The sequence below is a fragment of the Pseudomonas sp. ADAK21 genome, assembly GCF_012935735.1.
In the GTDB taxonomy this organism is placed as follows: domain Bacteria; phylum Pseudomonadota; class Gammaproteobacteria; order Pseudomonadales; family Pseudomonadaceae; genus Aquipseudomonas; species Aquipseudomonas proteolytica.
The window spans coordinates 800,043-914,073 of the sequence record NZ_CP052857.1 but is presented as its reverse complement, the minus strand read 5'-3'; the positions used below and the strand labels follow the sequence as shown (position 1 = coordinate 914,073).

Annotated in this window: 105 protein-coding genes and 1 pseudogene (2 of these 106 only partly in view); 70 read left to right on the top strand and 36 right to left on the bottom strand. The window is 61.1% G+C overall.

Annotated elements, in window-relative coordinates; translation table 11 throughout:
- The 5 genes from HKK57_RS04270 to HKK57_RS04250 all read right to left on the bottom strand — a co-directional run.
- On the bottom strand, positions 1-114 hold the start of the coding sequence (locus tag HKK57_RS04270) for an SIS domain-containing protein (protein WP_169389815.1). Its footprint begins 909 nt before the window's first position; only the first 114 of its 1,023 coding nucleotides appear in the window; it begins with the start codon at positions 112-114; its stop codon lies beyond the left edge, outside the window.
- On the bottom strand, positions 95-1,201 hold the full coding sequence (nagA, locus tag HKK57_RS04265) for an N-acetylglucosamine-6-phosphate deacetylase (RefSeq protein WP_104911691.1): 1,107 nt from the start codon (positions 1,199-1,201) through the stop codon (positions 95-97). Before nagA ends, HKK57_RS04270 begins: the two co-directional genes overlap by 20 nt.
- Positions 1,202-1,210: 9 nt before the next feature.
- Positions 1,211-1,969, bottom strand: a complete 759-nt coding sequence (locus HKK57_RS04260) for a GntR family transcriptional regulator (RefSeq protein WP_029296156.1) — start codon at positions 1,967-1,969, stop codon at positions 1,211-1,213.
- 261 nt (positions 1,970-2,230) lie between these two features.
- Positions 2,231-2,734, bottom strand: a complete 504-nt coding sequence (locus tag HKK57_RS04255) for a L,D-transpeptidase family protein (protein ID WP_029296160.1) — start codon at positions 2,732-2,734, stop codon at positions 2,231-2,233.
- A gap of 23 nt (positions 2,735-2,757) precedes the next feature.
- Positions 2,758-3,306, bottom strand: coding sequence for an NUDIX hydrolase (locus HKK57_RS04250; RefSeq protein WP_070994758.1), 549 nt, complete (start codon positions 3,304-3,306; stop codon positions 2,758-2,760).
- A 146-nt stretch (positions 3,307-3,452) separates the two neighbouring features.
- Between HKK57_RS04250 and HKK57_RS04245 the strand changes: the two genes are divergently transcribed.
- From HKK57_RS04245 to purT, 5 genes are all read left to right on the top strand, one after another.
- Positions 3,453-4,055 carry a CoA pyrophosphatase gene (locus tag HKK57_RS04245; RefSeq protein ID WP_029296164.1) on the top strand — a complete coding sequence of 201 codons (603 nt, stop codon included), beginning with the start codon at positions 3,453-3,455 and terminating at the stop codon, positions 4,053-4,055.
- A 34-nt stretch (positions 4,056-4,089) separates the two neighbouring features.
- Positions 4,090-4,614: a gamma carbonic anhydrase family protein gene (locus HKK57_RS04240; RefSeq protein ID WP_070994759.1), complete on the top strand. Its 525-nt coding sequence runs from the start codon at positions 4,090-4,092 to the stop codon at positions 4,612-4,614.
- Entirely contained in the window at positions 4,611-4,826 is a 216-nt protein-coding gene (locus HKK57_RS04235) for a DUF1289 domain-containing protein (RefSeq protein ID WP_169389814.1), read from the top strand. The genes HKK57_RS04240 and HKK57_RS04235 overlap by 4 nt, the downstream gene beginning before the upstream one ends.
- A gap of 761 nt (positions 4,827-5,587) precedes the next feature.
- Positions 5,588-6,055, top strand: coding sequence for a VUT family protein (locus HKK57_RS04230; RefSeq protein WP_029296170.1), 468 nt, complete (start codon positions 5,588-5,590; stop codon positions 6,053-6,055).
- 69 nt (positions 6,056-6,124) lie between these two features.
- Complete coding sequence (gene purT, locus HKK57_RS04225; RefSeq protein WP_029296172.1) at positions 6,125-7,306, top strand: formate-dependent phosphoribosylglycinamide formyltransferase; 1,182 nt, start codon at positions 6,125-6,127, stop codon at positions 7,304-7,306.
- Positions 7,307-7,385: 79 nt separating this feature from the next.
- On the opposite strand, the gene HKK57_RS04220 is transcribed toward purT, so the two are convergent.
- From HKK57_RS04220 to HKK57_RS04210, 3 genes are all read right to left on the bottom strand, one after another.
- Positions 7,386-8,696 (bottom strand): MFS transporter, encoded by a 1,311-nt coding sequence (locus tag HKK57_RS04220; protein ID WP_029296174.1) that lies wholly within the window; start codon positions 8,694-8,696, stop codon positions 7,386-7,388.
- 347 nt (positions 8,697-9,043) lie between these two features.
- Positions 9,044-10,282: a transporter associated domain-containing protein gene (locus tag HKK57_RS04215; protein WP_169389813.1), complete on the bottom strand. Its 1,239-nt coding sequence runs from the start codon at positions 10,280-10,282 to the stop codon at positions 9,044-9,046.
- Between the two features lie 12 nt (positions 10,283-10,294).
- The gene (locus tag HKK57_RS04210) at positions 10,295-11,107 is read right to left on the bottom strand and encodes a cytochrome C assembly family protein (protein WP_029296177.1); all 813 of its coding nucleotides are present in this window, start codon (positions 11,105-11,107) and stop codon (positions 10,295-10,297) included.
- A 234-nt stretch (positions 11,108-11,341) separates the two neighbouring features.
- Between HKK57_RS04210 and ffh the strand changes: the two genes are divergently transcribed.
- From ffh to HKK57_RS04150, 12 genes are all read left to right on the top strand, one after another.
- A complete protein-coding gene (gene ffh / locus HKK57_RS04205) occupies positions 11,342-12,718 on the top strand; it encodes a signal recognition particle protein (protein WP_029296179.1) in 1,377 nt (458 codons plus the stop codon).
- 250 nt (positions 12,719-12,968) lie between these two features.
- Positions 12,969-13,220 carry a 30S ribosomal protein S16 gene (rpsP, locus tag HKK57_RS04200; RefSeq protein ID WP_003175899.1) on the top strand — a complete coding sequence of 84 codons (252 nt, stop codon included), beginning with the start codon at positions 12,969-12,971 and terminating at the stop codon, positions 13,218-13,220.
- Between the two features lie 5 nt (positions 13,221-13,225).
- On the top strand, positions 13,226-13,762 hold the full coding sequence (rimM, locus tag HKK57_RS04195) for a ribosome maturation factor RimM (protein ID WP_010565276.1): 537 nt from the start codon (positions 13,226-13,228) through the stop codon (positions 13,760-13,762).
- Positions 13,744-14,517, top strand: coding sequence for a tRNA (guanosine(37)-N1)-methyltransferase TrmD (trmD, locus tag HKK57_RS04190; protein WP_169852258.1), 774 nt, complete (start codon positions 13,744-13,746; stop codon positions 14,515-14,517). The genes rimM and trmD overlap by 19 nt, the downstream gene beginning before the upstream one ends.
- A gap of 45 nt (positions 14,518-14,562) precedes the next feature.
- Positions 14,563-14,913 (top strand): 50S ribosomal protein L19, encoded by a 351-nt coding sequence (rplS, locus tag HKK57_RS04185; RefSeq protein ID WP_003175895.1) that lies wholly within the window; start codon positions 14,563-14,565, stop codon positions 14,911-14,913.
- A gap of 82 nt (positions 14,914-14,995) precedes the next feature.
- Positions 14,996-15,409 carry an acyl-CoA thioesterase gene (locus HKK57_RS04180; RefSeq protein WP_070994760.1) on the top strand — a complete coding sequence of 138 codons (414 nt, stop codon included), beginning with the start codon at positions 14,996-14,998 and terminating at the stop codon, positions 15,407-15,409.
- Between the two features lie 108 nt (positions 15,410-15,517).
- Positions 15,518-16,414, top strand: coding sequence for a site-specific tyrosine recombinase XerD (gene xerD, locus HKK57_RS04175; protein WP_169389812.1), 897 nt, complete (start codon positions 15,518-15,520; stop codon positions 16,412-16,414).
- Between the two features lie 141 nt (positions 16,415-16,555).
- The gene (locus HKK57_RS04170) at positions 16,556-17,287 is read left to right on the top strand and encodes a thioredoxin fold domain-containing protein (RefSeq protein WP_029296279.1); all 732 of its coding nucleotides are present in this window, start codon (positions 16,556-16,558) and stop codon (positions 17,285-17,287) included.
- 127 nt (positions 17,288-17,414) lie between these two features.
- Positions 17,415-18,719 carry a homoserine dehydrogenase gene (locus HKK57_RS04165; RefSeq protein ID WP_029296281.1) on the top strand — a complete coding sequence of 435 codons (1,305 nt, stop codon included), beginning with the start codon at positions 17,415-17,417 and terminating at the stop codon, positions 18,717-18,719.
- Between the two features lie 66 nt (positions 18,720-18,785).
- A complete protein-coding gene (gene thrC / locus HKK57_RS04160; protein WP_029296283.1) occupies positions 18,786-20,195 on the top strand; it encodes a threonine synthase in 1,410 nt (469 codons plus the stop codon).
- Between the two features lie 162 nt (positions 20,196-20,357).
- Positions 20,358-23,939, top strand: a complete 3,582-nt coding sequence (locus HKK57_RS04155) for an ATP-binding protein (protein WP_237150406.1) — start codon at positions 20,358-20,360, stop codon at positions 23,937-23,939.
- Between the two features lie 86 nt (positions 23,940-24,025).
- Complete coding sequence (locus HKK57_RS04150; protein WP_104911697.1) at positions 24,026-25,255, top strand: EAL domain-containing response regulator; 1,230 nt, start codon at positions 24,026-24,028, stop codon at positions 25,253-25,255.
- Positions 25,256-25,313: 58 nt separating this feature from the next.
- On the opposite strand, the gene HKK57_RS04145 is transcribed toward HKK57_RS04150, so the two are convergent.
- Positions 25,314-25,976 carry a response regulator transcription factor gene (locus HKK57_RS04145; RefSeq protein WP_169389810.1) on the bottom strand — a complete coding sequence of 221 codons (663 nt, stop codon included), beginning with the start codon at positions 25,974-25,976 and terminating at the stop codon, positions 25,314-25,316.
- A gap of 206 nt (positions 25,977-26,182) precedes the next feature.
- Between HKK57_RS04145 and HKK57_RS04140 the strand changes: the two genes are divergently transcribed.
- Positions 26,183-26,467, top strand: coding sequence for a DUF3509 domain-containing protein (locus HKK57_RS04140; RefSeq protein ID WP_029296291.1), 285 nt, complete (start codon positions 26,183-26,185; stop codon positions 26,465-26,467).
- A 170-nt stretch (positions 26,468-26,637) separates the two neighbouring features.
- Here the strand turns inward: HKK57_RS04140 and HKK57_RS04135 are convergent, their stop codons facing one another.
- Together HKK57_RS04135 and HKK57_RS04130 are read right to left on the bottom strand one after the other, a co-directional pair.
- Positions 26,638-27,522 carry a TIGR02285 family protein gene (locus tag HKK57_RS04135; protein WP_104911699.1) on the bottom strand — a complete coding sequence of 295 codons (885 nt, stop codon included), beginning with the start codon at positions 27,520-27,522 and terminating at the stop codon, positions 26,638-26,640.
- 25 nt (positions 27,523-27,547) lie between these two features.
- Entirely contained in the window at positions 27,548-28,747 is a 1,200-nt protein-coding gene (locus HKK57_RS04130; RefSeq protein WP_070994763.1) for a CaiB/BaiF CoA transferase family protein, read from the bottom strand.
- Between the two features lie 147 nt (positions 28,748-28,894).
- Here HKK57_RS04130 and HKK57_RS04125 point away from each other — a divergent pair, with 147 nt between their 5' ends.
- The 3 genes from HKK57_RS04125 (at position 28,895) to HKK57_RS04115 (ending at position 32,598) form a co-directional block, all read left to right on the top strand.
- Positions 28,895-29,437: a YaeQ family protein gene (locus HKK57_RS04125; protein WP_169389809.1), complete on the top strand. Its 543-nt coding sequence runs from the start codon at positions 28,895-28,897 to the stop codon at positions 29,435-29,437.
- A 174-nt stretch (positions 29,438-29,611) separates the two neighbouring features.
- A complete protein-coding gene (gene recJ / locus HKK57_RS04120) occupies positions 29,612-31,321 on the top strand; it encodes a single-stranded-DNA-specific exonuclease RecJ (protein ID WP_154906485.1) in 1,710 nt (569 codons plus the stop codon).
- A gap of 170 nt (positions 31,322-31,491) precedes the next feature.
- Positions 31,492-32,598 carry an NADH:flavin oxidoreductase/NADH oxidase gene (locus HKK57_RS04115; protein ID WP_029296302.1) on the top strand — a complete coding sequence of 369 codons (1,107 nt, stop codon included), beginning with the start codon at positions 31,492-31,494 and terminating at the stop codon, positions 32,596-32,598.
- Positions 32,599-32,677: 79 nt separating this feature from the next.
- On the opposite strand, the gene HKK57_RS04110 is transcribed toward HKK57_RS04115, so the two are convergent.
- Together HKK57_RS04110 and HKK57_RS04105 are read right to left on the bottom strand one after the other, a co-directional pair.
- Positions 32,678-33,856, bottom strand: a complete 1,179-nt coding sequence (locus HKK57_RS04110; protein WP_169389808.1) for a DUF418 domain-containing protein — start codon at positions 33,854-33,856, stop codon at positions 32,678-32,680.
- 2 nt (positions 33,857-33,858) lie between these two features.
- Positions 33,859-34,455, bottom strand: coding sequence for a TetR/AcrR family transcriptional regulator (locus HKK57_RS04105; protein ID WP_070994765.1), 597 nt, complete (start codon positions 34,453-34,455; stop codon positions 33,859-33,861).
- A gap of 253 nt (positions 34,456-34,708) precedes the next feature.
- On the opposite strand from HKK57_RS04105, the gene HKK57_RS04100 reads away from it, so the two are divergent.
- Positions 34,709-34,894, top strand: coding sequence for a hypothetical protein (locus HKK57_RS04100; protein ID WP_029296308.1), 186 nt, complete (start codon positions 34,709-34,711; stop codon positions 34,892-34,894).
- Positions 34,895-34,941: 47 nt separating this feature from the next.
- Here HKK57_RS04100 and HKK57_RS04095 read toward each other — a convergent pair whose 3' ends face one another.
- Entirely contained in the window at positions 34,942-36,567 is a 1,626-nt protein-coding gene (locus HKK57_RS04095) for a glucan biosynthesis protein D (RefSeq protein ID WP_169389807.1), read from the bottom strand.
- Between the two features lie 903 nt (positions 36,568-37,470).
- Positions 37,471-38,646: an integrase core domain-containing protein gene (locus HKK57_RS04090; RefSeq protein ID WP_169389806.1), complete on the bottom strand. Its 1,176-nt coding sequence runs from the start codon at positions 38,644-38,646 to the stop codon at positions 37,471-37,473.
- Between the two features lie 308 nt (positions 38,647-38,954).
- On the opposite strand from HKK57_RS04090, the gene HKK57_RS04085 reads away from it, so the two are divergent.
- The 16 genes from HKK57_RS04085 (at position 38,955) to HKK57_RS04010 (ending at position 55,800) form a co-directional block, all read left to right on the top strand.
- Complete coding sequence (locus tag HKK57_RS04085) at positions 38,955-39,665, top strand: tellurite resistance TerB family protein (RefSeq protein ID WP_029300194.1); 711 nt, start codon at positions 38,955-38,957, stop codon at positions 39,663-39,665.
- Between the two features lie 147 nt (positions 39,666-39,812).
- A complete protein-coding gene (locus HKK57_RS04080; RefSeq protein ID WP_169389805.1) occupies positions 39,813-41,435 on the top strand; it encodes a methyl-accepting chemotaxis protein in 1,623 nt (540 codons plus the stop codon).
- Positions 41,435-41,956, top strand: a complete 522-nt coding sequence (locus HKK57_RS04075; RefSeq protein ID WP_169389804.1) for a chemotaxis protein CheW — start codon at positions 41,435-41,437, stop codon at positions 41,954-41,956. Before HKK57_RS04080 ends, HKK57_RS04075 begins: the two co-directional genes overlap by 1 nt.
- Positions 41,956-43,221, top strand: a complete 1,266-nt coding sequence (locus HKK57_RS04070; RefSeq protein ID WP_029300187.1) for a CheR family methyltransferase — start codon at positions 41,956-41,958, stop codon at positions 43,219-43,221. Before HKK57_RS04075 ends, HKK57_RS04070 begins: the two co-directional genes overlap by 1 nt.
- On the top strand, positions 43,218-43,916 hold the full coding sequence (locus tag HKK57_RS04065) for a chemotaxis protein CheW (RefSeq protein ID WP_029300185.1): 699 nt from the start codon (positions 43,218-43,220) through the stop codon (positions 43,914-43,916). Before HKK57_RS04070 ends, HKK57_RS04065 begins: the two co-directional genes overlap by 4 nt.
- Positions 43,913-46,210, top strand: coding sequence for a hybrid sensor histidine kinase/response regulator (locus HKK57_RS04060; RefSeq protein WP_154906482.1), 2,298 nt, complete (start codon positions 43,913-43,915; stop codon positions 46,208-46,210). The genes HKK57_RS04065 and HKK57_RS04060 overlap by 4 nt, the downstream gene beginning before the upstream one ends.
- Complete coding sequence (locus HKK57_RS04055; protein ID WP_029300181.1) at positions 46,207-47,217, top strand: chemotaxis response regulator protein-glutamate methylesterase; 1,011 nt, start codon at positions 46,207-46,209, stop codon at positions 47,215-47,217. The genes HKK57_RS04060 and HKK57_RS04055 overlap by 4 nt, the downstream gene beginning before the upstream one ends.
- Positions 47,218-47,268: 51 nt before the next feature.
- Positions 47,269-48,270 carry a diguanylate cyclase domain-containing protein gene (locus HKK57_RS04050; RefSeq protein ID WP_029300179.1) on the top strand — a complete coding sequence of 334 codons (1,002 nt, stop codon included), beginning with the start codon at positions 47,269-47,271 and terminating at the stop codon, positions 48,268-48,270.
- Between the two features lie 236 nt (positions 48,271-48,506).
- Positions 48,507-49,602 (top strand): peptide chain release factor 2 gene (gene prfB, locus HKK57_RS04045; protein ID WP_104911704.1). Its coding sequence is split into 2 segments (ribosomal slippage): positions 48,507-48,578 and positions 48,580-49,602, totalling 1,095 coding nucleotides; the frame shifts between segments, so codons are not numbered across the junction.
- Positions 49,603-49,695: 93 nt separating this feature from the next.
- Positions 49,696-51,198 (top strand): lysine--tRNA ligase, encoded by a 1,503-nt coding sequence (lysS, locus tag HKK57_RS04040; protein ID WP_029300176.1) that lies wholly within the window; start codon positions 49,696-49,698, stop codon positions 51,196-51,198.
- A 108-nt stretch (positions 51,199-51,306) separates the two neighbouring features.
- Complete coding sequence (locus HKK57_RS04035) at positions 51,307-52,023, top strand: TetR/AcrR family transcriptional regulator (RefSeq protein ID WP_029300174.1); 717 nt, start codon at positions 51,307-51,309, stop codon at positions 52,021-52,023.
- 155 nt (positions 52,024-52,178) lie between these two features.
- Positions 52,179-52,727 (top strand): hypothetical protein, encoded by a 549-nt coding sequence (locus HKK57_RS04030; protein WP_029300172.1) that lies wholly within the window; start codon positions 52,179-52,181, stop codon positions 52,725-52,727.
- 21 nt (positions 52,728-52,748) lie between these two features.
- On the top strand, positions 52,749-54,026 hold the full coding sequence (locus HKK57_RS04025; RefSeq protein ID WP_029300170.1) for a flavohemoglobin expression-modulating QEGLA motif protein: 1,278 nt from the start codon (positions 52,749-52,751) through the stop codon (positions 54,024-54,026).
- 133 nt (positions 54,027-54,159) lie between these two features.
- The gene (locus tag HKK57_RS04020; protein ID WP_169389803.1) at positions 54,160-55,074 is read left to right on the top strand and encodes an alpha/beta hydrolase; all 915 of its coding nucleotides are present in this window, start codon (positions 54,160-54,162) and stop codon (positions 55,072-55,074) included.
- A complete protein-coding gene (locus HKK57_RS04015; protein ID WP_029300165.1) occupies positions 55,071-55,397 on the top strand; it encodes a hypothetical protein in 327 nt (108 codons plus the stop codon). The genes HKK57_RS04020 and HKK57_RS04015 overlap by 4 nt, the downstream gene beginning before the upstream one ends.
- Before the next feature lie 97 nt (positions 55,398-55,494).
- The gene (locus tag HKK57_RS04010; protein WP_070996168.1) at positions 55,495-55,800 is read left to right on the top strand and encodes a hypothetical protein; all 306 of its coding nucleotides are present in this window, start codon (positions 55,495-55,497) and stop codon (positions 55,798-55,800) included.
- Positions 55,801-55,892: 92 nt separating this feature from the next.
- Here the strand turns inward: HKK57_RS04010 and HKK57_RS04005 are convergent, their stop codons facing one another.
- From HKK57_RS04005 to HKK57_RS03995, 3 genes are all read right to left on the bottom strand, one after another.
- Positions 55,893-56,675: an OmpA family protein gene (locus tag HKK57_RS04005; RefSeq protein WP_029300161.1), complete on the bottom strand. Its 783-nt coding sequence runs from the start codon at positions 56,673-56,675 to the stop codon at positions 55,893-55,895.
- Between the two features lie 54 nt (positions 56,676-56,729).
- A complete protein-coding gene (locus tag HKK57_RS04000; protein WP_029300159.1) occupies positions 56,730-57,155 on the bottom strand; it encodes a DUF4398 domain-containing protein in 426 nt (141 codons plus the stop codon).
- 293 nt (positions 57,156-57,448) lie between these two features.
- Positions 57,449-57,793, bottom strand: coding sequence for a pilin assembly protein (locus tag HKK57_RS03995; protein WP_070996167.1), 345 nt, complete (start codon positions 57,791-57,793; stop codon positions 57,449-57,451).
- A 201-nt stretch (positions 57,794-57,994) separates the two neighbouring features.
- On the opposite strand from HKK57_RS03995, the gene ppc reads away from it, so the two are divergent.
- From ppc to HKK57_RS03960, 8 genes and pseudogenes are all read left to right on the top strand, one after another.
- Entirely contained in the window at positions 57,995-60,640 is a 2,646-nt protein-coding gene (gene ppc / locus HKK57_RS03990) for a phosphoenolpyruvate carboxylase (RefSeq protein ID WP_029300157.1), read from the top strand.
- Positions 60,641-60,933: 293 nt separating this feature from the next.
- Positions 60,934-61,581, top strand: a complete 648-nt coding sequence (gene adk / locus HKK57_RS03985; protein WP_029300155.1) for an adenylate kinase — start codon at positions 60,934-60,936, stop codon at positions 61,579-61,581.
- Between the two features lie 90 nt (positions 61,582-61,671).
- A complete protein-coding gene (tsaB, locus tag HKK57_RS03980; RefSeq protein WP_029300153.1) occupies positions 61,672-62,358 on the top strand; it encodes a tRNA (adenosine(37)-N6)-threonylcarbamoyltransferase complex dimerization subunit type 1 TsaB in 687 nt (228 codons plus the stop codon).
- Positions 62,359-62,376: 18 nt separating this feature from the next.
- Positions 62,377-62,466, top strand: a pseudogene (locus tag HKK57_RS26860) (outer membrane lipoprotein carrier protein LolA); the annotation flags it as partial.
- Positions 62,467-62,862: 396 nt separating this feature from the next.
- A complete protein-coding gene (locus HKK57_RS03975) occupies positions 62,863-63,183 on the top strand; it encodes a hypothetical protein (protein WP_029300152.1) in 321 nt (106 codons plus the stop codon).
- Positions 63,183-64,043: a DUF72 domain-containing protein gene (locus HKK57_RS03970; protein WP_029300151.1), complete on the top strand. Its 861-nt coding sequence runs from the start codon at positions 63,183-63,185 to the stop codon at positions 64,041-64,043. Before HKK57_RS03975 ends, HKK57_RS03970 begins: the two co-directional genes overlap by 1 nt.
- A gap of 25 nt (positions 64,044-64,068) precedes the next feature.
- The gene (locus tag HKK57_RS03965; RefSeq protein WP_133714101.1) at positions 64,069-64,896 is read left to right on the top strand and encodes an isocitrate lyase/PEP mutase family protein; all 828 of its coding nucleotides are present in this window, start codon (positions 64,069-64,071) and stop codon (positions 64,894-64,896) included.
- 3 nt (positions 64,897-64,899) lie between these two features.
- Positions 64,900-65,598 carry an extensin-like domain-containing protein gene (locus tag HKK57_RS03960; protein ID WP_154906476.1) on the top strand — a complete coding sequence of 233 codons (699 nt, stop codon included), beginning with the start codon at positions 64,900-64,902 and terminating at the stop codon, positions 65,596-65,598.
- Positions 65,599-65,601: 3 nt separating this feature from the next.
- On the opposite strand, the gene HKK57_RS03955 is transcribed toward HKK57_RS03960, so the two are convergent.
- Positions 65,602-66,222 (bottom strand): energy transducer TonB, encoded by a 621-nt coding sequence (locus tag HKK57_RS03955; protein ID WP_154906475.1) that lies wholly within the window; start codon positions 66,220-66,222, stop codon positions 65,602-65,604.
- Positions 66,223-66,317: 95 nt separating this feature from the next.
- Between HKK57_RS03955 and HKK57_RS03950 the strand changes: the two genes are divergently transcribed.
- A complete protein-coding gene (locus HKK57_RS03950) occupies positions 66,318-67,100 on the top strand; it encodes a class I SAM-dependent methyltransferase (protein ID WP_029300143.1) in 783 nt (260 codons plus the stop codon).
- Between the two features lie 95 nt (positions 67,101-67,195).
- Here the strand turns inward: HKK57_RS03950 and HKK57_RS03945 are convergent, their stop codons facing one another.
- Entirely contained in the window at positions 67,196-67,831 is a 636-nt protein-coding gene (locus HKK57_RS03945) for a TetR/AcrR family transcriptional regulator (protein WP_029300141.1), read from the bottom strand.
- 92 nt (positions 67,832-67,923) lie between these two features.
- On the opposite strand from HKK57_RS03945, the gene HKK57_RS03940 reads away from it, so the two are divergent.
- Both HKK57_RS03940 and HKK57_RS03935 read left to right on the top strand, forming a co-directional pair.
- Entirely contained in the window at positions 67,924-69,027 is a 1,104-nt protein-coding gene (locus HKK57_RS03940; protein WP_029300140.1) for an efflux RND transporter periplasmic adaptor subunit, read from the top strand.
- Positions 69,028-69,033: 6 nt separating this feature from the next.
- Positions 69,034-72,099: an efflux RND transporter permease subunit gene (locus HKK57_RS03935; protein WP_070995729.1), complete on the top strand. Its 3,066-nt coding sequence runs from the start codon at positions 69,034-69,036 to the stop codon at positions 72,097-72,099.
- Positions 72,100-72,526: 427 nt separating this feature from the next.
- Here HKK57_RS03935 and HKK57_RS03930 read toward each other — a convergent pair whose 3' ends face one another.
- Genes HKK57_RS03930 through plsB form a run of 3 tightly spaced genes read right to left on the bottom strand, consistent with a single transcriptional unit; the run spans position 72,527 to position 76,199 of the window.
- On the bottom strand, positions 72,527-73,213 hold the full coding sequence (locus tag HKK57_RS03930; RefSeq protein WP_029300137.1) for a DUF4197 domain-containing protein: 687 nt from the start codon (positions 73,211-73,213) through the stop codon (positions 72,527-72,529).
- 25 nt (positions 73,214-73,238) lie between these two features.
- Positions 73,239-73,643 carry a YbaY family lipoprotein gene (locus tag HKK57_RS03925; RefSeq protein WP_029300136.1) on the bottom strand — a complete coding sequence of 135 codons (405 nt, stop codon included), beginning with the start codon at positions 73,641-73,643 and terminating at the stop codon, positions 73,239-73,241.
- A 51-nt stretch (positions 73,644-73,694) separates the two neighbouring features.
- Positions 73,695-76,199 (bottom strand): glycerol-3-phosphate 1-O-acyltransferase PlsB, encoded by a 2,505-nt coding sequence (gene plsB, locus HKK57_RS03920; RefSeq protein ID WP_169389802.1) that lies wholly within the window; start codon positions 76,197-76,199, stop codon positions 73,695-73,697.
- Between the two features lie 179 nt (positions 76,200-76,378).
- On the opposite strand from plsB, the gene HKK57_RS03915 reads away from it, so the two are divergent.
- Complete coding sequence (locus HKK57_RS03915; RefSeq protein ID WP_003189131.1) at positions 76,379-76,588, top strand: cold-shock protein; 210 nt, start codon at positions 76,379-76,381, stop codon at positions 76,586-76,588.
- Positions 76,589-76,672: 84 nt separating this feature from the next.
- On the opposite strand, the gene HKK57_RS03910 is transcribed toward HKK57_RS03915, so the two are convergent.
- From HKK57_RS03910 to HKK57_RS03895, 4 genes are all read right to left on the bottom strand, one after another.
- Positions 76,673-77,050 carry a hypothetical protein gene (locus HKK57_RS03910; RefSeq protein ID WP_169389801.1) on the bottom strand — a complete coding sequence of 126 codons (378 nt, stop codon included), beginning with the start codon at positions 77,048-77,050 and terminating at the stop codon, positions 76,673-76,675.
- Between the two features lie 73 nt (positions 77,051-77,123).
- Positions 77,124-77,933 carry a putative RNA methyltransferase gene (locus HKK57_RS03905; protein ID WP_029300130.1) on the bottom strand — a complete coding sequence of 270 codons (810 nt, stop codon included), beginning with the start codon at positions 77,931-77,933 and terminating at the stop codon, positions 77,124-77,126.
- Complete coding sequence (gene dapE, locus HKK57_RS03900; RefSeq protein WP_029300128.1) at positions 77,933-79,084, bottom strand: succinyl-diaminopimelate desuccinylase; 1,152 nt, start codon at positions 79,082-79,084, stop codon at positions 77,933-77,935. The genes HKK57_RS03905 and dapE overlap by 1 nt, the downstream gene beginning before the upstream one ends.
- A gap of 244 nt (positions 79,085-79,328) precedes the next feature.
- A complete protein-coding gene (locus HKK57_RS03895; protein ID WP_092233978.1) occupies positions 79,329-81,920 on the bottom strand; it encodes a glycosyltransferase in 2,592 nt (863 codons plus the stop codon).
- A 217-nt stretch (positions 81,921-82,137) separates the two neighbouring features.
- Between HKK57_RS03895 and tcdA the strand changes: the two genes are divergently transcribed.
- Positions 82,138-82,947, top strand: a complete 810-nt coding sequence (gene tcdA / locus HKK57_RS03890; protein WP_169389800.1) for a tRNA cyclic N6-threonylcarbamoyladenosine(37) synthase TcdA — start codon at positions 82,138-82,140, stop codon at positions 82,945-82,947.
- A 110-nt stretch (positions 82,948-83,057) separates the two neighbouring features.
- Here the strand turns inward: tcdA and HKK57_RS03885 are convergent, their stop codons facing one another.
- From HKK57_RS03885 to HKK57_RS03860, 6 genes are all read right to left on the bottom strand, one after another.
- Entirely contained in the window at positions 83,058-83,471 is a 414-nt protein-coding gene (locus HKK57_RS03885) for a SufE family protein (RefSeq protein WP_092233981.1), read from the bottom strand.
- On the bottom strand, positions 83,468-84,673 hold the full coding sequence (locus HKK57_RS03880; RefSeq protein WP_169389799.1) for an aminotransferase class V-fold PLP-dependent enzyme: 1,206 nt from the start codon (positions 84,671-84,673) through the stop codon (positions 83,468-83,470). Before HKK57_RS03880 ends, HKK57_RS03885 begins: the two co-directional genes overlap by 4 nt.
- Before the next feature lie 70 nt (positions 84,674-84,743).
- Entirely contained in the window at positions 84,744-85,778 is a 1,035-nt protein-coding gene (gene dapD / locus HKK57_RS03875) for a 2,3,4,5-tetrahydropyridine-2,6-dicarboxylate N-succinyltransferase (RefSeq protein WP_029300118.1), read from the bottom strand.
- A 32-nt stretch (positions 85,779-85,810) separates the two neighbouring features.
- Positions 85,811-86,173 carry an ArsC family reductase gene (locus tag HKK57_RS03870; RefSeq protein WP_070995735.1) on the bottom strand — a complete coding sequence of 121 codons (363 nt, stop codon included), beginning with the start codon at positions 86,171-86,173 and terminating at the stop codon, positions 85,811-85,813.
- Between the two features lie 104 nt (positions 86,174-86,277).
- Positions 86,278-86,580 (bottom strand): XRE family transcriptional regulator, encoded by a 303-nt coding sequence (locus HKK57_RS03865; protein ID WP_070995736.1) that lies wholly within the window; start codon positions 86,578-86,580, stop codon positions 86,278-86,280.
- Between the two features lie 10 nt (positions 86,581-86,590).
- The gene (locus tag HKK57_RS03860) at positions 86,591-86,932 is read right to left on the bottom strand and encodes a type II toxin-antitoxin system RelE/ParE family toxin (protein ID WP_070995737.1); all 342 of its coding nucleotides are present in this window, start codon (positions 86,930-86,932) and stop codon (positions 86,591-86,593) included.
- 192 nt (positions 86,933-87,124) lie between these two features.
- Here HKK57_RS03860 and HKK57_RS03855 point away from each other — a divergent pair, with 192 nt between their 5' ends.
- Positions 87,125-88,768: a Na+/H+ antiporter gene (locus tag HKK57_RS03855; RefSeq protein WP_070995738.1), complete on the top strand. Its 1,644-nt coding sequence runs from the start codon at positions 87,125-87,127 to the stop codon at positions 88,766-88,768.
- A gap of 58 nt (positions 88,769-88,826) precedes the next feature.
- On the opposite strand, the gene dapC is transcribed toward HKK57_RS03855, so the two are convergent.
- The 3 genes from dapC to map all read right to left on the bottom strand — a co-directional run bounded on the left by dapC (position 88,827) and on the right by map (position 93,729).
- Positions 88,827-90,026, bottom strand: a complete 1,200-nt coding sequence (gene dapC, locus HKK57_RS03850) for a succinyldiaminopimelate transaminase (protein WP_169389798.1) — start codon at positions 90,024-90,026, stop codon at positions 88,827-88,829.
- A 149-nt stretch (positions 90,027-90,175) separates the two neighbouring features.
- Positions 90,176-92,878 carry a [protein-PII] uridylyltransferase gene (locus tag HKK57_RS03845; protein WP_029297295.1) on the bottom strand — a complete coding sequence of 901 codons (2,703 nt, stop codon included), beginning with the start codon at positions 92,876-92,878 and terminating at the stop codon, positions 90,176-90,178.
- Positions 92,879-92,946: 68 nt separating this feature from the next.
- Positions 92,947-93,729 carry a type I methionyl aminopeptidase gene (map, locus tag HKK57_RS03840; RefSeq protein WP_029297294.1) on the bottom strand — a complete coding sequence of 261 codons (783 nt, stop codon included), beginning with the start codon at positions 93,727-93,729 and terminating at the stop codon, positions 92,947-92,949.
- A gap of 386 nt (positions 93,730-94,115) precedes the next feature.
- Here map and rpsB point away from each other — a divergent pair, with 386 nt between their 5' ends.
- The 18 genes from rpsB to tilS all read left to right on the top strand — a co-directional run.
- Complete coding sequence (gene rpsB / locus HKK57_RS03835) at positions 94,116-94,856, top strand: 30S ribosomal protein S2 (RefSeq protein WP_029297291.1); 741 nt, start codon at positions 94,116-94,118, stop codon at positions 94,854-94,856.
- Positions 94,857-95,049: 193 nt separating this feature from the next.
- Positions 95,050-95,913 (top strand): translation elongation factor Ts, encoded by an 864-nt coding sequence (gene tsf, locus HKK57_RS03830; RefSeq protein ID WP_029297289.1) that lies wholly within the window; start codon positions 95,050-95,052, stop codon positions 95,911-95,913.
- Between the two features lie 211 nt (positions 95,914-96,124).
- Positions 96,125-96,868, top strand: coding sequence for a UMP kinase (pyrH, locus tag HKK57_RS03825; RefSeq protein ID WP_003172271.1), 744 nt, complete (start codon positions 96,125-96,127; stop codon positions 96,866-96,868).
- Positions 96,865-97,422 (top strand): ribosome recycling factor, encoded by a 558-nt coding sequence (frr, locus tag HKK57_RS03820; RefSeq protein ID WP_070995741.1) that lies wholly within the window; start codon positions 96,865-96,867, stop codon positions 97,420-97,422. The genes pyrH and frr overlap by 4 nt, the downstream gene beginning before the upstream one ends.
- Before the next feature lie 17 nt (positions 97,423-97,439).
- Complete coding sequence (uppS, locus tag HKK57_RS03815; RefSeq protein ID WP_029297283.1) at positions 97,440-98,195, top strand: polyprenyl diphosphate synthase; 756 nt, start codon at positions 97,440-97,442, stop codon at positions 98,193-98,195.
- Entirely contained in the window at positions 98,195-99,001 is an 807-nt protein-coding gene (locus HKK57_RS03810) for a phosphatidate cytidylyltransferase (RefSeq protein WP_092234006.1), read from the top strand. The genes uppS and HKK57_RS03810 overlap by 1 nt, the downstream gene beginning before the upstream one ends.
- Positions 98,998-100,188 carry a 1-deoxy-D-xylulose-5-phosphate reductoisomerase gene (gene ispC, locus HKK57_RS03805; RefSeq protein WP_029297278.1) on the top strand — a complete coding sequence of 397 codons (1,191 nt, stop codon included), beginning with the start codon at positions 98,998-99,000 and terminating at the stop codon, positions 100,186-100,188. The genes HKK57_RS03810 and ispC overlap by 4 nt, the downstream gene beginning before the upstream one ends.
- 35 nt (positions 100,189-100,223) lie before the next feature.
- Positions 100,224-101,576, top strand: coding sequence for a sigma E protease regulator RseP (gene rseP / locus HKK57_RS03800; RefSeq protein ID WP_169389797.1), 1,353 nt, complete (start codon positions 100,224-100,226; stop codon positions 101,574-101,576).
- A 74-nt stretch (positions 101,577-101,650) separates the two neighbouring features.
- Positions 101,651-104,038 carry an outer membrane protein assembly factor BamA gene (gene bamA / locus HKK57_RS03795; RefSeq protein WP_029297274.1) on the top strand — a complete coding sequence of 796 codons (2,388 nt, stop codon included), beginning with the start codon at positions 101,651-101,653 and terminating at the stop codon, positions 104,036-104,038.
- 45 nt (positions 104,039-104,083) lie between these two features.
- The gene (locus tag HKK57_RS03790) at positions 104,084-104,587 is read left to right on the top strand and encodes an OmpH family outer membrane protein (protein ID WP_003219314.1); all 504 of its coding nucleotides are present in this window, start codon (positions 104,084-104,086) and stop codon (positions 104,585-104,587) included.
- A gap of 3 nt (positions 104,588-104,590) precedes the next feature.
- Positions 104,591-105,646 (top strand): UDP-3-O-(3-hydroxymyristoyl)glucosamine N-acyltransferase, encoded by a 1,056-nt coding sequence (gene lpxD / locus HKK57_RS03785; RefSeq protein WP_070995742.1) that lies wholly within the window; start codon positions 104,591-104,593, stop codon positions 105,644-105,646.
- Between the two features lie 110 nt (positions 105,647-105,756).
- Positions 105,757-106,197: a 3-hydroxyacyl-ACP dehydratase FabZ gene (gene fabZ, locus HKK57_RS03780; protein WP_029297270.1), complete on the top strand. Its 441-nt coding sequence runs from the start codon at positions 105,757-105,759 to the stop codon at positions 106,195-106,197.
- Complete coding sequence (gene lpxA, locus HKK57_RS03775) at positions 106,194-106,970, top strand: acyl-ACP--UDP-N-acetylglucosamine O-acyltransferase (RefSeq protein ID WP_029297268.1); 777 nt, start codon at positions 106,194-106,196, stop codon at positions 106,968-106,970. The genes fabZ and lpxA overlap by 4 nt, the downstream gene beginning before the upstream one ends.
- A gap of 2 nt (positions 106,971-106,972) precedes the next feature.
- Complete coding sequence (gene lpxB, locus HKK57_RS03770; protein WP_070995743.1) at positions 106,973-108,112, top strand: lipid-A-disaccharide synthase; 1,140 nt, start codon at positions 106,973-106,975, stop codon at positions 108,110-108,112.
- Positions 108,109-108,741, top strand: a complete 633-nt coding sequence (rnhB, locus tag HKK57_RS03765) for a ribonuclease HII (RefSeq protein WP_029297264.1) — start codon at positions 108,109-108,111, stop codon at positions 108,739-108,741. The genes lpxB and rnhB overlap by 4 nt, the downstream gene beginning before the upstream one ends.
- A gap of 77 nt (positions 108,742-108,818) precedes the next feature.
- The gene (dnaE, locus tag HKK57_RS03760) at positions 108,819-112,340 is read left to right on the top strand and encodes a DNA polymerase III subunit alpha (protein WP_029297262.1); all 3,522 of its coding nucleotides are present in this window, start codon (positions 108,819-108,821) and stop codon (positions 112,338-112,340) included.
- Between the two features lie 139 nt (positions 112,341-112,479).
- Positions 112,480-113,427 (top strand): acetyl-CoA carboxylase carboxyltransferase subunit alpha, encoded by a 948-nt coding sequence (locus HKK57_RS03755; RefSeq protein ID WP_029297260.1) that lies wholly within the window; start codon positions 112,480-112,482, stop codon positions 113,425-113,427.
- A gap of 159 nt (positions 113,428-113,586) precedes the next feature.
- Positions 113,587-114,031 carry the 5' end (the start) of a tRNA lysidine(34) synthetase TilS gene (gene tilS, locus HKK57_RS03750; protein WP_169389796.1) on the top strand. Its footprint extends 875 nt past the window's final position, so the window shows 445 of its 1,320 coding nt (coding positions 1-445); it begins with the start codon at positions 113,587-113,589; its stop codon lies beyond the right edge, outside the window.

Below are 114,031 nucleotides of genomic sequence, written 5' to 3'. Positions count from 1 at the left end.
CGGCTGGCGGCGCAGGCGGCCCGCGACTTCGGCCAGCAGCGGGTCGAGGCATTGCAATTGGGCCGCGACGGCCTCACAGGAGGCCAGGGCCTCTTCAAGCATTTTTGAAGTCAATGGTTTCTCCTTCGACCATTACGTCGGTGAGGTGCAGGGAGCGGTCCAGGCGCACGCAGTCGGCAAAACTGCCGGGTTGCAGGCGGCCGCGTTGTTCCAGGCCCAGATAGTCCGCAGGAAATTGCGACAGGCGCTGTGAGGCTTCGTTGATCGGCAGGCCGATCTTCACTAGATTGCGCAGCGCCTGATCCATGGTCAGGGTGCTGCCGGCCAGGGTGCCGTCGGCCAGGCGCACGCCGCCCAGGCATTTGGTCACGGTATGGCTGCCCAGCTTGTATTCACCGTCGGGCATGCCGGCGGCGGCCGTGGAGTCGGTGACGCAGTACAGACAGGGGATCGAGCGCAGGGCCACGCGCATGGCGCCGGGGTGCACGTGCAGCAGGTCCGGGATCAACTCTGCGTATTTGGCATGGGCCAGGGCGGCGCCGACGATGCCCGGCTCGCGGTGATGCAGCGGGCTCATGGCGTTGTACAAGTGGGTGAAGCTGGTCGCGCCGGCGGCCAGGGCGGCGACGCCTTCTTCATAGCTGCCCAGGGTATGGCCGATCTGCATGCGCACCCCGCGTTGGCTGAGCGCGCGGATCAGGCCGTCATGGCCGGCGATTTCCGGGGCAATGGTGATCACCCGGATCGGCGCCAGGCGCAGGTATTCCTCAACCTCGGCCATCAGCGCTGTGTGGGCGAAGTTCGGTTGGGCGCCGAGTTTGCCCGGGTTGATGTAGGGGCCTTCCAGATGCACCCCCAGCACTCGGGCGCTGCCGGCCGGGCGCTGTTCGCAGAATTGGCCGAGTTCGCCGAGCACCCGGGAGATTTCCTCGACCGGCGCAGTCATGGTGGTGGCCAACAACGAGGTGGTGCCGAAACGCACATGGGTGCGAGTGATGGTCTCGAAGGCGCTGCGGCCTTCCATGATGTCCTTGCCGCCGCCGCCGTGCACATGCAGGTCGATAAAACCCGGCAGCAAGTAGGGCAGGTCGTTGTCGGCCGGATCGCAAGGCACGCCTTCGACGGCGCTGACCTTGCCTTCGTGGTGCACCAGGCGGCCGCGAATCCAGCCGTGGGGCGTGAGGATATTGTCTTCGGACATGGCAGTTCTCTAAGGCCGCAACTCGGCGGCAAAGTCATAGCGACGCAGCTCTGCGACAAAGTCGTAGTAGTCGTTGCGGCAGTAGGTGTCGGTGATCTCGATGGGCGTGTTGTCGGCGGTGTAGCCGACCCGGGTCATCAGCAGCATGGCGGTGCCGGGGGCGATGCCCACCAGGGCCGCGAACTCGTCCGAGGCGTTGATTGCCTGGATGTGTTGCAGGGCCCGCACCACCGGTTTGCCGATGCCTTCCAGGTATTCGTAGAGCGAGCTGCCGATGGCCTGGGGGTTGGGAATGATCGAAGCGGGCAGGGCGCTCATCTCGATGGCCATCACGGTGTCGTCCGCTTTGCGCAGGCGCTTGAGCCGCGCCACTTTGTCGGTGGGCGACAGGCCCAGGCGGATCAGTTCTTCATGGGTCGGCGGGGTGATCTCGCGCACCAGCCATTGCGAACTGGGGGCAAACCCCTTGAGCCGCAGCATTTCGCTGAACCCCGAAAGGCGCGACAGCGGTTGTTCCAGGCGCGGCGTAATAAAAGTCCCGGAGCCTTGGCTGCGGCGGATCAGGCCTTGGGCGAACAACACTTCCAGGGCTTTGCGGGCGGTGACCCGGGAAATGCTCAACTGCTCGCTGAGCACGCGCTCCGAGGGCAAGGCCTGCTCGGATTTCCACTGGCCGGCATGGATCGCGGCTTCCAGATTGCGGGCCAGTTGCAGGTACAGCGGCGTGGATTGTCGGTCGTCAGGACGCAGGGTCTGGATGGGATTCATCTGTAGGGTTTCCGATGCGTTATTGGAGTGTTGTCGCCCGGTAATGGCCGGAAATTAATACCACTTAAATACCATGTCAATGCCGCCAAAAGCGTGCACACGGCTGTTTGCAGGCACCTTAAAGGTGCCTGGTATCAAGTGGTATTAGAGAGGTCTTTATCGCGCGCAGAAAGACGCAGCCCCTGGCAGTGAAATGGTATTCACCGGCAGGGGCTGTGGGGGAGGCAGGTTTTTTTTGAATTATTTTACGAACGGTGCCGGTTACGGGCGGATCTCGATCATCGTGCCGTCCTTGACCAGGTTCCACACTTCGCGCATGTCGACATTGCGCATGCCGATGCAGCCGTCGGTCCAGTCCAGGGTGTGGAACCACTGTTCGGGGTATTCCTCACTGTCTGGCGTGCCGTGGATCATGATCATGCTGCCGGGCTTGACCCCTTCGCGGCGCGCGCGGGCGGCATCGCTGATATTGGGGTAGGAGATGTGCATGGACAGGTTGAAGCGGTCGCTGGTCTTGCGCCAGTCGATCCAGTAGAAGCCTTCCGGGGTGCGGCGGTCGCCTTCGATCAGCTTGTGGCCCTTGGGGTTCTTGCCCAGGGAAATACGGTAGGTCTTGAGCGGCTTGCCGTCGTTGATCAGTTGCAACTGATGGGCGGACTTGAGCACCAGGATCTTCTCGACGGGTTTGCCGCCCAGGGTTTGCAGGGTGGTGGCGCACGACAGGCTGGCGAACGACAGGCAGAGCAGGGCAAGCAACCAACGCATTGAAACGATATCCGTATAAAGGCTTATTGCGCCGGTTGAGTCGCAGGCGGCACCGATTCGCTGCGCACGGGGAACACCTGTTGCCGACGGTCAGCGAAAAAGCATTCTAAGGTACGCCTGACCGTGCGGAAAGCCAGCTCGGACCAAGGGATATCGGCTTCGTCGAACAGCCTGACTTCCAGGCTCTCGGGGCCGGCGGCAAAGTCCAGGTCGATCAGTTCGGCGCGGTAGAAAATATGCACCTGGCTGATGTGCGGTACATCGATCAGCGTGTAGATGCTCAGGTTGCGCACCCTGGCGCAGGCTTCCTCAAGGGTTTCGCGCATGGCGCCCTGTTCGACGGTCTCGCCGTTTTCCATAAAGCCTGCAGGCAGGGTCCAGAAGCCCAGGCGCGGCTCGATGGCCCGTCGGCACAGCAGCACCTGGTTGCCCCAGACGGGCAGGGTACCGGCGACGATATTGGGATTCTGGTAGTGAATGGTCTGACAGTGGTCACACACATAACGCAGGCGTGCATCGCCTTCGGGAATGCGCTGGATGACCGGTTTACCGCACTGGCTGCAGAAGTTCATGCTTGGGTTCCTGGGGACTGCGCCTATCTTGGCGTGCAGGGCAGTGGCCTGCAAGTTGTCGTTTAGCGACACCGCCGGGGTTTTGGGGTTGGGCGCCCGTACGCTTTGGTGCATGATGCAAGGTAGCCAACAGATCGAGATGACTCATGCTGGACGAGCTACTTCGCCGGGTAAGCAATCACACGCCACGCACGCTGGAAACTGACGGACGTTTCCCCGAGGCCGCCGTGCTGGTGCCGATTACCCGTAGTGACGAACCCGAGCTGATCCTGACCCTGCGTGCCAGCGGGCTGTCGACCCACGGCGGCGAAGTGGCCTTTCCGGGAGGGCGGCGCGACCCGGAAGACCCGGACCTGGTGTTCACTGCCCTGCGCGAGGCCGAAGAAGAAATCGGCCTGCCGCCGGGCCTGGTGGAAGTGATCGGCCCCTTGAGCCCGCTGATCTCCCTGCACGGCATCCGCGTGACCCCGTATGTGGGGGTGATTCCCGATTATGTCGAGTACCTGGCCAACGACGCCGAGATTGCGGCGGTATTCAGCGTGCCCCTGGAGTTTTTCCGCCAGGACCCGCGCGAGCACACCCATCGCATCGATTACCAGGGCCGCAGTTGGTACGTGCCCAGCTATCGGTTCGGTGAATACAAGATCTGGGGCCTGACGGCGATCATGATCGTGGAGTTGATCAACCTGCTCTATGACGATGCCGACATCAGCCTGCATCGACCGCCGAAAAGCTTTATCAATACCTAAGCCATCGTTTGAATGTAAGCCGTGAGGGAAGACCATGAAATACCGCCTGGGCGATGCCCGCGTCGAGACCCATCCACACAGCTGGGTGGCGCCCAATGCCACGCTGGTGGGCAAGGTCAAGCTGGAAGAAGGGGCCAACGTCTGGTTCAACGCGGTGTTGCGTGGCGACAACGAACTGATCCTGATCGGCAAGAACAGCAACGTGCAGGACGGCAGCGTGATGCACACCGACATGGGCTACCCGCTGACCCTGGGCACTGGTGTGACGGTTGGGCATAACGCCATGCTGCATGGCTGCACCGTCGGCGACTACAGCCTGATCGGCATCAATGCGGTGATCCTCAACGGTGCCAAGATCGGCCGGCACTGCATCATCGGCGCCAACTCGTTGATCGGCGAAGGCAAGGAAATCCCCGACGGCTCGCTGGTGATGGGCTCGCCTGGCAAGGTCGTGCGGGAATTGACCGAGCAGCAGAAAAGAATGCTGGAGGCCAGTGCTGCGCACTACGTGCATAACTCGCAGCGCTATGCCCGTGATCTGGTCGAGCAGCCAGAATGAACCCGGTAGAACGTCCCGTTGCCTCGCCCTGCGTGAGTATCTGTGCGCTGGATGATGACGATATCTGCACCGGTTGCCAGCGCAATGTCGACGAAATCACCCGTTGGAGTCGCATGGACGATGCCGAGCGCCGGGTAGTGCTGGGGTTGTGCCATGAACGGGCGAAGGCCAGTGGAATATTGTGGATGATCCCCGGAAAATCCGACGCCTGATATTTTTGAATGGCGAGCGAACCTGCTGTGGCGAGCGGGCTTGTTGTGGCGAGCGGGCTTGCCCCGCGCTGGGCTGCGCAGCAGCCCCAATAAAACCTCCGCGGACGTTCAGGTAAACCGCAGCGCCTGTCTTTAGGGCTGCTACGCAGCCCAGCGCGGGGCAAGCCCGCTCGCCACCTTAGGTCCAGTGGTCACAACAAGTCCGTTGGCCACAAAAATAGCTGATGAGCTGTCGCCGGCTGACGCGGTGTGTCTGGAGTACCTAGGGCGCTTGGAGAGGGCCTCTGTGGCGAGCGGGCTTGCCCCGCGCTGGGCTGCGCAGCAGCCCCAATAAAACCTCCGCGGACGCTCAGGTAAACCGCAGCGCCTGTCTTTAGGGCTGCTACGCAGCCCAGCGCGGGGCAAGCCCGCTCGCCACATTAGGTCCAGTCGTCACAACAAGTCCGTTGGCCACAAAAATAGCTGATGAGCTGTCGCCGGCTGGCGCGGTGTGTCTGGAGTACCTAGGGCGCTTGGAGAGGGCCTCTGTGGCGAGCGGGCTTGTCGGAACGCCGCATCGCCCGCGCTGGGCTGCGTAGCAGCCCCAATAAAACCTCCGCGGACGTTCAGGTAAACCGCAGCGCCTGTCTTTAGGGCTGCTACGCAGCCCAGCGCGGGGCAAGCCCGCTCGCCACAATAGGTTCAGTGGCCACAACAGGCCCGCTCGCCACAGGGTTTCTTGTGCAGTACCCTGTGGCCCTTGCCCACAGGTCCATCGCCCCATGCTCTTCCTGATCGCCTATATCAGCAGCGTTGTGCTGATCAACTTCGCCTTTTCCACTGCCCCGCATCTGGATGTCATCTGGTCCGCCTGGGGTGGCCTGGTGTTTATCCTGCGTGACATGGTGCAAACCCGCTTCGGCCACGGGGCGATCATCGCCATGCTCGCGGCGCTGGTGTTGTCCTATATCACCTCCGATCCGTCTATCGCCTTGGCCAGTGCCACGGCGTTCGCGGTGTCCGAGTGCATCGACTGGCTGGTTTTCAGCATCACCAAGCGCCCGTTGCATGACCGGCTGTGGATCAGTTCGGCGCTGAGTATTCCTCTCGATACCTTTATCTTTTTTGGCCTGATCGGCGCGTTGACACCCGCTGTGGTCGGCACCGCCCTGGCCTCGAAATTTGCCGGGGTCACCGTGGTGTGGCTGGCCATGGCCTGGCGTTTGCGTCGCCAGCGTGTCGCCAACTGAGGCCAACGCCTGCGGTTCATGTAAAATGCCGGCCTTTCTCCCCCTGATCCGCTCCCCTGAGGACCTGAGATGACCCGAATCGGAACTCCATTGTCGCCAACCGCGACCCGCGTATTGATGTGTGGCTGCGGTGAGCTGGGCAAGGAAGTGGTAATCGAGCTGCAACGCCTGGGCGTTGAAGTGATTGCCGTGGATCGCTACGCCAACGCGCCGGCCATGCAGGTGGCGCATCGCAGCCATGTGATCAACATGCTCGATGGCGCGGCCCTGCGTGCGGTGATCGAAGCGGAAAAACCGCATTTCATCGTCCCGGAAATCGAAGCCATCGCCACCGGCACCCTGGTGGAGCTGGAGGCCGAAGGCTTTACCGTGATCCCCACCGCCCGCGCGGCGCTGTTGACCATGAACCGCGAGGGCATCCGCCGCCTGGCCGCTGAAGAGCTGGACCTGCCGACCTCGCCGTACCACTTTGCCGACACCGTCGAAGACTACCGCAAGGCCGTCGAAGACCTGGGTTTCCCATGTGTGGTCAAGCCGGTGATGAGTTCGTCGGGCAAGGGCCAGAGCCTGTTGCGCAGTGCCGATGATGTGCAGAAAGCCTGGGACTACGCCCAGGAAGGCGGCCGCGCCGGTAAGGGCCGGGTGATCATCGAAGGGTTTATCGATTTCGACTACGAAATCACCCTGCTGACCGTGCGTCACGTGGGCGGCACCACCTTCTGCGCGCCAGTGGGTCACCGCCAGGAGAAGGGCGACTACCAGGAGTCCTGGCAGCCCCAGGCCATGAGCCCGGCGGCACTGGCTGAATCCGAGCGCGTCGCCAAAGCCGTGACCGAGGCCCTGGGTGGCCGTGGCCTGTTTGGTGTCGAGTTGTTCATCAAGGGTGATCAGGTGTGGTTCAGCGAAGTTTCGCCGCGCCCCCACGACACGGGCCTGGTGACCTTGATCTCCCAGGACCTGTCGCAGTTTGCCCTGCATGCGCGGGCGATTTTGGGCTTGCCGATTCCGTTGATCCGTCAGTTCGGGCCATCGGCATCGTCGGTGATCCTGGTGGAAGGGCAGTCGACCCAAACCGCTTTCGCCAACCTCGGCGCAGCCCTCAGCGAGCCAGATACCGCGCTGCGTCTGTTCGGCAAGCCAGAAGTGAATGGCCAGCGCCGCATGGGCGTGGCGTTGGCGCGGGATGAGTCGATCGAGGCTGCCCGGGCCAAGGCGACCCGTGCCTCGCAGGCAGTGGTTGTAGAGCTCTAAAAGCATCGCGGGCAAGCCCGCTCCCACATGTGGAATACATTCCCAGTGTGGGAGCGGGCTTGCCCGCGATAGCGGTCTATCAGGCGACCTTGTTCAAATCATTATCCCGCGTCTCTTTCAGGCACAGCACCGCAATCAAACTCAGCAACGCTGCCGCCGACACATACCCGCCGACATAACTCAGCCCACCCATTGCCACCAGTTTGGTCGCAAAGAACGGTGCGGCCGAAGCCCCGACGATCCCGCCCAGGTTATACGCCGCCGAAGCCCCGGTATAACGCACGCGTGTCGGAAACAATTCCGGCAACAATGCCCCCATCGGTGCAAATGTCACGCCCATCAGGAACAGTTCCAGGCACAGGAACAACGCCACCGCCCAGGTCGAGCCATGGGTCAGCAACGGTTCCATGGTGAAGCCCGAGAGAATTGCCAGCACCGCACCGACGATCAGCACCGGCTTGCGCCCGTAACGGTCACTGGCCAGGGCCGCCAGCGGCGTGGCGGCGCCCATGAACAGCACGGCAAAGCACAGCAGGGCGAGGAAGGTTTCGCGGCTGTAGCCCAGGGTGCTTACACCGTAGCTCAGGGAAAATGCCGTGGTGATATAGAACAGCGCATAACACACCACCATCGCCGCGGCGCCCAGCAGCACCTGCAGCCAATGCTGGCTGAACAGCTCCACCAACGGCACTTTCACCGGTTTTTCCTTGGCCACGGCGTTGGCGAATACCGGGGTTTCGTGCAGTTTCAGGCGTGCATACAGGCCCACCATCACCAGCGCGGCGCTGAGCAGGAACGGAATGCGCCAGCCCCAACTGCGGAATTGCTCATCATCCAGGTTCATCGCCAGGATCAGAAACAGCCCATTGGCCGCCAGGAAACCAATGGAAGGCCCCAACTGCGGGAACATGCCGAACCAGGCGCGCTTGCCCTTGGGTGCGTTCTCGGTGGCCAGCAGGGCGGCGCCGCCCCATTCCCCGCCCAGGCCCAGGCCCTGGCCGAAACGCAGCACACACAACAGGATCGGTGCCCAGGCGCCGATGGTGTCGTAGCCCGGCAGCAAGCCGATCAAGGTGGTGCACACGCCCATCAGCAGCAACGAGGCCACCAGCGTCGATTTGCGCCCGATGCGGTCACCGAAATGGCCGAACAGCGCCGAGCCCAATGGCCGGGCGATAAACGCGATACCGAAGGTCAGGAACGCCGCCAGCATTTGCGCGGTGCCGGAACTCTGCGGGAAGAACACTGGGCCGATCACCAGCGCAGCGGCCGTGGCGTAGATATAGAAGTCGTAGAACTCGATGGCCGTGCCGATGATGCTCGCGGTCGCGACGCGGCTGGTCGAGTTGGTCGGGGCGGCGGGAGCGGCCTCGTTATAGGTGGTGCTCATTGAGGTATCCCTGATGGTCATTGCGCCTTTGGCGCGGATTATTATTGGTCTTGCACCCATGGATCAGGGCAGTGCGCGGCATCGGCTCGGGATGGGAGCGAGTACCGGTCAGACACGATAAAGCGGTGCCTGGACACGCTCAGTGCGGATAGCACGCGGTCGGGCGGGGCTTGGGTAAGCGGGGTCGATTATAGGAAGGCGCGCGCGGATACAACAAGAGGTGCGAACGCAGGAGATCAAATGTGGGAGCGGGCTTGCCCGCGATGCAGGCGCCTCGGTGTATCAGTGATACCGAGGTGATGCTATCGCGGGCGAGCCCGCTCCCACACAAGCCCAGCCGCGGTGAGTCAGGTGGCTATCGGTGCCGAGCCTATATGCCAGATCAGTACCTTGCTCACCCGGTTGTCCTCGGTCTCGAGGATTTCCAGGCGATAGCGGCCGATTTTCAGGCACACCGCGCAATCGGGAATGGTCTCCAGCGCTTCGGTCACCAGGCCGTTGAGGGTCTTGGGGCCGTCGCTGGGCAGGTGCCAGCCCAGGCACTTGTTGAGTTCGCGGATCGACACCGCGCCATCAATCACGTAGCGACCGTCTGGCTGGGGCTGGATCAGCGGGTTGTCCAGGCTCTGTTCGCTTTCGAATTCGCCGACGATTTCTTCCAGGATGTCTTCCAGGGTGACGATGCCCAGCACTTCGCCATATTCGTCCACCACCATGCCCAGGCGGCGTTGTTGTTTGTGGAAGTTCAGCAATTGCAGCTGCAGCGGCGTGCTCTCCGGCACGAAGTATGGCTCGTGGCAAGCCGCGAGCAGGACGTCCTTGGTCAGGCTGGCGTCGGGCAGCAAGTGCTGGATCTGGCGGGTGTTGAGCACCGCCTCGACCTGGTTGATATCGCTGTGGAACACCGGCAGGCGTGTGCGCTGGGAGGTGCGCAGCTGTTCGATGATGTCTTCGATAGGGTCATCGAGGTTGATGCCGTCGACTTCGCTGCGTGGCACCAGGATGTCATTGACGGTGATGTTGTCCAGGGCGTGGATGCCGGGCATGCCCGGGGCGCGGTCTTCACTGTCGTCCGTGGCCTGCTCGTCGGAGCGGTCGGGCTGAGGCTCGTCGCTATTCTTGACGATCCCCGACTTGCGGGCGAAAGGGCGCAGCAGCAGGAGGCTGACGCCATTGAGCACCCAGGCCAGGGGGTAGAGGATCTTTAGCGGGATGCCCAGCAGCGTATTGCCAAACCCCAGCACCGCGTGCGGATAGCGGGTGGCCAGGGTGCGGGGCAGGTAGTCGGCCAGTACCAGCAACAGCCCGCTGGAGATCAGCCAGCCGAGCCAGGGACCGTTTTCGGCCCAGACATGGATCGCCAGCAGGGTGCAGAGAATCACCACCACCGCGCGGCACAGGGTGTTGCACAGGATCAGGCTGTTGCGCGGGAAGCTGAGGCGGGCAGCGGCCTTGTCGCCCTGGCGTGTACCAGGGCGCAGGGCCAGCAAATGGTGCTGGGCGGCTTCGATGGCGGTAAACAGCGCCGACCACAACACCAGCAGCGCGACTACCGCGAGCATTGGCTCAAGGGGCAAGTTGTCCATGATCGTTGCCCGTCAGATATGCAGGATGAATTCGCGAACCAGCTTGCTGCCGAAATACGCCAGCATCAGCAGGCAGAAACCGGCCAGGGTCCAGCGGATCGCTTTGTGCCCACGCCAGCCCAGGCGATTGCGGCCCCACAGCAGCACGCTGAACACCACCCAGGCCAGGCACGCCAGCAGGGTCTTGTGGACCAGATGCTGGGCGAACAGGTTCTCGACGAACAGCCAGCCGGAAATCAGCGACAGCGACAGCAGCGTCCAGCCGGCCCAGAGGAAGCCGAACAGCAGGCTTTCCATGGTCTGCAGCGGCGGGAAGTTCTTGATCAGCCCCGAAGGATGCTTGTGCTTGAGCTGGTGGTCCTGCAAAAGCAGCAGCAAAGCCTGGAACACCGCGATGGTGAACATGCCGTAGGCGAGGATCGACAACAGGATATGGGCGAGGATGCCCGGCTCTTCATCGATCACCTGCACGGTGCCGGTGGGGGCGAATTGCGCCAGCAGCACCGTCAGCATCCCCAGGGGGAAGAGCAGCAACAGCAGGTTCTCCACCGGGATCCGCGCGCAGGCCAGCAGCGTCAAGGCGATGACCGCAGCGGCAATCAGGCTGGCGGCGCTGAAAAAGTCCAGGCCCAGGCCCACCGGCGTCATCAGGTGGGTGAACAGGCTGGCGGCGTGGGCCAGCAAGGCGAGCACGCCAAGCCCGGCCAGCAGGCGTTTGTCCGCCCTGGCGCGTTGAGCCAGGCGGGTGCCCTGATAGAGGGTCGCAGCGGCATACAAGAGTGCGGCGGCGAGACTGGGTAGCAAACTGGGTGACAAAGGGAGCATAAATCCTGTTAGGCAAGCCCGAAAGCCGATGAGTTTGGCACACACCTGCGTTCCACGAAAGACCACCGGGCCAGACAGCGGGTGTGCATGGCGGCAGTCTTCGCTATAATCCGCGACCTGCCCACGCCGCAGGCTCGCCGAGCGCTGTTTTTAATAGCGATTTATCACAGCCTGGGCCGCCATTACCTCGGTCTACCAATGCATTTCGATGAATAGGGCCTGAAAGGATCGCGCATGTTTGAAAATCTGACTGACCGTCTCTCGCAGACGCTGCGCCATGTCACCGGCAAGGCCAAGCTGACCGAGGACAATATTAAAGACACCCTGCGCGAAGTGCGCATGGCATTGCTGGAAGCCGACGTTGCCTTGCCTGTGGTCAAGGATTTCGTCAACTCGGTCAAGGAACGTGCGGTCGGCACTGAAGTGTCCCGCAGCCTGACGCCGGGCCAGGCCTTTGTGAAGGTCGTCCAGGCCGAACTCGAAAGCCTGATGGGCGCGGCCAACGAAGACCTGAACCTCAGCGCCGTGCCGCCGGCCGTTGTGCTGATGGCCGGTTTGCAGGGTGCGGGTAAGACCACTACCGCTGCCAAGCTGGCGCGCTTCCTCAAAGAGCGCAAGAAAAAGTCCGTGATGGTGGTCTCGGCCGACGTATACCGTCCGGCCGCGATCAAGCAGCTGGAAATGCTCGCCGGTGAAATCGGCGTGACATTCTTCCCGTCCGACCTGAGCCAGAAGCCGGTCGACATCGCCAACGCGGCTATTAAAGAAGCCAAGCTCAAGTTCATCGACGTGGTGATCGTCGATACCGCCGGTCGCCTGCACATCGATGAAGAGATGATGGGCGAGATCAAGGCGCTGCATGCCGCGATCAACCCGGTAGAAACGCTGTTCGTGGTCGATGCCATGACCGGCCAGGATGCGGCCAACACCGCCAAGGCCTTTGGTGATGCACTGCCGCTGACCGGCGTGATCCTGACCAAGGTCGACGGTGATGCCCGTGGCGGTGCCGCACTGTCGGTGCGCGCAATCACCGGCAAGCCGATCAAGTTCATCGGTATGGGCGAGAAGACCGAAGCGCTCGAGCCGTTCCACCCTGAGCGTATCGCCTCGCGTATCCTCGGCATGGGCGACGTGCTCAGCCTGATCGAGCAGGCCGAACAGACCCTCGACAAGGACAAGGCCGACAAACTGGCCAAGAAGCTGAAGAAGGGCAAGGGCTTCGACCTCGAAGACTTCCGTGACCAACTGCAACAGATGAAGAACATGGGCGGCCTCGGCGGCCTGATGGACAAACTGCCGAACATCGGCGGTGTGAACCTGGCGCAAATGGGCAATGCCCAGGGTGCGGCAGAGAAGCAGTTCAAGCAGATGGAAGCCATCATCAACTCCATGACCCCGGCCGAGCGCCGCGACCCTGAGCTGATCAGCGGTTCGCGCAAGCGTCGGATCGCCATGGGTTCCGGCACCCAGGTGCAGGACATTGGTCGCTTGATCAAGCAGCACAAGCAGATGCAAAAGATGATGAAGAAATTCTCGGCCAAAGGCGGCATGGCCAAAATGATGCGCGGCATGGGCGGTATGATGCCCGGTCGTGGCATGCCGAAGATGTAAAGAATTCGCGCAAGAGTTCGCTCTTGTGCAGACCCACAGGGACGTGGGATCTCCAGCAAACCCGCCGTTGGCGGGAGCTGACTCGCCGTTTTAACCGACGGCTCTATAGCAGATCTGAATGGCACGCGGTCAGGCGCCGGAAAAAGACATTTGCAAAAGTCCGGATATTCCTTAGAATATGCGGCCTTTCGGGCACCCATGCCCGCTGTGCATTTAGATTTGCAGCACCGACTACAGGAACGATGTTCACATGCTAACAATCCGTCTTGCCCTTGGCGGCTCCAAAAAGCGCCCGTTTTACCACTTGACCGTAACCGACAGCCGCAACCCGCGTGACGGTTCGCACAAGGAACAGGTTGGTTTCTTCAACCCTGTTGCTCGTGGTCAAGAAGTTCGTCTGTCCGTGAACCAAGAGCGCGTAGCCTACTGGCTGAGCGTTGGTGCACAGCCTTCCGAGCGTGTTGCCAAGTTGTTGAAGGACTCGGCTAAGGCCGCAGCCTGAGCAATATGAACGCGACGCCAGCTGTTGCTGATGATTTGATCGTTATCGGCAAGATTTACTCTGTTCATGGCGTTCGCGGCGAAGTGAAGGTGTATTCCTTTACTGATCCGACTGAAAACCTGTTGCAGTACAAGACCTGGACGCTCAAGCGCGAAGGTAGTGTGAAACAGGTCGAGCTGGTCAGTGGACGCGGGAACGACAAGTTCCTGGTCGCAAAGCTCAAGGGTCTCGATGATCGTGAAGAAGCACGTCTTCTGGCCGGTTATGAGATCTGCGTGCCGCGCAACCTGTTCCCTGAATTGACCGACGGCGAGTACTACTGGTACCAGCTGGAAGGTCTGAAGGTTATTGATCAACTCGGGCAATTGCTTGGGAAAATCGATCATCTTCTGGAAACCGGCGCCAATGATGTAATGGTGGTCAAGCCTTGCGCTGGCAGCCTGGATGATCGCGAACGCCTGTTGCCCTATACCGAGCAATGTGTGTTGGCCGTCGACCTGGCAGCGGGCGAGATGAAGGTGGAATGGGATGCGGACTTCTAAGCGTGGCTAATTTGCGCATTGAAGTGATCAGTTTGTTTCCCGAGATGTTTTCCGCCATCAGCGAGTACGGCATCACCAGTCGGGCGGTGAAACAAGGGCTCTTGCAGCTCACTTGTTGGAACCCGCGAGACTACACGACGGATCGACATCACACTGTGGACGATCGCCCATTTGGCGGTGGCCCGGGCATGGTGATGAAGATCAAGCCCCTGGAAGACGCCCTGGTTCAGGCCAAGGCAGCAGCAGGGGAGAAGGCGAAGGTAATTTACCTGTCCCCTCAAGGCCGCCAGCTGAAACAGGCTGCGGTACGCGAACTGGCGAATGAGGAAGCACTGATCCTGATTGCCGGTCGCTATGAAGGCATTGACGAGCGTTTTATTGACGCTCATGTCGATGAAGAGTGGTCGATTGGGGACTATGTCCTGTCTGGCGGTGAGCTGCCGGCGATGGTCCTGATAGATGCGGTTACACGACTGCTGCCTGGAGCTTTAGGGCATGCGGACTCCGCGGAGGAAGATTCCTTCACGGATGGTTTGCTGGATTGCCCGCACTACACCCGACCGGAGGTGTATGCGGATCAGCGTGTTCCCGACGTATTGCTAAGTGGCAATCACGCACACATCCGGCGTTGGCGTTTACAGCAGTCCCTTGGTCGGACCTATGAACGACGCGCCGATCTTCTGGAAAGCCGCTCGCTTTCTGGAGAAGAGAAGAAGCTGCTCGAGGAATACATCCTCGGGCGGGACGATAGTTAACAACGTATCGATGGTAGATCCGACGATTTACCTTAGGAGCACAGCATGACTAACAAAATCATCCTTGCACTCGAAGCAGAGCAGATGACCAAAGAGATCCCTACCTTTGCCCCGGGCGACACCATTGTCGTTCAGGTGAAAGTGAAGGAAGGCGACCGTTCGCGTCTGCAAGCGTTCGAAGGCGTAGTTATCGCCAAGCGTAACCGTGGTGTGAACAGTGCTTTCACTGTTCGTAAAATCTCCAACGGTGTTGGCGTAGAGCGTACGTTCCAGACCTACAGCCCGCAAATCGACAGCATGGCCGTTAAACGTCGCGGTGACGTACGTAAAGCCAAGCTGTACTACCTGCGTGACCTGTCCGGTAAAGCAGCTCGCATCAAGGAAAAACTGGCTTAAGTCCAGCTTCCCGATGCAGAAAAAAGCAGCCTACGGGCTGCTTTTTTGTGCCTGAAATTTGCCACTTGCCCGGAACCCGTTCATGACCACCCGTCTCGAAGAAATCCAGCGTCGCACCGACCTGTCCGTGACCCATGTAACCAAGGCCGTATTCCCGCCGACCACCAACCACCACAACACGCTGTTTGGCGGCACTGCATTGGCGTGGATGGATGAAGTGTCATTCATTACCGCCACACGTTTCTGCCGCTTGCCGCTGGTGACGGTTTCCACCGATCGTATCGACTTCAATCACGCGATCCCGGCCGGTTCCATCGTCGAACTGATTGGCCGGGTGATCAAGGTCGGTAACACCAGCCTCAAGGTAGAAGTGCAAGTGTTTGTCGAGAGCATGAGTGCCGATGGTCGCGAGAAGGCGATCCAGGGTGTGTTCAGCTTTGTGGCAATCGATGCCGACAAGCGTCCGGTGCCGGTGCTGCCAGGGTTTGTAGACTGACCTGAGACCGCGTCGCTGCTCTTGCAGGCAAGGCATGCATTTCCCTGTGGGAGCTGGCTTGCCTGCGATAGGATCTACCAGACACCGAAGTAATCAACCTGAGCCCCCATGCCCGCCATTGACCACCCCCTGATCGACCGCTTCCTTGATGCCCTCTGGCTGGAAAAAGGCCTGTCGGACAACACTCGCCAGTCCTACCGCAGCGACCTGGCTCTGTTCAATGGCTGGCTATTGGAGAGAAACCTCGAGCTGAGCCAAGCCGGGCGCGAGTTGATCCTCGATCACCTGGCCTGGCGCCTTGAACAAAACTACAAACCGCGCTCCACCGCACGATTTCTCTCGGGCGTGCGTGGGTTTTATCGCTATTTGCTCCGGGAAAAGCTGATTGCGGTCGACCCGACCCTGCAAGTCGATATGCCGCAACTCGGCAGGCCATTGCCCAAATCCCTGTCGGAAGCCGACGTTGAAGCCCTGCTGGCCGCGCCCGACCTGAGCGAGGCCATCGGCCAGCGTGATCGCGCCATGCTGGAGGTGTTGTATGCCTGCGGCCTGCGCGTCACCGAGCTGATCAGCCTGACCCTGGAGCAGGTCAACCTGCGCCAGGGGGTGTTACGGGTGATGGGCAAGGGCAGCAAGGAACGCCTGGTGCCCATGGGTGAAGAGGCGATCGTGTGGGTCGAGCGCTATATGCGCGATGCCCGCAGCGAACTACTCGGCGGGCGCCCCAGTGACGTGCTGTTTCCCAGCCTGCGCGGCGAGCAGATGACCCGCCAGACCTTCTGGCATCGCATCAAGCACGAGGCCAAGGTGGCCGGGATCGGCAAGTCGCTGTCCCCCCACACCCTGCGCCATGCGTTCGCCACCCATTTGCTCAACCACGGCGCGGACTTGCGGGTGGTGCAGATGTTGCTGGGTCATAGCGATCTGTCGACCACGCAGATTTACACCCACGTGGCGCGCGCAAGGTTGCAGGACCTGCACGCCAAACATCACCCAAGGGGCTGACAGGCCCCAATTTGGCCGCCGGCGTCTGCCCTGGCGCCCAATTGTGGTAGGCTTTGCCGGTTTGCAAAGGGGACGGCCCCGAGCCGTGTTTCCAGATCGGCGTCCTGGCCTTCGTCCCTGCATCTGCCTTCAGGAGTTCCCATGCGCTTGACCCAGATTTTCGCCGCCGCAGCTATTGCGTTGGTCTCAACCTTTGCCGTCGCCGATGACGCCGCCGAGAAGACAATCCGTAAGAGTCTGGAAAGCCTCCAACTCGAAACCCCGGTCGAAAGCATCAGCGCCAGCCCCATGGCCGGCCTGTATGAAGTCAAACTCAAGGGCAGCCGCGTGCTGTACGCCAGTGCCGACGGCCAGTACATCGTCCAGGGCTACCTGTTCCAGTTGAAAGACGGCAAGCCGGTCAACCTCACCGAGAAGGCCGAGCGCCTGGGCGTGTCCAAGTTGATCAACGGCATTCCGGTTGCCGAAACCGTGGTGTACCCGGCCATTGGCGAGACCAAGACCCACATCACCGTGTTCACCGACACCACCTGCCCGTACTGCCACAAATTGCACGCCGAAGTGCCTGAGCTGAACAAGATGGGCGTCGAAGTGCGCTACGTCGCGTTCCCGCGCCAGGGCCTGGGTTCGCCGGGCGACAAGCAGTTGCAAGCGGTCTGGTGTTCGGCTGACAAGAAAGCCGCAATGGACAAGATGGTCGACGGCAAGGACATCAAGGCTGCTGCCTGTGCCAACCCGGTGTCCAAGCAGTTCAACCTGGGCCAGTCGATCGGCGTGAACGGTACGCCGGCCATCGTTTTGGCAGACGGCCAGGTCATTCCGGGCTACCAGCCTGCACCACAAATCGCCAAACTGGCGTTGGGTGCCAAATAAGCAGTATCGTCGAGCCTTTGACGGTCAGACCCGCCGAGCTGTCGACGGGTCATTAATAGCGAGCCGCAGTTGTGCGGCTGTTTTTCACGGCCGACCTTGAGTCGGCCGTTTCATGGGGAGTTCTTCAGTGAAACCGGTCAAAGTAGGCATCTGTGGGTTAGGGACCGTCGGTGGCGGCACCTTGAACGTACTTCAGCGTAATGCTGAGGAAATTTCCCGCCGTGCAGGGCGTGGGATTGAAGTGGCACAAATTGCCATGCGTACGCCAAAGCCTCAGTACCAAACGACCGGTATTGCGATTACCAACGATGTCTTCGACGTGGCCACCAACCCTGAAATCGATATCGTCATCGAGCTGGTGGGCGGCTACACCGTCGCCCGTGAGCTGGTGCTCAAGGCCATCGAAAACGGCAAGCATGTGGTCACTGCCAACAAGGCGCTGATTGCCGTGCACGGCAATGAAATCTTCGCCAAGGCCCGCGAGAAGGGTGTGATCGTTGCGTTCGAAGCAGCGGTGGCCGGCGGTATCCCGGTGATCAAGGCGATCCGTGAAGGCCTGTCGGCCAACCGCATCAACTGGGTAGCCGGCATCATCAACGGCACCGGTAACTTCATCCTGACCGAAATGCGCGAGAAGGGCCGTACCTTCGAAGACGTGCTGGCCGAAGCCCAGGCCCTGGGTTACGCCGAAGCCGACCCGACATTTGACGTCGAGGGCATCGACGCAGCGCATAAGCTGACCATCCTGGCGTCCATCGCCTTTGGCATTCCGCTGCAGTTCGACAAGGCCTACACCGAAGGCATCACCAAGCTGACCACCGCCGACGTGAACTACGCCGAAGCCCTGGGCTACCGCATCAAGCACTTGGGCGTGGCGCGCAGCACCGCGGCCGGTATCGAATTGCGCGTACACCCGACCCTGATCCCGGCCGATCGCCTGATCGCCAACGTCAATGGCGTGATGAACGCGGTGATGGTCAATGGCGACGCCGCCGGTTCGACCCTGTTCTACGGCGCTGGCGCCGGCATGGAGCCGACCGCTTCCTCGGTGATTGCCGACCTGGTGGACGTGGTCCGCGCCATGACCAGCGACCCGGAAAACCGCGTGCCGCACCTGGCGTTCCAACCGGACTCGCTGTCGGCGCACCCGATCCTGCCGATCGAAGCCTGCGAAAGCTCCTACTACCTGCGCATCCAGGCCAAGGATCATCCGGGCGTGTTGGCCCAGGTGGCCAGCATCCTCTCGGAACGCGGTATCAACATTGAGTCGATCATGCAGAAGGAAGTCGAAGAACACGACGGCCTGGTTCCCATGATCCTGCTGACGCACCGTGTGCTGGAACAGCACATGAACGATGCCATCGCCGCCCTGGAAGCCTTGCAAGGCGTGGTCGGGCCGGTGGTACGGATCCGCGTCGAACACCTTAACTAACGATAGGTTGCAGAGGCCCCGCAGGTTCGGCGGCCTCTGTTCAAGAATGTTGTAGAGGAGCCAGTCATGCGTTACATCAGCACCCGCGGCCAGGCACCGGCCCTGAATTTCGAAGACGTCCTGCTCGCAGGCCTCGCCACCGACGGCGGTCTGTACGTGCCGGAAAACCTGCCACGTTTCACCCAGGAAGAAATCGCCTCCTGGGCCGGCCTGCCGTACCACGAGCTGGCGTTCCGGGTCATGCGCCCGTTCGTCACCGGCAGCATCCCCGATGCCGATTTCAAAAAGATCCTCGAAGAAACCTACGGCGTGTTCTCCCACAACGCCATCGCTCCGTTGCGCCAACTGAACGGCAACGAATGGGTGCTGGAGCTGTTCCACGGCCCGACCCTGGCGTTCAAGGATTTCGCCCTGCAACTGCTCGGTCGCCTGCTGGACTACGTGCTGGAGAAACGCGGCGAACGCGTGGTGATCATCGGTGCCACCTCCGGTGATACCGGCTCGGCGGCCATCGAAGGCTGCAAGCACTGCGAAAACGTCGACATTTTCATCCTGCACCCGCACAACCGTGTCTCGGACGTGCAGCGCCGGCAGATGACCACTATCTTTGGCGAGAACATCCACAACATCGCTGTCGAAGGCAACTTCGATGACTGCCAGGAAATGGTCAAGGCCAGCTTCGCCGACCAGAGCTTCCTCAAGGGCACGCGCCTGGTAGCGGTGAACTCGATCAACTGGGCGCGGATCATGGCCCAGATCGTCTACTACTTCCACGCCTCGCTGCAGCTGGGCGGGCCGGCGCGTTCGGTATCGTTCTCGGTGCCGACCGGCAACTTCGGCGATATCTTCGCCGGCTACCTGGCGCGCAACATGGGCCTGCCGATCAACCAATTGATCGTCGCCACCAACCGCAACGACATCCTGCACCGCTTCATGAGTGGCAACCAGTACGTCAAGGAAACCCTGCACGCGACCCTGTCGCCGTCGATGGACATCATGGTCTCGTCGAACTTCGAGCGTTTGCTGTTCGACATGCACGGTCGCAACGGCGCAGCCCTGGCCGGCCTGATGGACAGCTTCAAGCAGGGTGGCGGTTTCAGCGTCGACCAGGAGCGCTGGACCGAAACCCGCAAGCTGTTCGACTCCCTGGCGGTGGACGATGCCCAGACCTGCGAGACCATCGCCGAAGTCTATGCCCAGACCGGCGAGCTGCTGGACCCGCACACCGCCATTGGCGTCAAGGCCGCGCGCGAATGCCGCCGTAGCCTGGATATCCCGATGGTCATCCTCGGCACGGCCCATCCGGTGAAATTCCCCGAGGCGGTGCAGAAGGCCGGAGTCGGCAAAGCCCTGGAACTGCCGCCGCACCTGGCTGACCTGTTCGAGCGTGAAGAGCGTTGCACCGTGCTGCCTAACGACCTCAAAGCCATCCAGGCGTTTGTCAGCCAGCATGGCAATCGTGGGAAGCCGCTCTGATTCCAGGAGTGCTGCTCGTGTAATGAAAACGGCGCTTGTCCAGAAATGGGCCAGCGCCGTTTTTCTTGGTCACCTGTGGCGAGGGGGCTTGCCGGAACGCCACAGGTGGGAGTTGATCCTTGCGCCGTACACTCAATAACAACCAACAAGGAAGCCCACAAGGTGCCGTTCACGACCCGATGGCGCCAGTGCCTACTGAGCCTGCTCCTGCTCGGCCAACTGCCCGTCAGCCTGGCCGCCGTCAGCCTGCCGTTCAATCTGGTGCCAGCGTTTATCACCCTGCCGCCCATGACCCTGGCGCCCGCCGAACGGCAGTGGCTGGCACAGCATCGCACCTTGAAAGTGGGGATCTCTATCGATGATTACCAACCCATCGATATCACCCGTGATCACAATCGCTACCAGGGTATCAGCGCCGACTACTTGAGCCTGGTGGGCGCGCGGCTCGGCGTGCCGATGCAAGTGATGGGTTTTGCAGAGCGGGCCCAGGCGGTGGAGGCGTTGCGCAGCGGCGCTATTGATATCCTCACCAGTGCCAACGGCTACGAGCGGGATGTGCCCGGCCTGGCCTTTACCCCGGACTATATGCCGGATCGTTCAGTGGTCGTGGTGCGTACTGACGACGTTCTGCAAGACGATCTCAAGGATAAGAAAGTCGTGTTGCTTGATGGCTACGCCAACGTCAAGAACGTGCATGCGGCGTACCCGCAAAGCCACATCATGCTCGCGCCCAACCTCTACAGCGGCCTGGAAGCCCTGGCCCAGGGCGATGTGGATGCGTTTATCGGCAATGAAGTGATCGTGCGCGCCTACAAGTCCCTGCGCCCCTACCTGGGGATGCAGATCAAGGAGCAGAGCCGCCTGGCGCCGATTGGCTTTGCCTTCGCCACACGCCAGGCCGACCCCTTGTTGGGCCGGATGATGGACCGCGCGCTGCACAGCATCGATGACTCGGTACGCCGCGAAATTCTCGCTCGCTGGACCACCGGCCTGGGGGTGGACGTTGACGGTGAGCGTATCCCCCTGACCGCCGCCGAGCAGGCCTGGATGCTGCGCCATCCCCAGGTAGTGGTGGCGGCCCAGCAATACTCGCCATATGTATTCAAGGACAAGGATGGCCGCTGGGTAGGGATGAATATCGATCTGCTTAATCGCCTGTCACGCATGACCGGTGTGCAGTTTGTCCTCGAGGAAGTGTTTTCTACCGCGCAAACCCTGGAACTCCTGGAAACCCACGGTGCGGACATGAGTACCACCCTGGTGGAAAATACCGAGCGCCGGCGCTTTCTCGATTTCAGCCATGGTTTTGGCGGCGCCGGCTGGGTGTTTGTCGAACGGGTCGATGCGTCGCCGGTGATCAACCTGAGCCACCTCTCGGGCAAGGTCTTGGCGTTGCCCGCGCGGCATGTGCTGGAGGCCTATATCCGTCGCCAATACCCAGAGATCCGCCTGCGCCTGGTGCCCAACTACATCGAGGCCCGCGCCTTGGTGGCCCGGGGAGACGCCGACGCGACCATCCAGAGTGAAGTGGAGGTACAGAGTTACCCGACCGATGAGTTGCGGGTCGGTCGCAGCGTCGATGGCAAGTGGTCCAGTGACAGCCTGGCCGTACGCAAGGACCATCCCGAGTTGCTGAGTATTTTGAACAAGGCCCTGGAGGCCTTGCCGGTGGCTGAACTGAGCGCTTTGCGCTTGCGTTGGATGGGCGCGGTGGCAGTCCCGGTGCCCGCCTGGCAGCGGGTGCCGTCGTGGGCCTACTGGACGGTCGCCACGGCGCTGCTGTTGGTGCTGATGTCGCTGGTCTGGAACAGCCGGCTCAAGCGCCAGATCCGCCAGCGGGTCGAGGCCGAGCGGCGGCTCAATGACCAGTTGGCCTTCAAGCGGGCCTTGCTCGACGGTATTCCCAACCCCGTATTTGTGCGCGATCTTGCTGGCCGCCTGGTCACCTGCAACAAAAGCTATGAGCAACAGATGTCCACCCGGCTGGAGCTGATTCGCGGCCTGACCCTGCCACAGAGTGCAGTGCTGCCTGACACCACGGCCTGGCGCCTGCATATCGGGCATATGGAGCAACTGGCCACACAGCAGTCGTTGTTTGTCGACCGCCAGTTGGAGTTCAACGGCGGCATTGCCCACGTCTATCAATGGACCGTGCCGTTTTATGACGCCAAGGGTCAGTTGCAGGGCTTGCTTGGCGGTTGGGTGGATATCAACGAGCGCAAGGTCCTGGAAACCCAACTGATGGACGCACGGCGCGCCGCTGATGCCGCGAACTACGCCAAGAGCGCCTTTGTGTCGAACCTCAGCCATGAGATCCGTACACCGATGACGGCGATTATCGGCTTGCTCGAACTGGAGCAGGAACGCGCCCTGGCCTCGGGGGCGCCTGTCTCCGAGGCGCTGCAGGTGGCCCATCGTTCGGCACGGGAACTGATCGCCTTGATGGGCGATAGCCTGGACCTGGCGAAGATCGAAGCCGGCCACCTGCAACTGGCGCCACAGACCACCGACCTGAAAGGTTTCTTTGAAGGCATCCAGCGACTGTTTGAAGCCACCGCGCAGAAAAAGGGCCTGCACCTGACCCTGGCGTTTGATCCCCAGGCGCAAGGCTTCTATTGGTTCGATCCGCTACGCCTGCGCCAGGTCATGCATAACCTGCTGGGCAATGCGCTGAAATTCACGCAGCACGGAGAAGTGCGCCTGCGTGTGGCCTGCCAGGTGGATGGTGACGGTCGTGAATACCTGCACCTGTGCGTCGAAGACACCGGGCCCGGTATCAGCGTTGAACAGCAGGCCCGGGTGTTCAAGCCGTTTATCCAGGGTAGCCCGCTGACAGCGGCCGAGCATGGCGGCACCGGGTTGGGCTTGAGCATCTGCCAGCAGTTGGTGGATTTGATGGGTGGGGAGATCACCCTGCACAGTGCCTTGGGCGAAGGCACCACCGTGTGCATCGACCTGCGCCTGGACCGGGTCGGCAGTGACGACCTGCCCGCGCCAGCCGCCGCCGTGCCTGTGCAGGCACCGGGCCGGGCATTGTCGGTGCTGATTGTCGACGACCTGCCGGCCAACCGCCTGGTGCTGGCCCAGCAGTTGCAATTTCTCGGGCATCAGGTGGTGGCCCTCAATAGTGCCGAGGCGGCGTTGCAACGTTGGCGCAGCGAGGCGTTCGACGTGCTGGTGACCGATTGTCATATGCCGGGTATGTCGGGTTATGCCCTGGCCGAGGCCATTCGCCAGATAGAAGCCCAGGAGCAGCGCCCGCGTTGCGCGTTGGTGGGTTGCACCGCCGATGCCCAGGAAGACGAAGGGCAACGCGGCCGGCAGGCGGGTATGGATGTGCTGCTGGTCAAGCCGGTGACCCTGGAGCAATGGACCCAGGTATTGGCCCGGGTCACGGCCGTACCTGCCTTCGACCTGCAGGCTCTGCGCAAGATGACCCAGGCCGACGGGCCGATCCTGCAAAGCATGTTGCAGGAGCTGGCGAACAACCTTGAGCACGAGCACCGCTTGTTGGGCAGCGCCATGGCCGAGCGCGACCTGGCGCAGTTGCGGGCCAGCCTGCATCGTCTCAAGGGCATTTGTTGCCTGGTGGATGCGCTGCCATTGGCCAAGGCCTGCATCGCCCTCGAAACCAGTGCCCGGGAGCACCGTGACGATGAACTGGCGCAGCACTGGCAAGCCTTGTCCGCGACCATGGGGGTGTTGCAGCAAGAAATCCGGCCTTATCTACAGGCGCAAGAATAATAGGTGAAAGAATAGGACGCGTCCTATGGGGGCTTGCGCGGGTTTTGGCTAATGTAACGATCTTGCACGTAGCCCCAGAGTTTCCCATGCGCTCACTCAAAGTCCTGATTCTCGAAGACCATCCGTTCCAGCTCATGGCCCTGCACCAGATGCTCAATGCCAACGGCGTGTTCAACGTACTCACGGCCGACAGCGTTGAGGTCGCCCGCCAGTCGCTGGCGAGCAAGGGCCCGGTGGATATCGCCATCTGCGATTTGTATCTGGAGCATGGCGACTCACTGGGGCTGATCCGCGAAATGGCTGAACACGGCCAGGCCCAAGTGCTGGTCCTGTTGAGCGACGCCGATCCCGATGTACTGGATGGCGTGGCCAACATGGCGCGCCAGGCGGGGCTCAATGTGCTGGGGTGCATGCCCAAGCCGGCTTCCGCCACTGCCATCGGGCAAATGCTCGAGGCGTGCCGGCAGCGCTTGCGACCTAGCCCGCAGGCGTTGTCCTGGGATCGCGTACGCCAGATGCTGGGGGTGAGTGAGTTCGCAACCGAGCAACTGTGCGCCGAAGTCGGCGAGGCGGCCATCGAGCGCTACGCCAGTGTCTGCTACCAGCCCATCGTCAGCCAGGCCGGTGACCTGCAAGGCGTGGAGGCGTTGGCACGCTGGCAAGACCCGGAGCATGGCCAGTTGATGCCCAGTGAGTTTCTGCCGCTGCTGGAGTTGGCGGGGCTGGAGCAGGCGTTTACCTGGTACGTGCTGGAGCAGGTGTTGCAGCTTTGCGCCCAGGTGACCCGGGACACGGGTCGGGAGCTGCCAGTATCGGTCAACATTCCCGGGCGGCTGCTGGAGCAGGAGCACTTCGCGCTGACCCTGCAAGGGCTGCTGCAACGCTATGCGGTACCCGCGCGCAACCTCACCCTGGAACTGGTGGAAACCTCGCGGCTGAAGACCGACAGCGCCCATGTCACTGGGTTGCTGCGCCTGCGGATGATCGGCTGCAAGCTGTCCATTGGCGATTTCGGCATCGGCGGTACCAGCCTGCAGCGTTTGCTGGAGCTGCCCTTCACCGAGTTGAAGATTCCCCCGGCGTTTGCCAGCGGGATGGCGGGCGACGAGCGCAAATGCGCGGTGGTTGCCGGCGCCATGAGCATGGCCGGGCACCTGGGGGTCGGCGTGGTGGTGACCGGGATTGAAACCCCCGCCGACCGCGACGCGGTGCGCGCGCTGGGGTCGGCATGGCTACAGGGTTGCCTGATTGCCCATCCGATGAGCGCCCAGGTGCTGCAACACTGGCTGGCGCAATCTACCGCGATTGCCCTGTAGGCGCCGGCTTGCCGGCGATAGCGGTCGAAAATCCTGCGCAGGACTTCGGGTGGCAAACCTATGCCAACCCGTGTTCCTGCACGTAGATGAACAACGCGGCATCACTGATCAGCCCCAGCTTGCGCATGGCACTGACTTTCTGTGCGCTGACGGTCTGCTTGCTGCGATTGAGGTGCGCGGCAATCTCGCCCACGGTCTTGCCGCCTGCCAGCAAGCGGATCACTTCCAGTTCCCTGGGTGACAGCTGATGCTGCGAGTGCAGGCGATCAGCCCCCACTGCGCCTGCCAGGGCCAAGGCCTGTTGGATAGTGCGAGCCACATAGGGCCGCCGCTGGCGCACCTGGGCGATGGCCTCGGGGAGTTCATCGGCCAGGCTGGCCTTGCTCAACAGGCCCATGACCCCAAGCTCCAGGATCGAGTTGAACAGGCCGGCATTGTTGAGCATGGTCACCACCACCAGGGGCAGGTCGGGGTAATGCCGGCGCAGGTGCCCGATCAGGCGCAGGCCGTCGGCCTGGGGTTCGGCGGGCATCATGAAATCGGTGACCAGTACATCGCAGGGGCAGCGTTGCAGCAGGGCCGCGAGGGCCTGGGGCGAGTTGGCCTCACCGACGATGCGCACCTGCTCATCACGCTCCAGCACTGCCCGCAAACCGATCAGGAAAATCGGATGATCGTCGGCGATGACAATACGCAAGGGCTGTTCAGACGCGTCTCTCACGGTGGACTCCGGCAATAATCAGGAGATTCTAGCCTGTCAGCGGCTGTTTTCTCTCTGTCATATTTGCCATGCATGCTCGATTGACTCAGCCCAAAGGCGAACTTTGTGCTTTGGACGACGGTCATTTACCTGTAGGAGCGAGCTTGTTTCCGAGCGGCGTTCCTACAGTGGTTATTTCTTTTTCTCATGATTGAGTGGTGATCGAGATGGAAAGTATCAGCCTATTGCTCGGTGAAGCGCTGAGCCCTTATCAGGTCACGCTGACCACCTCGGGTGTACACGGCGAGTGCCTGGTGACGGTGAAGAGCCCGACGGGCGCTATCGTGGTTGAACGCGAGGTGGATCGCGGGCAATTGACCGACAAGCGCGCCCTGGTGGACGTGGTGGATTGCCTGCACCGCGACCTGAAAATCGCCGAAGGGCGCCTGGAACCCTCGGTGATCGCAGCCTTGCGCAACGCCGCCCAGACACGCATCACCGCCCAGGCATGAACAAAGTTTTATCTTTGGAAACTTCCTACAGGAAGGCGAGTCAGACGTTGTAACAGCAGGATCAAGCATTGTGCTCCGGTGCTTGTAGCTTGTTGTACTGGTCTTTGTAGGCCACGTTTAACCCCGAGTTGTCTCCCCACTGCTCGGGGTTTCTTTTTGCCAAAAATTTATCAAGGCGGCGGTGTTTCGCTGAAAAACCGCGGGTTGTCCCTGAGGTATTGCTCACGCATCAGCGGGTCCAGCCTGTTGGCGTAGGACTCAAGCAGCGCTGCCTGGGGAATATTCTGCAACTCGCGGTTGATATGGCTGATGGCCTGGCGTCCCAGCGCGGTGTTCGAGCAACCGATATGGATCCGCTGATAACGCGGCATGCCCTTGATCGGATAGAACACCAGGTCCTGGGAATCCATGCCTTGTTGCGTGGCCTGGTAGCGGATTTCCGTCCAGTAGCCCAACACCGCTTCCAGCCGCCCCAGGCGTTGCATCTGCAGCAAACTGCCCAGTGCATCGTTGCCGTAGTGGGGGGTCAGCTCCAGTGGATCAGCGTGGATCAACTGTTCGTCAATCCCGGGTCCATAGCTACGCTCGGCGACAATCCCAAGACGTGTCTGCTGCGCACCAAGAAACCGCGCCAGATCGAATTTGCCGTCAACCACATAGCTTGCCAGGGCGTCCTGTCGGTTACGGCGAATCGCGATGCCATTGCTCAACACGGCAAATGCCGGTGTGGAAAAGACAATGTTCTTGGCCCGCGCGGGTGTCCATACCAGCGAGGGATCGCAGGTGAAGGAGGGCGCATTGAGCATTTGGATGCCACGGGCGCGATTGACGTGCAGGATCTGGTGGCGATATTGCGGCAGGCGCTCGATCAATAACGGCAGCATTTTATCAATGCTGCCCTGATCCTTTTGCGGGCCGTCGAAGATAGTCATCGGCGGCAGGTCGCGCACCAGCCAGGTCAACGTTTCCTGTGCCTGGCTCGATAGCGGCAGCGCCACGAGCAGCGGGGCGGTGAGCCATAGGCGCCGCAGCGCCCTGATGAAACGGGCGGCCATTATCTTGAACGTGCTCCGAGCTGCATCAGATCGCGCCCTCCTTGCGCAAATGGGCCACGGCGTTGCTGTCGTAACCCAGGGCTTGCAGAATCACGGCATTGTGCTCACCCAGCTGTGGCCCGACCCACTCACAACTGCCAGGGGTGTCCGACAGCTTGGGCACGATGCCGGGCATCTTGAAATCCTTGCCGTCGGGCAGTTGGGCCTTGAGGAACATTTCCCGGGCCAGGTATTGCGGGTCGCCCAGCATATCTTCGGCGCTGTAGATCCGACTGGCCGGCACTTCGGCCAGGTTCAACTGCTCCACCACCTGCTCCAGTGACAAGCTGTTGACCCAGCGGTCGATCACGCCGTACAACTCGTCGCGCCGGCTATCGCGGCCATCGTTGCTGGCCAGTTGTGGGTCATTGGCCAGGTCCTCACGACCGACCGCCAGCATGAAGCGCTTGAAGATCGCATCGCCATTGGCGCCAATTTGCACGTGCTTGCCATCGGCGGTGGTATGGATCGATGACGGGGTAATGCCCGGCATGATGTTGCCGGTGCGCTCGCGGATAAACCCGAACACATCGAACTCCGGGATCATGCTTTCCATCATCGCGAAGATGGCTTCATACAACGCTACATCCACCACTTGGCCCAGGCCGCCGTTGATCTCGCGATGCCGCAAGGCCATCAGTGCACCAATCACCGCCCACAGCGCGGCGATGGAGTCGCCAATGGAAATCCCGGTGCGTACCGGCGGGCGGTCCTCGAAACCGGTGATGTAGCGCAGGCCACCCATGGACTCACCGACCGCGCCGAAGCCCGGTTGATCCTTCATCGGCCCGGTCTGGCCAAAACCCGAGAGCCGGACCATCACCAGCTTGGGGTTCAGGGCGTGCAGGGTGTCCCAATCCAGGCCGAGTTTTTCGAGGACGCCGGGGCGGAAGTTCTCGATCAGGATGTCGGCGTCTGCCAGCAGTTGCTTGAGGATCGCCAGGCCGTCCGGATGCTTGAGGTTCAGGGTCAGGGACTTTTTATTGCGTGCCTGCACGAACCACCACAGCGAGGTGCCTTCATACAGCTTGCGCCATTTGCGCAGCGGGTCGCCGCCGTCAGGGGATTCGACCTTGATCACGTCGGCCCCGAACTCGGCGCAGATGCGCGAGGCGAACGGGCCGGCGATCAGTGTGCCCAGTTCGATGACTTTCAGGCCGGCAAGCGGTTTGGCGGTAAACGACATGAGGTTCCTTACAAGCGCAGGCAGGTGTGTATTGCCTTTTAACATAGGCGAGCGCCCCAGGGATAAGGATCATGCAGCGCAGGATTCGTTGAATGACCCCGCCATCGGTTAGACTGGCCGCCTTTTCCTGTCTCTAGAAGTCCGTTCATGGCCCAGCCGTCCACGACCTACAAGTTTGAACTCAACCTGACCGACCTCGATCGTTCGGTGTACGAGAGCGTCAAGCAAACCATCGCCCGTCACCCGTCGGAAACCGAAGAGCGCATGACCGTGCGTCTGCTGGCCTACGCCCTTTGGTACAGCGAGCAGTTGTCGTTTGGTCGCGGACTGTCAGATGTAGACGAACCAGCGCTGTGGGAAAAAAGCCTGGATGATCGGGTCCTGCACTGGATCGAAGTCGGCCAGCCCGATGCCGACCGCCTGACCTGGTGTTCGCGTCGCACCGAACGTACCAGCCTGCTGGCCTACGGCAGCCTGCGGGTGTGGGAAGGCAAGGTGGTGCCGGTGGCCAACAACCTGAAAAACGTACATATCGCCGCCGTGCCCCAGGAAATCCTGGAAATCCTGGCCAAGGACATGCCACGGGTGATCAAGTGGGATGTGATGATCAGCGAAGGCACGATCTTCGTCACCGATGACCGCGGCCAGCACGAAGTGCAACTGCAGTGGCTGGTCGGCGAACGCGGCTGATGATGTAGAGCCGGGCTCGTGTGGGAGCGGGCTTGCCCGCGATAGCGGTGGATCAGTTAAAGATAAGCCGACTGACATATCGCAATCGCGGGCAAGCCCGCTCCCACATTTGATGTTCGTCGTTCCTGGTAGTTTTTTTTAACCGTTGTATTGCACAGAAGCCCCCATCACCCCATGCGTATCGATCCCCGCCCATTGCCCGCTGTCCTGCCGTTCCTCGGTGAATTGCCACCGTTGCTGACCCGTCTCTACGCCGCCCGTGGCGTGACCTCGCAGGATGAGCTGGATAAGAGCCTGGCGCGGTTGATTCCGTATCAGCAGCTCAAAGGGATCGATGCCGCCGTGGACTTGCTGGTGACGGCCCTGGAACAGCGCCAGCGGATCCTGATCGTCGGCGACTTCGATGCCGATGGCGCCACAGCCAGTACCGTGGGCACCCTCGGCCTGCGCTTGCTCGGGGCCGCCCATGTCGATTACCTGGTGCCCAACCGCTTCGAATATGGCTATGGCCTGACCCCGGAAATCGTCGCCGTGGCCTTGCAGCGCGAGCCGCAGTTGCTGATCACCGTGGACAACGGCATCTCCAGTGTCGAAGGCGTGGCGGCGGCGAAGGCGGCGGGGCTCAAGGTGCTGGTCACCGACCACCACTTGCCCGGCGATGAACTGCCGGCGGCCGATGCCATCGTCAACCCGAACCAACCCGGCTGCTCGTTCCCCAGCAAGGCCCTGGCCGGCGTGGGGGTGATTTTCTACGTGTTGATGGCCTTGCGCGCGCGTTTGCGCAGCCTGGGTTGGTACGACAAACAGCCACAGCCCAATATCGGCGAGTTGCTCGACCTGGTGGCCCTGGGCAGTGTGGCCGACGTGGTACCGCTGGATGCCAACAACCGCATCCTGGTCTACCAGGGCCTGGAACGGATCCGCGCCGGGCGTGCGCGGCCGGGCATCAAGGCGATCCTCGAAGTGGCCAAGCGCGACGCTGCGCGTATCACCTCCACCGACCTGGGCTTTATTCTCGGCCCGCGGCTCAACGCGGCCGGGCGCCTGGATGACATGAGCCTGGGCATCGAATGCCTGCTCACCAGCGACTTCGCCCAGGCCCGGGAAATGGCCGCGCAACTGGATGGCATGAACCAGGACCGCAAGGCCATCGAGCAGGGCATGCAGCGCGAAGCCCTGGCCCAGCTCAAGGACTTGCCGGTGGAGTCGATGCCATTCGGCCTGTGCCTGTTCGACCCGGAGTGGCACCAGGGGGTCATCGGGATCCTCGCCTCGCGTATGAAAGAACGCTATTTCCGCCCGACCATTGCCTTTGCCGATGCCGGTGATGGCCTGCTCAAGGGTTCTGGGCGTTCGGTGCCGGGGTTCCACATCCGCGACGCGCTGGCGGTGGTGGCCAGCCAGCATCCGAACCTGATCGCCAAATACGGCGGCCACGCCATGGCGGCGGGCCTGACCTTGCCTGAAGCGAACTTCCCGCTGTTCGCCGAAGCCTTCGACGCCGAAGTGCGCCGGCAACTGCGTGAAGAAGACCTCACCGGGCGCCTGTTGTCCGATGGCACCCTGGCCGTGGAGGAATTCCACCTGGAATTGGCCCGCGCCCTGCGCAATGCCGGGCCCTGGGGCCAGCATTTTCCCGAGCCGTTGTTTCACGGGGTATTTCAACTGGTGGAGCAACGGGTGGTGGGCGAGCGTCACCTCAAGGTGGTGCTCAAGAGTGAGTGTGGCGCGGTGAAACTCGATGGCATCGCCTTTGGCATTGACCGCGAAGTGTGGCCCAACCCGACCATTCGCTGGGTGGAGCTGGCCTACAAGCTGGACGTCAACGAATTCCGCGGCCAGGAAACCGTGCAATTGATGATTGCCCACATCGAACCGCGCTGAACCCTGTGCAATCCCCGGTTGTCGACTAGTCTCTAAGCACTGTGTGATTGGTCTTGTGACCTTGTCTGTTTTTTAGCCCGAAGGGGACGGGCCTTTCATCTTTTCGTCACGCGCACCGGTCAGACAGAACCCTGGAGCCAATGCCCACCGGATACGAGAAGAGGTGCCCCATGAGTCTGTTGCTTGAACCCTATACCCTGCGCCAATTGACCCTGCTCAACCGCATTGCCGTCTCGCCGATGTGCCAGTACTCCGCCGTCGATGGCCTGGCCAATGACTGGCACCTGGTGCACCTGGGCAGCCGCGCTGTAGGCGGCGCTGGTCTGATTTTCAGCGAAGCCACCGCCGTGACCGCTGATGGCCGCATCACCGCCCAGGACCTGGGCCTGTGGAATGATGCCCAGATTGAACCGTTGCAGCGCATCACCCGCTTTATCAGCGCCCAAGGCGCGGTGGCAGGCATTCAACTGGCCCACGCCGGGCGCAAGGCCAGCACCCACCGGCCGTGGATCGGCAAGCATGGCAGCGTCAAGCCCGAAGATGGCGGCTGGGTGCCGGTAGGCCCGTCCCCCATCGCCTTCGACCCACAGCACACCGCGCCACGGCAATTGGATGAAGGGCAAATCCGACAGGTGATTGGCGATTTTGTGGCCGCCGCCAAGCGCGCCCTGACCGCCGGTTTCAAAGTGGTGGAAATCCACGCCGCCCATGGATATCTGCTGCATCAGTTTCTGTCGCCCCTGAGCAATCAGCGCCAGGATCAATATGGCGGCTCCTTTGAAAACCGTATTCGCCTGGTGTTGCAAGTCACCGAAGCGGTGCGTGAGGTGTGGCCACAAGAGCTGCCGTTGTTTGTGCGCGTATCAGCCACCGACTGGGTGGAAGACGGCTGGAACCCGGATGAAACCGTGGAACTGGCCCGTCGCCTGAAAGACCTGGGCGTGGACCTGATCGACGTATCCTCCGGTGGCACTGCGGCCAACGCAGAAATCCCTACGGGGCCCGGTTATCAAACGCGCTTTGCCGAGCGTGTGCGCAAGGAGTCCGGCATGGCCACGGGCACGGTGGGCATGATTACCGAGCCGGCCCAGGCCGAACATATTCTGCGCACCTGCCAGGCCGATATCATCTTCCTTGCCCGTGAACTGCTGCGTGATCCGTATTGGCCGCTGCACGCCGATGACGATCTGGGCGGGCGCAAGGCGATCTGGCCGGCGCAATACCAGCGGGCGACCCACCGCGACCAGCCGATTCATGAGTCTGACTTGCGCGACTGATTGTTTACATTTGGCACCCAGACCCACCGCTGATCACGGTGGGTTTGTGCCTGTCGCCGGGGAGTGACGATCCTGGGGTTTATTGGCTGCGCCGCCAGTTCGGCCAGGCCAGTCGCGTCGCGGCGCGCAACAACCACTCGAACGGCCCATAGGGATGGCGGCGTAGCCAGTGCGCGCTCAGCCACATTTGCAGGATAAAAATCGCCGCCGCCATGGGCAACAGCAGCCAGGGTTCGACCTGGTTGATCCAGCCAGCGCCGTAGCCTGTGAACAACAGCCCGAGCAGCATCGATTGCATGAGGTAATTGCTCAAGGCCATCTTGCCCAGCGGCGCCAGGCGCGCGCACAGCCTGGCGCCGGCGGTGGTGTTGAACAGCGCCAGCATCAATAGGCAATAGGCAGCTGTCAGCAGTGGTGCCGTCAGTTGGCCGAGGCCGAAGGCAAAGGTTTCCAGGCCGCCGCCTGGTTTGTAAGCGGCGGTCAGGGCGTAGACCAGCGCTCCGAGCAGGCCCAGTGGGGCAGTGATTAGCAGCAGGCGCCGGGCACGGGGATCCCAGGCCTGTGGCGACGCCAGCCACTGCTGTCGCCCGGCGGCGTAGCCGAACAGGAACATCGCCAGCGCGCTGGGGCCCTGCAATAGCCATAACGCAGGCACCGTGGCCCACACCTCCCGACTATGAAATTGCAAGGTCTGCAGGGCACCGGCGGAAAACGCCGCGAGTTTTGCCTGGCCTTCGCCATGACCCGTGCCGACCCATTCACCTCCCAGCCCCTGCAACACACCCAGCACCATCCACAGTGCACAGGCGACCACCACCAGGCCGATTGCCCACCGCCGGGCGCGGGCCGCTGACAGGTTGCGGGCGGCCAGCAGCACCAGGCCCAGCAGGGCATAAGTCGAGAGAATCTCCCCGTAGTACAACAGGGCTCCATGGACCAGGCCCAATGCTAGCAGTGCCAGTTGCCGGCGCAGCATGCGCGGGACGAACGCGGCCTTGGCACGCTCGGCGGCGGCCATTTGCAGGGTGAAGCTGTAGCCGAACAGGAAGGAAAACAGCAGGTAGAACTTGGTCTCGAACAACAATGCCACCAGCAACCGCACCCCGTGATCGAGCACGCTGGCGTAGGCCGGATTGCTGGTCGTCGAGGCGTAGAAGGGGTCGGCAAAGGCCCAGATATTGACGCTGAGAATGCCGAACAAGGCAAACCCACGCAGCGCATCGACCTGGACCAGGCGCGCATTGGCCGCTGCTGACATGTTCAACGCCCCTGCAGCAGGTGAACCACCAGGCCCTGCAGGACCGTGGTCTGCTGCTCGGGGTGGAAGTCCGGGTCGGCGGCCACGCGGGCGAACATGCCATCGATCAAGGCGGCCAGCCAGTTGGCCGCGTCGGGCACGCTCAATGCGGTGTGCAATTGCCCGGCCTGGTCGGCGGCCCTTACCAGTGCTTCCAGGCCGTCACGCAAGGAACGGTCATTGGCCTTTACCAACCGCGCCACGGCTTCGTCGCGATGACCCAGGGCCGAGATCTCCAGCGCCAGGCCAGCATAGTGGCGGTCGCAGGCCAATTGGCAGACCTGATCAAGGAAAGCCAGCAACTGCGCCATTGGATCAGCCGCCTTGGCCAGCGGCGCCATGGCCTGTTGGATCTCGGCACCTTCGCGGGCCACCAGCGCCAGCAACACCTCGTGCTTGCTGGCGAAATAGTGGAACAGATTGCCCGCGCTCATACCGGCCCGGGCGCAGATATCAGCGGTGCGCGTGGCGACAAAACCAGCCTCGGCAAAACACTGGGACGCGGCATCCAACAGGGCCATGCGTTTGCTTTCGCGTTGTTGGGGATCACTGGTGCGCATGCCGGCCTCATTGATTAATTGAGTAGTCAGTCAATTTATGAGGCGTAAGAATTTTCCGCAAGCTTTTTGCTTCAATCGAATTATTTAAGTGAATACTCTAAAAAAATCTCACAGGTGCCAGGATAGTTTCTACGCTTGAAGTAAGGCGGCTTCTGGCCCAGGAAGTCAGTCTGTTTGCTCGCTGAGGCATTGCACTTCGCGGACAGGGTTATGGGCATTAGGAGTTGTTGTTTATTACACGGAGAAACATTCCATGGCCAAGTCCATTGGTGTAACAGGGGTTCTGGTGCTTTTTTTCAGCCGCAGGCTGTCGTTGCATGGCCGTCGGTTGAGCTCGGATGAGGCACAACTGCTGGAGCAATACCGCGCCTTGACCGAAAACGATCAAGTTGCAATGCGCTACTTGATTGGCGCGATGAAAAGCATTTCACGCTTTTGACCCGGCCACGGCGTTCCCACGCACTCAGTGCGTGGGAACGTTTGGCATCAGCTGTACTTGCGTTTGTCCGGTGCAGGTGGGAAGTACTGGTACAACCAGGTTTCACTCAAGGTCCGGTCATTGGTGCGAATGAACAGGCGCATTTCCACCGGCTCCACGCTGTCGCTGGTCGGGTACCAGTCGAAGAGGATGCGGTAGCCCTCGATGTCATCGAGCACCAGCACACTGAAATCTTTCACTTCGCCATGGGAGCAGGTCACCACTGGCTCGATGCCGGTGCCTGCGGGCAGACGGTCCAGACCACCACCCTTGAAATCCACGGCAAAACGGCGGGCCCAGACCGGCGGGTAGTGCTCGCCCGGTGCCCAGCCTTCGGTGAAACCGCCCATGCCGGAACGGGTGGCATTGACCTGGGCCAGCGGCGTACTGACCGGGGGCAGGGCGCTCCAGTAGAGCTTGTAGCCAAAGTTCAGGGAGTCGCCGGCGGCCACCGGTTTCTTTGGGGTCCAGAAGGCGACGATGTTGTCCATGGTCTCGCCGGTGGTAGGGATTTCCAGCAGGTCGACAGAGCCTTCGCCCCACGCAGTGGTCGGTTCTACCCACAGGCTCGGGCGCTTGCTGTACCAGTCGACAGTGTCCTGGTAGCTGGCGAATTCATGGTCGGTCTGTACCAGGCCAAAACCTTTCGGGTCTTTATCGGCGAAGGCATTGAATTGCAGCTTGGCCGGGTTGTTCAGCGGGCGGCAGATCCACTCGCCGTTGCCGCGCCACATCGCCAGGCGGTCGGAATCGTGGATCTGCGGGTGAATGGTGTCGCACATGCGTCGCTCATGGGTGCCGCAGCTGAACATGCTGGTCATGGGCGCGATGCCCATCTGCTGGATCGCGGTCCGCGCGTTGATATGGGCGTCGATGGCCATCACCACCTGGGTGGCCTGGCAATCGATGTCGAAGCGGTAGGCGCCAGTGGCGCTCGGTGAGTCGAGCAGGGCGTAGACCACGAAACGGGTGCTGTCCTTGTCCGGCGTCTCGAACCAGAACTGGGTGAAATCGGGAAACTCTTCGCGTTTGCTGGCGTAGGTATCGATGGCCAGGCCGCGTGCCGAAAGACCGTACTGGCCGGTGTTATCCACCGCACGGAAATAGCTGGCGCCGAGGAAAGACACTACATCGTGGCGGTCCAGTTCCGGAGCCTTGAACAGCTTGAACCCGGAAAAGCCCAGGTCGCCCTTGAGCTGCTGGGTATCGACCGTGGTTTTTTCATAGTTGAACAGCGATGGACGGAAATGCACCTCCCGCGCCTGACGGGTCTTGGGGTCGACACTGTGCATGCGCACCGGGGTCTTGAAGCCCATGCCGACGTGGAAAAACTGCACGTCCAGCTGGCCTTTGAGGTCTTTCCACAACGAATGATTGGCGTCGTAGCCAATGGCATTGAAATTCTGCGGGGTCATGGTCGCCAAGGTCGGCGGCAGCACCTGGCGCGTGTCCTGATACTGTTTGCCAGCCAGTTGCTTGGCTTGCAGCTTGAGCCAATCGAAGTCGAACGCCTTGGCGTCGCCATCGGCTGCACGATTCCCGGCCCAGGCCTGAGCGGCGAGCAGGCCACTGGCCGACAGTCCGGTGTAGGCCGCGATGGCCATGGACGCTTTGAGCAAATTCCTGCGGTGCATAAATACAACCTGTGGTGAGCAATCCCGTGCCGTTCCTGGCGCGTGCTGGATCAGAAATAACGGTTCGGACATGCCTTCGGCCAAACGCAACGGACAGTAAACAGATGCCAGATAGCTTAAGGGGTTCGGTAGGCAAGGAAAATTGATTGATAGCGGGATGATGGCGTTGTATGTGAAACAAGACGTGTCAGCAGGGGGCCTGTAGAGGAGTACATATTCGTTTGCTGCGGTAACGGCGGCTATTGGTTCCGCCCTTACGGCGGGTCACTTTGGAAAAGAGCCCCAAAGTAACCAAAGGGCTCTTGCCCCACCACTCGGTGCCTCGCCTAGGCTCGGCATGCCCGTAATCCGACATTGATTTGGGGGGCCGCCGCGATGGGCCATCCATGGCCCAGCGCGGCTAAACCGGCGTCCTGCCGGTTTACCCCCCAAATCAATATCGGATGACGGCCAGCGTGGTTTAACGGGGCGCCTAAGATCAAAATCACAAGCAGAGCGAGGCGGCCTGACAGCCGACCTGATCGTCGAAGCGTGCGCGTACCCCTTGTGGGAGCTGGCTTGCCTGCGATAGCGGTCGATCAGTCAATATATTTATCGGCTGATACACCGCTATCGCAGGCAAGCCAGCTCCCACAGGAGAATGCAGCTCCGCGCTCTGGCGCTGCTGTTGCTGTTGCTTTTGATCTGGCTTTTGATCTTAGGCGCCCCGTCAAACCACGATGGCCGCAGGCAGGTATTGCGCAGTGGGCACCCCGGCAGGATGCCGGGGTAGCCGCGACACGGCCATGGATGGCCGATCGCGGCGGGCCCACGGAGCAATGCCTGACTGCGGGCATGCCGAGCCTAGGCGAGGCACCGAGTGGTCATGTACGGGACAACCACATGGGTTACAAAAAAGTGCATTCACATAGGTGACACTTTGATTGAGACATAACCGTTCTTTGCATCTCTCGCATTCACATGGCCCAAGATCACCGGACCGAAGATTACATTCCATACCCCATCACCAATCATCTCCATTCCGATGGTCTGGTGACGAAGTAAATTGCCGATATAAACCCGCATGCCTCCTCGATTGATGATTCCGCTACTGTCGGCCAGGTAACTCTCAATATGGCTCGCATAGGTCATTTCCGGTAGCTTCTCCGGGTACATTCGAGTTGAAGGCGTATAGCAAGCGGCAGGCGTTTTCTGGCCAAGCGCCTCGTGCCCACGCTCGTAATTATAGTGCTGCAGGAAGCGATCAAAGTGGCGCTGCTGGGCTTCCCAGGCAATTGCCGACGGGTGAGGTAACGTGCTTTTCAGCGTTCGGTGCATACGCTCATGCCGCCCATTCTGATCTGGGCGACCTGGCTCGATCCGCTCAGGAATGATCCCAAGTCTCATCCACCAGATCGACAGCTGTGACAACCCCGCTCGACTGGTGCTGGCAAACGGTATGCCGTTGTCGGTACGAATGCGCTCTGGCAGGCCGTATTCGCGAAAAACCCTTTCGAAGGTTTGCTGGGTTTCCTTCAGATTGGTGCTGCTCATGCTCTGGCACGCCAGCAAAAACCGGCTGGCATGATCCATGATCGTCAGCGGATAACACCAAATCCCTGCTCCGGTCAGGTATTGGCCTTTGTAATCAGCGCTGAATAACTGGTTGGGATTTTCTGCCTTGCGTAAAGGCTTGGGATACACAGCCACCCGTCGGCGCAATGGCTTGGGGGTAATCAAATCAGCTGCCTTGAGAATGTTGTAAATGGTCGTCTTCGAGGGCGGATCCTGATCTGGGAAACGCTGGATGAGACTATTCTGAATCTTTTTCGGGCCGGGAATCGTCTCGCCACTTAAGCGAAATTCAACGATTGCCTGTTTCACAGCCAAGGGCACCACGTAGGTTTGGTTGTGGCGGCAGCGGCTACGCTCATCAAGCCCACTCGGGCCCTCTGCCTCGTAACGCCTGATCCACTTATACCCAGTCTTGCGGCTGACCTCATAGTCCCGGCACAGCTGGCTAAGGCTGTGCTTCTGGGACAGGTAATCGGCAATGAACAGTACTTTAAGGTCCATAGGTTTCAGCTCTTTCCAGGGCATGGTCAGATCCTCGCGAAATCGACCCTGCCAGTTAAAAACTGTTACCTATGTGCGTGAACTGATTTGTAACCCATGTGGGTGAGTCATACCGGCAAGAGCCCTTTGGTTACTTTGGGGCTTTTCCAAAGTGACCCGCCGTAAGGGCGGAACCCATAGCCGCCGTTACCGCAGCAACGGATATGTACCCAACCCCAACCCCAACCCCAGTTGAGTTACATCTGGAAGCACTCTATATCCAGGATTATTGGCACTTAGTTTTACGCTGACAGCCTATTAAACCTATGAACCCAAGTTTCTGGAGGCTATGAATGAATACCCGTGGATTGCTTGATCAGTTGCTCAAGTCCGGCCAGGACATGCTGCAAAAAAAGGCGGGCGGTCAACGTAAAGGCGATGACAAAGGCGCACTGGGCGGCCTGCTCGGCGGTGGTGGGCTCGGCAGTCTGTTGGGCGGCGCGGGTGGCGGGGCGTTGGCCGCCGGGGCCATGGGCCTGCTGCTGGGCAACAAAAAAGCCCGCAATTTTGGCGGTAAAGCCCTCACCTATGGCGGTCTCGCAGCACTAGGCGTAATTGCCTACAAGGCCTACGGCAACTGGCAGGCACAACAGGCCGGCGCACCTAAAGGCGAACCACAGACCCTCGACCGCTTGCCTCCGGCCCAGGTCGAGCTGCACAGCCAGGCAATTCTCAAGGCCCTGGTGGCCGCGGCCAAGGCCGATGGTCATGTGGACGAGCGCGAGCGCACCTTGATCGAAGGTGAGTTCGTCAAGCTCGACAACGACCAGGAGCTGCAACACTGGCTGCATGCCGAGCTCAACAAACCCCTGGACCCTGCCGATGTAGCCCGCGCCGCCAGCACCCCGGAAATGGCCGCCGAAATGTACATCGCCAGCGTCATGCTGGTGGACGAGGAAAACTTCATGGAGAAGTCCTACCTCGACGAACTGGCCCGCCAGCTCAAGTTGGAACCGGGGCTTAAGACGGAACTGGAAAAACAGGTACGCCAAGCCACGCTCTGACCCGCCCCGCACAAAAACACACCCCGCAGCCGGACAGGTTGCGGGGTGTTTTTGTATTCCTTGAGACTTGGGCCACAACCCATTGATAAATGATGGCACGGCCTCAGCTATACTCCCCGGCATTTGATCGGCCCTCGAGGAAATACTGTGAAGAACTGGACCTTGCGCCAACGCATATTGGCGAGCTTTGCGGTCATTATCGCCATCATGCTGCTGATGGTTGTGGTCTCGTATTCACGGTTGCTGAAGATCGAAACGAGTGAAAACTCGGTGCGCGACGACGCCGTGCCGGGGGTGTTTTTCAGCTCGATGATCCGCAGCGCCTGGGTCGACAGCTACCTGCAGACCCAGGAATTGATCGGTTTGCGCGAGCACCAGGGCATTTCCGATGCTGACCGCCAGGATTACAAGACGTTCGAGGCGCGCCTTGAGCAGCATATGGCCAGTTACGCCAAGACCATCAATGTCGACCAGGATCGTACCGAGTTCGACACCTTCGAAACCCTGCACCAGAAGTACAACCAGGTGCTGGCCCAGGTGCTGGAACTGCACCTGGCCAACAAGGAGGCCGAGGCCGTCAAGATGTTCGACGAGCAACTGACCCCGGCCTGGACCGCAGGCCGTATGAAGCTCAACGACATCATCAACGAGAACAAAAAAGTTGCGGATGACGCCACCGCCGCCATCGATGGCGCCGTGGCCGCGGCGAAAATCAGCATGGGCGTTTCGCTGCTCCTCGCGATCCTCGCCGCTGCCCTGTGCGGGCTGTTGCTGATGCGCGCGATCATGGCGCCGATGAAGCGCATCGTCGATATCCTCGAAACCATGCGTACCGGCGATCTGAGCAAGCGCCTGAACCTGGACCGCAAGGACGAGTTCGGTGCCGTCGAGACCGGCTTCAACGACATGATGACCGAGCTCACCGCCCTGGTCTCCCAGGCCCAGCGGTCGTCGGTGCAGGTCACCACGTCGGTGACCGAGATTGCCGCCACCTCCAAGCAGCAACAGGCCACCGCCACTGAAACCGCCGCCACCACCACCGAAATCGGTGCCACTTCGCGGGAAATCGCGGCCACGTCCAAGGACCTGGTGCGCACCATGACCGAAGTGTCCACCGCTGCCGACCAGGCCTCGGTGGCCGCCGGTTCCGGCCAGCAAGGCCTGGCCCGCATGGAAGAAACCATGCACTCGGTGATGGGCGCCGCCGATCTGGTGAACGCCAAGCTGGCGATCCTCAATGAGAAGGCCGGCAACATCAACCAGGTGGTGGTGACGATCGTCAAGGTGGCCGACCAGACCAACCTGCTGTCCCTCAATGCCGCCATCGAGGCCGAGAAAGCCGGTGAGTACGGACGCGGCTTTGCCGTGGTGGCCACCGAAGTACGGCGCCTGGCAGACCAGACCGCCGTGGCCACCTACGATATCGAGCAGATGGTGCGCGAGATCCAGTCCGCCGTATCGGCTGGGGTAATGGGCATGGATAAGTTCTCCGAAGAAGTGCGTCGCGGCATGTTCGAAGTGCAGCAAGTGGGCGAGCAACTGTCGCAGATCATCCACCAAGTCCAGGCCTTGGCGCCGCGGGTGCTGATGGTCAACGAGGGCATGCAGGCCCAGGCCACGGGTGCCGAGCAGATCAACCATGCGCTGGTGCAGTTGGGCGACGCCAGCAGCCAGACCGTGGAGTCCCTGCGCCAGGCCAGCTTTGCCATTGATGAATTGAGCCAGGTTGCGGTGGGTTTGCGCAGCGGCGTGTCGCGTTTCAAAGTCTGATGAGTGATCCAGCGGCGAAACGCGGCGTGGCGGCGGCAGCCAAAAAAGCCTTGTTCCTGGTGTTTCATATCGGCAGCGAGCGCTACGCCCTCAAGGCCACGGAAGTGGCCGAGGTGTTGCCGCGCCTGCCGCTCAAGCCCATCGCCCATGCGCCGGTGTGGGTCGCCGGGATCTTTGCCCATCGCGGCAACATGGTGCCGGTGATCGACCTCAGCGCCCTGACCTTTGGTACGCCGGCCCAGGCCCGCACCAGCACACGGCTGGTACTGGTCAACTATCGTCCAGAGGCTTGGCTGGAGTCGCGCTGGCTGGGGCTGATCCTCGAACAGGCGACTGACACCCTGCGCTGCGATCCGGCGGATTTCCAACCCTATGGCCTGGACAATCGCCAAGCGCCGTACCTGGGGCCGGTGCGCGAAGACGAACAGGGCCTGACACAGTGGATCGGCGTCGCCGACCTGCTCACCGCCGAGGTCCGCGCCTTGCTGTTTGCCCCCGACCTGACTGTTGGGGAGGCGTGATGAGCAATGACCAACGCTTTTTCGACTTCCTCAAGGAGCGAATCGGCCTGGATGTCGCCTCGGTGGGCGAGGCGATTATCGAGCGCGCCGTGCGCCAGCGCAGCCAGGCGTTGCAGGGGCTGAGTGCCGATCAATACTGGCAGCGCCTGCAAACCAGCGGCGATGAACAACAGGCGCTGATCGAAGCGGTCATCGTCCCCGAGACCTGGTTTTTTCGTTATCCCGAATCCTTTGCCACCCTGGCGCGGCTGGCGGTGGCGCGGCTGGGCGAGATCAAGCACATGCGCGCCTTGCGCATCCTCAGCCTGCCGTGCTCCACCGGTGAAGAGCCTTATTCCATCGCCATGGCCCTGCTCGATGCGGGCCTTTCGCCTCACCAGTTCAAGGTGCAAGGCATGGACGTCAGCCCGCTCTCGGTGGAGCGGGCGCGACGTGGGGTGTATGGCAAGAATTCTTTCCGTGGCCAGGACATCGAATTCCGTGAGCGGCATTTCAGCGCCGAAGAGGATGGCTACCGTGTCTGCGACCGGGTGCGTGAACAGGTGCGTCTGCAGGTGGGTAACCTGCTCGATCCGCAGTTGTTGGCCAACGAGCCCACCTATGATTTTGTGTTCTGCCGCAACCTGCTGATCTACTTCGACCAGCCGACCCAGAAGCAGGTATTTGAAGTGCTCAAGGGCCTGACCCATGTCGACGGCGTGCTGTTTATCGGCCCGGCCGAAGGCAGCCTGCTGGGACGCCTGGGCATGCGCTCGATTGGTGTGCCGCAGTCATTTGCCTTCAGCCGTCATGCCGAAGCGGTACCCGATCCGGTCTACGTCCCCGTACCGCCTGCGGTGCCCCAGCGCAGCGCCGCGCCGATTCCGAGCAAGCCCCGACCCTTCAGCGCATTCGCGGCGCCGGTGGTGCCGATCAAGCCTGCACCCGTGCACTCGGATGCGGCGCAGCTGCTCGGTCAGATCGCGACCCTGGCCAATGAAGGCAAAAGCCTTGAGGCCCGCGCTGCCTGCGAGCGTTACCTGCAAAACCATCCACCGGCGGCCCAGGTCTTCTACTGGCTGGGCCTGCTCAGTGACGTGGCGGGTAGCGCCCTCGAAGCCCAGGGGTATTATCGAAAAGCCTTGTACCTGGAACCCCAGCATCCGCAGGCCTTGATGCACCTGGCCGCGCTGCTCGAATCCCAGGGCGATACGGCGGGGGCGCGGCGCTTGCAAGCCCGTGCTGCCCGCAGCGAGCGAGCCGCTGACAGTGAGCGTAAACGATGAGTAGCTCTGCATCCCCGGATACCGACCTGGACCTGACGGTTGCCGATACCCAGGCTATCGATGATTGCTGGAACCGCATTGGGATCCACGGCGACAAGTCCTGCCCGTTGCTGGCCGAGCATATCCACTGCCGCAATTGCGCGGTGTATTCCGCAGCCGCCACCCGCCTGCTGGATCGTTATGCCTTGGCGCAGCAAGACCATCGTCATGCCGTCGCCGCGCAGGCCGATGATGAGGTTGCCACCCGTTCATTGCTGATGTTCCGCTTGGGCGAGGAGTGGCTGGGCATCGCCACCCGTTGCCTGGTGGAAGTAGCGCCCCTGCAGCCGATCCATTCCTTGCCCCACCAGCGCTCCCGGGCGCTGCTCGGGGTCGCCAATGTGCGCGGTGCGCTGGTGGCCTGCCTGTCCCTGGTGGAGCTGTTGGGGCTCGACAGCACCGCCGGCGGCCCCAGCGGTGGGCGGATCATGCCGCGCATGTTGATCATCGCCGCGCAGGATGGCCCGGTGGTGGTGCCGGTGGACGAAGTGGATGGCATCCACGCCATTGATGAGCGCACCCTCAAAGCGGCATCTGCGTCCGGCACCCAGGCCAGTGCGCGCTATACCCAGGGTGTGTTGCAGTTCAAAGGCCGCAGCCTGCGCTGGCTGGACGAGGCGCAACTGCTGTCTGCCGTGACCCGGAGCCTGTCATGACCCCCGACCAGATGCGCGACGCCTCGCTGCTGGAACTGTTCAGCCTGGAAGCCGATGCCCAGACCCAGGTGCTCAGCGCCGGCTTGCTGGCCCTGGAGCGCAACCCGACCCAGGCCGACCAGCTTGAAGCCTGCATGCGCGCGGCGCATTCGCTCAAGGGCGCGGCGCGGATTGTCGGGGTCGACGCCGGCGTCAGCGTTGCCCACGTGATGGAAGATTGCCTGGTCAGCGCCCAGGAAAGCCGCTTGTACCTGCAACCCGAACATATCGACGCGTTGTTGCAGGGCACTGACCTGCTGATGCGCATTGCCACACCGGGCAATACCGTGGGCCCGGCCGATATCGAGGGGTATGTGGCGCTGATGGAGCGCTTGCTGGACCCCTCGCAACCCACGGCCAAAGTGGTTGCGCCGCCGCCCGCGCCGGAGCTGCTTGCGCAGCCGCTGCCGTCCCTTGAAGAATCGCTGCTGTTGCCCCCGGAACCAGAGGCCGCGCCGCCCCTGGGCAGTGAAGCGCCGCGCCAGAATAAGCGCATGACCGAAGGCGGCGAACGGGTCTTGCGGGTCACGGCCGAGCGCTTGAACAGCCTGTTGGACCTGTCCAGCAAGTCCCTGGTGGAAACCCAGCGACTCAAGCCGTACCTGTCCAGCCTGCAACGCCTCAAACGCATTCAAAGCAACGGCGCCCGGGCCCTGGACAACCTCGATGGCCAACTCAAGACCCTCGACCTGAGCCTTGAAGCCCAGGAAGCCCTGGGCGATGCCCGCCGCCTGCTGGGCGAAGCGCAGTTGCTGCTGGCAGAAAAAACCGCCGAGCTCGATGAGTTCGGCTGGCAGGCCGGCCAGCGTGCCCAGGTGCTGTATGACACGGCGCTGGCGTGTCGCATGCGGCCGTTTGCCGATGTACTGGCGGGGCAGGTGCGCATGGTGCGTGACCTGGGCCGCAGCCTGGGCAAGCAGGTGCGTCTGGAAATCGAAGGCGAAAAGACCCAGGTGGACCGCGATGTCCTGGAAAAACTTGAAGCGCCGCTGACCCATTTGCTGCGCAATGCCGTCGATCACGGCATCGAAATGCCCGAGCAGCGCCTGCTGGCGGGCAAGCCGGCCGAGGGCCTGATCCGCCTGCGCGCCTCGCACCAGGCTGGCCTGCTGGTGCTGGAATTGAGCGATGACGGCAACGGCGTCGATCTGGAGCGCCTGCGCGCCAGTATTGTCGAGCGCAATCTGTCGCCGCTGGAAACGGCCTTGCGCCTGAGCGAAGAGGAATTGCTGACCTTCCTGTTCTTGCCGGGCTTCAGCCTGCGCGACAAGGTCACTGAGGTCTCCGGGCGCGGCGTTGGCCTGGATGCGGTGCAGCACATGGTCCGCCAATTGCGCGGCGCGGTGGTGCTGGAGCAGACGGCGGGGCAGGGCAGCCGCTTTCATCTGGAAGTGCCGTTGACCCTGTCGGTGGTGCGCAGCCTGGTGGTGGAAGTCGGCGAAGAAGCCTACGCCTTCCCCCTGGCCCATATCGAACGCATGTGCGACCTGGAGCCCGACGAAATCGTGCAACTGGAAGGCCGCCAGCATTTCTGGCACGAGGGCCGGCATGTCGGCCTGGTCGCGGCCAGCCAGCTGTTGCAGCGCCCGCCCGGGCAGACCAGCCAGGACACCCTCAAGGTTGTGGTGATCCGTGAGCGCGAAGCGGTGTACGGGATTGCCGTGGAACGCTTTATCGGCGAGCGCACCCTGGTGGTGTTGCCGCTGGATGATCGCCTGGGCAAGGTGCAGGACATTTCTGCCGGCGCGCTGCTCGATGACGGTTCGGTGGTGTTGATCGTCGATGTCGAGGACATGCTGCGCTCGGTGGACAAGTTGCTCAACACCGGCCGCCTGGAGCGCATTGCCCGACGCGCCCAGCAAACCGTCGAGGCTGCGCGCAAGCGCATCCTGGTGGTGGATGACTCACTCACCGTGCGCGAACTGCAGCGCAAGCTATTACTTAACCGTGGATATGACGTGGCGGTCGCCGTCGATGGTATGGATGGCTGGAATGCTCTGCGCTCCGAAGACTTCGACCTGCTGATCACTGACATTGATATGCCCCGCATGGACGGTATTGAATTGGTCACACTGTTGCGCCGTGACACTCGCCTGCAGTCGCTGCCGGTGATGGTGGTGTCTTATAAGGATCGCGAAGAAGACCGGCGTCGTGGCCTGGATGCCGGCGCCGACTATTACCTGGCCAAGGCCAGCTTCCATGATGACGCCCTGCTTGATGCGGTGGTGGAACTGATTGGAGGGGCACGCGCATGAAGATCGCCATCGTCAATGACATGCCCCTGGCGGTCGAGGCATTGCGCCGGGCCTTGAGCCTCGAACCGGCCCATGAGGTGGTGTGGGTCGCCACTAACGGCCTGGAAGCCGTGCAGCGCTGCGCCGAGTTGACCCCGGACCTGATCCTGATGGACCTGATCATGCCGGTGATGGATGGGGTCGAGGCGACCCGGCAAATCATGGCCGAGACGCCATGCGCTATCGTTATCGTTACGGTGGATCGCCAGCAGAATGTCAGCCGCGTCTTCGAAGCCATGGGCCATGGCGCCCTGGATGTGGTGGACACCCCGGCGCTGGGGGTTGGCGATGCCAAGGAGGCGGCCGCGCCCTTGTTGCGCAAAATCCTCAATATTGGCTGGCTGATCGGCCAGCGCGGCAGCCGGGTGCGTGCGGAACCGGTGCCCGCACGGGGTACCGGCAAGCGCCAGAGCCTGGTGGCGATCGGCTCTTCGGCAGGCGGTCCGGCCGCGCTGGAAATCCTGCTCAAGGGCTTGCCTCGGGACTTTGCGGCAGCCATTGTGCTGGTGCAGCATGTGGACCAGGTATTCGCCGCCGGCATGGCCGAGTGGCTGAGCAGTGCCTCGGGCCTGCCGGTGCGCCTGGCGCGTGAGGGGGAGCCCCCGCAGAGTGGCGTGGTGTTGCTGGCCGGCACCAATCATCATATCCGGCTGCTGAAAAACGGCACGCTGGCCTACACGGCGGAGCCCGTGAACGAAATTTATCGGCCGTCCATCGACGTGTTTTTCGAGAGCGTCGCCAGCCATTGGAACGGCGATGCCGTCGGCGTCTTGCTGACCGGCATGGGACGTGACGGAGCCCAGGGACTCAAATTGATGCGTCAGCAGGGCTATCTGACCATCGCTCAGGATCAGCAGAGCTGTGCAGTTTACGGCATGCCCAAAGCGGCAGCGGCGATTGATGCCGCTGTTGAGATTCGCCCATTGGACAGAATTGCGCCACGATTGCTGGAGGTATTCGCAAAATGACCGATATAACTCGCTGTCCTGGCCTGCACGTAGTAACTCAGGTGACCGCAAATGAATGATTTACAGCTCGACGACTTCAAGACCGACGAAAACGCCGCCATGGTGTTGCTGGTGGACGACCAGGCGATGATCGGCGAAGCCGTGCGGCGCGGTCTGGCCCATGAGGACAATATCGACTTCCACTTTTGTGCCGACCCCCACCAGGCGATCTCCCAGGCGATCCGCATCAAGCCGACAGTGATCCTCCAGGACCTGGTCATGCCCGGGCTGGACGGCCTGACCCTGGTGCGCGAATACCGCAACCACCCGGCGACCCAGAACATTCCGATCATCGTGCTCTCCACCAAGGAAGACCCGCTGATCAAGAGCGCCGCGTTTGCCGCCGGGGCCAATGACTACCTGGTGAAACTGCCGGACAACATCGAGCTGGTGGCGCGTATCCGCTACCACTCGCGCTCCTACATGACCCTGCTGCAGCGGGATGCGGCCTATCGCGCGCTGCGGGTCAGCCAGCAACAGTTGCTGGACACCAACCTGGTCCTGCAACGCTTGATGAACTCCGATGGCTTGACCGGGCTGTCCAACCGCCGGCATTTCGACGAGTACCTGGAACTGGAATGGCGGCGTGCCATGCGTGACCAGACCCAGCTGTCGTTGCTGATGATCGACGTGGATTTCTTCAAGACCTACAACGACAGCTTCGGGCATCTGGAAGGTGATGAAGCGTTGCGCAAGGTGGCAGCGACTATCCGCGATGCCAGCAGCCGTCCTTCGGACCTGCCGGCGCGCTACGGGGGTGAGGAGTTTGCCCTGGTGCTGCCCAATACTTCGCCGGGTGGCGCGCGGTTGGTGGCCGAGAAACTGCGCCAGGCCGTTGCCGCGCTGAAGATCCCGCACATCGCACCTTCTGACGGGGCAAGCCTGACCATCAGTATTGGCCTGGCGACCATGACGCCGCTGCTGGGCACCGATTGCCGGCAGTTGATCTCGGCGGCGGACAAGGGGTTGTACCTGGCCAAGCATAACGGGCGCAACCAGGTGGGGATCGAATAACCCGCAGAACACCGCCAACCCAATGTGGGAGCTGGCTTGCCTGCGATGGCGTCGCCACGGTCTACTTGATACACCGAGGCGTCTGCATCGCAGGCAAGCCAGCTCCTACATTTGCTCTTTATCGGCCTGTGGATATCACACAAACCCCGCCTTTTCGGCCAAGCGGACTGCCGTTTCCGGCCTTTTGCCGTTATACTCGCCGGCTTTCAAAAGTTCGCCAACGAGTGCTGCCCGCCATGGAAATCAACCCGATCCTTAACACCATCAAGGACCTGTCCGAGCGCTCCGAAACTATTCGGGGGTATCTTTGACTACGATCAAAAGCATGAGCGTCTGACCGAAGTCAATCGCGAGCTTGAAGATCCGGCTGTCTGGAACAAACCTGAATACGCTCAGGAACTGGGCCGCGAGCGCGCTGCGCTGGCGCAGATCGTCGACACCCTCGACGAATTGAACACCGGTCTGGGCGACTGCCGCGACCTGCTGGACATGGCCGTCGAAGAAAACGACGAAGGCGCAGTGGGCGATGTCGTCGCCGAGCTGGCCCGTCTCGAGGACAACCTCGCCAAACTCGAATTCCGCCGCATGTTCAGCCACGAAATGGACCCGAACAACGCCTACCTGGATATCCAGGCCGGTTCCGGCGGCACCGAAGCCCAGGACTGGGCCAACATCCTGCTGCGCATGTACCTGCGCTGGGCTGACAAACGCGGTTTCGAAGCAACCATCATGGAACTGTCCGCCGGTGAAGTCGCCGGTATCAAGGGCGCGACCGTGCATATCAAGGGTGAATACGCCTTTGGCTGGCTGCGGACCGAGATCGGCGTTCACCGCCTGGTGCGCAAGAGCCCGTTCGACTCCGGCAACCGTCGCCACACCTCGTTCTCTGCAGTGTTCGTCTCGCCAGAGATCGACGACAAAGTCGAAATCGAGATCAACCCGGCCGACCTGCGCATCGACACCTACCGCTCCTCCGGTGCCGGTGGCCAGCACGTAAACACCACCGACTCGGCCGTACGTATCACCCACGTACCGACCAACACCGTGGTCAGCTGCCAGAACGAACGTTCCCAGCACGCCAACAAGGACACCGCCATGAAAATGCTGCGGGCCAAGTTGTACGAGCAGGAGATGCAGAAGCGCAACGCAGCTTCCCAGGCGCTGGAAGACACCAAATCGGATATCGGCTGGGGTCACCAGATCCGTTCGTATGTGCTCGATGCGTCGCGGATCAAGGATCTGCGCACTAACATCGAACGCAGCGATTGCGACAAGGTGCTCGACGGCGATATCGACGAATACCTGGAAGCCAGCCTGAAGTCAGGCCTGTAATACGCTGACAAACCGCGATCCCTGTAGGAGCGGGCTTGCCCGCGATCCCCGGCCTACGCCTGGGACAACGAACCAGATGGAATATTTAAAGACATGAGCGACCAACAACTCGATCCGCAGGCCCTGCAACAGGAAGAAAACTCTCTGATCGCCTTGCGCAAGGAAAAGCTTGCTGCCGAGCGCGCCAAGGGTAACGCCTTCCCCAACGACTTCCGCCGCGAAAACTACTGCGATGCCTTGCAGAAGCAGTACGCGGACAAGACCAAGGAAGAGCTGGCAGAAGCTGCGATTCCGGTCAAGGTTGCAGGTCGCATCATGCTCAACCGTGGCTCGTTCATGGTGATCCAGGACATGACCGGGCGCATCCAAGTCTACGTCAACCGCAAGACGCTCTCGGAAGAAACCCTGGCCTCGGTGAAAACCTGGGACATGGGCGACATCATTGCCGCCGAAGGCACCCTGGCCCGTTCGGGCAAGGGCGACCTCTACGTTGAAATGACCAACGTGCGCCTGCTGACCAAGTCGCTGCGCCCGCTGCCAGACAAGCACCACGGCCTGACCGACACCGAGCAGCGTTATCGCCAGCGCTACGTCGACCTGATCGTCAACGAAGAAGTGCGCCAGACTTTCCGTGTGCGTTCGCAAGTGATCGCGCACATCCGCAGCTTCCTGATGGCACGTGACTTCCTCGAAGTCGAGACGCCGATGCTGCAGACCATTCCGGGCGGCGCGGCAGCCAAGCCGTTCGAAACCCACCACAATGCCCTGGACATGGAAATGTTCCTGCGCATCGCCCCGGAGCTGTACCTCAAGCGCCTGGTGGTCGGTGGCTTTGAGAAAGTGTTCGAGATCAACCGCAACTTCCGCAACGAAGGTGTCTCGACCCGTCACAACCCAGAATTCACCATGTTGGAGTTCTACCAGGCGTACGCCGACTACGAAGACAACATGGACCTGACCGAAGAACTGTTCCGCGAGCTGGCGCAGCTCGTTCTCGGGACTACCGACGTGCCGTACGGCGACAAGGTATTCCACTTCGGCGAGCCGTTCGTGCGCCTGTCGGTGTTCGATTCGATCCTCAAGTACAACCCTGAGCTGACCGCTGACGACCTGAACGACATCGACAAGGCCCGTGCCATCGCCAAGAAAGCCGGGGCCAAGGTCCTGGGCTTCGAAGGCCTGGGCAAGCTGCAGGTGATGATTTTCGAAGAACTGGTGGAGCACAAGCTGGAACAGCCGCACTTCATTACCCAGTACCCTTTCGAAGTGTCGCCGCTGGCCCGTCGCAACGATGACAACCCGAACGTCACCGACCGTTTCGAGCTGTTCATCGGTGGTCGCGAAATCGCCAACGCCTACTCCGAGTTGAATGACGCCGAAGACCAGGCCGAGCGCTTCATGGCCCAGGTGGCCGACAAGGACGCCGGTGATGACGAAGCCATGCACTACGACGCCGACTTTGTTCGCGCGCTGGAGTACGGCATGCCGCCAACGGCTGGTGAAGGTATTGGTATCGACCGTCTGGTGATGCTGTTGACCAACTCACCGTCGATCCGCGATGTGATCTTGTTCCCGCATATGCGGCCACAAGCGTAGTCTTAGCGAATGCCGAAGCCGCCTTTTATAAGGCGGCTTTTTTGTGTGGCCTGTACTAACGTCAAGCATACGGCGCCAGACTTTTGTTGAGTGAGAGGACGATCTTTCGTGAAGCGCGTAATGGCTCAAGAAGGCGCCGCTGGCATCGCTGCCGCCGTGGCAGAGAGTGTTCAGTACCAGGGCCGCAAGGCCAGCCGCCAGGGCAGCGAGCAGCGTCGCCAGGATATTCTCGACGCGGCCATGCGTATTGTCGTGCGCGATGGCGTGCGGGCCGTGCGCCATCGGGCGGTGGCGGCCGAGGCCGGTGTGCCGCTGTCGGCCACCACCTACTATTTCAAGGATATCGACGACTTGCTCACCGACACCTTTGCCCAGTATGTGGAGCGCAGTGCCGCGTTCATGGGCAAGTTGTGGGTGCGCAACGAAGGCTTGTTGCGGGAAATGGTGGCCTACGGGGATGGCAGTGCCGAGTCGCGCTCGCAACTGGCCGATGATATTGCGCGCCTGACCGCCGATTACGTCCTGCGCCAACTGCTTAACCGTCGCGAATACTTGATGGCCGAGCAGGCGTTTCGCCAGGAGGCCTTGTTGAACCCGCGCCTGGGCGAGCTGGTCCGTTCTCACCAGCAGATTTTGTTGCAGGGCACTTGCCAGTTTTTCCAGGTGCTGGGTTCCCGTGAGCCGCAACAGGATGCCAAAGTGTTGACGGCGATTATCAGTCGGATGGAATATCAGGGCCTGCTGTTTGAGCCCGAGGCGCTGACCGGCGAAGAAATGCTCGAGATTCTCAAACGTTACATGCACCTGGTCCTGGCCTCGGTCTAAGGTTTTAGCAGCACTATGGACCTGCCCATGTAGGAGCGAGCTTGCTCGCGAAGGGCGTTAACGATGACGCGGGGAACCTGACTCCCCGCGTTGCCCTCAGGCTTTTCGCGAGCAAGCTCGCTCCTACAGAAGATCGCTCATTGCTGGAGTGTCCGATGAAAGCTTGGCGTGTACTGGTAGTCGCAATGTCGTTCCTGTTGCTCAGTGGTTGCTTGGTAACTTTCAAGGAGCCCTTGCCGGCCAGCGAGGCTGCGCCTGAGGCGCTGTTGGGCAAGTGGGCCAGCAAGAACGCCTGGGGCGAACCGCTCAACCTGCAGATCAGCCGCGCGGGCGAGCGTCGCTACAAGGCGGTGAGCACCTCGCAGACCAAGCCGGTCAAGCGCGACGAATATCTGTTCAGCGTGTCCCGCCACGGCAACCGCTGGTACCTGTCGGCGCCGCTGCCGGACAAGCTCGGCGGGCACTTTATCCTGGCCGGCTTCGAATTCAATGATGCCCGCGAACTGGTGGTCTATAACCTCGATCCCGAGGCGATCAACCAGGCCATCGCGCAGAAAATCCTGACGGGCAGCAGCGTAGAGACGGTCGAGGGCGACGGGACATTGGTCGACAGCCCCATGAGTCAGGTCCTGGCTTACCTGGATGATCCGGCCAACGCCGATGTGTTTGTCGAAGCCGTGCGCTATCAGCGCGTGGGCAAATAACGTTTAAAGAGGAAGCACCGGGTGGACGATTACCAGCAGACGATACGCACCTTGTCCGATCGCATTGTGCTGGCGCAAACACCGATTCGCGTCCTCGACGCTGTGAAGTGGGACGACAACATTCGCAAGGGCTTCCTCCAGGGCAAGGGCAAGCACATGCCGGCGGTGGACCGCGATTATTACTTGAACCGGCCACTGTCGTTCGATTCGAGCAAGGTGAAGCTGGAGTTCCAGAACATCGAGCGCGATATCACCCGCCAGTTGGGCCAGTTCAATCCGGTCGGGCAGATCATGCGGCGCATGTGCAAGGAATACCGCATGGTGGTGCGCATGCTTGAAGCCCGTGGTACCGAGGACTTCGGCCTGATTTCCCAGGAACTCTACGGCGCCGCGTCCGATGCATTCCATGCCGGCGACCCGACCCTGGCCGACCTGGGCCTGATGCTTTCCGACTACCTGAACAACATCGACGGGCGTGGCGACCTCAAGGACGAAGCCAAGACCTTGACCGCCAAGGACGCCGTGAGCCTGCTGCAAAGCCGCCTGAACAAGGTGTTTGGCGAGGCCGAGGAAACCATCCGCGTATTTGAGTCCGACGGCATCGTGGCCGACGCAGCGGCGGGGGCCGACTACATCAAGATCCGCGCCGATGCGATGTTCAACGAGCGCGATGTGCGGGCCCTGGAAGTCCACGAGGGGCTGGTCCACGTGGGCACCACCCTCAATGGCCAGAACCAGCCGATCTGCACCTTCCTGTCCAAGGGGCCACCGTCGTCGACCGTGACCCAGGAAGGCCTGGCGATCCTGATGGAGATCATCACCTTCGCCTCCTACCCTAGCCGCCTGCGCAAGCTGACCAACCGCACCCGTGCGATCCATATGGTGGAAGAGGGCGCTGATTTCCTGCAGGTGTTCGAGTTCTTCCGCGAGCAGGGCTTTGAAATGGCCGAGAGCTACGGCAATGCCAGCCGGGTATTCCGCGGCTCGACCCCGACGGGCCTGCCGTTTACCAAGGATTTGTCCTATCTCAAGGGCTTTATCATGGTCTACAACTACATCCAGCTGGCCGTGCGCAAAGGCAAGTTGGAGCAGGTGCCGCTGTTGTTCTGCGGCAAGACCACTCTGGAAGACATGCGCACCTTGCGCCAGTTGGTGGACGAAGGCCTGGTGGTGCCGCCTAAATACCTGCCGGACCAGTTCCGCGACATGAACGCGTTGTCGGCGTGGATGTGCTTCTCAAACTTCCTCAACCACCTGAGCCTGGATCGGATCGAGGCGGATTACTCCAACATCCTCTGACCCACCCCATCAACTGAAGGAGCCGGCTTGCCGGCGATAGCGATCCGCCAGACAAGGCTGTATCACGGGTAGACTGCGATCGCCGGCAAGCCGGCTCCTACAGTGTCCTCACCCACTTACGAGGTTTCAACGGATGAGACTGCTCGCCATTCTATGCCTGCTTCTGACCCTCAATGGCTGCAGCTCGCTGTTGTTCTACCCCGAGCCCGGCCTGCCCTTTACCCCGCAACAGGCGCGCCTGGAATACCGTGACGTCACCCTGACCACCGCCGACGGCGTGCAACTGCGGGCCTGGTGGCTACCGGCCAAGCCCGGCGTGCCGCTCAAGGGCACGGTGCTGCACCTGCACGGCAACGGTGGCAACCTGTCCGGGCATCTGGGGGGCAGTTGGTGGTTGCCCGCCCATGGCTATCAAGTGCTGATGCTGGACTACCGCGGCTATGGCGTATCGCAAGGCAAACCTTCATTACCGGCCATCTACCAGGACCTGGATGCCGCTTTCCAGTGGCTCGACCAGGCGCCCGAAGCCCAGGGCCAGCCGCTGGTCGTCCTGGGCCAGAGCCTGGGCGGGGCGTTGGCGGTGCATTACCTGGCGGCTCACCCTGCGCGCCAACCCCGGCTCAAGGCGCTGGTGCTGGACGGGGTGCCTGCCAGTTATCGTGATGTAGGGCAATTCGCCCTGAGTACTTCCTGGCTAACATGGCCGTTTCAGGTGCCGTTGTCATGGCTGGTGCCGGACGCCGACAGCGCGATCCACGGCATGCCACAGCTGACCGGCGTGCCGAAACTGCTGTTCCATAGTCTGGATGATCCGATCGTGCCGCTTTCCAACGGCATCCGTCTGTATCAAGCTGCGCCGCCGCCCAGGGTGCTGCAACTGACCCGGGGTGGGCATGTGCAGACCTTTGCCGACAAGACCTGGCAAACCGTGATGCTGCGCTACCTTGACGACCCGCAGCATTTCAATGGCCTGCGCCGCCTGGGGGAGATCCCCAATTACCCGGCGGCCGCCAATCCTCAAGTTGAACCATCAGAGAGCCCGCAATGAGCGAAGAACGCAACATGATCCCCCTGATCCTCACCGGCATCGGCACCATCATCGGCACCGTGGGTTGCCTGTGGTACTACGGTTACCTGCACTTCGCCAAGCCCGAGGATGCGTTGCTGCTCAGCGACTACACCATGCTCAAGACCGTGCCCGGCGAAGACTATAAAGTCTCCCTTACCCCGGCACCTCAGGTGGCGCAATGCGTTGATGGCGTGCTGGTGTTGTTCGACACCGAGCAAAAGGGGCTGACGGGTGTGCTGGTAAACAGCAAGAAGCAGGCAGTGCGCTGCATGGGCCAGGAAACCCCACAGCTGGAGCAGTAAGCAAACCGGTAATTTTTGGAACCACATTCTGTATGAAGCCACTGATTGGGGGGTCAGCACCGCTGACAAGCAACCCTCAATTAGGTGGAGTATCGCGATGAGTATTGGTGGAATAGGTGGTTTTAGCGGGTTTGGTAACTTCGGCGGCGGCGGCCTTGGTGATTCCGGCAACATGGTCGGCAAGGACGTGGGTGGCGCTCAGCAGCAGGGCAAAACGGATCCTGAAGCCTTGAGAAAGCTCCTGGAGATGCTGTTGGCCAGTGCCGGTGGTGCAGGCGGCTCTCAGGGCGCCGGCGAAGGGGATGAGCAAGACTCGCCACGCAAACAGATGAATGGGGAAAAACAGCAGGGTATGCAGAACATGATGCCGCAGGAGAACAACAATCCGGTCAACTTCGGCTAACCGCAAGCAACCGGTCGGCAGGTGTTTCTTTTGCAAAAAAAAGCCCTGCCTGGAACTCAGGCAGGGCTTTCAGACCGGTAGACGTCAGGCGGTTATTGCACCGAAGAACGTGGCTTGACCGGCTGGTTGTCGTTGGAGATGGTCACTTCAACGCGACGGTTCATGGCACGGCCCGAAACGCTGCCGTTATCGGCAATCGGGTATTCCTTGCCATAGCCTGCGGTCACGATGCGGCTTGGGTTAACGCCCATCTTGATCAGCGCAACCTGTACCGAAGTGGCACGGCGCTCAGACAGGGTCTGGTTGTAGGCCGCGCTGCCGGTGCTATCGGTGTAGCCTTCGACGATTACTTTGCGATCCGGGTTTTCCTGGAGGAATTGGGCCAGTTTGTTGATGTTCATCAGACCGCTGGATTTCAGGTCGGCCTTGTTGGTAGCGAACAGCACGTCACCGAAAGTCACCAGGGTGCCGCGTTCGGTCTGCTTGGCATTCAAGCTGTTTTGCAGTTGCTTGATCTGCGCGTCACGGGCCTCGAGCAAGGCGCGGGCACGTTCGTCACCGGCATTTTTCAGCTTGGCTTCGGACTCGCGCAGGGCGATGGTGTCCTTGGCGACTTCAACGCGCTGGTTGGTCAGGTAGGCCAGTTGGTCGACCTTCTTCTCGTCTTCCTTGTCGCGGTAGGCCTTGTCGGCCTTGTCCAGCCATTCGCTGGCGTCCTTGGTTTCCAGGGCGGCGATTTTGGTCGCTTGCGGGTTGGCTTGCAGGGCCGAGAAATTGGTCCGTGCATTTTCCAGGTTGGCGTTAGGCGGTGTGGAGCAGGCCGCCAGTGCAACGCTCATCGCCAGCAGGGCAGGGATCATCAATTGTTTACGCATAATGGTGTCGTCCTTTCAATTCGATTTCGGGTGCGATGCAAACAAGGGCGCTGCTTACTTCTGCTGGATCACAGCAGGACGCATGCCTTCGTTACGCAGCTCCTGAACAGCCTTCTGGGAATCCTTGAGCGCCAGATCAGCCTTGGCAGCCTGGGCCTTACGCTCTGCAACGCGAGCGTCCCACTCAGCCTGTTCGGCCAGACGACGGGCTTCGTCGTACTTCTTGTCATGCATGGCCAGCTCGGCTTGCTTGAGCTTGTCCTGGGCAGCTTTCATTTCCACGGCAGCGTATTCGGTACCGCCAGCGCTGACGGCGCTGTTCACGGCCGATTGGGTCACCGCGTACTGCTCGGTCGGCGGGTTGCCGGCGCAGCCCGCGAGGACGAAGCTGGTGCCGATTGCCAACGCGGCCAATTTAAGCCCGCGCAGGTGGTTAAACGAGGATTTGGCAGTGCTGGTCTTCATCGTCTTCAACTCCATTGGATAACTCCTGAAAAACATCAAATCCATCTACGGTGTTCAGCGTCTGCGTTTTGGCGGTGAAGCTCAGTTTGCCTTTTCAAACGCCTGTTCCAAGTGATGGCTTACTGGCTGTGACCCGAGGCTTTTTTGAATAGTTCAGCCAAAGATGGCGATTTGCCCGAAAAAACATCTGAACAAATCTGACTGAAGGGTCAGCGTTTAAAAATCGGAACTTTTGCCATGCGCAGAGGTATGCCGGGCCTATAAAAGGCCCGGTAGCCGGGGGGATGGTGTTTTTCAGCGGATGTTTATCAGTGTTTCTGATCGTCAGGCATGCCCGACATATCCTGCAGGTAGCGTCGTGAAAGCGACAGGAAGCGCGGGGTTGGGCCCACGTCCTCATACAAAGGATCGCCCTCTTCATCGGTGGCAATCACATGCTGGCCCCGGATATAGGGAAAGCTGGCTTCCAGCTCTTCGAGGGCGGCGCCGATCAGCTCACCGAGCAATTCCTCGGTGCTGCGCTTGGGGTACATCTCGCGGATGGCCGCCAGCCGTGCGGCGGCCTCTACATCCAGGTGGATGGCATATTCGGTCTTGGTCAGGCGACCCTTGGCGGTTTCTTCCCATTGCTGGGCCAGTTCTCGGATTTTCATGGCAACCTCAGTTATGCCCAGGGTAGCGGGCGGTGATGAGTGACCGGTCGCGGCGTGGATAACGCCACGACGTACCCTTGAGACTAGCTGCAACCCACAAAGTTGTAGGCGCGTCGCTGCCGAACATCGCTTGTAAGACCGCGCCTTGATCGGCACTCTTGCAGATCAAAGCGTCCCGGATTCCTGGCTGGAGATTGGCTGATGAGCGATATCGATGCACGTTTGCGTGAAGATGTTCACCTGCTGGGTGAGCTGCTGGGCAACACGATTCGAGAGCAGTACGGTGATGAGTTCCTCGACAAGATCGAGCAGATTCGCAAAGGCGCCAAGGCCGATCGCCGAGGTGGCGCCACGGAGGCGGCGGCCGGCGAAGAGCTGAGTGCCAGCCTCAACCAGTTGCAAGAAGACGAGTTGCTGCCGGTGGCGCGTGCGTTCAACCAGTTCCTCAACCTGGCCAATATCGCCGAGCAGTATCAACTGATTCACCGGCGCGATGAATCACAGCCGGCCCCGTTCGAATCGCGGGTACTGCCCGAGTTGCTGGCGCGCTTGCAGCGTGAAGGCCATAGCAGCGAATCCCTGGCCCGGCAGTTGGCGCGCCTGGAAATCGAGCTGGTGCTCACCGCCCACCCGACCGAGGTTGCGCGCCGCACGCTGATCCAGAAATACGACGCTATCGCCGCACAATTGGCCTTGCAGGATCACCGTGACCTGACCAGCGCTGAGCGCGAGCAGATTCGCCAACGTTTGCAACGGCTGATCGCCGAAGCCTGGCACACCGAAGAAATCCGCCGCACCCGGCCCACTCCGGTGGACGAGGCCAAGTGGGGATTCGCGGTGATCGAGCATTCGCTGTGGCATGCCATCCCCAACTACCTGCGCAAAGCCGATCAAGCCTTGCACGCCGCCACCGGCCTGCGCCTGCCCTTGGAGGCGGCACCGATCCGCTTTGCCTCGTGGATGGGCGGTGACCGCGACGGCAACCCCAACGTAACGGCACCCGTGACCCGCGAAGTGCTGTTGCTGGCGCGCTGGATGGCTGCGGACCTGTACTTGCGCGATATCGATCACCTGGCATCCGAACTGTCGATGCAGCAGGCCAGCCCTGAGTTGCAGGCCAAGGTCGGTGACAGCGTCGAGCCTTACCGGGCCTTGCTCAAGCAACTGCGCGAACGCCTGCGCGCCACACGCAATTGGGCGCATGCGGCGTTGACCAGCAGCACCCCGGCGCCGGCCGATGTATTGCAAAACAACCGCGACCTGCTGGAGCCGCTGGAGTTGTGCTATCAGTCCCTGCACGCCTGCGGCATGGGGGTGATTGCCGACGGCCCGCTGCTTGATTGCTTGCGCCGTGCGGTAACGTTTGGCCTGTTCCTGGTACGCCTGGACGTGCGCCAGGACTCCAGCCGGCATTCGGCGGCGATGACCGAGATCACCGACTACCTGGGCCTGGGCCGCTATGAAGACTGGGACGAAGATGCGCGCATCACCTTCCTGATGAAGGAGCTGGCCAACCGTCGCCCCTTGTTGCCAGGCTACTTCAAGCCTTCGGCCGACACCGCCGAAGTGCTCAATACCTGTAAGGAAATTGCCGCTGCGCCGGCGGCGTCCCTCGGTTCCTACGTCATCTCCATGGCGGGCGCGGCATCCGATGTGTTGGCGGTGCAGTTGCTGCTCAAGGAGTCCGGGGTGCAGCGGCCGATGCGCGTGGTGCCGTTGTTCGAGACCCTGGCCGACCTGGACAACGCCGGCCCGGTGATCGAACGCCTGTTGCTGTTGCCCGGCTACCGCGCGCGGTTGCAAGGCCCGCAGGAAGTGATGATCGGCTATTCGGACTCGGCCAAGGACGCTGGCACCACCGCTGCCGCCTGGGCCCAGTACCGGGCCCAGGAGCGCCTGGTGGATATCTGCCGCGAGCAGCAGGTGGAACTGTTGTTGTTCCATGGGCGCGGTGGCACCGTTGGCCGTGGCGGCGGCCCGGCCCACGCGGCGATTCTGTCGCAGCCGCCGGGTTCGGTCGCCGGGCGTTTTCGTACCACCGAGCAAGGCGAGATGATTCGCTTCAAGTTCGGCTTGCCGGATATCGCCGAGCAGAACCTCAATCTGTACCTGGCTGCGGTGCTGGAGGCGACCTTGTTGCCACCGCCGCCACCGGAGCCCGCCTGGCGGCATTTGATGGATGAGTTGGCGGCCGATGGCGTCAGCGCCTATCGCGCCGTGGTGCGGGAAAATCCGCAGTTCGTCGAGTACTTCCGCCAGTCCACGCCCGAACAGGAACTGGGTCGCTTGCCCCTGGGCAGTCGCCCGGCCAAGCGCCGTGCGGGAGGCATCGAAAGCCTGCGGGCGATCCCGTGGATTTTCGGTTGGACCCAGACCCGCCTGATGCTGCCGGCCTGGCTGGGTTGGGAAGCGGCCTTGAGCAAGGCCCTGGAGCGTGGCGAAGGCGAGTTACTGGGGCAGATGCGCGAGCAGTGGCCGTTCTTCCGCACTCGTATCGACATGCTGGAAATGGTCCTGGCCAAGGCCGACGCCGATATCGCCCGCCTGTATGACGAGCGTCTGGTGCAGCCTGACCTGCTGCCACTGGGGGCGCATTTACGCGACCTATTGTCGCAGGCGTGCGCGGTGGTGCTTGGCCTGACCGGGCAATCGCAGTTGCTGGCGCACAGTCCCGACACCCTGGAGTTCATCCGCCTGCGCAACACCTACCTCGACCCGTTGCACCTGTTGCAGGCCGAACTGCTGGCCCGGTCCCGCCAGCAGGAAGCGACACAGGACAGCCCTCTGGAACAGGCGCTGCTGGTGTCCGTGGCCGGTATTGCCGCCGGGCTGCGTAATACCGGCTGACATTTCTGACGTGTTCTCAAGGGCTTGCACACAAAACCGCCGGTTGACCCGAAAGGGCTCTGCCGGCGGTTTTGTGTCGGGGTTGCACCAAGGGATACCGCGACCAAAAGGCTTGTGTGGTGCGGGTTCTTCCGACTTTTGGCGGCTTGTGTGGTTAGGGCTCGCTGTGTATCTTGATCAGCCTTTGGCCGTTTGGGCGGCCTGGATTCGTATTTTTACGAGCATATTCTACGAGATTGGCCCCACGCGGCGAATCCGAGCGTCATCTCTATAAAAAATTGAGGAGCACATCGATGCGCGTCATTCTGCTGGGAGCTCCCGGGGCCGGTAAAGGTACTCAGGCAAAGTTCATCACTGAAAAGTTCGGCATTCCACAAATCTCCACTGGCGACATGCTGCGCGCTGCCGTCAAGGCCGGCACCGAGCTGGGCCTGATCGCCAAGAGCGTGATGGACAGCGGTGGCCTGGTCTCCGATGACCTGATCATCAACCTGGTCAAGGAACGCATCAGCCAGGAAGACTGCAAGAACGGTTTCCTGTTCGACGGTTTCCCACGCACCATTCCCCAGGCCGAAGCCCTGGTGAAGGCGGGCGTTGAACTGGACGCCGTGGTCGAAATCGCCGTTGAAGATGAAGAGATCGTCCAGCGTATCGCCGGTCGCCGCGTTCACGAAGCGTCGGGCCGCGTCTACCACATCGTCTACAACCCGCCAAAAGTGGCTGGCAAGGATGATGTAACCGGTGACGACCTGGTACAGCGCAAAGACGATACCGAAGAAACCGTGCGTCATCGCCTGTCGGTCTACCACTCCCAGACCAAGCCGCTGGTGGAGTTCTACCAGAAGCTGTCGGCTGCCCAGGGCAAGCCGAAATACAGCCACATCCCAGGCGTTGGTTCGGTTGAAGCCATCACCGCCAAGGTGCTGCAAGCGCTGAACTGATCTGACGATCGGCTTGATGTTCAACGGCCCGCTTGCGGGCCGTTGTTGTTTATACTGGCGCACTTTTTTTCGATTTGGACACCCACACCGATGAGCACCCTGCTGGCCCTGGACACCGCGACTGAAGCTTGCTCCGTTGCCCTGCTGCATGACGGCAAGGTCACGAGCCACTATGAGGTGATCCCCCGCTTGCACGCGCAAAAGCTGCTGCCGATGATCAAGCAGTTATTGCTCGATGCCGGCACCACCTTGTCGGCGGTGGACGCCATCGCTTTTGGCCGTGGCCCGGGTGCGTTCACCGGTGTGCGTATCGCCATTGGTGTGGTGCAGGGCCTGGCGTTCGCCCTGGAGCGGCCGGTGTTGCCGGTGTCCAACCTGGCAGTGCTGGCACAGCGTGCCCTGCGTGAGCATGGCGCGTCGCAGGTCGCGGCAGCCATTGATGCGCGGATGGATGAAGTCTATTGGGGCTGCTACCGCGAAACCGGTGGTGAGATGCGCCTGGTCGGTGTCGAAGCCGTGCAGCCGCCCGAGGCCGCTGCCTTGCCGGCGGATGCCAGCGGTGACTGGTTTGGCGCCGGTACGGGGTGGGGGTATGGCGAGCGTATCGCCGTGCCCACGGTCGGCCAGGATGCCGCGATGCTGCCCCATGCCGAAGACCTGCTGACCCTGGCGCGTTTTGCCTGGGAGCGCGGCGAGGCAGTCCCCGCCGATCAAGCCGCGCCGGTTTACCTGCGCGATAAAGTGGCGCAGACCAAGGCCGAACGCCAACAATCCTGACCCCATGTAGGAGCGAGCTTGCTCGCGAAGGTCGTTAACGATAACGCTGTGAACCTGACTCCCCGCATTGCCCTGAGGTTTTTCGCGAGCAAGCTCGCTCCTACAGTGGGCGGGGTTGGACGCCTGCCGGTATTTTGTAGGAGCGAGCTTGCTCGCGAAGGTCGTTAACGATAACCCGGGTAACCTGACTCCCCGCGTTGCCCTCAGGTTTTTCGCGAGCAAGCTCGCTCCTACAGTGGGCGGGGTTGGACGCCTGCCGGTATTTTGTAGGAGCGAGCTTGCTCGCGAAGGTCGTTAACGATAACCCGGGTAACCTGACTCCCCGCGTTGCCCTCAGGTTTTCCGCGAACAAGCTCGCTCCTACAGGGGAGTGCATCGCCAATCGTCAGAATTTGCCCCGGGGTTTAAACCTTTACCCGTTTATGTGTTCTAGTTATCACCAGAGCATTTGCGCGCCAAGGAAAGTGCCGCTAAATTGCCATCATTGATCACGGATCTGCATGCATGCGTATAGACGGTTTCTCCTCCCAGTCCTACCCCCTCAAGCGCAAGCCTCGCAAGGCGAACGTGAAGGTAGACGAGTCCGTCGAAGAATCCCCCGATTTTATTGAAGTCCAGCCCGAAACATCCCAGGGTGCGGCGGTTTCGGCCCGCTCCCAAGGTGCCAGTGGCGCGCGGATTGGCGGCGTTCCGGCCCGCCAGCAAGACATGATCTTCCCGCGATCCATGAGCAAGAACGTCGCCACGGCCCTGGCCAGCTACCTGACCACTGCCGGCTTTGTCGAATGGGATATGGAAGTGCTGGGTCTCGATATCCACATCTGATGCTGTTGCCTTATTTTCTCGGTTGCCCGTCCTGGAGCGAAAACGCCTGGCGCGAGTACCTGTATCCGCAAGACGCCCGCGCCACGGATTTTCTTGGGCTGTATTGCCAGGTGTTCAACGCCTGCGAGGGCAACACCACGTTCTACGCGCGGCCCTCAGTCGCTACAGTGCAACGTTGGGCCGAGATCATGCCCGCGCACTTTCGCTTTACCGCCAAATTCCCCGGGGATATCAGCCACAGCGCTGACCTGCGCGAACAGTTGCCCGCCGCCGAAAGCTTCCTCGGCTTGATGAGCCCGCTGGGTGAGCGGGTTTCGCCACTGTGGTTGCAACTGCCCGCCAGCTTCACCCCGCAGCGCCTGGGTGAACTGGCAGGCTTTATCGACGGCCTGGAGCGCCCGTTGGCGGTCGAAGTGCGGCACCGTGAGTTCTTCGCCAAGGGCGACGCCGAGCGCAGCCTCAACCGCCTGCTGCGTGACCGTGGTGTCGAGCGCATCTGCCTCGACCCGCGGGCGCTGTTCAGTTGCACGTCAACCTCGGCGGCGGTGCTCCACGCCCAATCGAAAAAGCCCAAGGTCCCACCCCGGCCCGCGGCCTTGACCCAGTTTCCCCAGGTGCGTTTTATCGGCCACCCGGAGCTGGAAGCCAACGACCCATTCCTGGTGCCGTGGGTGGAAAAAGTCGCTGGCTGGATCGAAGAAGGGCGCACGCCCTACGTGTTCCTGCACACGTCGGACAACCGCCTGGCGGCCCAACTGGCCATGCGCTTTCATCAGCAATTGATGGCGCGCTTGCCGGGGTTGCCTGCATTGGCGCAGTTGCATCGGGAACCCGCGGTGGAGCAACTGGGGTTACTCTAGGGTTCTTTTGTGCCTGGAGTCAGTCATGGATGCCCAAACCCTTCGCGCCGAATCCTTTAAAGCCCTGCACGAGCGTGATCGTGCGTTCGTCATGCCCAATCCGTGGGACGCCGGCTCCGCCAAGATGCTCGCCAGCCTTGGCTTTGAAGCCTTGGCCACCACCAGCGCGGGGTTTGCCTTCAGTCTTGGGCGCCCTGATGCCGAAGGCGCGCTGTCGTTGGAAGATACCCTGGGCAACGCTGGGATGATCGTCCAGGCCACCGCGCTGCCGGTGGCGGCGGACCTGGAAAACGGCTTCAGCGATACGCCTCAAGGTTGTGCCCAGAGCCTACTGCGCGCTGCCGCTACCGGCATCGTCGGCGGTTCTATCGAAGACGCTACCGGGATTGCGGTCGACCCGATCTACCCCTTTGATCTGTCTGTTGAACGCATCGAGGCTGCCGTCGCTGCGGCACGCAGCTTGCCATTCCCCTTCATGCTGACGGCCCGTGCGGAAAACCTCCTACATGGTCGCCTGGATCTGCCCGACACTATTCGCCGTTTGCAAGCCTACGCCGAAGCGGGCGCCGACGTGCTGTATGCGCCGGGACTGCGCAGTGCTGAGGAAGTACTGGCGGTGGTGCGGGCGGTGGCGCCAAAGCCGGTGAATGTGTTGATGTCAGGTGGCCTCAAGCTCTCGGTGGCGCAACTGAGCGAGATGGGCGTCAGGCGCATTAGCGTCGGCTCGGCCATGGCCCTGGCGGCCTATGGGGAGTTCTTCAGGGCCGCGCGGGAAGTTCAGGAACTGGGAACCTTCACTTTTACCGAGCGCTCGATGCCGTTCAGCCAGGCCAATCAGTTGTTCAAGGGTTGAGTCGTGGCTTTTTTCAAAGTGTTGGGGGTGTTGCTGCTACTCGCCGGCGGCCTACTCGTGGGCATCTGGCGCGGCTGGGTGCTGGTGCCGGCCGAGTGGAACCCCTGGGCGCCGCTGGACGTGCAGGCGGCTCCCAACGTGCTGACGCGGTTCAAGCTCGGGCGTTTGCAGGATGATCCCGCGCTGTGCGACCTGGTGCTGAAAACCTCCGGGCTGCGGGTCAGCCATCAAGCGGACAGCCCGGTGGATGCGGCGTGCCCATTGCGCAACGTCCTGCGGGTACAGGGTGCGGAGGTGGGGTTGAGTAGCAGTTTTCTCGCCAGTTGCCCGTTGGCGGTGGCGTTTGCCCTGTTCGAGCGCCACAGCTTGCAGCCGGCCGCCCAGGCAGTGTTTGGCCAGGCGGTGACGCGGGTCGATCACTTGGGCAGTTTTGCCTGTCGCAATATGTATGGGCGTGAGCAAGGGCAGCTCAGCCAGCATGCTTCGGCCAATGCCCTGGACATCGCCGGGTTCCGCCTGGCGGACGGGCGCAGTATCAATGTATTGAAGGATTGGCCAGGGGAGGGGGCCAGCGCGGGCTTTCTGCGCCAGGTGCGCGACAGTGCATGCAACGATTTCAACGTGGTCTTGAGCCCGGACTACAACGCCGCCCATCGCAACCATTTCCATCTGGATATGGGCCGTTGGTGGGTGTGCCGCTAAAGGTCAGGCCGCCAGGCGCAGGTTGTTGAGGATCAGTGGGCGCGCCCAGCCGCAATCGAAGTCCAGAGCCTTTTGCTGCTGCACCCGTTCTTCTTCGGGGTAAGGTTCGGCTGCCGGTGGCAGCAGGTCCAGTTCGAATTCGGCGATCGGCAGGAACAACGGCTTGGGTTGCGGCGCCGGGCCTGGCTCGGGCAGTGGCTGGCCGGCGGTCAGGACGATCGGCCGTACCCAGCCATTTTCGAAATTCTGCTGGCGCTGCTGGGCGACGATTTCATCCTCCGGGAACGGCACCGCCGCCGGGGGCAGCAGCTCCAGTTCGAACTCGGCAATCGGCAGGAACAGCGGCTCAGGCGGGGCGATCTCGGTGTCCTGTACATCGCAGTGACGCTGGGTAACGATTTGCGTCAGCAGGTCGCTGCCGGCGCTGGGTTCGACTGAGGCATCCACCGGCACCGGATCTGCGGCCACCTGCGCACCTGGCTCCTGGCCAAGTTGCTCGGCCAACGCCCGGGCGAAGAAGTCCTGCCACACATGACTGACGCCGGCCAGCGCTTGGGTATTGCGCAGGCCGAAGTGGTTGTGGGTCGGCAGTACACCGGTGAATAGGGAATGAATGTCTGACATTTCTCTCGGTCGACGCTCAGGGTCTGGCAAAATGCCTGATCCTTTTTTATCGGCCGCTTTCTGCCGATCCTTAATATTTTTGAGCGTAGTAAACGATGAGCGAACAACCCGCGGCCAGCCGCATTCGGGTCGAGGCCTTGGCCGACGGTTTCCAGGCCCGCGCCCAGCAGTGGGCCGAGCAGCTTGGCCTGCCTTTGCAGTTGGCAGACGCCGATTTTGCCCTGCAAGTGGGTGAGCATGGCCTGCAACTGCAACAGCTGGGGCCTGATGCGCCTGGCCCGGTGCGGGTGGATTTTGTCGAGGGCGGCGCGGCCCATCGCCGGCTCTACGGCGGTGGCAGCGGGCAGATGATTGCCAAGGCGGTTGGCGTGTCCCAGGGTGTGCGGCCCCGGGTGCTGGATGCCACGGCCGGCCTGGGCAAGGACGCGTTCGTATTGGCCAGCCTGGGCTGTGAGATGAGCCTGATCGAGCGGCAACCGTTGATTGGTGCCTTGCTCGAAGATGGCCTGGCGCGCGGTGCTGATGATTTTGAAGTAGCGCCGATTGTCGCGCGAATGACCTTGCTCAAGGGCAACTCCATTGAGGTGATGCGCAATTGGGAAGGTGAGCCGCCGCAGGTCATCTATCTGGACCCGATGTTTCCCCATCGTGAGAAAACCGCCCTGGTGAAGAAAGAAATGCGCCTGTTTCGCCCGCTGGTGGGCGACGATCCGGATGCCCCGGCGTTGCTGGCGGCGGCCTTGGCCCTGGCCAGCCACCGGGTGGTGGTCAAGCGCCCGCGCAAGGCGCCGTGCATTGACGGGCCCAAGCCGAGCCACGCGCTGGACGGCAAATCCAGCCGGTACGATATTTACCCTAAAAAAGCGCTCAAGGCCTGAGGGCCTCATCGCCGGCAAGCCGGCTCCTACAATAAACGCAATCACCTTGTAGGAGCCGGCTTGCCGGCGATGGCGTCAGATCGATCAACGACTGTTTAAGGTCGATACGCCCGCATAAACAACCCCACCACTTCCTGCACATGCTCCTCGGCGGCCGCTTCGCTCAAGCGTTCACCGCAGCCATACAGCAAGCAGAAATTCGCCGTGCCCTTTAGCAGGCAAAAGAAGTGCTCGGCGGCGGTAAACGGCTTGTCGATGCTCAATGCACCGCTCTGGTTGATCTTGCCCAGCAAGCGCTCCATCCCCTGCAGCATCCGCATGGGGCCGGCTTCGAAGAAGATCTGTGACAGCTTCGGATCCTGATTGCCCGACGTCATCATCAACCGGTGCAGGTTCACCGACTCCTCGCTGTTGATCAGCAGATGAAAGCCTCGGGCGATGTTCAGCAGCACCTTCTCCACCGGCACGCCGTCGGGCAATTCGAAATACATCACCGGCAACTGGGCTTCGCACTTGGCTTCGACGGCGGCGGTGAACAGCGTTTCTTTGTCGGTGAAGTGGCTGTAGACCGTAAGTTTCGACACGCCAGCCTCTAGGGCGACCGCATCCATGCTGGTGCTTGCGTAACCGTTGCTCAAAAACAGGACTTTTGCCGCGTCGAGGATTGCCTGGCGTTTTGCCATGTCCTTGGGACGCCCGGGGCTATTGGTGTTTACAGGATTGTCGGACATTTTCACTTTAATACTGGACTGGTGAGTTTGGTATTAATAACATACCGGCCAGTATAATTATTCCTAGCACCATTTGCGAAAGGTCCTTCAGCATGCGCAGCATTTTCCTGCCCCTCGCGTTGCCTGTCAGCCTGGCTTTCTTGTTGGCTGGCTGTGGCCATGAAGAAGCGGCCCAAACCACCGTCCGCCCGGCCATGGTGGTGCAGCCACAGCCTTCGGCGCTGGCGATGGACAGCTATCCTGGCGAGGTTCGCGCCCGTTATGAGCCTGACCTGGCCTTTCGCATTGGGGGCAAAGTCAGCCGACGGCTGGTGGAGGAGGGCGAGCGCGTCAAGGCCAACCAGCCGCTGGCAGAGCTCGACCCCCAGGATGTGCGCCTGCAACTGCAGGCCACCCGCGCCCAGGTTACGGCGGCTGAAGCCAATCTGAGCCTGGTGCGGGCCGAGCGGGATCGCTACAAGACCCTGATGGACCGTCAGATGGTCAGCCGCTCCCAGTACGACAATTCCGAAAACCTCTACCGCTCAGGTCTCGCACGCCTGCAACAGATCAAGGCCGAATTCGACGTGGCCAACAACCAGGCCGGCTATGCCGTGCTGCGCGCGCCCCAGGACGGCGTGGTGGCCAAGCGTGCGGTGGAAGTCGGGCAAGTGGTAGCTGCCGGGCAGACCGTGTTCACCTTGGCCACTGATGGCGAGCGTGAAGTATTGATCAGCTTCCCGGAGCAAAGCTTCGGCCGCTTCAAGGTTGGCCAGCCGGTCTCCGTGGAATTGTGGAGCCAGCCCGACCAGCGTTTTGACGGGCGCATTCGCGAGCTGTCACCGGCGGCGGACCCCAAGTCGCGCACCTTCGCCGCCCGCGTGGCCTTCAACGCCGGCAAAGTGCCAGCCGAGCTGGGGCAGAGTGCACGGGTATTTATTCAGGCTGACGGCGTGGTCCCGCTGTCGGTCCCGCTATCTGCCCTCAGCGCAGAGAACGGCGCGTCCTACGTCTGGTTGGTCAAGCCGGATAACACCCTCAAGCGCACAGCGGTGCGGATTGGTGCCTTTGGCGAAAAAAGCGTCCCGGTGCTCGAAGGCCTGAACCCTTCCGACTGGGTGATTGCCGCCGGTGTCCATGTGCTCCATGAGGGCCAGCAAGTACGCCCGGTGGATCGCTCCAACCGGGTGGTGAATCTGGCGGCCAACAAGGAGTAGTCCCCGATGGGTTTCAATCTTTCCGAATGGGCGTTGCGTAATCGCCAGATCGTGCTGTTCCTGATGTTGTTGCTGGCGGTTGTCGGTACGTTGTCCTACACCAAGCTAGGGCAAAGCGAAGACCCGCCGTTCACCTTCAAAGCCATGGTGATCAAGACCAACTGGCCAGGCGCCACGGCCCAGGAAGTCTCGCGTCAGGTCACCGAGCGTATTGAAAAGAAACTGATGGAGACCGGCGAGTACGAGCGCATTGTCTCGTTCTCCCGCCCCGGCGAATCCCAGGTCACGTTTATCGCGCGGGACTCGATGCACTCGGCGCAGATTCCCGACCTCTGGTACCAGGTACGCAAGAAGATCAGCGATATCCGCCAGACCCTGCCACCGGATATCCAGGGCCCGTTCTTCAACGATGAATTCGGCACCACCTTTGGCAACATCTACGCCCTGACCGGCGAGGGTTTTGACTACGCGGTGCTCAAGGACTACGCCGACCGCATCCAGATCCAGCTGCAACGGGTACCGGATGTGGGCAAGGTCGAGCTGCTGGGATTGCAGGACGAGAAGATCTGGATCGAGTTGTCCAACCTCAAGCTCGCCACCCTCGGCCTGCCCCTGGCGGCAGTGCAGCAGGCATTGCAGGAGCAGAACGCGGTGTCTACTGCCGGCTTCTTTGAAACCCCGAGCGAGCGTGTGCAACTGCGGGTGTCGGGTAACTTCAAGACGGTCGAAGAAATCCGTAATTTCCCGATCCGCGTGGGTGATCGCACCTTCCGCATTGGCGATGTGGCCGAAATTCACCGTGGCTTCAATGACCCGCCCGCGCCGCGTATGCGTTATATGGGGGACGACGCCATCGGCCTGGCCGTGGCCATGCGCGATGGCGGTGACATCCTGGTGCTGGGCAAGGCTTTGGAAGGTGAGTTCGCACGCCTGCAGAAGAACCTTCCGGCCGGCATGGAACTGCGCAAGGTGTCGGATCAACCAGCGGCAGTGAAGACCAGCGTGGGCGAATTCGTCCAGGTGCTGGCCGAAGCGTTGGCGATTGTGTTGCTGGTGAGCTTTTTCTCCCTTGGCGTGCGCACCGGCATGGTGGTGGCACTGGCGATTCCGCTGGTGTTGGCGATGACCTTTGCCTGCATGTATTACCTGGGGATCGGCCTGCACAAGATTTCTTTGGGCGCCTTGGTCCTGGCCCTGGGCTTGTTGGTGGACGACGCGATCATTGCCGTGGAAATGATGGCGATCAAAATGGAGCAGGGCTACGACCGCCTCAAAGCCGCCAGTTTCGCCTGGACCAGTACGGCGTTTCCGATGCTGACCGGTACGTTGATCACTGCGGCCGGCTTCCTGCCGATAGCCACCGCGCAATCGAGCACCGGCGAGTACACCCGGTCGATCTTCCAGGTAGTGACCATTGCGCTGCTGGCCTCATGGGTGGCTGCCGTGGTGTTTGTGCCCTATCTGGGGGAGAAACTCCTGCCGGATCTGGCGAAGATTCATGCCGCCAAGCACGGCACCGATGGCCCGGATCCCTACGGCACGCCGTTCTATCAGCGTGTACGACGCTGGGTGGAGTGGTGCGTGCGCCGCCGCAAAACCGTGATCGTGCTGACGGTGCTGCTGTTTATCGGCTCGGTGGCACTGTTCCGCTTTGTCCCACAACAGTTCTTCCCGGCGTCCGGGCGCCTGGAGCTGATGGTCGACCTGAAACTGGCGGAAGGTGCTTCCCTGAGCAACACCGCCGATCAGGTCAAGCGCCTCGAAGCTTTGCTCAAGGAACACGCAGGGATCGACAATTACGTGGCCTATGTCGGCACCGGGTCACCGCGCTTCTACCTGCCGTTGGACCAGCAACTGCCGGCGGCCAGCTTTGCCCAGTTCGTGGTGTTGGCCAAGACCATCGAGGAGCGCGAAAGCCTGCGCACCTGGTTGATCGAGACCCTCAACGAGCAATTCCCCGACCTGCGCTCGCGGGTCACGCGCCTGGAGAACGGCCCACCGGTTGGTTATCCGGTGCAGTTTCGTGTGACCGGCGAGCACATCGAAGAAGTGCGGGCCCTGGCGCGCAAGGTCGCGGCCAAGGTGCGCGAGAATACCCACGTGGTCAACGTGCACCTGGATTGGGAAGAGCCGAGCAAGATCGTCTACCTCAATGTCGACCAGGATCGCGCCCGCGCTTTGGGTGTGAGCACCGCCAACCTGTCGAAATTCCTCCAGAGTTCCCTGACCGGTTCCAGCGTCAGCCAATACCGGGAGGACAACGAGTTGATCGAGATCCTCCTGCGCGGCACCGTGCACGAGCGCACCGAGCTGTCGCTGTTGCCGAGCCTGGCAGTACCGACCGACAACGGTACCAGCGTGGCGCTGTCGCAGATCGCCACCCTGGAGTATGGCTTCGAGGAGGGCATCATCTGGCACCGCAATCGCCTGCCGACGGTGACGGTGCGCGCGGATATCTACGGCAAGGAGCAACCCGCGACCCTGGTCCAGCAGATCCTGCCGACCCTGGCCGAGGTACGCTCCGAACTGCCGGACGGTTATCTGTTGGACGTAGGCGGCACCGTCGAGGATTCCGCCCGAGGGCAGAATTCGGTGAAGGCCGGTGTGCCGCTGTTCATTGTGGTCGTGCTGACCTTGCTGATGCTGCAACTGCGCAGCTTTTCGCGCACGGCCATGGTGTTCCTGACTGCGCCGCTGGGGCTGATCGGTGTGACGCTGTTCCTGCTGGTATTCCGCCAGCCGTTCGGCTTCGTGGCCATGCTGGGGACTATCGCGCTGTCCGGGATGATCATGCGCAACTCGGTGATCCTGGTGGATCAGATCGAGCAGGACATCAAGGCCGGCCTGGATCCATGGCAGGCAATTATCGAGGCCACCGTGCGGCGTTTCCGGCCGATTGTGTTGACGGCGCTGGCGGCGGTGCTGGCGATGATCCCGCTGTCGCGCAGCGTGTTCTTCGGGCCGATGGCGGTGGCGATCATGGGTGGGCTGATTGTGGCGACGGCGTTGACCCTGCTGTTTTTGCCGGCACTGTATGCGGCGTGGTTCCGGGTCAAGCCGAAGTCGGCGTAAGGCTAGGTCAATCGGCTACAAGGTGCGGGAACTGTTTCTGGCGCACCTGCCACTCAGGGCAAACCTGGGATGCAGGTGCCTTCTCCGTGCAGCGATTGTTTGCCTGGAGAAGGCTTCATTGAGCCATGAGGACCGATCTATGATTTTAGGACTCCCGATACTTTTTAACCCTTTTTCGATGCTTGGACTCAAGTCGATGGTCTGTGGTGGGGACGGCCAATCCGCGTCGAAACCGCCATGCCATGCCAAACCCGACCCATGCCACGCCAAGCCTTGCGGTAACACCATGAGGTTTGAAGGGAAAATAACCTACGGTCACTGAAGGGAAGGGGCCTGAGTTTCAGGCCTGTCCAGAGGCGGCCCAGTAACAAAAACGCCCCGATTATTCGGGGCGTTTTTTGTTGTACAGCGGGGTGAACGAGGTGCCCTAGAGGGCGCCGAAGACTTTCTTGGCCAGGCTGGTCGCGGCGGCTGCCGGGTTCTGGCGAATGCTTTCTTCCTGCTGGGCAATCATCTTGAACAAACCGTCCAGCGCTTGTTCCGTCACATAGTTTTCGACGCTGTCGGCCTTGCCACCGAGCAAGCCCATCGGGGCCTTCTTGGCGAGCGCGTTGTACTGCTGGGCGACACCGACCTTGTCTGTGGATTGCTTGACGATCGGCAGGAACTTGGCGCGGATCTGCTCGCGGCTGCTTTTGTCCAGGTACTGGGTTGCCGAATCCTGGCCGCCGCTGAGGATGCCCTTGGCATCGGTCACGCTCATGTTTTTCACGGCATTCACCAGAATCGGCTGGGCCTGGGTCACGGCGGATTCGGCGGCTTTGTTCATGCTGTCTTCAAGTTGGGTGATTTGATCGCCCATGCCGAGCATTTTCAGGGCGCCGGCGGCTTTTTCCAGCTTGCCTGGCAAGCCGATCTTGACCTCGGGGTTGTTGCTGAAACCACCGGGAGTTCCCAGTTGTTTGACGGCAATCTGCGCGCCTTGGGTCAGTGCGTCCTTGAGGCCACCCGTGGCGTCGCCCTGGGACAGGTCACCAAGGGACAGGGCCATGGCGTTGGCACCGAGCAGCAGGCCGGCGCACAGGGCGCTGAGGCGAAGAGAGTTACGGAGCATGGGCGCTTCCTTTTAATCGACTGGATCAGTGGGCAACGGCGTCAACGCGCAGGCGAAGCGGCTGGGGATCCTGGCCGTTCAACTGCACCGAATGGCGCTCGGTGGTGATAAACATTAGCTTGCCATCCAGCTCGATGCGAGCGCTGACCGAATAGCTGTGGCCAGGTTTGACCTGCGCCGGGTCGTAGCTCAGGTGGAAGGGCAGCGGTACCTGCTTGCCATTGACCGGGCCTTTTTGCTCGGCGAGGGTGACGGCGGGCGCATCGGCCAGGGACACGTCCTGCAGGCTGACGCTCAAGGTAGCGGTAGGCGGCAGGGCGATGCGTTGCAGGTAGAACACTTCGCCATCAAGGCTGGCCTTAGGGGCAGGATTCATCGAGTGGCAGGCTCCCAGCAGGGCGGTCAGGCCCAGGAGAATGATCTTTTTCATGGTGCAGCTCCTTGTCAACGGCGCCAGAAACACCCTGGCGCCTTGGTAAATCTAGCGGGTTTCGTCCGGCTCGGTGTCTGGGGCTGGCGCTTCGTCGTTGCGGTGCAACGCCACCTGGCGGATCGACAGGCGAATCTCCGCGGGCAATACCCGTTTGGCTGCGCCTTCGGCCAACTCACCGAGCAGGTCGTGGTAACTCAACTTGCCGGCTTCATCGCGGCGCAGCACATCTTGCTCGAGCAACGTCTGAATAAAATGTCGGAAAAGGCTCTTGTCGAAGAACTCCGGGGCATTCAAGCCATGCAGGATCGACAAGCGCTGGGCCATGACCGTGCACAAGTCTTCCAGTTCTTCGGCGCTGATACTGTTCTGGCCGCTGTTGAGCAGCAGGGAAATGGCCATGTAGAAGCGTTGCAGGGTCTGGGCAATGCTCTTGGACAACAGGGTCAGCAGCACAAAGTTGCGCGAGCTGGGCGCCGGGCGCAGGTAGATGTTGTTTTCAAAGCGCAGCAGGCCTTGTTCCACCAGGGCTTCGAGCCACTGGTCGACCACCGCGTCCAGCTCGTCCAGGGACCAGCGGATAAACAACTCCGATTGCAGGTACGGATAGAGCGCGCGGGTGTAGCGCAGGATCTGTTCGCGGTTCATGCGCGAGCTGCTCTGGAAGAAACTGGCGAGCAGCGCCGGCAGGGCGAAGATATGCAGCACGTTGTTGCGGTAATAGGTCATCAGGACGGCGTTTTGCTCGTCCAGATACAGGATCTTGCCCAGGGCATCGCTCTGTTCCGACAGCAGGTTCATGTCCTTGACGTGCTTGATCAGCGCCTGGCCGTCGCCCTCGGGCAGCGTGGTATGGGGCGAGTAGGGCACCCGGCGCAGCAGCGCCAGGTACAGGTCCAGCACCCGTGCCATGGCCTGGTCGTCCAGGGCCAGGCGGCTGGTTGAAAGCAGCGCCAGCGCCACCAGGTTTACCGGGTTGATCGCAGCGGCCTCATTGAGGTGCTGGGCCACACGCTCGCCGAGGCGGTTGGTGGTTTCATTGAGCCAGGCCGGTTTGTAGTTCGGCCCCAGGTCCTGGGCGCGCCAGTCCGGTTGCTCCTGGTCGAGGAACTCAGCCAGCTTGATCGGCTCGCCGAAGTTGACCGCCACCTGGCCAAAACGCTGTTTCAAGGCGCCAATGACCTTGAAGATATCGAAGATCGACTCTTTCTTTTTCGTCGCGCCGCGCAGTTCGCCCAGGTAGGTGCGGCCTTCCAGCACCCGTTCGTAGCCGATATACACCGGCACAAACACGATGGGCATGCGCGAAGAGCGCAGGAAACTGCGCAGGGTGATCGCCAGCATCCCGGTCTTGGGTTGCAGCATGCGCCCGGTGCGCGAGCGGCCACCCTCGACGAAGTACTCCACCGGGAAACCCTTGGTGAACAGGGTGTGCAGGTACTCGTTGAACACCGAGGTGTACAGCGGGTTGCCTTTGAACGTGCGGCGCATGAAAAACGCCCCGCCACGGCGTAGCAGGCTGCCGATCACCGGCATATTGAGGTTGATCCCGGCGGCGATGTGCGGCGGGGTCAGGCCATTCTTGAAGAGCAGGTACGACAGCAGCAGGTAGTCGATATGGCTGCGGTGGCAGGGCACGTAGATCACTTCGTAGCCCTGGGCGACCTTTTGCACACCTTCGATATTGTTGACCTTGATCCCGTCGTAGATCTTGTTCCAGAACCAGCTCAGCACCACTTCCAGGAAGCGGATGGCGGTGTAGGTGTAGTCCGAGGCGATCTCGTTGCCATAGCGCAGGGCCTGGACCTTGGCTTTTTCGGCCGTGATGTTCTCGCGCTCGGCTTCGTCGAGGATCGCCTGGCGTACCAGCGGCATGTTCACCAGGCCCTTGACCAGGTTGCGCCGGTGGGACAGGTCGGGGCCGATCACCGCCGTCTTCAGGTTGCGAAAGTGTACCCGCAGGATCCTTTGGGCCATGCGCACCGTACGTTCGTGACCTTTATTGTGCTCGATCAATTCACGCAGGTTGATTGGCGCAGAGAATTGCACACGGGTCTTGCGCCCCAGGATCAGGATGCTCAGCAGCCGGCGCAGGCGCCCGGTGACGGCCCAGCTGTCGGCGAACAGCAGTTTCCAGGGGCTCGACTCGCTGGCCGGTGACTGGCCCCAGAACACGCTGACCGGGATGATCTGGGCGTTTTCTTCGGCGTGCTCGGTCAGGGTATTGACCAGGCGCGTCAAGGTCGGCGGCGCGCCGCGCTTGTCCTGGCGGCCGAGCCAGTCCGGGTCGGGCGTGAGGTAGAAAAACGCCGCCGGCTCCATCAACGGGCCGACCGACACCGGCAGCACCGGGCGCGGCAAGCCAGCCTTGGTGCACTCGGCATCCACCACGGCCAGTTCGGTCAGGGAGGGCGATTGCAGGACGTAGAACACCGGCCGGCTGCGGTCCAGGTTAAGGGTGAGGGACGACTGGTTGATCGTCTCCGAGCGAACCCAGAGGTACAACAGTCGGCGCAAGGTGCCAAATACCAGACGGCGGAACGGGGAGCGGGTCATAGGTGTGCTGCTTTGAGTGGAAAAAACCGAGCAGGCGCTCGGGCGGGTAGTGTGCCGTATTCGCCGAAAATCGGCAAAAAAGCGGCGAAGTAAAGTTGAGTTGATCGTTTTTGAGCCTGTCTTATACTCGGCAGTTCAATGCGACTGACTCAACAATAAAAACCAGTGGGAGCAAATAGATGACAACGCGCGAAACCGGCAATGTGAAGTGGTTCAACGACGCCAAGGGCTATGGCTTTATCCAGCGGGAAGACGGCAAGGATGTGTTTGTGCACTACCGCGCCATCCGCGGTGAAGGCCACCGCTCCCTGGCCGAGGGCCAGCAGGTGGAATACGCCGTGGTGACCGGCGAGAAGGGCTTGCAGGCGGAGGATGTGGTGGGCCTGTAACGCGGGTTGTTGCATGGGGGAGCTGGCTTGTGTGGGAGCTGGCCAGCTCCCACACAAGTCAGCTCCCACACTGACCGGGCTGGATCAGGCGGTTTTCCAGGTGATCTGTTCTTCACCGTCGGTGCTGATCCGAATCCAGGTGTCGGCGCTTTCTTCACCTTCCTCTTCAACCCACGTCCCCGGCGCGCAGCGCACTTCAACGTTCAGCGCGGCAAAGGCGGCGCGGGCGCAGGCGATGTCGTCTGCCCACGGGGTCTGGTCGCTTTCCAGGTACAGGCTGTTCCATTTGCCCACGGCCTTGGGCAGCCAGGTCACGGGTACGTTGCCGGCCTTGCACTTGTAGGTCTGGCCCTTTTGTACCCAGTCGGTACACGGCCCCAGGGCGGCGCCGAGCCAGGCAGCGATAGCCTTGTGGTCGACGTCGGCGTCCTTGAGGTAAATCTCGATATCGGGTTGGCGCATGGATGTTCCTCGTTGCGGGATTCGAAAATCCATTCGCGGATTCAGGGTGGGCGCAAATGCCCGGAAAAGTCGGTTATTGAAGCACGAAATAGTCGTAGCGCATCGACACGGTGACCAGCAGCGGTTCGGCCTGTTCGATCACCTGGGCGCGCCGCTCGGCACTGGCGCGCCAGCCGTGGGGCGTCATCGCCAGCAGGTTGGCGCGGTCCTTGGGCTCGGCCAGGCTGAGCTGGAACTCCAGGACTTCGCTGTGTTGCAGGCTCATGCCGTCCGGCACCAGGGCCAAGTGCTTGTCGTCGGTGTACTCACGCACTTCGTCGTACAAACGCTCGCGCAGCTCCATCAGGTGGCCGCGGGTCGGGCCGACTTTCATCAGGCCGCCGCCAGGGCTGAGCAGGCGCTTGGCTTCCTGCCAGTCCAGCGGGCTGAACACGCTGGCGAGGAACTGGCAACTGCCGTCGGCCAACGGTACGCGGGCCATGCTGGCGATCAGCCAAGTCAGCGTCGGGTTGCGCTTGCACGCGCGCTTGACCGCTTCCTTGGAGATATCCAGGGCATAACCATCGGCGCGCAGCAGGGCATCGGCGATTTGTGCGGTGTAATAACCTTCACCGCAGCCGATATCCAGCCAGCGCTGGGGTTTGCGTTCCGCTGCCAGTGCCGCCAGGCGCCTGGCCACCGGCGCGTAGTGCCCGGCATTGAGGAAGTCGCGGCGCGCCTCCACCATCGCCAGGTTATCGCCCGGGTCGCGGCTGTTCTTGTGCTGCACCGGCAACAGGTTCAGATAACCCTGGCGGGCCCGGTCGAAACGGTGTCCGGCGGGGCACACCACGCCATTGTCCACCTCATTGAGTGGCGCACTGCAAATGGGGCAGGCGAGCATCAGGCGAGCAACTTGATCAGGGTCTGGTAGTAGATTTCGGTCAGCACATCGAGGTCGCTGGCCAGGATGCGTTCGTTGACCTGATGGATTGTCGCGTTGACCGGGCCCAGTTCCACCACTTGGGTACCGAGGGTCGCGATAAAGCGCCCGTCGGACGTGCCACCGCTGGTGGACGCCTTGGTCTCGCGCCCGGTGATGGCCTTGATGCTGGCAGACACCGCATCGAGCAGTGCGCCGGGTTCGGTGAGGAACGGCAGGCCCGACAGCGCCCATTCCACATGCCAGTCCAGGCCATGTTTGTCGAGAATCGCCGCGACCCGCTGCTGCAGGCCTTCGACGGTGGACTCGGTGGAGAACCGGAAGTTGAACACCGCCGTCAGGTCGCCGGGGATCACGTTGGTGGCGCCGGTGCCGGAGTTGAGGTTGGAGATCTGGAAGCTGGTCGGCGGGAAGAAGGTGTTGCCGTCATCCCAATGCTCGGCGGCCAGTTCCGCCAGCGCCGGGGCGGCCAGGTGGATCGGGTTCTTAGCCAGGTGCGGGTAGGCCACGTGGCCTTGCACACCGCGCACGGTCAAGGTCGCGCCGAGGGAGCCACGACGGCCATTCTTGACCACGTCGCCCACCAGGGTGGTGCTCGACGGCTCGCCAACGATGCACCAGTCCAGGCGCTCCTTGCGCGCCGCCAGGCGCTCGATCACCGCTTTGGTGCCGTGGTGTGCCGGGCCTTCTTCGTCGCTGGTGATCAGGAAGGCTACCGAACCTTTGTGGTCCGGGTAGTCCTTCACAAAGCGTTCGGACGCTACCAGCATGGCGGCCAGGCTGCCTTTCATGTCGGCTGCGCCACGCCCGCACAACATGCCGTGTTCGTCGATCAGCGCGTCGAACGGATCATTCTGCCAGGCCTGCACCGGGCCGGTCGGGACCACGTCGGTGTGGCCGGCGAAGCACAGTACCGGACCTTCATGCTTGCCGTGGGTGGCCCAGAAGTTATCCACATCTTCGATACGCATCGGCTCAAGCGCAAAGCCGGCGTCGCCCAGGCGTTGCATCATCAGCTTCTGGCAGTCAGCGTCGACAGGCGTTACCGACGGGCGACGGATCAGGTCGATAGCGAGTTGGAGGGTCGGCGAAAGGTCGGCGTGGGCCGTCATGGGGAAGCTCCGAAAGCGTGTTATGGGCGCAGGACGAATGTGCAACAGCAGCGCGATTCCAATGTGGGAGCGGGCTTGCCCGCGATTGCGGCGGATCAGTCAGTGCATCGGTTACTGACAGACCGCTATCGCGGGCAAGCCCGCTCCCCCATAAAGCATGGCCTGGGCCATGCTCTGCAAAAGGGCCGTTATCTTATAGCAAAACGGCGACCAGAGGCCGCCGTTTAGTGGATTGCGCAAGTTTTTACGCCGCTGGGGCGGGCTCCACCACCGCTGCCGGTTTAGGCAGTGACGAGAGGAACGCCATGATCAACGCTGCCACATACGGCAACGATTGCACCAGCAACATCACCACCCAGAAGCGCATGTCATTGCTCGGCAGGCCTTGCACCAGGTAAATCCCCAGCGCTGCGCCCCACAGCAGCAACATGATGAACATCTCCTCCCGAGCCTCGGAAATCGCTACCCAGAAGCCGTGGTTATCCGCGTTTTTCGGTGTACGAAAGAACGGAATACTGGTGGTGAAGAAACCATACAGCACCGCCTTGGCGATGGTATGGGACAACGCCAACCCGGCCAGGGCCGCGCAGAACGCATCCTTGAGGTTCACACCCACGGCGCGACGGTAGAGGAAGATGATCTTGCCGACCTTGAACACGAACAGCGCCAACGGCGGGATTGCGAAGATCAGCAGGGGCGGATCGACCCGGGTCGGCACAATGATCATCGCCGCCGACCACAACAAGGCACCGACGGTGAAGAAGATATTCATGCCGTCCGCCACCCACGGCAGCCAGCCTGCGAGGAAGTGGTAGCGCTGGCCACGGGTCAGTTCCGTGTCCTTGCCACGCAACAGGCTGGCGGTGTGGCGCTTGATGATCTGGATCGCGCCGTAGGCCCAGCGGAAGCGCTGCTTCTTGAAGTCGATAAAGGTATCGGGCATCAAGCCCTTGCCGTAGCTGGTGTGGTAGTAGGCAGCCGACAGACCTTTCTCGAACACCCGTAGGCCCAGTTCCGCATCTTCACAGATACACCAGTCGGCCCAGCCCAGCTCTTCGAGCACCGAGCGGCGGGTCATGGTCATGGTGCCGTGCTGGATGATGGCGTCGCGGTCGTTGCGCGTGACCATGCCGATATGGAAGAAACCTTTGTATTCGGCGTAGCAGAGCTTCTTGAAGGTGCTTTCGTTCTGGTCGCGGTAATCCTGGGGCGATTGCACCACGGCGATTTTCGGGTCGGCGAAGTGCGGCACCATGTGTTTGAGCCAGTTGGGCGACACGCAGTAGTCCGAGTCGATCACCGCGATCACTTCGGCGTCCTTGGCGGTGTGCGGGATCAGGTAGTTCAGCGCGCCGCCCTTGAAGCCGGCCAGGGGCGCGACGTGGAAGAACTTGAAGCGCGGGCCCAGCGTCTCACAGTAGTCGCGCACCGGTTCCCACACGGCCGGGTCCTTGGTGTTGTTGTCGATGATCAGGACTTCGTAGTCCGGGTAGTCGAGGGCGGCCAGGGCGTCGAGGGTCTGTTTGACCATTTCCGGTGGCTCGTTGTAGCACGGCACATGGATCGACACTTTCGGGCGGTAGTCCGAATCACCTTCCACCGGTAGGAATTCGCGGCGGCGCTTGTGGGTCCAGACCGCTTCCGCCAGCTCATGGGCCTCGGTCAGCAGCACAATAAACACCCCAAGCGCGCCGAGGGCCAGCAAGAAGCCCACCGTCAGGCTGAACCACGTGCTGTATTGCTGGCTGTAGTCGTAGCCGATCCATACCAGCACCGAGCCACACAGGAACGCAATAAAGGTCAGGAAGGTACGGCCACGCTGGCGCAGGGCCGAGCCGTCGATCATCAGCAGGGTCAGCGACAGCAGCGCCAGCACCACCGAGCCGATGGCCAGCACCCGCCATTGCGGAATCGCTACCACCGGGCCTTCAAAATTGAATTTCTGCTGGCGCGCGGCGTTGAACACACCCCAATAGGCGCCCACCGAGCCTTCGTCACTGGCCTTCCAAGGTTGGTCGAAGGCTTCGATCACGAAGTAGTTGTAGCCCTGGCGGTTCAGTTTGTTGACCAGGGTACGCAGGTAAATGGCCTGGTCGGCAGGTGACGCGTCCGCGCCACCGCGCATGCGGCCATTGCTCGGCCAGCCGACTTCCGACAGCAGCAGCGGCTTTTTCGGGAAGGTCTTCTTCAGATCCTTGGCGCGGTCGAGGACGAATTGCCCGGCCTGGGCCATGGGAATATGTTCCCAATACGGCAGGACGTGCGCGGCGATCAGGTCGACATGCTTGCCCAGTTGCGGGTTGTGCTCCCAGATATGCCACTGCTCTGAGGTGGTCACTGGCACTTTGACAGCGGCGCGCACCCGGTCCAGCAGCACAATCAGCTCGTCGGCGGTGATTTCCTTGCGGAAGATCGCCTCGTTGCCGACCACCACACGTACCACGCTGCGCGAGGTGTTGGCGATCTCGATGGCACGCTGGATCTCACGCTCGTTGCGCTCCAGGTCCGGGCTGATCCAGATCCCCAGGGTCACGCGCAGGCCGAATTCTTCCGCCAGCTTGGGGATGTCCCCCAGGGTGCCGTCGACCGAATAGGTACGGATGTTGTCCGTCAGCTTGCTCATGATCGCAAGGTCCTGACGCATCTGTTCGTCGGTCGGGTACTGGTCTTTCTGCGGGTACTGGCCTTGCTGGAACGGCGAGTACGAAAACCCGGAGATCTGCTGTGGCCAGTTGGGAGTAGTGACCGGGCGGTTGATCAGCGCCCAGAAACCGGTGAACAGCGCGGCAATCGCCAGCACTACCACCAGGTTGAGTCCAAATTTACGCGATGACATAGCTATTTCGGGTTCCAAAGGGTGCGGAACGAAAAGAGGTGTTGGCCTGCGCCGAACGGCGCGCATCCTACACTGGCCCTTCCATGAGCGTACAGCAAGCTGGGAAAAACCGGAGTTTAGTCAGCGAAACCTCTGCGGAGTTCTTTACTTGTAGCTGGAAGCTTCGAACTTGTCGCCGCGTAGTCCATAATGCGCGCCGGTTTTTGGGGTAATGGTCATGAGCACAGAAGATCCACGGTTTGCCGGCGTCGCCCGTTTGTATGGCATTGAAGGCCTGGAGCGTTTGAAAGCGGCCCATGTGGCCATCGTCGGCGTGGGCGGTGTAGGCTCGTGGGCGGCGGAAGCCATGGCCCGCTGCGGGGTGGGCGAGATTTCGCTGTTTGACCTGGACGACGTGTGCGTCAGCAACAGCAACCGTCAGTTGCACGCCCTGGACAGCACGGTAGGCAAGCCCAAGGTCGAAGTGATGGCCGAACGCCTGCGTGCGATCAACCCCGATTGCACCGTGCATGCGGTGGCGGACTTCGTGACCCGCGACACCATGGCCGAGTACATCACGCCTGACATTGACTGCGTGATTGACTGCATCGATGCGGTCAACGCCAAGGCGGCGCTGATCGCCTGGTGCAAGCGGCGCAAGATCCAGATCATCACCACCGGCGGCGCCGGCGGGCAGATTGACCCGACGCTGATCCAGGTGTGCGACCTGAACCGCACCTTCAACGACCCACTGGCCTCGAAAGTGCGTTCCACCTTGCGTCGTGACTACGGCTTTTCACGCACCGTGACCCGGCACTACAGCGTGCCTTGCGTGTTCTCCACCGAACAGCTGCGTTATCCCAAGCCCGATGGCAGCATCTGCTTGCAGAAGAGTTTTGTGGGGGATGGCGTGAAACTGGACTGCGCGGGTGGGTTTGGCGCGGTGATGATGGTGACGGCGACCTTTGGCATGGTGGCGGCGACCAAGGCCGTGGACAAGATCGTGGCCGGAGTGCGCAGGCCGTCCGAGCGGGTCAAACCCGCCTGAATCTCGCTGCTGGGCATAAACAAAATGTGGGGCTTGCCCGCGATGGCGGTGTGCCAGGCAAGACGTCTGGCACTGATCCACTGCTATCGCGGGCAAGCCCGCTCCTACAGTTAGTTTTGCGTATGGCTCAAGTCGCGCATGCGCTGCAGGACTGCGTTCAGGCCATTGCTGCGCGACGGCGACAGCTGGCGGGAGAGGCCCAGTTGGTTGAACCAGTCAGGCAGGTCGACCGCCTGTAACGCGTGCGCCGAAAGGCCATTGACCCGCGCCAGTAACAACGCCACCAACCCGCGAATCAAGCGCGCGTCGCTGCTGGCGGCAAACTGCCAGTGGCCCTCGTGCAAGCGCCCCACCAGCCACACCAGGCTTTCACAGCCCTGTACCAGGTTGGCGTCGATCTTGTCCTCAGGCACCAATGCCGGCAGCCGCTCGCCCCATTGCATCAGCAGGCGGGCGCGTTGCTCCCAGCTGCCGACAGCCTGAAAGGCCTGCAGCGCGGCCAGCGCATCCGCTGGCAGGCTCATCGCAGCATGTCCAGCGCCTGGTCCAGCGCTTCAAAAAAGCGTTCCAGGTCATCGGAGTCGTTGTACAGCGCCAACGAAACCCGGATTGCGCCGGATAAATGCAGGCTCTTGAGCAGGGGCATTGCACAGTGATGGCCGGCGCGTACCGCGATGCCTTGCTCGGTCAGCAGGTGGGCGAGGTCGGCGCTGTGTATACCGTCTACCACGAAGCTGGCCAGGGCCACGTGTGGCGAGCCCAGCAGGCGCACGCCATTGCGTGCCCGCAAGCCGCGCAATAGATAGTCATGCAGCGCTGCTTCATGGGCGAGCACCGCCGTTTGATCCAGGGAATTGAGGTAGTCCAGGGTCGCCCCCAGGCCAATCACGCTGGCAATCGGCGGGGTGCCCGCTTCGAAACCCAGGGGCGCGGGGCGAAAGCTGGCGCTGTGGTAGTCCGCCTGTTGCACCATCTCGCCGCCAAACTGCCAGTGACGCAGCAGATGCAGGCCTTCGGTGCGGCCGTAAAGCACGCCGACGCCGTCCGGGCCGTAGAGCTTGTGGCTGGAAAATACGTAGAAGTCGCAGCCCAGGGCCTGCACGTCATGGCGCCCGTGGACGATGCCCTGTGCGCCATCCACCACGGTCAAGGCGTCGTGGGCCTTGGCCAGTGCCAGCAACTGCGCCAACGGCTGCCAGGCGCCCAGCACGTTGGATAACTGGCTCACCGCCAGCAGGCGGGTGCGTGGCCCGATCATCGTGGCGGCGGCGTGCAGGTCGATCAAGCCGGCGTCGTCGAGGGGCAACACCACAAGCGTGAGCTCGCGGCGTTTGGCCAACTGCTGCCAGGGCAATAGGTTGGCGTGATGTTCCAGGGCGCTGATGACAATCTCATCGCCCGGGTTGAAAAGGTGCTCAAGGCCATAGGCCAGGAGGTTCAGCGCTGAAGTGGCGCCGTGGGTGAAGATGATTTGCCCGCTGTCACCGACGTTGAGCCATTGCGCCACTTTGCTGCGACTGTCCTCGAACGCCTGGGTCGCATGGGCGCCCGGCAAATGCTGGGCACGGTGCACATTGGCTGCGCCATTGGCGTAGTAATGGCTGAGGGCGTCCAACAGGGCTTGAGGTTTTTGCGTGGTAGCGGCGTTGTCCAGATAGGTCTGGTCTTGCCGTTGCAAGGTAGCGATGGCCGGGAAATCGGCGCGCCAGGGCGAAGGCACAAGCATGGGGTTCAAGACTCATATGAACCGGCCGCGCTGAATAACGCGGCCGGTTCCGGTGGCATCGAGTCGCTGCTTAGTTGTGAGCGTGCAGCGCTGCGTTCAGTTCGATCGCCGACTTGTGGGTTTTGCACTCCACGGCACCGGTTTCGGAGTTACGGCGGAACAGCAGGTCCGGCTGGCCAGCCAGTTCGCGAGCCTTGACCACCTTGACCAGTTGGTTCTGCTCATCGAGCAGTGCCACTTTGGTGCCAGCGGTCACGTACAGGCCCGATTCCACGGTGTTGCGATCACCCAACGGGATACCGATACCGGCGTTGGCGCCGATCAGGCAGCCTTCGCCCACCTTGATCACGATGTTGCCGCCGCCCGACAGGGTACCCATGGTGGAGCAACCGCCGCCCAGATCCGAACCCTTGCCGACGAAGACACCCGCCGATACACGGCCTTCGATCATGCCAGGGCCTTCGGTGCCTGCGTTGAAGTTGATGAAGCCTTCATGCATCACCGTGGTGCCTTCGCCCACATAGGCGCCCAGGCGCAGACGCGCAGCATCGGCGATACGCACGCCGGCCGGCACCACGTAGTCGGTCATTTTCGGGAACTTGTCCACCGAGAACACTTCCAGCAGCTCGCCACGCAGGCGTGCTTCCAACTGGCGCTCGGCCAACTCGCCGATGTCGATCGCACCCTGGCTGGTCCAGGCCACGTTCGGCAGTTGCGGGAATACACCGGCCAGGCTCAGGCCATGGGGCTTGACCAGGCGGTGGGACAGCAGATGCAGCTTGAGGTAGGCCTCTGGGGTGGAGGTCAATGCCGCGTCCTCGGCCAGCAGCGTGGCGACCAACGGCTTGTGGCTTTCGGCCAGGCGGGTCAGCAGGGCGGCTTGGGTGGCATCTACATTTTTCAGTGCATCAACCAGCTGCGAGGCTTGGGCAATGGTGAAAGTGATTGCCTGGTTGCCTTCGGTGTAGCCGAGGATAGGCGCGATGGCGGCAACGATCTCGGCCGAAGGGTTGAGCAATGGCTGCGCGTAAAACACTTCCAGCCAAGCACCTTGGCGGTTCTGGGTGCCGACGCCGAAGCCCAGGCTGAACAGGGAATTGGACATGCTGTTACCTCTACAAAAATGAAGTGGCTGGCCTACTTGAGGGCCGCCGAATAACTATCTGGCTTGAAGCCAATCAGGGTTCTGTCACCGAGATCGAGCACCGGGCGCTTGATCATCGAGGGTTGTGCGAGCATCAGTTCAATCGCTTTCGCCTGGTCGAGATCGGCTTTCTGTTCGTCTTCGAGTTTGCGAAAGGTCGTGCCTGCACGGTTCAAAACCACTTGCCAACCGTGCTCGTTGCACCATTGGGTCAAGTGTTCGCGGTCGATACCGGCCGTCTTGTAGTCATGAAACGTATAGCTGATGGCATTTTCATCGAGCCAGGTACGCGCCTTTTTCATGGTGTCGCAGGCTTTGATGCCGAAAATCTGTAACTGCTTGTTTTTATTGGGCATATTTCATTCCTAAAAATCTCCCCAATAGGGTCGCAAAAATTCAGCCAAGGATTATGCCACGTAGAGCCCCTGCGCGCAGGCTACCCGACCCAAAGGTGGGCAAGTCATGCGTGGGCTGCTTGGTCCTCTGGAACCAGGCGGATTTCCACACGTTGGCCAAGGGCCCTGGCAGCGCTGGCTAAAGTCGCGAGGGTCATGCCTGAGTCATTTTGATCAAGTGCGCGGTCCACGGCGGTTCTGCTGGTGTGCATCCGCTCTGCCAGCGCTTTTTTACTGACTCGCTGGTGCTTCATCGCCTGCGCAATCTGCCACGCGATGACACGTTTGAGGGCGGCTGCGCAGACTTCTTCGCCGAGCCCTTGCTCGGCGAGGAAATCATCGAAGTCAGAACCGATATGTTTGTTCATGTGTTGTACCTCATAACCTTGCCCTGCGCTGCTTGGCGGTTGCCATGTCGTGCACCGGTGTCTTTTGGCTTTTCTTGATAAAACCGTGGAGTAGCACCATGTTGCTGCCGACCACCGTGAAGATAATGCGGGCGATGGTGTCCTCCAGATCAACCCTGACTTCCCACAGCCCGGAGTCGAGCTTTCGCACTACGGGCATGCCGATTGGCCACCCCAGTTGCACGGTTTTTATTTCAATCCCAATGAGTCGCCTGTGTTCACGGGGCAGATCGGTCAGCCATTCACGTACCGGCTCGTTGCCTGCGTCAGTGCGAAAAAAGCTCACATGTAAAGTGAGTGAGTTTTTACTCATCTGTTGGAGTGTACCTAAAATGGTGCTCTTTTCAATGTGTCGCTCTACAGTCCGCCATCCATTGGTCCTAGTCATGGCTGCGACTTATGTGCAACGGTCAGCCAGCAGCATAGGCAGCTAATATGGCACTTCAAAGGCGCGTTGCTGCCTCAAGTGTTTCATTGCAAGTCGATTGTCCAGGAACCCCGCTTTATGCAAACCGCCTACACCGTTCTTATCCTGCTGATGCTGGTCAGCGTTTCGCGTCTGGTCGGGCGTGTCATCCCCTTGCCGTTGCCGTTGGTGCAGATTGCCGCCGGTGCCCTGCTGGCGTGGCCGACCCTGGGGTTGCATGTAGCGCTGGACCCGGAGCTGTTTCTATTTCTGTTCCTGCCGCCGCTGCTGTTCTCCGATGGCTGGCGCATGCCCAAGCGTGAGTTGTGGCGCTTGCGTGGTCCCATCCTGACATTGGCGGTAGGGCTGGTGCTGTTTACCGTGGTGGGCGCCGGTTACTTTATCCATTGGCTGCTGCCAAGCATTCCCTTGCCTGTGGCGTTCGCCCTGGCGGCTGTGTTGTCGCCGACGGATGCGGTGGCGGTGTCGGCGATTTCCCAGAACCGCTTGCCCACACCCTTGATGCATATGCTCCAGGGCGAGGCCTTGATGAACGATGCGTCGGGCCTGGTGACGTTCAAGTTTGCCCTCGCGGCGGCGTTGACCGGGGTGTTTTCCCTGGCCGATGCCAGCCTGACGTTTGTGCTGGTGGCGCTCGGTGGCCTGGCCATCGGCGTGGCGTTGAGCTGGCTGGTGGGTCGCCTGCGGGCCTGGATGATTGCCCGGGGTTGGGATGACCCGGCCACCCATGTGGTGTTTATGTTGCTGCTGCCGTTTGCCGCTTATGTGCTGGCCGAACGCCTGGGCGCGTCGGGGATTCTCTCGGCGGTGGCGGCGGGCATGATGCAAAGCTGGCTGGACCTGCTGCCACGCCAGACCAGTACGCGGTTGCTCAATCGCAGTGTCTGGTCGCTGCTGGAGTTTGCCTTCAACGGGCTGATCTTCCTGCTGCTGGGCCTGCAATTGCCCGATATCATCAAGGCGGTGACCAGTCACGAAGCTACGCTGTGGCCGACCTTGTTCTATCGCGTCCTGGACGTGATCGCGATCTTCCTGGTGTTGCTGGTGCTGCGGTTTATCTGGGTACAGAGTATCTGGCGCCTGTCCGGCCTGTTGCGGCGCCTGCGTGGTAAAAGCGAGCTGACCCTGGTGCCAACCGCGCGGTCTTGCTGGCTTTTGACCGTCGGTGGGGTGCGGGGGGCGGTGACGCTGGCCGGTGTGATGTCAGTGCCGTTGCTGTTTGCACCAGGCCAGGCGTTTCCTGAGCGCGACTTGCTGATCTTTATCGCCGCCGGGGTGATCCTGCTGTCGTTGGTGGCCGCCTGCATTGCCTTGCCGCTGTTGCTACGGGGGATTGAGAAAAGCCCGGATGACAAGCGTCGCGGTGAGGTGCGCGATGCCTGGAAGAAAACCGCCGAGGCGGCGATTCATGCCCTGGAGACAGAGGAGGCCGCCGACGTGGCGCCTCTGGACGCGGCGCAGGCCGCATTGGCGACGGAGCTCAAGGCGCGGATCATGTCGGAGTACCGTCACCAACTGGAGGTGTTCAATGACTCGGCCGAAGCCCAGGCGCTGGCGCTGCAGATGGATCAACTGGAGCGTAAGTTGCGGCTCAAGGCCCTGCGCGCGCAGCGCCTGGAGTTGTACAGCCTGAGCCGCCACCACCAGATTGGTGATGATGTGCTGCGCGAAGTGCTGGCGGACCTGGATATGAGTGAGGCTAACCTGGGGACCCAGAAATAGCCGCGTGGGTTAATTCACCCCTACGCAGGCCGCTCCCAGGCGGGAGCGGCCCCGGTCATCAACGACGGCGCTGGATGAAGTTGCGCATCCGTTCAGCGGCTTCGACGCATTCGGACAACGGTGCCACCAGTGCCAGGCGCACCCGCCCGGCACCTGGATTGAAACCGTCCACTTCCCGCGACAGGTACGAGCCTGGCACCACGGTCACGTGTTCTTCCACGAACAAGTCGCGGCAGAACGCGGCGTCGTCGCCCTCGACGTTCGGCCACAGGTAAAAACCACCGTCAGGGTTCTGTACGTCCAATACCGGGTTGAGAATCGCCAGGACCGCGGCGAATTTTTCCCGGTAAAGATCACGGTTGGCCAATACATGAGCCTCATCCTGCCAGGCGGCAACGCTCGCCAGCTGGGTTTGCACCGGCATGGCACAGCCGTGGTAGGTGCGGTACAGCAGGAAGGCCTTGAGGATCTCGGCATCGCCGGCCACAAAACCGGAACGCAGGCCCGGCAGGTTGGAACGCTTGGACAGACTATGGAACACCACGCAGCGCTTGAAATCCTCGCGACCCAGTTCGACACAGGCGCTGAGCAGGCCAGGCGGCGGGGTTTGTTCGTCGAAGTACAGCTCGCTGTAGCACTCGTCGGCGGCGATCACGAAGTCGTACTGGTCGGCCAGGGCGATCAGTTTTTTCAGGGTGGCGACGGGGATCAGTGCGCCGGTCGGGTTGCCGGGGGAGCACAGGAACAGGATCTGGCAGCGTTGCCAGATATCTGCCGAGACGGCGTCGAAATCCGGATTGAAGCCGTTTTCATCCAGGCACGGCAGGTAATGCGGCTTGGCTCCGGCGAGGAACGCTGCGCCTTCATAGATCTGGTAGAACGGGTTCGGGCTGACCACCAGGGCATCGTCGCCACGGTTGACCACGGTCTGGGTGAACGCGAACAGCGCTTCGCGGGTGCCATTGACCGGCAGGATATTGCGCGCCGGGTCCAGCCAGCCCTTGGGCACGTTGAAGCGTCGTTCGCACCAGGCGCCAATGGCCTCGCGCAGGGCCGGGATGCCCAGGGTGGTGGGGTACACCGCCATTTGGTCTAGGTTATTGGTCAGGGCCTGGGCGACGAAATCCGGGGACTTGTGCTTGGGCTCGCCGATGGACAGGGCGATCGGGCGCTTGTCCGGGTTTGGCGTGACACTGCCCAGCAGGGCGCGCAATTTCTCGAACGGGTAGGGTTGCAGCTGGTTCAGGGCGTTGTTCATTGGGGGCCTCTATCGTTGAACACGGCCCCTGTAGGCGCTGGCTTGCCTGCGATGGCATCGCCTCGGTGTACCAGATACACCGCGGCGCCTACATCGCAGGCAAGCCAGCTCCTACAAGGGCGCGCGGCCACAGGGAAATAAAATTCAGCTCAAATGGTCAGTCGGAACCCTTCTGCCCCGGGCTCCTGGTTCACGCTCAATTGCGCGACGATAGCGTCCTGCAAGCGGCGGCACAGTTCCGGGTCGGACAGGGGGTGATTGTCGGCGTCGGTAATAAAAAACACGTCTTCGACCCGCTCGCCCAGGGTGGCAATCTTGGCGTTTTGCAATGACAGGTCGAACTCCAGGAAGATCCCGCCGATCCGTGCCAGCAGGCCTGGCCGATCCGGTGCGCTGAGTTCCAGCACCGTTACCGGGCGCTGGGCGTCGTTGTGGATGGTCACCTGGGGCGCAAAGGCAAAATGCTTGAGCTGGCGCGGCACCCGGCGCTGGATGATGGTCGGGTAGTCGTCAGGGTTGCGCAGGGCTTCGGTCAGGCCTTCGCGGATTTTTTTCACGCGCTCGGGGTTGTCGCCGATGGACTCGCCTTCGGTGTCGAGCACGATATAGGTGTCGAGGGTGAACTGGCTGCTGGAAGTAATGACCCGCGCGTCATGGATGTTCAGGTTGAGCTGGTCCATCGCGGCCACGGTCACGGCGAAGAAGTCGTGCTGGTCCGGGGCGTAGATAAAGATCTGCGTGCCGCCTTCGAATTCGCGCTGGGTCGTTTCCTTGATCAGCACCAGCGGGCCACCGTCAGCCGGCTGCTGGAGGATCGCGTCGGTGTGCCAGGCCACGTCGCCTGCGGTGTGGCGCAGGAAATAGTCATCACCCAATTGCGACCAGAGTTGCTCCACATCGTCCGGGTCGTTGCCGCCGCGCACCAGGATATCCAGGGCCGCGCTCTGGGTGCGGCGGATCTGCTCTTCGCGGTCCACCGGGTTTTCCAGGCCGCGGCGCAACGCGCGCTTGGTCTCGGTATAGAGCTGGCGCAACAGGCTGGCGCGCCACGAGTTCCAAAGGGTCGGATTGGTGGCGTTGATGTCGGAGACGGTCAGCACGTACAGGTAGTCGAGACGGGTTTCGTCGCCGACGGCTTGCGCGAAGTCATGGATTACCTGTGGGTCGGACAAATCCTTGCGCTGGGCGGTGGTGGACATGACCAGGTGGTTCTGTACCAGCCAGACAATCAGGCGGCTGTCCCACTGCGGCAACTGGTGGCGCTGGCAGAAGGCTTGCGCATCCACCGCGCCGATTTCCGAATGGTCGCCGTGTCGGCCCTTGCCGATATCGTGGTACAGGCCGGCCAGGTAGATCAGTTCAGGCTTGGGTAGCTTGGCCATCAGCTTACTGGCCAGCGGGAATTTCTCTGACACCTGGGTGTACTGCAGCTTACGCAGGTGCTTGATCAGGTTCAGGGTGTGGGCGTCGACCGTATAGATGTGGAACAGGTCGTGTTGCATCTGCCCGACGATAAAGCCGAACTCCGGCAGATAGCGCCCGAGGATGCCGTAGCGGTTCATGCGCCGCAGGTTGCGGTGGATGCCGATCTTGCACTTGAACAGTTCGATAAACAGGCTGGTATTGCGGATGTCGTTGCGAAATTCGTCGTCGATCAGGTGACGGTTTTCCCGCAGCAAGCGGATGGTATCGGCGCGCACGCCCTTGATTTCCGGTTGCTGGGCCATCAGCACGAAGATTTCCAGCATGGCAAAGGGGGTGCGCTTGAACACGTTGTCGTGGCGCGCCTCGATATAGCCGTCGTGCAGTTGGAAGCGCGCATTGATCGGTTGCGGTGGCGCTTCGTCTTCGGGGGCCAGGATCACTTCTTCAAAATGCTGGATGATCAGGTCGCTGAGCTGGGCGATGCTCATGACTACCCGGTAGTACTGCTGCATGAAGCTTTCGATGCTGGTCTTCGCGTCTTCGCCTTCAAAGCCCAGCAGGGCGGCGATGGAGCGCTGGTGGTCAAACAGCAGGCGGTCTTCGGAGCGTCCGGCGAGCATGTGCAGGGCGTAGCGCACCTTCCACAAAAACTCCTGGGACGAGGCCAGCAGGGCGTTTTCGCTCTCTACCAAAAAGCCTTCGCCGGCCAGGGCCCGCAGGTTCAGGGTGCCGTACTGGCGCCGGGCCACCCACAAGATGGTCTGGATGTCCCGCAGCCCGCCAGGCGAGCCCTTGACGTTGGGTTCCAGGTTGTATTCGGTGTCGTTGTACTTGTGGTGCCGGGCTTTCTGCTCGGCGCGTTTGGCGAGGAAGAACTCCTTGCTCGGCCACATATGCGCGGTGCTGGTGACTTCCAGCATGCGCTGGCGCAGGCGTTCGGGGCCGCAGATGGTGCGGCTTTCCATCAGGTTGGTGACCACGGTGAGGTCGGCACGGGCTTCTTCGGCGCATTCATCTACCGAACGCACGCTCTGACCGACTTCCAGGCCGATGTCCCACAACAGCGTCAGAAAACGCTCGATGGAATCACGAAAGATCTCGTGGTCGGCGCTGTCCAGCAGGATCAGCAGGTCGATATCGGAGTAGGGGTGCAGTTCGCCCCGGCCATAGCCGCCGACGGCCACCAGGGCGATATCGGCGTCTTCGCTCCAGTCGAACTGCTCCCAGGCCTTTTGCAGGATGTTATCGACGAACCAGGCGCGATCCTCGATCAGCCTGCGGATCTCCCGGCCGCTGCGAAAACGCCCGTCGAGCACCTCGCGGGCCTGGCGGATGGCCTTCTTGAAGGCGGCAATCGGGCTTGCCTTCAGCGCCAGTTCCGCCTGGAACTGGCCACGGTCGAAGAGTTCGGGATCCACCTGGGGCATCGATCGGCTTTCCTTTCTATCTATGTGTAGGTCGCAACGTTGCTAATCCGGAAAGCCCGCTGCAAACATCAGGCCGAAACGCGGGGGATCGTGTCGTCGGCGCGCAGGGTGAAGATCTCATAGCCAGTGTCGGTGACCAGCAGGGTGTGTTCCCACTGTGCCGAGAGCTTGCGGTCCTTGGTGATGGCGGTCCAGCCGTCGCCCAGTACCTTGGTGTCGGCCTTGCCCTGGTTGATCATCGGCTCGATGGTGAAGGTCATGCCTGCCTTGAGCTCCATACCGGTGCCGGCACGGCCGTAGTGCAGGATCTGTGGCTCTTCGTGGAACACTTTGCCGATGCCGTGGCCGCAGAATTCGCGGACCACCGAAAACCCGTTCTTTTCAGCGTGCTTCTGGATCACTTCGCCGATGTCGCCCAGGCGGCAGCCCGGCTTGACCAGTTCAATGGCCTTGTACATGCATTCCTGGGTGACCTGGGACAGGCGCTCGGCCCAGACCGGGACGTTGCCGACGTGGAACATGCGGCTGGTGTCGCCGTGGTAGCCGTCCTTGATCACGGTGACGTCGATGTTCAGGGTGTCACCGTCTTTGAGCGGCTTGTCGCCCGGGATGCCGTGGCAGACCACGTGGTTGATCGAGGTGCAGATCGACTTGGGGAAGCCTTTGTAGTTCAGCGGCGCGGGAATGGCTTTCTGCACGTCGACAATATAGTCATGGCAGATGCGGTCCAGGGCTTCAGTGGTGACGCCGGGCTTGACGTGTTCGGCAATCATTTCCAGCACGTCTGCAGCCAGTTTGCCGGCAACGCGCATGCCTGCGATATCTTCGGCGGTTTTCAGGGTAACGGTCATACAGGCTCTCTCTAGCGCGACGCGCTGAAATCAATACGGTTTACGGGCGTGCGACAAAAAGGTGCAGCGTTCGCACAAGCCCAAAAAACGCGATTCTAACAGACGCAAGGTATAAACCATGAGTGTCTGGCTATCGCTTCTCTCTATAAGGTGCGGGTATTTTCACCCGATTCAATGGCTTGGGTGGCAGTGACGGCAAGCAAATGCGATTGCGGGTTTCGTTTTTGTCGTTGCTGTGGTATAAAATGCGCCGCTTTCCGGGGATACCCCGCAAAGCTTAAATCCACACACGTGTCGACACGATGACCTGGGTGCCGGAGGCCTTGAAGCCGCTGGTTGGTCATTGGGATACGTGGAGGCCAAACCCGACTTATTAAGGAACTATCATGTCCCAAGTCAACATGCGCGATATGCTGAAGGCCGGTGTGCACTTCGGTCACCAGACCCGTTACTGGAACCCGAAAATGGGTAAATACATTTTCGGCGCGCGTAACAAGATCCACATTATCAACCTTGAAAAAACCCTGCCAATGTTCAACGAAGCTCTGACTTTCGTAGAGCGCCTGGCCCAGGGCAAAAACAAGATTCTGTTCGTCGGCACCAAGCGTTCCGCTGGCAAGATCGTTGCTGAAGAAGCAGCACGTTGCGGTTCGCCGTACGTCGATCACCGCTGGTTGGGCGGCATGCTGACCAACTTCAAAACCATCCGTGCTTCCATCAAGCGTCTGCGTGACCTTGAAGTGCAAGCCGAAGACGGTACTTTCGCCAAGCTGACCAAGAAAGAAGCGCTGATGCGCTCCCGTGACCTGGAAAAGCTCGATCGTTCCCTGGGTGGTATCAAGGACATGGGCGGCCTGCCTGACGCACTGTTCGTTATCGACGTTGATCACGAGCGCATCGCGATCACCGAAGCCAACAAGCTGGGCATCCCGGTTATCGGCGTAGTCGATACCAACAGCAGCCCGGAAGGCGTTGACTACATCATCCCAGGCAACGATGACGCAATCCGCGCTATCCAGCTGTACATGGGTTCGATGGCTGACGCTGTAATCCGTGGCCGCAACAATGTTGGCGGCGGCACCGTAGAGTTCGCTGCTGAAGAAGCACCGGTCGCTGCAGCTGAGTAATTGACGCCCTGGCGTTGACTCAGTAAGCAAAAAGGGGGCTTGGCCCCCTTTTTGCCACCTCGAAAACCATTTGTGAGCGGCACAGCTACAGCATCTGTAACGTGCAGCGGTTAACAAGGGTGGTTCGGGAAGAATTGAACGCCCGTACAAGTCGGGTGGAATGGTTGAAAACCTATCCAAGAGGAATTTGAAAATGGCAGCAATTACTGCAGCGTTGGTTAAAGAACTGCGTGAGCGTACTGGCGAAGGCATGATGGATTGCAAGAAAGCCCTGGAAAAGGCTGACGGCGACATCGAAAAAGCCATTGATGACATGCGTGCCTCGGGCGCGATCAAGGCTGCCAAGAAAGCAGGCAACGTAGCTGCTGAAGGCGCTATCGCTTTGAAAGAAGACGGCAAGTCCGCCGTTCTGCTGGAAGTGAACTCGCAGACCGACTTCCTGGCTCTGCAGGACGACTTCAAGGCATTTGTTGCTGCTAGCGTTGAAAAAGCGTTCGCCGACAAACTGACTGACGTCGCTCCGCTGATCGCCGCTCAAGAAGCCGATCGCCTGGTACTGGTCGGCAAGGTTGGCGAAAACGTCAACATCCGTCGCCTGGTACGTGTTGAAGGTGATGTTGTTGGTGGTTACCTGCACGGTAACAAGATCGGTGTTGCAGTTGTCCTCAAGGGCGGCAACGTTGAGCTGGCCAAAGACATCGCTATGCACGTAGCGGCCAGCAACCCTGAGTTCCTGCTGCCTTCGGAAGTTTCTGCCGAAGCGATCGAGCGTGAAAAAGCTGTGTTCCTGCAGCTGAACGAAGAAAAAATCAAGGGCAAGCCAGAAAACATTGTTGAGAACATGGTCAAAGGCCGTATCAGCAAGTTCCTGGCCGAAGCAAGCCTGGTTGAGCAGGCGTTCGTCAAGAACCCTGAAATCAAGGTTGGCGAACTGGCCAAGAAAGCCGGTGCTGAAATCGTTTCCTTCACCTACTTCAAAGTAGGCGACGGTATCGAGAAGCCGGTCGACAACTTCGCTGAAGAAGTTGCTGCCCAGCTGGCTGCCGCCAAGCAATAAGACAGTTTTCAACTGTCGCCCAAGAGAGGCTGCCCGCTCACGCGCGCAGCCTCTTTTCAAATGGGATGCTCAATTTTATTTGGCTTCCCTTTGGAACTGGCTTACAAAGCCGTGTTCCGATGGCGCTGTGACAGCGTCCAGCTAGAGTGAACGCAAGCCGTAAACGGCTCGCCAAGAATTTTTTAAAAATACGCCGCAGGAGAGATTCGCAATGGCTCAGCAGGGCAGTGGTTATCAGGCTCGCTATAAACGCATTCTACTCAAGCTTAGCGGCGAGGCCCTGATGGGCTCGGAAGAGTTCGGGATCGATCCCAAAGTGCTTGACCGCATGGCATTGGAAGTCGGCCAACTGGTCGGCATCGGTGTCCAGGTCGGCCTGGTGATTGGTGGTGGCAACCTGTTCCGTGGTGCAGCGCTCAGTGCGGCTGGCATGGATCGGGTCACTGGCGACCACATGGGCATGCTGGCCACTGTGATGAACGCCCTGGCCATGCGTGATGCCCTGGAGCGTGCCAATATCTCGGCCATTGTGATGTCGGCCATCTCGATGGTTGGTGTGACCGATCATTACGACCGTCGCAAAGCCATGCGTCACCTGAACGCCAAAGAGGTGGTGATCTTTGCCGCCGGTACCGGCAACCCGTTCTTCACCACCGACTCGGCGGCTTGCCTGCGCGCCATCGAAATCGATGCTGACGTGGTGCTCAAGGCCACCAAGGTTGACGGTGTCTACACTGCCGACCCATTCAAAGACCCGCATGCCGAGAAGTTCGATCATCTGACTTATGATGAAGTACTGGATCGCAAGCTGGGTGTTATGGATCTGACGGCAATCTGCCTGTGCCGCGACCACAAGATGCCGCTGCGCGTATTTAACATGAACAAGCCCGGCGCCCTGCTGAATATCGTACACGGCGGCGCAGAAGGGACTCTGATCGAGGAAGGCCAACAATGATCAACGAAATCAAGAAAGACGCCCAAGCGCGTATGCACAAATCCCTGGAGTCTCTGAGCCATGCATTCGGCCAGATTCGTACCGGCAAGGCCCACCCAAGCATCCTGGGTAGCGTGATGGTGCCTTACTACGGTTCCGACACTCCGCTGAGTGGCGTGGCCAACGTGACCGTGAAAGACTCGCGCACCCTGCAGGTCGTGGCTTTCGAGCGCAATATGCTCGCTGCCGTCGACAAGGCCATCCAGAGCGCCGGCCTGAACCTCAACCCGACCAACCTGGGCGAGCTGCTGCTGATCTCAATGCCTGCGCTGACCGAAGAAACCCGTAAGGGCTTCACCAAGCAGGCGCGTAGCGCCGCGGAAGATGCCCGTGTTGCCGTGCGTAACATTCGCCGTGACGCCTTGGGTGATCTGAAGAAGCTGGTCAAGGACAAGGAAATCAGCGAAGACGAAGAGCGTCGTGCAATCGCTGATATCGATAAGCTGACCAAGGAATCCGAGGCCCTGATCACCAAGGCCACGGAAGAGAAAGAAAAGGACCTGATGGCCGTATAAGGGGTCAGGACGCTTTCATGGAAAAGACCAAGCAGACTGTGCCCTCCGTGGTGCCGCGCCATGTCGCGATCATCATGGATGGGAATAATCGCTGGGCGAAAAAACGCTTTATGCCGGGTGTCGCCGGGCATAAAGCGGGTGTCGATGCGGTACGGGCCGTGATCGAGGTGTGTGCCGAGGCCAAGGTCGAGGTATTGACCTTGTTTGCCTTCTCCAGTGAAAACTGGCAACGGCCGGCCGACGAAGTCAGCGCCTTGATGGACCTGTTCTTCAAGGCCTTGCGTCGCGAGGCCAAGCGTCTCAACGACAACAACATCAGCCTGCGTATCATCGGCGACCGCTCGCGGTTCCACCCGGAGCTGCAGGCGGCCATGCGTGAAGCCGAGGCGATCACCGCCGGTAGCAATCGCTTTGTCCTGCAAATCGCTGCCAATTACGGCGGGCAATGGGACATCGCCCAGGCCGCACAGCGTCTGGCGCGTGAAGTGCAGGCCGGCCATCTGCGACCGGAAGACATCACGCCTGAGTTGTTGCAAACCTGCCTGGTGACGGGTGACCTGCCGTTACCGGATCTATGCATCCGTACCGGGGGTGAACACCGCATCAGCAATTTCCTGTTGTGGCAGTTGGCCTATACCGAGCTGTACTTCTCCGACCTGTTCTGGCCGGACTTCAAACACGATGCCATGCGTAATGCACTGGCCGATTTCGCTTCCCGTCAGCGTCGCTTCGGTAAAACGAGCGAGCAGATCGAAGCTGGAGCCCGGGTTTAATGCTTAAACAACGAATCATCACGGCACTGATCCTGCTGCCGATCGCCCTGTGCGGGTTTTTCCTGCTTGAAGGCGCAGGCTTTGCGCTGTTCATTGGCCTGGTCGTGACCCTGGGCGCCTGGGAATGGGCGCGCCTGGCAGGGTTTGCCGAGCAGTTGCCACGGGTGGTGTATGCCGCCGTGGTCGCGTTGCTGCTGTTCCTGATGTACATCCTGCCGGATGTCGCACCCTGGGTGCTCGGGGCGGCGGTACTGTGGTGGGCGTTGGCAACATTCCTTGTATTGACCTACCCGCGCACCAGTGGCAAGTGGTCCAGTGTCGCCTGCAAGCTGGTGATCGGCCTGCTGATCCTGCTGCCAGCCTGGCAGGGCCTGGTCTATATCAAGCATATGGCCTTGGGCAACTGGTTGATCATGGCGGTGATGGTGCTGGTCTGGGGTGCGGATATCGGTGCGTATTTCTCCGGCCGTGCCTTTGGCAAGCGCAAGCTGGCCCCGGCGGTCAGTCCCGGCAAGAGCTGGGAAGGGGTGTACGGCGGGCTGGCGTTGACGTTGTTGATTACCTTGGTGGTCGGCGTTGTGCGCGAGTGGGAAACCAAGCAAATTCTTGTGGCCCTTATCGGCGCGGCAGTGGTGGTACTGATCTCGGTGGTCGGCGACCTGACCGAAAGCATGTTCAAGCGCCAGGCTGGCATCAAGGACAGCAGTAACCTGCTGCCGGGCCATGGCGGCGTGCTGGACCGCATTGACAGCCTGACGGCGGCGATCCCGGTATTTGCCGTGCTGTTGTGGATGGCTGCTTCGTGAGCCGCCTACAGCAGGTGACAGTGCTGGGCGCAACCGGCTCGGTGGGCTTAAGCACCCTGGACGTGATTGCCCGTCACCCCGAGCGCTACCAGGTATTCGCCCTGACCGGCTTCAGCCGCTTGAGCGAGCTGCTGGCGCTGTGCGTGCGGTACGTGCCGCAGTTCGCAGTGGTACCGGATGCCGTTGCTGCCCGTGGCTTGCAGGACGACCTGCGGGCTGCCGGCCTGGGCACCCAGGTGTTGGTCGGCGAGGAGGGCTTGTGCCAGGTGTCCGCTGCGCCTGAAGTGGATACCGTGGTTGCCGCCATTGTCGGTGCCGCGGGCCTGCGGCCAACCCTGGCGGCGGTCGATGCTGGCAAGAAGATCCTGTTGGCCAATAAAGAGGCGCTGGTGATGTCCGGCGCGCTGTTTATGCAGGCGGTGCGCAAAAGTGGCGCCGTACTGTTGCCGCTGGACAGCGAGCACAATGCGATTTTCCAGTGCATGCCGGGCGACTTTGCCCGCGGCCTGAGCCAGGTGGGTGTAAGGCGCATCCTGCTGACCGCGTCCGGTGGTCCGTTCCGCCAGACACCGTTGGCCGAGCTGGAACACGTTTCTCCCGATCAGGCCTGTGCCCATCCCAACTGGTCGATGGGGCGCAAGATCTCGGTGGATTCGGCGAGCATGATGAATAAGGGCCTTGAGCTGATCGAAGCCTGCTGGCTGTTTGACGCCCGGGCCGAGCAGGTCGAGGTGGTGATTCATCCGCAAAGCGTGATTCACTCCCTGGTCGACTATGTGGATGGTTCGGTGCTGGCCCAGTTGGGCAACCCGGACATGCGCACGCCGATTGCCAATGCCCTGGCATGGCCCGAACGCATCGACTCGGGTGTGGCACCCCTGGATCTGTTTGCCATTGCACGCCTGGATTTCGAAGCGCCGGATGATCAGCGTTTCCCTTGCCTGCGCCTGGCGCGTGAAGCGGCAGAGGCGGGCAACAGCGCTCCGGCGATGTTGAATGCGGCCAATGAGGTCGCGGTTGCCGCGTTTCTTGATCGGCGCATCCGCTTCCCACAGATCGCGAGTATCATCGAGGAAATTTTAAGTCTCGAGCCGGTGGTTGCCGTGAATGATTTGGGCGCCGTGTTCGAGGCCGATGCCAAGGCCCGGGTCTTGGCCGAGCAATGGTTGAAACGCCACGCAGGTTAGTCGGCAGGCGCGGGATTGGAATGCGGAGAAATTAGATGAGTGCGCTCTACATGATTGTCGGCACCCTGGTTGCTCTGGGTGTGCTGGTCACTTTTCACGAGTTTGGTCATTTTTGGGTGGCGCGGCGTTGTGGCGTCAAAGTCCTGCGTTTTTCCGTGGGTTTCGGCATGCCGCTGCTGCGCTGGCATGACCGGCGTGGCACCGAATTCGTGATTGCCGCAATTCCCCTGGGCGGCTACGTCAAGATGCTCGACGAGCGCGAAGGCGAAGTACCGGCCGATCAGTTGGATCAATCTTTCAATCGCAAGACCGTTCGTCAGCGTATCGCTATCGTGGCTGCCGGCCCGATCGCCAACTTCCTGCTGGCCATGGTGTTCTTCTGGGTCCTGGCAATGCTGGGCAGCCAGCAGGTACGCCCGGTCATCGGTGCGGTGGAGGCGGGCAGTATTGCCGCCAAGGCCGGCTTGAGCGCCGGCCAGGAAATCGTCGCCATTGATGGTGAGCCGACCACGGGTTGGGGCGCGGTCAATCTGCAATTGGTCCGGCGCCTGGGCGAAAGTGGCACGGTGCAGTTGGTGGTGCGCGAACAGGGCTCGACAGCCGAGACGCCGCGCGAGCTGGTGTTGGACAAGTGGCTCAAGGGCGCCGACGAGCCTGACCCGATCAAGTCCCTGGGCATTCGTCCGTGGCGCCCGGCACTGCCGCCGGTATTGGCAGAACTCGATCCCAAGGGCCCGGCCCAGGCTGCCGGCCTGAAGACCGGTGACCGCTTGCTGGCCCTTGATGGCCAGGCACTGGGTGACTGGCAGCAAGTGGTCGATCTGGTTCGTGTACGTCCTGATACGAAAATTGTGCTGAAAGTCGAGCGCGACGGTGCTCAAATCGACGTCCCTGTCACCCTCGCGGTGCGCGGGGAGGCCAAAGCAGCTGGCGGGTATCTGGGGGCCGGGGTCAAAGGTGTCGAATGGCCGCCATCGATGGTGAGGGAGGTCAGTTTCGGGCCATTGGCGGCAATTGGCGAGGGTGCGCGACGCACTTGGACCATGAGCGTACTGACCCTCGATTCGCTGAAGAAAATGTTGTTCGGCGAGCTCTCGGTAAAAAACTTGAGTGGACCGATAACCATTGCTAAAGTGGCGGGCGCTTCTGCCCAGTCGGGTGTTGCTGATTTCCTGAATTTCCTGGCTTATCTGAGTATTAGCCTTGGGGTTCTGAATTTGTTGCCCATTCCAGTATTGGATGGGGGGCATCTGTTGTTTTATCTCGTCGAGTGGGTGCGTGGTCGCCCCTTGTCGGATCGGGTGCAGGGTTGGGGGATACAGATCGGTATCAGTTTGGTGGTCGGGGTGATGTTGTTAGCTCTGGTCAACGATCTGGGACGTCTGTAACGCTTCGCTGAATTGCGAATCTGCCGCATTTTGCGGCAGTTTGTTTATTGCCAGTTGGAATAAGAAAGGACTTCATGAAACGTCTGCTGCTAACTGCGGTTCTCACCGTATTGATGATCGCCGAAGTTCACGCCGAGTCCTTCACCATCTCCGATATTCGCGTCAACGGCCTCCAGCGGGTTTCCGCGGGTAGCGTGTTTGGCGCCTTGCCGTTGAACGTTGGGGAACAGGCTGACGACCGTCGCCTGGTGGAATCCACTCGTGCGCTGTTCAAAACCGGCTTCTTTCAAGATATCCAACTGGGTCGTGAAGGCAACGTCCTGGTCATCACTGTCGTCGAGCGACCGTCTGTCGCCAGTATCGAGATCGAAGGCAACAAGGCGATCTCTACTGAAGACTTGATGAAAGGTCTCAAGCAATCCGGCCTGGCCGAAGGCGAGATCTTCCAGCGAGCCACCCTCGAAGGCGTGCGTAACGAACTGCAGCGTCAGTACGTGGCCCAGGGCCGCTACTCCGCCTCCGTGGAAACCGAAGTGGTGCCGCAGCCGCGCAACCGTGTCGGCCTGAAGGTCAACATCAACGAAGGCACCGTGGCGGCGATCCAGCACATCAACGTGGTGGGCAACACCAAGTTCGCTGATGAAGACCTGATCGACCTGTTCGAACTCAAGACCACCAACTGGCTGTCGTTCTTCAAGAACGACGACAAGTACGCCCGTGAAAAGCTTTCCGGCGACCTGGAGCGTCTGCGCTCCTACTACCTGGACCGCGGCTATATCAACATGGATATCGCTTCGACCCAGGTGTCCATCACCCCGGACAAGAAACACGTGTACATCACGGTCAACGTCAACGAAGGCGAGAAGTATCGCGTTCGTGACGTGAAGCTCAGCGGCGACCTGAAAGTGCCTGAAGACCAGGTCAAGTCCCTGCTGCTGGTCCAGAAGGACCAGGTGTTCTCGCGCAAGCTGATGACCACCACTTCCGAATTGATCACCCGTCGCCTGGGTAACGAAGGCTATACCTTCGCCAACGTCAACGGCGTGCCGACCCCACATGATGATGACCACACCGTGGACATCACCTTTGTCGTCGATCCAGGCAAGCGTGCCTACGTCAACCGCATCAACTTCCGTGGCAACACCAAGTCCGAGGACGAAGTGCTGCGTCGCGAAATGCGCCAGATGGAAGGTGGCTGGGCTTCGACCTACCTGATCGACCAGTCCAAGACCCGTCTTGAGCGCCTGGGCTTCTTCAAGGAAGTGAACGTCGAGACCCCGGCCGTACCGGGTGTGGATGACCAGGTCGATGTGAACTACGCCGTCGAAGAGCAGGCATCCGGCTCGATCACCGCCAGTGTCGGCTTTGCACAGAGCGCTGGCCTGATCCTCGGTGGCTCGATCACCCAGAACAACTTCCTGGGTACCGGTAACAAGGTTTCCATTGGCCTGACTCGCAGTGAATACCAGAGCCGCTACAACTTCGGTTATGTGGACCCCTACTGGACTGCTGACGGTGTGAGCCTGGGCTACAACGCCTTCTACCGCACCACCGACTACAAAGACCTCGACGTCGACGTTGCAAGCTATGCGATCGACAGCCTGGGTGCCGGTGTCAACGTGGGCTACCCGATCAGTGAGACCTCGCGTCTGACCTTCGGCCTGACCGCGCAGCAGGATGAGATCAAGACCGGTGTCTACACCGTGGACGAGATCTTCGACTTTACCCGCCGCGAAGGTGACAAGTTCCTCAACTTCAAGGCCTCGGCCGGTTGGTCCGAGTCCACCCTGAACAAAGGCGTGCTGGCCACCCGTGGTCACTCCCAGAGCTTGACCCTGGAAGCCACCACCCCAGGTAGCGACCTGTCGTTCTTCAAACTCGACTACCGTGGTCAGTTGTTCACGCCGTTGAGCGATAACTACACCATGCGCCTGCACACGGAATTGGGCTATGGTGATGGCTACGGCTCGACCGATGGCCTGCCGTTCTACGAGAACTACTACGCCGGTGGCTTCAACTCCGTACGTGGCTTCAAGGACAGCACCCTGGGTCCTCGTGGTACGCCGAGCCGTGGTGTTGCCGAAACCGGTAACGTCGGCACTGTGCGTGACTCGGACAATGACCCGCTGCCGTTCGGTGGTAACGTGTTGATTCAAGGTGGTGCGGAAATTCTCTTCCCGCTGCCGTTCGTCAAGGACCAGCGCTCCCTGCGGACCTCGGTCTTCTGGGATGTGGGTAACGTATTCGACTCCAAGTGCGAGCAGATCCGTAACCCGAGTGGCTTGAAGTCCAACACCCAGTGCAACGACGTCAGCCTGAGCAATCTGGCCAGCTCCGTGGGTGTAGGTGTGACCTGGATTACTGCCCTGGGTCCATTGAGCTTCGCCTTGGCGATGCCAATCAAGAAACCGGATAACGCTGAAACCCAGATTTTCCAATTTTCCCTCGGCCAGACGTTCTAAGCGTCCGACCCAAGATAACGACAACGGATTCTGTAGGAGTGCATCGTGCGTAAGTTGACTCAATTGGTTCTTCTGGCAACCGTGCTGGTCGCAACCCCGGCGTTTGCCGAAATGAAAATCGCCGTCCTGAACTATCAGATGGCCCTGCTGGAATCCGATGCGGCCAAGAAGTACGCCGTGGATGCCGAGAAAAAATTCGGTCCGCAACTGACCAAACTCAAGACCCTGGAAAGCAGTGCCAAGGGCATCCAGGATCGCCTGGTCGCCGGCGGTGACAAAATGCAGCAAGGCGAGCGCGAGCGTCTGGAGCTTGAGTTCAAGCAAAAGGCCCGTGACTATCAGTTCCAGTCCAAGGAACTGAACGAGGCCAAGGCTGTTGCTGACCGTGAAATGCTCAAGCAACTGAAGCCAAAACTCGACAGCGCTGTGGAAGAAGTCATCAAGAAAGGTGCCTTTGACCTGGTCTTCGAGCGTGGCGCCGTGATCGACGTCAAGCCTCAATACGACATCACCCGCCAGGTGATCGAGCGCATGAACCAGCTGAAGTAAGCCATGACCGCGACTATCAAACTCGGCGAGTTGGCCGAGTTCCTGGGGGCCACCTTGCGTGGCTCCAAGGAGAAGGAAATCACTGGGCTAGCCACCTTGCAGGAGGCTGGCCCAGCTCAGTTGAGCTTCCTTGCAAATCCCCAATACCGTAAATACCTGGGCGACAGCCAGGCTGCAGCAGTATTGCTGAAGGCCGCTGACGCCGAGACGTTTGCCGGGGATGCGCTGGTGGTGCCCGACCCTTACGCTGCTTACGCGCGGGTTTCCCACCTGTTCGACCCCAAGCCCAAGGCCGCCCCAGGCATTCATCCGTCTGCGGTGATTGCCGACGACGCACAGGTTGATCCTGCGGCGAGCATTGGTGCATTCGCGGTGATCGAGAGCGGTGCGCGCATTGGTGCAGGCGTGACGGTTGGTGCCCATTGCTTTATCGGTGCCCGCAGCGAAATCGCCGCAGGTGGCTGGCTCGCACCACGCGTGACCCTCTACCACGATGTGCGTATCGGGCAGCGGGTGGTGATTCAGTCGGGTGCCGTGATCGGTGGCGAGGGCTTCGGCTTCGCCAACGAAAAAGGCATCTGGCAGAAGATTGCCCAGGTCGGCGGTGTGCTGATCGGTGATGATGTGGAGATTGGCGTCAACACTGCCGTTGATCGCGGGGCCCTGGCCGATACCGTGATTGGCAATGGTGTGAAGCTCGACAACCAGATCCAGATCGCCCACAACGTGCAGATTGGCGATCACACGGCCATGGCGGCGTGCGTCGGCATCTCCGGCAGCACCAAGATCGGCAAGCATTGCATGCTCGCCGGCGGTGTCGGTTTGGTGGGCCATATTGAAGTCTGCGACAACGTATTCATTACCGGCATGACCATGGTGACCCATTCGATTACCGAGCCTGGGGCCTATTCTTCCGGTACGGCGATGCAACCCGCGGCTGAGTGGCGCAAGAGCGCGGCCCGTTTAAGGCAGCTCGACGACATGGCGCGGCGCCTGAAACATCTGGAAAAGCGTGTTGGGGACGTGACCCCTGGCAGTAATGTTTCATCAGATGGCTGATACCATTTCCATATCAAGTGTGCACAGCAGCTAGACTGCCTTCTTGATTTGCTAGAGGGGCGTGCCTTAGTCCGCGCGCCCCCAATCTTTATTACAGGCTTCCCCCCGAAATGATGGACATCAACGAGATTCGCGAATACCTGCCTCACCGTTACCCGTTCCTGCTGGTGGACCGTGTAGTGGAGCTGAATGTTGAGGAAAAGCGCATTCGTGCCTACAAGAATGTCAGCATCAATGAACCATTTTTCAATGGTCACTTCCCCGCGCATCCAATCATGCCGGGCGTATTGATCATCGAGGCGATGGCGCAGGCCGCTGGCATCCTGGGTTTTAAAATGCTCGACCTGAAGCCTGCCGATGGCACGCTTTACTATTTCGTGGGCTCCGACAAGCTGCGTTTCCGCAACCCGGTCACCCCAGGCGACCAGTTGATCCTGGAAGCCAAGTTCGTGAGCTGCAAGCGCCAGATCTGGAAATTCGAATGCCAGGCCTCCGTTGACGGCAAGCCTGTGTGCTCCGCCGAAATCATCTGTGCGGAACGCAAACTATGAGTTTGATTGACCCTCGCGCAATCATCGATCCGACGGCCGTGCTGGCCGCCGACGTTGAGGTCGGCCCTTGGTCGATCATCGGCGCAGGTGTGGAAATCGGCGAGGGGACAGTCATCGGGCCACACGTGATCCTCAAGGGTCCGACCCGCATTGGCAAACACAACCGCATCTACCAGTTTTCCTCGGTAGGCGAAGACACGCCGGACATGAAGTACAAGGGTGAAGAAACCCGCCTGGTAATCGGTGATCACAACATCATTCGTGAAGGCGTGACCATTCATCGTGGCACTGTGCAGGACCGGGCAGAAACCACCCTGGGCGATCACAACCTGGTGATGGCCTACGCGCACATCGGCCACGACAGCGTGATTGGCAACCACTGCATCCTGGTCAATAACACCGCGCTGGCCGGCCATGTACATGTTGACGACTGGGCGATCCTGTCCGGTTTCACCCTGGTGCATCAGTACTGCCATATCGGCGCTCACAGCTTTTCCGGCATGGGTACTGCTATTGGCAAGGATGTCCCAGCGTTCGTCACGGTATTTGGCAACCCAGCCGAAGCCCGCAGCATGAACTTCGAAGGCATGCGCCGACGTGGTTTCAGCGAAGAAGCGATCCACGCCCTGCGTCGCGCCTACAAGGTGGTCTATCGCCAGGGGCTGACGGTTGACCAAGCCCTGGGCGAGTTGGCCGAGCCGGCGGCGCTGTTTCCCGAAGTTGCTATCTTCCGTGATTCGATCCAGGCATCGACTCGCGGCATCACCCGCTGATCATGGCCACGCTGCGTATAGCATTGGTGGCCGGAGAAGCTTCCGGCGATATCCTGGGCGCGGGCCTGATGCGCGCTATCAAGGCGCAGCATCCTGCGGTGGAATTCATCGGGGTCGGTGGCCCATTGATGCAGGCTGAAGGCCTGACTTCCTACTTTCCCATGGAGCGGTTGTCGGTCATGGGGTTGGTGGAAGTATTGGGGCGCCTGCGCGAGCTACTGGCTCGGCGCAAACTGCTGATCCAGACCCTGATTGCAGAAAAACCGGACGTCTTTATCGGTATCGACGCCCCGGACTTCACCCTCAATATCGAACTCAAACTGCGTCAGGCCGGAATCAAGACCGTCCATTACGTCAGCCCCTCCGTGTGGGCATGGCGGCAGAAGCGTGTCTTGAAAATCCGCGAAGGCTGCGACCTGATGCTGACCCTGTTGCCTTTCGAGGCGCGATTCTACGAAGAGCAGGGCGTGCCGGTAAGGTTTGTCGGCCATACCCTGGCCGATACCATCCCGCTGCAGGCTGACCGTGCCGCCGCCCGCGCCGAATTGGGGCTGCCCGACGGGCCGTTGGTGGCGTTGATGCCTGGCAGTCGTGGCGGTGAAGTCGGGCGCCTGGGCGCATTGTTTTTCGATGCAGCCGAGCGCTTGCTGGCCTTGAAACCGGGTGTGCGGTTTGTGCTGCCGTGCGCCAGCCCGCAGCGGCGCGCACAGATCGAAGCCTTGCTGGTGGGGCGCGACCTGCCGTTGACGCTGCTCGACGGCGGTTCGCACCTGGCCCTGGCTGCGTGTGATGCGGTGTTGATCGCTTCCGGTACGGCCACGCTGGAAGCGTTGCTCTACAAGCGCCCAATGGTCGTTGCCTATCGATTGGCACCGCTGACCTACTGGATTCTCAAGCGCATGGTCAAAAGTCCCTACATCTCCTTGCCCAACTTGCTTGCCCAGCGTTTGTTGGTACCGGAGTTGCTGCAGGACGCTGCGACGCCCGAAGCATTGGCCCAGACCATTGCGCCGTTGATCGACGGCGGCGAAGAGCAGACCCGTGGGTTTGACGAAATTCACCGTACCTTGCGCCGTGATGCGTCGAACCAGGCAGCAGATGCTGTATTGACGTTGATCGGCCGCCAGCAGGAAACCCTATGAAGACGCAAATGGGCCTGGATTTCAGCCTGGTCGCTCAAACACACGAATTGGTCGCCGGTGTCGATGAAGTAGGGCGTGGCCCGCTGTGTGGCGCGGTGGTGACTGCGGCGGTGATTCTGGACCCGAGTCGCCCGATTCTCGGCCTCAACGATTCGAAGAAGCTCACCGAAGCCCGTCGTGAAAAGCTTTTTGACGAAATTTGCGAAAAGGCCCTTAGTTGGCATATCGCCAGGGCTGAGGTCGAGGAAATCGACGAGCTGAATATTCTCCATGCCACGATGCTGGCCATGCAACGCGCCGTCGAGGGCCTGCACATCACCCCGAAGCTGGCGATGATCGACGGTAATCGCTGCCCGAAGTTGGCGATGCCCGCCGAAGCAGTGGTCAAGGGGGATAGCAAGGTTCCGGCGATTGCCGCCGCATCGATCCTGGCCAAGGTCAGTCGCGACCGTGAAATGGCGGCGTTCGAGTTGATCTATCCGGGCTACGGCATCGGTGGCCACAAAGGCTACCCGACGCCCGTTCATCTGGAAGCCCTGGCGCGATTGGGCCCGACACCGATCCACCGCCGCTCGTTTGCCCCGGTCCGCCAGGCTTACGAGGTGCGCGAAAGCCTGGTCGAGATTTAGGCGCAGGCTGATGTTTTACTCAAGGCCCGGTACAATCCGGGCCTTGTTGTTTTCACACGTATCTAGACAGGATCACTATGCCGGCTTCATTCGTTCACCTGCGCCTGCACACTGAATACTCCCTGGTCGACGGCCTGGTACGGATCAAACCGCTGGTCAAAACCCTGGTGGGCATGAACATGCCTGCCGTTGCGGTCACTGACCAGAACAACATGTGTTCCCTGGTCAAGTTCTACAAGAATGCCATGGGCGCCGGGATCAAGCCGATCTGCGGCGCCGACTTGTGGCTGTCCAACAAAGATCCGGACAACGCCCTGAGCCGTATCAGCCTGTTGGCGATGAATGGCGTGGGCTATCGCAACCTGACTGAACTGATTTCCCGTGGTTTCATCGACGGCCAGCGCAATGGCTCGATCATCATCGAGCGCGAATGGGTCGCCGAGGCCAGCGAAGGCCTGATCATGCTATCGGCGGCTAAAGAGGGCGAGATCGGGATCGCGCTGCTCGGCGGTAATCCGCACGAGGCACAAGTGCTGGCGAGCGAGTGGATGCAGGTCTTCCCTGGTCGCTTCTATCTGGAAGTGCAGCGTACCAACCGCCCCAACGACGAAGAGCACTTGCATGCCGCCGTGGCCCTGGCCGAAAAGCTGGGTGCACCGCTGGTGGCTACCAACGATGTGCGCTTTATCAAGAAGGAAGACTTCGAGGCCCACGAAACCCGCGTGTGCATCGGTGAAGGGCGGGCGCTGGACGATCCGCGTCGCTCGAAAAACTACAGCGAAGAGCAATACCTCAAGAGTGCCGAGGAAATGGCCGAGCTGTTCAGTGACCTGCCCGAGGCGCTGGAAAACTCCGTCGAAATTGCCAAGCGCTGCAACATTGAAGTGAAGCTGGGCAAGCACTTCCTGCCCAACTTCCCGATTCCCGATGGCATGACCATCGATGAGTATTTCCGCAAGGTGTCCTTTGATGGCCTGGAAGAGCGTCTATCCGTTCTGCTGCCCAAAGACACGACTGAGGATTACGAAGCCAAGCGCCAGGTGTATGTCGACCGGCTGAATTTCGAGCTGGATATCATCATCCAGATGGGGTTCCCCGGTTACTTCCTGATCGTAATGGACTTTATCCAGTGGGCCAAAAGCAACGGCGTGCCGGTGGGGCCTGGCCGGGGGTCGGGTGCCGGGTCGCTGGTGGCCTATGTGCAGAAGATCACCGACCTCGATCCGCTGGAATATGACCTGCTGTTCGAACGGTTCCTGAACCCGGAACGGGTATCGATGCCCGACTTCGACGTCGACTTCTGCATGGATGGTCGCGACCGGGTTATCGAATATGTGGCCGAAAAATACGGTCGCAACGCGGTAAGCCAGATCATTACCTTCGGTTCCATGGCTGCCAAGGCGGTAATCCGCGACGTGGCACGGGTGCAGGGCAAGTCCTACGGCCTGGCGGATCGTCTGTCGAAGATGATTCCTTTCGAAGTCGGCATGACCCTGGAAAAGGCCTACGAACAGGAAGAAATCCTGCGTGACTTCATCAAGGTCGATGAAGAAGCTGCCGAAATCTGGGACATGGCCCGCAAGCTTGAAGGCGTGGTGCGTAACGTCGGCAAGCACGCCGGTGGTGTGGTAATCGCTCCGACCAAACTCACAGACTTTTCGCCGATCTATTGCGACGAAGAGGGCGGTGGCCTGGTAACCCAGTTCGACAAGGATGACGTCGAGGCGGCCGGCCTGGTGAAGTTCGACTTCCTCGGCCTGCGGACCCTGACGATCATCGATTGGGCGCTCAAGACCATCAACCGCGAGCGGGCCAAGGTCGATGAGGCACCGCTGGATATCGCCTTTATCCCGCTGGACGACAAGCCGACCTACGCCCTGCTGCAAAAGGCCGAGACCACCGCGGTGTTCCAGCTTGAGTCCCGCGGCATGAAGGAGCTGATCAAAAAGCTCAAGCCCGACTGCCTGGAAGACTTGATCGCACTGGTGGCCCTGTTCCGTCCGGGCCCGCTGCAATCGGGCATGGTTGACGACTTTATCAACCGGAAGCACGGGCGCGCCGAACTGGCCTACCCGCACTCCGATTACCAGTACGAGGGCCTCAAGCCAGTACTGGCACCGACCTACGGCATCATCCTGTATCAGGAACAGGTGATGCAGATCGCCCAGGTCATGGCCGGCTACACCCTCGGCGGTGCAGACATGCTGCGTCGCGCCATGGGTAAGAAAAAGCCCGAGGAAATGGCCAAGCAGCGCGGCGGTTTCATTGAAGGTTGCGCCACCAACAATATCGACGCTGACCTTGCCGGTAACATCTTTGACCTGGTGGAAAAATTCGCCGGTTATGGCTTCAACAAATCCCACTCCGCCGCCTACGGCCTGGTGTCATACCAGACTGCCTGGCTGAAAGCCCACTACCCGGCGCCGTTCATGGCGGCGGTGCTTTCGGCGGATATGCACAACACCGACAAGGTCGTGACCTTGATCGAAGAAGTGCGGACCATGAAGCTGCGTCTCGACGCGCCGGACGTGAACGCCTCGGAGTTCAAGTTCACCGTGAACGACGAAGGCCGCATCATCTACGGCCTGGGCGCGATCAAAGGCGTGGGCGAGGGCCCGGTCGAGGCGATCACCGAGGCGCGCCAGGACGGTCCTTTCAAGGATCTGTTCGACTTCTGCGCTCGGGTCGACCTCAAACGCATCAACAAACGTACCCTCGATGGCCTGATCCGCAGCGGTGCACTTGACCGCCTCGGGCCGTATTTCCATGACGAGCCGAAGGCCTACCAGGCCAATATCGACCGTAATCGCGCGGTACTGCTGACCGCCATGGAAGAAGCGATCAAGGCTGCCGAACAAACTGCCCGGACCCACGACAGTGGGCATGCCGACCTGTTTGGCGGGCTGTTCGTCGAAGAAGACGCCGATGTGTATGCCAACCACCGCAAGGCCAAGGAGCTGACCCTCAAGGAGCGGCTCAAGGGTGAAAAAGACACACTGGGCCTGTACCTCACCGGTCACCCGATTGATGAATATGAAGGCGAGATCCGCCGATTTGCCCGCCAGCGCATCATCGACCTGAAGCCGGCGCGCGATACCCAGACTGTCGCCGGGATGATCATTGCCTTGCGAGTGATGAAGAACAAAAAGGGCGACAAGATGGGTTTCATCACCCTCGACGACCGCTCCGGGCGTATCGAAGCGTCGCTGTTTGCCGACGCCTTCCACTCCGCGCAGTCGCTGTTGCAGACCGACGCGATGGTGGTGGTGGAAGGGGAGGTCAGCAACGATGACTTCTCCGGCGGCCTGCGCCTGCGGATCAAGCGGGTGATGAGCATGGAAGATGCCCGTACCAACCTGGCCGAAAGCCTGCGCCTGAAGGTCAAAACCGAGGCGCTCAAGGGCGATCAGCTACGCTGGCTGGGGGATCTGCTCAAGCGTCACCGTGGCGCGTGCCCGGTGACCATGGAGTACACCGGCAACGACGCCAAGGCGATGTTGCAGTTCGGCGAGACGTGGCGAATTGACCCGGCTGATGGCTTGATTCAAGCATTGCGTGACCAGTTCGGGCGTGACAACGTCTTCCTCCAATACCGTTGACGGTCAGGGCTGCCCTTGTACCCCTGACCTCGACTCAACATTTAATCTCGACCTTGACGCGCCTCTCCCTTAAGGTAGGGCGCGAATAGACAACCGGCTGGCCAGGCACTCCCTGGCCGTCGACCCAAGACGGACGCTTATGAACCCGAATTTTCTTGATTTCGAACAGCCGATCGCTGACCTGCAAGCCAAGATCGAAGAGCTGCGCCTGGTCGGCAATGACAATTCGCTGAATATCGGCGATGAAATCTCCCGCCTGCAAGACAAGAGCAAGACGCTCACCGAAGACATCTTCGGCAAGCTGACCAGCTGGCAGATCGCGCGCCTGGCCCGCCACCCACGCCGTCCGTATACCCTGGACTACATCGATCACATCTTCACCGAGTTTGACGAGTTGCACGGCGACCGTCACTTCTCCGATGACGCGGCGATTGTCGGCGGTATTGCCCGCCTCGACGACCAGCCCGTAATGGTGATCGGTCACCAGAAAGGCCGCGAAGTGCGCGAGAAAGTGCGTCGCAACTTCGGTATGCCGCGTCCAGAAGGCTACCGCAAGGCTTGCCGCCTGATGGAGATGGCTGAACGCTTCAAGATGCCGATCCTGACCTTTATCGACACCCCGGGTGCCTACCCAGGCATCGACGCTGAAGAGCGCAACCAGAGCGAAGCGATTGCCTGGAACCTGCGGGTGATGGCACGCCTGAAAACCCCGATCATCGCGACCGTGATTGGTGAAGGCGGTTCCGGCGGTGCGTTGGCCATTGGCGTCTGCGACCAATTGAACATGCTGCAGTATTCCACCTACGCGGTGATCTCACCGGAAGGTTGCGCCTCGATCCTGTGGAAAACCGCAGAAAAGGCTCCGGATGCTGCCGAAGCCATGGGTATCACCGCTGATCGCCTCAAAGGCCTGGGCATTGTCGACAAAGTAATCGCCGAGCCCCTGGGCGGCGCCCATCGCGACCCGGCTGCTGCGTCGGCCACCATCCGCGCTGAGCTCTGTGCGCAACTGGACATGCTCAAGAAGTTCGACAACGAGGCACTACTGGCCCGTCGTTACGAACGCCTGATGAGCTACGGTCTCTAAGCCACTGCGTTACCCATGTGGGAGCGGGCTTGCTCGCGATAGCAATGTGTCAGTGCCAGATTGGTTGACTGGTACACCGCTATCGCGGGCAAGCCCGCTCCCACATTTGCTTTGTATATGCTTGGTTAACGTATTCCAGTTTTGTGGCGGTAACGTGCGATGAAACCAACTCTAACCGCCAAACTTCTGCAAACCCTCGCCCCGTGGCGCAACGCCTCGGCCTGGCATATCGCTTTCTCCGGCGGGCTCGACTCTACGGTCCTGCTGCACCTTCTCGCCGATCTGGCAAAAAACCAGTCCCTGCCGCCCCTGCAGGCGATCCACGTTCACCATGGCCTCCAGGCTGCGGCTGACGCGTGGCCAACGCATTGTCAGGCGGTCTGTGATGCCGCAGGTGTGTCGCTGCGGATCATGCCTGTGCAAGTGCAGGCAGGTGCAAGCCTCGAGCGTGCGGCCCGTGATGCGCGCTACCAGGCGTTTGCCGAAGCGATCGCTCCAGGGGAATTGCTGCTCACAGGCCAGCACCGTGATGATCAGGCCGAAACCCTGTTGTTCCGCCTGCTGCGGGGCGCCGGGGTGCGGGGCCTCACTGGCATGCCAGTAC

Bases quoted from the DNA above. Each gene is read 5' to 3' on its own strand.
- nagA (WP_104911691.1), bottom strand. From the start codon at position 1,201: ATGTCCGAAGACAATATCCTCACGCCCCACGGCTGGATTCGCGGCCGC.
- HKK57_RS04260 (WP_029296156.1), bottom strand. From the start codon at position 1,969: ATGAATCCCATCCAGACCCTGCGTCCTGACGACCGACAATCCACGCCG.
- HKK57_RS04255 (WP_029296160.1), bottom strand. From the start codon at position 2,734: ATGCGTTGGTTGCTTGCCCTGCTCTGCCTGTCGTTCGCCAGCCTGTCG.
- HKK57_RS04250 (WP_070994758.1), bottom strand. From the start codon at position 3,306: ATGAACTTCTGCAGCCAGTGCGGTAAACCGGTCATCCAGCGCATTCCC.
- HKK57_RS04245 (WP_029296164.1), top strand. From the start codon at position 3,453: ATGCTGGACGAGCTACTTCGCCGGGTAAGCAATCACACGCCACGCACG.
- HKK57_RS04240 (WP_070994759.1), top strand. From the start codon at position 4,090: ATGAAATACCGCCTGGGCGATGCCCGCGTCGAGACCCATCCACACAGC.
- HKK57_RS04235 (WP_169389814.1), top strand. From the start codon at position 4,611: ATGAACCCGGTAGAACGTCCCGTTGCCTCGCCCTGCGTGAGTATCTGT.
- HKK57_RS04230 (WP_029296170.1), top strand. From the start codon at position 5,588: ATGCTCTTCCTGATCGCCTATATCAGCAGCGTTGTGCTGATCAACTTC.
- purT (WP_029296172.1), top strand. From the start codon at position 6,125: ATGACCCGAATCGGAACTCCATTGTCGCCAACCGCGACCCGCGTATTG.
- HKK57_RS04220 (WP_029296174.1), bottom strand. From the start codon at position 8,696: ATGAGCACCACCTATAACGAGGCCGCTCCCGCCGCCCCGACCAACTCG.
- HKK57_RS04215 (WP_169389813.1), bottom strand. From the start codon at position 10,282: ATGGACAACTTGCCCCTTGAGCCAATGCTCGCGGTAGTCGCGCTGCTG.
- HKK57_RS04210 (WP_029296177.1), bottom strand. From the start codon at position 11,107: ATGCTCCCTTTGTCACCCAGTTTGCTACCCAGTCTCGCCGCCGCACTC.
- ffh (WP_029296179.1), top strand. From the start codon at position 11,342: ATGTTTGAAAATCTGACTGACCGTCTCTCGCAGACGCTGCGCCATGTC.
- rpsP (WP_003175899.1), top strand. From the start codon at position 12,969: ATGCTAACAATCCGTCTTGCCCTTGGCGGCTCCAAAAAGCGCCCGTTT.
- rimM (WP_010565276.1), top strand. From the start codon at position 13,226: ATGAACGCGACGCCAGCTGTTGCTGATGATTTGATCGTTATCGGCAAG.
- trmD (WP_169852258.1), top strand. From the start codon at position 13,744: ATGGGATGCGGACTTCTAAGCGTGGCTAATTTGCGCATTGAAGTGATC.
- rplS (WP_003175895.1), top strand. From the start codon at position 14,563: ATGACTAACAAAATCATCCTTGCACTCGAAGCAGAGCAGATGACCAAA.
- HKK57_RS04180 (WP_070994760.1), top strand. From the start codon at position 14,996: ATGACCACCCGTCTCGAAGAAATCCAGCGTCGCACCGACCTGTCCGTG.
- xerD (WP_169389812.1), top strand. From the start codon at position 15,518: ATGCCCGCCATTGACCACCCCCTGATCGACCGCTTCCTTGATGCCCTC.
- HKK57_RS04170 (WP_029296279.1), top strand. From the start codon at position 16,556: ATGCGCTTGACCCAGATTTTCGCCGCCGCAGCTATTGCGTTGGTCTCA.
- thrC (WP_029296283.1), top strand. From the start codon at position 18,786: ATGCGTTACATCAGCACCCGCGGCCAGGCACCGGCCCTGAATTTCGAA.
- HKK57_RS04150 (WP_104911697.1), top strand. From the start codon at position 24,026: ATGCGCTCACTCAAAGTCCTGATTCTCGAAGACCATCCGTTCCAGCTC.
- HKK57_RS04140 (WP_029296291.1), top strand. From the start codon at position 26,183: ATGGAAAGTATCAGCCTATTGCTCGGTGAAGCGCTGAGCCCTTATCAG.
- HKK57_RS04135 (WP_104911699.1), bottom strand. From the start codon at position 27,522: ATGGCCGCCCGTTTCATCAGGGCGCTGCGGCGCCTATGGCTCACCGCC.
- HKK57_RS04130 (WP_070994763.1), bottom strand. From the start codon at position 28,747: ATGTCGTTTACCGCCAAACCGCTTGCCGGCCTGAAAGTCATCGAACTG.
- HKK57_RS04125 (WP_169389809.1), top strand. From the start codon at position 28,895: ATGGCCCAGCCGTCCACGACCTACAAGTTTGAACTCAACCTGACCGAC.
- recJ (WP_154906485.1), top strand. From the start codon at position 29,612: ATGCGTATCGATCCCCGCCCATTGCCCGCTGTCCTGCCGTTCCTCGGT.
- HKK57_RS04115 (WP_029296302.1), top strand. From the start codon at position 31,492: ATGAGTCTGTTGCTTGAACCCTATACCCTGCGCCAATTGACCCTGCTC.
- HKK57_RS04110 (WP_169389808.1), bottom strand. From the start codon at position 33,856: ATGTCAGCAGCGGCCAATGCGCGCCTGGTCCAGGTCGATGCGCTGCGT.
- HKK57_RS04105 (WP_070994765.1), bottom strand. From the start codon at position 34,455: ATGCGCACCAGTGATCCCCAACAACGCGAAAGCAAACGCATGGCCCTG.
- HKK57_RS04100 (WP_029296308.1), top strand. From the start codon at position 34,709: ATGGCCAAGTCCATTGGTGTAACAGGGGTTCTGGTGCTTTTTTTCAGC.
- HKK57_RS04095 (WP_169389807.1), bottom strand. From the start codon at position 36,567: ATGCACCGCAGGAATTTGCTCAAAGCGTCCATGGCCATCGCGGCCTAC.
- HKK57_RS04090 (WP_169389806.1), bottom strand. From the start codon at position 38,646: ATGCCCTGGAAAGAGCTGAAACCTATGGACCTTAAAGTACTGTTCATT.
- HKK57_RS04085 (WP_029300194.1), top strand. From the start codon at position 38,955: ATGAATACCCGTGGATTGCTTGATCAGTTGCTCAAGTCCGGCCAGGAC.
- HKK57_RS04075 (WP_169389804.1), top strand. From the start codon at position 41,435: ATGAGTGATCCAGCGGCGAAACGCGGCGTGGCGGCGGCAGCCAAAAAA.
- HKK57_RS04070 (WP_029300187.1), top strand. From the start codon at position 41,956: ATGAGCAATGACCAACGCTTTTTCGACTTCCTCAAGGAGCGAATCGGC.
- HKK57_RS04065 (WP_029300185.1), top strand. From the start codon at position 43,218: ATGAGTAGCTCTGCATCCCCGGATACCGACCTGGACCTGACGGTTGCC.
- HKK57_RS04060 (WP_154906482.1), top strand. From the start codon at position 43,913: ATGACCCCCGACCAGATGCGCGACGCCTCGCTGCTGGAACTGTTCAGC.
- HKK57_RS04055 (WP_029300181.1), top strand. From the start codon at position 46,207: ATGAAGATCGCCATCGTCAATGACATGCCCCTGGCGGTCGAGGCATTG.
- HKK57_RS04050 (WP_029300179.1), top strand. From the start codon at position 47,269: ATGAATGATTTACAGCTCGACGACTTCAAGACCGACGAAAACGCCGCC.
- lysS (WP_029300176.1), top strand. From the start codon at position 49,696: ATGAGCGACCAACAACTCGATCCGCAGGCCCTGCAACAGGAAGAAAAC.
- HKK57_RS04030 (WP_029300172.1), top strand. From the start codon at position 52,179: ATGAAAGCTTGGCGTGTACTGGTAGTCGCAATGTCGTTCCTGTTGCTC.
- HKK57_RS04020 (WP_169389803.1), top strand. From the start codon at position 54,160: ATGAGACTGCTCGCCATTCTATGCCTGCTTCTGACCCTCAATGGCTGC.
- HKK57_RS04015 (WP_029300165.1), top strand. From the start codon at position 55,071: ATGAGCGAAGAACGCAACATGATCCCCCTGATCCTCACCGGCATCGGC.
- HKK57_RS04010 (WP_070996168.1), top strand. From the start codon at position 55,495: ATGAGTATTGGTGGAATAGGTGGTTTTAGCGGGTTTGGTAACTTCGGC.
- HKK57_RS04005 (WP_029300161.1), bottom strand. From the start codon at position 56,675: ATGCGTAAACAATTGATGATCCCTGCCCTGCTGGCGATGAGCGTTGCA.
- HKK57_RS04000 (WP_029300159.1), bottom strand. From the start codon at position 57,155: ATGGAGTTGAAGACGATGAAGACCAGCACTGCCAAATCCTCGTTTAAC.
- HKK57_RS03995 (WP_070996167.1), bottom strand. From the start codon at position 57,793: ATGAAAATCCGAGAACTGGCCCAGCAATGGGAAGAAACCGCCAAGGGT.
- ppc (WP_029300157.1), top strand. From the start codon at position 57,995: ATGAGCGATATCGATGCACGTTTGCGTGAAGATGTTCACCTGCTGGGT.
- adk (WP_029300155.1), top strand. From the start codon at position 60,934: ATGCGCGTCATTCTGCTGGGAGCTCCCGGGGCCGGTAAAGGTACTCAG.
- tsaB (WP_029300153.1), top strand. From the start codon at position 61,672: ATGAGCACCCTGCTGGCCCTGGACACCGCGACTGAAGCTTGCTCCGTT.
- HKK57_RS03975 (WP_029300152.1), top strand. From the start codon at position 62,863: ATGCGTATAGACGGTTTCTCCTCCCAGTCCTACCCCCTCAAGCGCAAG.
- HKK57_RS03970 (WP_029300151.1), top strand. From the start codon at position 63,183: ATGCTGTTGCCTTATTTTCTCGGTTGCCCGTCCTGGAGCGAAAACGCC.
- HKK57_RS03965 (WP_133714101.1), top strand. From the start codon at position 64,069: ATGGATGCCCAAACCCTTCGCGCCGAATCCTTTAAAGCCCTGCACGAG.
- HKK57_RS03955 (WP_154906475.1), bottom strand. From the start codon at position 66,222: ATGTCAGACATTCATTCCCTATTCACCGGTGTACTGCCGACCCACAAC.
- HKK57_RS03950 (WP_029300143.1), top strand. From the start codon at position 66,318: ATGAGCGAACAACCCGCGGCCAGCCGCATTCGGGTCGAGGCCTTGGCC.
- HKK57_RS03945 (WP_029300141.1), bottom strand. From the start codon at position 67,831: ATGTCCGACAATCCTGTAAACACCAATAGCCCCGGGCGTCCCAAGGAC.
- HKK57_RS03940 (WP_029300140.1), top strand. From the start codon at position 67,924: ATGCGCAGCATTTTCCTGCCCCTCGCGTTGCCTGTCAGCCTGGCTTTC.
- HKK57_RS03935 (WP_070995729.1), top strand. From the start codon at position 69,034: ATGGGTTTCAATCTTTCCGAATGGGCGTTGCGTAATCGCCAGATCGTG.
- HKK57_RS03930 (WP_029300137.1), bottom strand. From the start codon at position 73,213: ATGCTCCGTAACTCTCTTCGCCTCAGCGCCCTGTGCGCCGGCCTGCTG.
- HKK57_RS03925 (WP_029300136.1), bottom strand. From the start codon at position 73,643: ATGAAAAAGATCATTCTCCTGGGCCTGACCGCCCTGCTGGGAGCCTGC.
- plsB (WP_169389802.1), bottom strand. From the start codon at position 76,199: ATGACCCGCTCCCCGTTCCGCCGTCTGGTATTTGGCACCTTGCGCCGA.
- HKK57_RS03915 (WP_003189131.1), top strand. From the start codon at position 76,379: ATGACAACGCGCGAAACCGGCAATGTGAAGTGGTTCAACGACGCCAAG.
- HKK57_RS03910 (WP_169389801.1), bottom strand. From the start codon at position 77,050: ATGCGCCAACCCGATATCGAGATTTACCTCAAGGACGCCGACGTCGAC.
- HKK57_RS03905 (WP_029300130.1), bottom strand. From the start codon at position 77,933: ATGCTCGCCTGCCCCATTTGCAGTGCGCCACTCAATGAGGTGGACAAT.
- dapE (WP_029300128.1), bottom strand. From the start codon at position 79,084: ATGACGGCCCACGCCGACCTTTCGCCGACCCTCCAACTCGCTATCGAC.
- HKK57_RS03895 (WP_092233978.1), bottom strand. From the start codon at position 81,920: ATGTCATCGCGTAAATTTGGACTCAACCTGGTGGTAGTGCTGGCGATT.
- tcdA (WP_169389800.1), top strand. From the start codon at position 82,138: ATGAGCACAGAAGATCCACGGTTTGCCGGCGTCGCCCGTTTGTATGGC.
- HKK57_RS03885 (WP_092233981.1), bottom strand. From the start codon at position 83,471: ATGAGCCTGCCAGCGGATGCGCTGGCCGCGCTGCAGGCCTTTCAGGCT.
- HKK57_RS03880 (WP_169389799.1), bottom strand. From the start codon at position 84,673: ATGCTTGTGCCTTCGCCCTGGCGCGCCGATTTCCCGGCCATCGCTACC.
- dapD (WP_029300118.1), bottom strand. From the start codon at position 85,778: ATGTCCAATTCCCTGTTCAGCCTGGGCTTCGGCGTCGGCACCCAGAAC.
- HKK57_RS03870 (WP_070995735.1), bottom strand. From the start codon at position 86,173: ATGCCCAATAAAAACAAGCAGTTACAGATTTTCGGCATCAAAGCCTGC.
- HKK57_RS03865 (WP_070995736.1), bottom strand. From the start codon at position 86,580: ATGAACAAACATATCGGTTCTGACTTCGATGATTTCCTCGCCGAGCAA.
- HKK57_RS03860 (WP_070995737.1), bottom strand. From the start codon at position 86,932: ATGAGTAAAAACTCACTCACTTTACATGTGAGCTTTTTTCGCACTGAC.
- HKK57_RS03855 (WP_070995738.1), top strand. From the start codon at position 87,125: ATGCAAACCGCCTACACCGTTCTTATCCTGCTGATGCTGGTCAGCGTT.
- dapC (WP_169389798.1), bottom strand. From the start codon at position 90,026: ATGAACAACGCCCTGAACCAGCTGCAACCCTACCCGTTCGAGAAATTG.
- HKK57_RS03845 (WP_029297295.1), bottom strand. From the start codon at position 92,878: ATGCCCCAGGTGGATCCCGAACTCTTCGACCGTGGCCAGTTCCAGGCG.
- map (WP_029297294.1), bottom strand. From the start codon at position 93,729: ATGACCGTTACCCTGAAAACCGCCGAAGATATCGCAGGCATGCGCGTT.
- rpsB (WP_029297291.1), top strand. From the start codon at position 94,116: ATGTCCCAAGTCAACATGCGCGATATGCTGAAGGCCGGTGTGCACTTC.
- tsf (WP_029297289.1), top strand. From the start codon at position 95,050: ATGGCAGCAATTACTGCAGCGTTGGTTAAAGAACTGCGTGAGCGTACT.
- pyrH (WP_003172271.1), top strand. From the start codon at position 96,125: ATGGCTCAGCAGGGCAGTGGTTATCAGGCTCGCTATAAACGCATTCTA.
- frr (WP_070995741.1), top strand. From the start codon at position 96,865: ATGATCAACGAAATCAAGAAAGACGCCCAAGCGCGTATGCACAAATCC.
- uppS (WP_029297283.1), top strand. From the start codon at position 97,440: ATGGAAAAGACCAAGCAGACTGTGCCCTCCGTGGTGCCGCGCCATGTC.
- HKK57_RS03810 (WP_092234006.1), top strand. From the start codon at position 98,195: ATGCTTAAACAACGAATCATCACGGCACTGATCCTGCTGCCGATCGCC.
- rseP (WP_169389797.1), top strand. From the start codon at position 100,224: ATGAGTGCGCTCTACATGATTGTCGGCACCCTGGTTGCTCTGGGTGTG.
- bamA (WP_029297274.1), top strand. From the start codon at position 101,651: ATGAAACGTCTGCTGCTAACTGCGGTTCTCACCGTATTGATGATCGCC.
- lpxD (WP_070995742.1), top strand. From the start codon at position 104,591: ATGACCGCGACTATCAAACTCGGCGAGTTGGCCGAGTTCCTGGGGGCC.
- fabZ (WP_029297270.1), top strand. From the start codon at position 105,757: ATGATGGACATCAACGAGATTCGCGAATACCTGCCTCACCGTTACCCG.
- lpxA (WP_029297268.1), top strand. From the start codon at position 106,194: ATGAGTTTGATTGACCCTCGCGCAATCATCGATCCGACGGCCGTGCTG.
- lpxB (WP_070995743.1), top strand. From the start codon at position 106,973: ATGGCCACGCTGCGTATAGCATTGGTGGCCGGAGAAGCTTCCGGCGAT.
- rnhB (WP_029297264.1), top strand. From the start codon at position 108,109: ATGAAGACGCAAATGGGCCTGGATTTCAGCCTGGTCGCTCAAACACAC.
- dnaE (WP_029297262.1), top strand. From the start codon at position 108,819: ATGCCGGCTTCATTCGTTCACCTGCGCCTGCACACTGAATACTCCCTG.
- HKK57_RS03755 (WP_029297260.1), top strand. From the start codon at position 112,480: ATGAACCCGAATTTTCTTGATTTCGAACAGCCGATCGCTGACCTGCAA.